This is a genomic window from Sporolactobacillus sp. KGMB 08714, from assembly GCF_036598985.1.
In the GTDB taxonomy this organism is placed as follows: domain Bacteria; phylum Bacillota; class Bacilli; order Bacillales; family Sporolactobacillaceae; genus Sporolactobacillus.
In genome coordinates this window covers 1-101,302 of sequence record NZ_JAUUBW010000007.1, presented here as the reverse complement: position 1 = coordinate 101,302, position 101,302 = coordinate 1, and the positions used below count along the sequence as shown (strand labels likewise).

Sequence of the window (101,302 nt, the reverse complement as noted above, 5' to 3'; positions counted from 1 at the left end):
ATCGCCGTGAATCGCTGATCAACATCATCAAACCGCTGATCGATCGCCGTGAATCGCTGATCAACATCATCAAACCGTTGACCGATCGCCGTGAATCGCTGATCAGCATCATCAAACCGCTTATCGATTGTGCTGAATTGCTGATCTACATTATCAAACCGCCTTTTGTTCTCATTCCTAAGTTCAGCGAATTCTTTTCCCAGCCCGTCCAGCTTTTCTGTGATTTTTATTAATAGTTCTTCGTTCATTTACCTCATCTCCTTATTTTAAATGATTGATCATTGCGATTTCCTTTTTCTTGTTTTAATCGAAAGGGATTCTTTGAATCGTATAACTCGTAAAGCATGATCCCAATTGTAGAAGAAGCCCTTCATAGTATGACTGATGAACCCAGTCGTTAATAGATAATCTGGAGCGGCGCCATTACTCAATTTGACAATTAAATCATGATTTTCTTTTATCTTCCAATCTCATAATCAGGAAAGCGCTGAAAATCTGTAATAGCGGATCAGAAAGCCGCTTCTTGTTGTCCCGGATTTCTTGACTCGTATCATTTTTTCAATAATGATCAAGGAATTGTTTCATTAGAAATGCTCCCATAAAAATCATCTCCTTAATTTTAACATTTTTACGTTGTCTGCTAAATTAAAAAAATACTATATATGTTTACACAGCGGAATAACGCTGAGGGAGTAGCAAGTGGAAGTTCTGAATCTTGAGAAAATCAGGCACTGAGTCAGATAAAGGAAAAAGTTGTCTCACGAAAAATCTGCTGAGTCGTTAATAATTTAAAAATGTTCATTTACGTACAGAAAGAAACTTATGTGGCATCGGCGAAAGAGTTACATGTGCCGGATCATTTCTGCGATGTTTCATCGGTCTGTTCTTTTATCAAAAGGTACTTTATAAATAGATCAAGAGGCACTACCAACGCAGAATATTTGAACGATTTGGCCATTTTTTAAGATGAAGGCTGCCCTTTCGTTTACTGTCGGAGCAAAGGTGAATGTGCTTTCAACAAAATAAGCAGAAAAATTATGGGACAAAAAAGAAGGGGGTTTCAATTGAAAGTTTTTCAATGAATCGCCGGACGGCATTTGCGCAGATACAGCTAAGAAGATCAGTGAACGAGCAAAAACGAATCGGCACTGGGTCCATGAACGCTTTATTCGCCGATGTAAAATATCTTTTCTCATCATTCAGTGAACAAATTATTCAAACCGGAATTTGATCATTCGACAGCTTATTCTTAATCTGTTCATTGATTATCTCATCTCATCCGCCTCTTGTCCATCAATATTTAATTTGGTTTTATTGCTTTTGGCAGGCCCACTTTCGGTTGATTTTCTCGGCTGCTTCATGAGTCCGGCTTTTATCTATCCGTATAGGTATATTTGATTTCTTTCAGCAAAGGCGGACAGAGAAATAAAAGACGCAGCCACGATCATTTATTTATTCACGTTTTCGAAATTCTGTGCGAAAGATTATATCGATGCGCAGTGAGCATTCGTACCAGCCATATGTTGTATGGCGAAGTGAGGACGTGGACATGATTTTACGATTCAAACAGGGGATTCTTTCACTTTTCAGTATTATTTTTGCCATTTGTTTTTCTATCATTCTGTTGATCAGCCTCTTATATCGGCTGTTAATTAAAAGTTACCAGCATATTTTCAGTATGTCGCTCTCACTAGTGCTTTTCTCGACGATTGTCCTTTTGTTTTTTGTAGCCGTCTACCGTATTTTTTCAAAATTAACTCGTTCCGGATTGAGAATCGTGACGATCTGTCTCAGCGCGGCGATCGGGTTAATGGAACTGGCGATGATTATCTTTTTTCATTCAATCCTTCCGCCGAACATTGACGGAGGCCATACATATGGAGAAGCCCTCTATCTGCTGGCGCACGGCCACGCATCGGGAGATGTTTATTTTAAAATCTATCCGAACAACATACCGATCACTGTGCTCAGGTACTGGCTTTATCGTCTGCTTTCGATCGTTCATATTTCCGACTATACGATTATTGATCAGACAGCCTGTGCTGTTGTATTAAATATCAGTATCTATTTTTCCTGGAAGCTTGTTCTGCGCCTGTTTGATGAGAAGATGGCTAATCTTTACCTGCTGATGGCAATGACCTGTTTCCCGCTTTTTCTTTATATCACTTACTTTTATACGGATACGATGGCACTGATGTTCCCCGCCGTGCTCCTCTATCTCTGGTATTTATATCATCGCTCCGGAAAGATCAGGTTCCTTGTTTTATTGGGATTGTTTCTCGGCATCGGTTATGAGATCCGGCCGAATGTTATTCTGTTTCTGCCCGCCCTCGTGATTTATATGCTGTTTGTCCTTAAACCGAAGAAAGTGTTGATCAATCTGATCGTGGTTGCCGTTATGATGGCCGGAGCATGTTATTCTGTCCAGGCTTATAATCGGCATCTCGGCTACATTCCGGACCCTTCTTTGGCCATGCCTTCAGCACACTGGATCATGATCGGATTATCCCGCTATGGAGAATATACGAGTGCGGATTTCAACCTGACGTTTCAGCAGCCGACACGGCAGGCCAAAATAAAGGCAGATCTAAATCAGATCAAAGCAAGAATGGCTCGGAAAAATGTATCGGGCCTCCTTTATCTCTGGGTAATGAAGACCGGCGGGACATGGGGGATGGGGGCGAAAGAATACGATTTCTATACCCGGATCTCTGCCCATCCGACGACGGCCTATCAATATCTTTTCGGCCATCAGAATCGGCTGATACTCTATATCATTCAAATTTTTTATGTGGTTACCATTTTCTTGCTGATCTTTTCAGTTATGAATTACCTGAGGACGAAGCGGATCCGCCTGAATCTCCTGATCCAGATCTGTCTGTTCGGGAACTTTCTCTTTTATACTTTTCTCTGGGAGGCGGAGCCGCGGTACAGTTTGCTCTTCACTCCGTTCATGCTCCTTGGCGCCGTCTTCGGTTTTGACGAATTGCTGTTCAGAATTCAAAAAATGGCGAATTCCCGGGCCGGAAAGATATCAAAAGGGAGATTGATCGAGCTGTCGCTTTCCGGGGTTCTGCTGGCGGGAGTCATCGTCTGCGCCTGGATCAATCTGCCGGGTTATACGCAAAATCGAACGGTGCAAAAGCAATACATTGTCGATCAGGAAGCAACGGCGGGGCTGCAGAGTGCTTTTGTCGACACACATCACACAATCCGTCAGACTTTTCGGGCAACCGGGCCGTTTACCCATGTGTCTATGAATATCCGCGACAGACAGGGGAAGGGTATCTACAATTTTTCCGTCACGGATCTGAGCAATCATCGGCGTTTATTTTCTGAGAATTTTACAAGTGCGCAGGCGAAACCGCAGCACAATTTAATCTTCTCGACAGTAAAGACGAAGCAATCAAAGACGGAGGATCAGATCACTGTCCGGCAAGTCAGCGGCACAGGCAAGGCCAGGCTTGATTTATCGTTGTATGGGAACGGTTATGACCGGGGAAGCATCTATTCCGGCGGCTATTTCATGGAAAACGGTTCAGTCATTAAGAATGCGGTACTGAAATTCCAGGTATACAGCATTCAGAAAAAACCTTATCTGAGTACCGAAAGCTATTACCTGTTATTTTTGCTGCCCGTTCTGATGCTGATTTTCTATGTTTATACGACGCCGAGAGACAAAAAAAGAAAGGTTAAAAGCATTTGTTCGTAAAAAATGGTGAATCCAGCTGACCAATTTTCAGGAGGAAAGTTCTTTAATCCGACATTTACGGTTATTCACCGAACGCCACAATTTTAAACAAGGCTGCGAAAGTTTAATGAAAGAAAAAAGGGGGGATCCTTTTTATGAAAAAAATCTTGGCCGTCCTGTGCGGCATCGTACTCTTGCTTTCTTTAGCAGCCTGCGGCAGCCAGTCCGTCCGGGAAGTCAAAAGCATTCCGGCCAATAAACTGACGGCGCAAGAAAAAACAGCGGTCGATTTTACAGAAGGCCTGTACAGCGGCAATAAATCCAAACAATACAAGGCGATTGATCAATTTGCAGCCCGAACATCAATAAAAGGATTAAAGGAAAAAATCTCCGTGGGCGGATTTCGGCAGCAATTCCATGCGGTCAGCGTCATTAAAGGAAAGAATATCAAAGGTCAAAAGGGCGACGAGTTTGTTGCTTTATTGGAGATGAAGGATCAAAACAATACGGTCAACAAGCGCATCGTTGTGATGGGCAGCAAAGTTCTGCATATCCTTTCGGGAAATACTCAGCCATATGCGAATGAGCTGGGAAGCTGACAGCGGCAAGAAAAGTCGGATCATCGCTCATTTTAAATGCATCATTCCGATTCTTTAGATAAAATCATCTCCTGTTCAGAAATGGACAGGAGATTTTAGATTGAAAAGATTGCTGATTCACTTCAGGAAGAAGACATGTCTAAAGAATATCGAAGAAACTGAAATGAAACATACTCTATGGAATATGTGAATACTGGTATGGCTAGTCATTCATGAGGCCGTTTGACTTCCCCCACAGAATGCCGGTACATCCCATGTTATCTCCCGTGCATCTGGGCGCCGAAGGAATGGAGCCATTATGGTTTAACTAAAAGCTGCATCTATCTTTAAGCGTGCTCCAACTCGTGATGCACATCGGAATAAATTGATTTTTCCCTCACGCATGGCTTGATCAATATTTGTAATAGAGTCGGTAATAGGGAAGACACTGGTCAAACCGGCTTTTTGAAATGCAGCTGACTCTCCTTGCTGCTGACCAACGAAAGCGATGCATTTTTTGTCTGCTTTTTTTGCCAATTGAGCGACTGCAATCGGTACCTTTCCGTGTAAACTTTGTTCGTCCAGCCGGCCTTCTCCGGTCACAACAAGATCGGTATCTTGAATAAGCTTATCCAGTTCACTTTCAATTGCTAAAACCGCAAATCCATTTTCCACTTGACCCCCAATCATACGAAGGGCAAATCCGATTCCTCCCGCAGCACCGTCTCCAGGGTACATTCCCGAATGAAGAGGATCCAAATGCTTTGAATAAATTAAAAGAAGCTGTTCCATCACGGCCGTATTGGCATCACTCAGCCCTTTTTGCGGACCGAACATATGGACAGCACCGGTTTTACCGGTCAGCGGATTGTCTACATCCGTTGCACTAATTAGAGTGATGTTTTTCGTAATTAAATGTGTCAGATCGATTTTAGAAACTCTGGATAAATTTCTTACGACTGGATCTAATTGATTTCCGTTTGGATCAAAGAATCGAGCATCCAGAGCACCGAGCAGACCCATTCCTCCGTCAATCGTGCCGCTTCCGCCGAGTCCGACAATTATTCTCTTTGCTCCCATACCAACTGCCTGGGCGATCAATTCACCGGTTCCATAGGAGGATGTTTCCAGGGGCGTTAGATCAGGTCTTTTTGAAATAAAACAAATCCCCGATGCTGCCGCCACCTCGATGATCGCTGTTTTTTCCTTGGCATACCATGCAAATTCAGCAGTAATCTCTATACCAAAAGGGTTGTGAACGCTTGCTTTAATCAATTCACCGCCGGGTTTGTTATGTAAAAAAGCCGCAACGGTTCCCTCCCCTCCGTCGGCAATGGCTATTTTTCGGGATTTAATACCATATTGAGAAAATGCTTTTTCAACCAGTTCGGCTGCTTCCATACTTGTAAACGATTCTTTGAATGAATCAATCGCAATTAAAGCCCTCATTAAAATTAACCTCCAAAAAAGAAGGCTAAAACGATTTAATGTTTTAGCCATTTAAATTATCTATGAGCGGTCACCTCAGCTTGACTGTAATGACCTGATTTGGCTTCACTTCAACCAATGGACCCGTTACTTGTTCGTTCAAATTTAAAAAGGTTAGCTTCTGGAAATCTGCAGAAAGTTTTTCTGCCCGGTTTGTTGGATTGAATAGCCGCAATAAAATTGAGTCATCCTTTTCAGATATTTTGATTGTTGAAATGACTAAACGGCCAATTCTCGGCAAGTTTAATGCTTCAACCCTTGAAGCCCGTACGGCCGGCGGATTCAAGTGCATGGCTTGAAATGGTATTTGATTATAAGCGATAACAGGTGTCAGATACCGTTTTGCATACTCAGCGACCTCGCAATCTTCAAAGGGTTCTGGATCCATCCTCAGAGCTAAATCTAATTTGAGATGACCTAATAGTTGGGAATCCGGAGTTGGCGCGTTGATGCCCGAGGGACGTCCCGGACGTCGAACTAGATCGGATTTACCGAGCACACCTACACTACGGAGCAAAGTTATGGCCATCGTACCGTGGTTTTCCCCAATCATTTCATACTCTCTCGTGCTGTTTGTGAAGACAGTGGTCGTTGTCCGAGTGTCACTCAGACTGACATAGGAGAGGAATGGATAAATTGCATCAGGACGTTCTGCCCATTTCTCTTTTTGCCAAACGTTCATTGCATCATCGACAACGGGTCGATGAATTTGGCCAAATTGATTATCTGCAATAGAAAATTCTGCTACAGTGTTTGTTGGAATTAAAAGTCTAGTCCGTTGATCTTTAACTTGATTATTCAGATTGACCTCGATAGATATCGTTCGATCATGCTTATGAATTTGCAAATGAAGCCTGACGTTGATATCTGCTGTTTTCGGGTTCATTCGAAGCCTCTCCGATAAATTTGCCGGCACACTTAGAGTATAGTAAATATCGACCTCGTAGGTAAATAGATGTTCCATAATGTGATATTTAGCATTTACACGATTTATGGAGTATATTGGCTTATCATCAGGTAATGGTGAAAAATCATATTCATCACCATCATCAGCCTGATTTTCTAAAACAAGAACCTTTCGGTATCGTTCTCCAGAATCCAAATCGAGTAAATCTATTGTTCCGTCATGATTGACATGTATTTTGTAATAATCTGTTTTAATCTCAGAGGTTAATTTCGTGTCAATTTCTACCTCGGCATCCGGAATGACTTCTAATGTTTCGCAGCCTATATCCGGTAAAGCTCTTTCAAACTGAATCGTATACCCGATAAAGGGTTCATAATTACCGTGTGCAACGATTTGGCGGTCAATGACTCCCGGATCAATAACGTTTTTTGCAATTAAATCATATGAAACAAATTCACCATTAGGTGCCTGTAGTTTAAAACCCGGAGCCTTTGTAATGACTGTAGTTGTTACCAAGCTGGGATCCGTCTTATGGCTCATATTAAAAAGTGTTAATTTATCATTATTGAGTGACACTGGAGTTGCTTCGGCCATTCTTCGTTTATAAAAATCAATCAGACGATCGACTCGTTCTTCAGTGTTACGAAAACGGGCTAGAATTTCACGATGAACTTTATCCGAACAGCAAGTACCGATACTATCGTGGGCATGATTTTTCATCAATTCTTTCCAAATTAATTCCATTAGGCCATGCTGATATGGGATACCCACTGACTTTGCTAAGGAGGCCAACGGTTCCAAAATATTTGTGATTTTATTCTCGATTCGTGTGTTTGCTGCTTTTAAATCCATCCGTGTGCTGTAAATACTGCGATGTATGCGTGCATATTTTCCATCTATCAGCTCACCTTGAATGGTTGCTAGTGATTTTTCTTGATCCAGCACTTCAAAAATTGCTTCATACGTACTTAAGAAAAAATTTCGATTCGGATAAATTTCATTTAGTTCATCTATAATTTCAAAGATATTTTGCTGGATCGGCATTTGATCATGGCCATTCGGAATTAATTCGTGATTCGTTGTCGCTCTCTTATCAAGGGTTAAGAATAACTTATCGATACGATCTTTAAGTTTTTCCTTTTCTGTCGGCAGAAACTTACCAACAGCATAACCTAGCGGAAATTGCTGGACGGTTACTTCCGAGCCCTCTGCAGACCGCCATTTGAATTCGGTTTTATCTGTGCCATGTCTTTCAGACATTCCCCGCCAGAAAATTGAATGTTTAATGCCAAATTGGTTCAAAATTTGCGGCGCCTGAGCACTTTGCCCGAAAGAATCTGGTACGTAACCAATCATCATCGGTTTTCCCAGCTTTTCACTATCCTTTATTCCGTACAATAAGTTGCGGGTCATTGATTCGGCGCCGACAACCATTTCATCGGTTTGCGTGTACCATGGACCTATTTTCAACCGTCCCTCACGGACCAATTGCTTAACCCGTTCATAGTTTTCAGCCTTCGCGTTGAAGTAATCCTCCAAAACAGCGGTTTGCCCATCAAGAACGTAAGTCGGGTAGTCAGGATGTTGTTCAAGCGTATCCATAATTTCATCCATGTTATTAACCAACAGTATTTGTGATTCTTCAGTTGAAAAGTACCATTCGCGATCCCAGTGCATGTGCGGGACAATGTGTATCTGCTTTTCTTTCATTATCATGTCTGTTTATTCCTCTTCTCATCGTTAAACAGATTCAAACAGTTCGTTTTGCAAGTTTATTTAATTTTTGTTTCCTTGTCACAATTAACAATAGAGTAGAAATGATGGCACCAATTAACGCTGCTCCTAACCAGATAATGGCATTCGTCAATCCACTTATTCCGCCTTTTAATAAGAACATCGAGAATATCCCGGCTCCGGGAACACTCAGTCCGACAGCAAAATAAGCGACTATTGCACCTGTAACGATTGAGCCGGCAATAAAGGATCCGATGACCCGAATGGGGTCTGCCATGGCAAATGGAATAGCCCCTTCAGTAATCCCAGCTAAGCCGAGAATCCACGTTTGATTGCCAATCTCACGTTCTTCTTTAGTAAATATATCTTTTTTCAAGTAGCAGGCTGCTGAAACTGAAAATGCCGATACCATCTTAACGGATGCAAAGATACAATACGGAGCGAAATTACCGTTTGCCATAGCACCGAGACTAAATGCATAGGCCGCTTTATTTACCGGCCCTCCCAAATCAAAAGAAACCATCACGCCTATAATTCCGCCCAATAACAAAGCGTTTGCACCGGCCAGTCCGTTCAGCCAATGAACGAGCCCGGTATTTAAAGCAGCAACCGGATTTCCGACAACGAACAGCATCAATACACCGACAATTAAGGAACCGATAACTGGATATATCCAAAAAGTTATGAAGCCGGAAAAAACTCCTTTACTTTTAATATGCTCTTTCATCCATTTCAACAAGTATCCTGCTATTAGGCCAGCCAGCATACCTCCTAAGAATCCGCTATTGATCATTAAAGCGGCCAGTCCGCCGGCAAACCCGGGGCCAAGGGCAGGCTTGTCAGCAATAGAATAGGCCATATACGCTGATAAAACGGGTACCATTAAGGTTCCAAGCATATTGCCGCCTAATGTCTTTAGTATGAATAACCAACTATGCTGGTCCGACAATACAGTCTGCAGTCCAAATGTTTGTGTAATCAATACCACAATTGCCGAGATCATACCGCCTGCAATAATAATAGGGATGATGTAAGAAATACCGGTCAGTACTGAATCTTTGAGTTCAGTCATAAATGATCTTTTTGTCGGTTTTTCTTCTTCGGTAATCTCAATATTGCGTTGAGCCGGATCGAAATGAGCCGCTTTTTCAAGTGCAAAATCCAGCACTTTATTAGCATTCTTAATGGGATCGGCCACAGGTACATCTACTTTTGGCAGTCCTTTGAATCGTTCGGTTTCTTTTAAAGCAACATCGTGCGCGTAGATTACTGCATAGGCCTTAGCTGCCTGTGATTTTGTAATTTTATCCTCAAGTCCTTTGGCGCCCTGTTTTTCGACATGAATGTCAATGCCGCGCTCAGCTGCTGCTTTAGCAAGGGCTTCCGCAGCCATGTATGTGTGTGCGATACCGGCAGCACAAGCAGTGATGGCTACAATCGACGGCTTATTTTTATCAATATTATTTTGTTGTTTTTTTTCTAACCGTTCGCCAAGCAAATGAAACATGTCATCGGCAGTTGCCACATTCATTAAAGATTTTCTATAGTTTTCATCAGCCATTCTGGCAGCTAATTCGGCTAATAACTCTAAATGTGTCGTACCTGCTTCTGCATTGGGAATGGCCAATAAAAATATTAATCTCACCTGATTATCCGGATTCAGACTCGCATAATCTGTAACGACATTCTTTGTCCTGACCACGGCAAAAGCTGCTTCAATGACGGTATCTGATTTTCCATGCGGAATAGCCAGCCCGTTTTCTAAACCTGTGACTGATTCCTCTTCACGATTATAGACTGCTTTGAGAAAATCTTTTTTGGATTTAATTTTTCCAGCCGAGTAAAGTTTATCAACTAAGAAATCGAATACCTCGGCCTTTGTGTTTAAATCGACATCCAAGTAAATTAGACCCGGTGATGTTGCTTTCGTTAGGTCCATTTCAATCCCCCCATTCATTTTCAACTAGACTATATCACCGGCAAAGAAAGCGAATTCATTTTTGGGCAAAAATAAACGACATATCACGCTGAATATGTCGTAGTGTGTAATTTTACACAATGGTATTAAAATAACGATAAAAAAGGGAATTGAGTATGATAAACAGAGGCATCTTATCTGTAAGATTGTATCCATGCCAATTCTTATGGGGGGAGTAACAATAAAGTGCAGTATCAGCCATTTTAGCTAAAGAATTCTTAGTTAAATGTGTAAGAGTTACCAGATAATGATTTTTTTGCTTCGCTTGTTTTCCTACTTTAAGAACCTGAGCAGTTTCACCTGACAGACTCACTAGAAATATGAGGATGTTTTCTTCATTATCTATTTCATAGATAATTTGGTTTTCATAGGTCACGAATGATGTTTTCTGGTTGATTGCATTAAACATATGTGCGAAGTTGCTGGCGACGTAAGCGGTTTCTCCGACAGCAAAAAAAATGATTTTATGTGCCCTGTGCAGTTGACTGACAATATCCAATTCACGTTGAGAATCAATTAGCAAAAACGTCCGCTGAAGCCACTCTTGCTGATGATTGCTTTTTGTACTCATATTGACAGATTGATCATCAATTCCATTTCTTAATTCAATTTTCAACTCGACATACCCACAGTAGCCTAATTTTTTACAAAACCGCATGATGGTATTGGGTACGGTATATATGTGACGAGCAAGTTCGCTGATCGACATCCCAGCCACATCCCGGACATGCTTTTTGATGTAATCGACAAGAGCGTCTTCTGTTTCATTTAATTTATACTGAGCGTTGATAACGCGTTGTTCAAAAGAATTTTTTTGCATCGGATTGCCTACCTGACACATTAGGATTACTTTCAATCTGTCACGAGTGTATAAATGAAGGTGTCTAGACCGACAGAACAGTTTTCGTTTCGTTTTGTGTTATATCCATTGGCATTGGTTAATAATAAAACGATGCTTTCGTTTTGAAATTGTGCTGCATTCCTGTTCATTATAAACCACTTATCATCGATATTTTTAAAAGCTATTCAATTATATAAAAATGTCTCTTTTTGCTTGTTATGATGGGAATGGTAAATCGATTTGCAGAGCATTAAAAGGATGCTTTCAGTCTCAATTTTAAACGCATCATAACAATGATAAAGCTGTCTATCCATTATTTTTGATCTGTCAGCTGGTTATAAGCGTACGGAAGGATCATGGGACGGCACATTGGAACGGTTCGAGCATGCGTCTCTCTGTTATAGGATAATGAACTTGACGAATTGATTCACTGCCATGCCGACCGACGGTGAATAACCAACATGATGACTCACTTCCTGCCGTTTCTGCCCGCTGATCGATCGATCAGCAGGCAGAACACCGCTAAGCATTTATTCATAGATAGGCGCCGCTTTTTCGTGAATAGAATTATGTTTTCTTATAATAGAGACGCATGATGATGAGCAGTTTTGCCCTAACCCTCTTTGTGACGCAGGTATACTAAGCCAGTACATATCCTCGTGATCAGGAACAAATTATATGAGTTCACCCTCTAAATGCCAAAATTCGACAATTTTATGAATACGTCGACTTTCTTCACATCTTCGATTTGAAAGCGTTTATAATCAAACTGAACGGTACAGTTTGACTATATGGGAGTGATCTCCAATGAGCGAACCTGCCAACGAACGTGCAAGGAAGAAAAAAGATCAGATTCTTCGCTCGGCAAAAGAATTATTTATTCAGCAGGGATTTGACGGAACGAGTATGGACGACATCTGCGAACATGCCGGTGTTTCGAAACAGACAATCTACAGTTATTATTCAGGTAAAGATAAATTGCTGTTCGGCGTCATTCGCCATCAACTTTTTCTATTATCGGACGACGGGTTTACCGTTGTCCTCGATCAGCTTGATTTTTCTACTCCCGATCGAATCGAGGCGTCGCTCAGCTATTTTGCCGGACAGTTGATCGATTACTTTATGAAGGCGGATTATTTGCAATTGGCACGAATCGTCGTCGCCGAGGTGGTCCGTTATCCGCAGCTGGCGCGTCTTTTCCGCGAGGCGGTCCCGCTTCGGGGCCTGAGCAATGTCGAACGAATGCTGGAAATGGCTAAGCAGTCGGATTATGTCGAGATCGACAATGTGGAGATTGCTGCCCGGGGTTTTGTCGGCATGTTGCTGACCTACATGTTTATCGACGGCGTCCTTGCCGGCGACGACCGGGCGGATAAGCCGACGCAGGAGCAAATTCATGAAATCGTTCGTTTTTATCTGCCGTCGATTCTGACGGGCAGCCGGGCGTAAAAGGAGGAGAGGGGAAATGAGACTTCACGTTGGCTTGGATATTGGCTCGACCACGGCAAAAATGGTAGCGATCGATGAAACGCATCGACTTGTATTCAAATCATACCGGCGTCATTTTTCCGAAATCAAAAAGGCGTCGATCCGTCTGCTGAGCGATTTGGCGGAAAAATTTCCCGGAGCCGAATTCAGGATCCACGCTAGTGGGTCATCTGGAATCGGTGTGGCGGAGCAGCTTGAGGTCCCCTTCGTGCAGGAAGTCGTCGCCTGTACGAAGGCGGTGCAGGCCAGTGATCCGACAGTCGATGTCGTGATCGAACTGGGCGGGGAAGATGCGAAAATCATCTATTTGAGCGGCGGCATGGAGCAGCGGATGAACGACGCCTGTGCGGGCGGGACGGGTGCGTTTATCGATCAGATTGCTTCGCTGCTTGAAACCGATGCTGCCGGACTCAATCGGCTTGCGGCCGGATCGGATCGGATCTACCCGATTGCGTCGCGTTGCGGAGTTTTTGCTAAAACGGATATTCAGTCGCTGATCAACGACGGGGTCAGTCGCGAGAATATTGCCGCTTCCGTCTTTCAGGCCGTTGTCAATCAGACGTTATCCGGCTTGGCCTGCGGCCGGCCGGTCCGCGGCAACGTGGCTTTTCTCGGCGGGCCGCTGACGTTTATGCCCGAGTTGCGCCGCCGGTTTATGGAGACGCTGCACCTGAGCGACGAGCAGGTGATGCGTACAGATAACGGCCAGTATTTTGTCGCGATCGGTGCGGCGATGGATAAGAGTGAAGGGAAAAAAGTCGATGTCGGCCGTTTAATCAGCCGCCTGCAGACCATGAGCGCGACGGGGAAAGAGCTGGCGTCGCATCGAATGGCGCCGCTGTTTGCCAGCGAGGCGGAACGGACGGCGTTTGAGCAGCGTCATGCCCGCGCCAAAGTCCGCCGCGGCGATCTGGGCAATTACAGCGGTCCCGCTTACCTTGGCGTCGATGCCGGATCGACAACGACTAAGATCGTGCTGACTGGAACGGACGACCAGATCCTGTATGATTTTTATCAGGGTAATAAAGGCAATCCGGTGGCCGCCGTACGCAAAGGCCTGCGCCGTCTTTACGACGTGCTGCCCGCGCAAGTCCACATCGCTTATTCGCTGGCCACCGGTTATGGCGAAAAATTGGTCCAGGCCGCTTTTCGGCTCGACGGCGGCGAAGTCGAGACAATTACCCATTATAAGGCAGCACGCCGCTTTCAGCCGAATGTCGATTTTATCATCGACATCGGCGGTCAGGATATGAAATGCATGAAGATTAAGAACGGTGCCATCGACCGAATTATGCTCAACGAAGCTTGCTCATCCGGCTGCGGCTCGTTTCTGGAAAATTTCTCCGGTACGCTCGGTTACTCGGTGAAGGATTTTTCGCAAATGGCGCTTTCCTCCCAGGGACCAGTCGAACTCGGATCGCGCTGCACGGTGTTTATGAATTCGAAAGTCCGCCAGGTGCAGAAAGAGGGGGCGGAAGTGGCCGACATTTCTGCCGGTCTCGCTTACTCGGTCATTGCCAATGCCTTGTTTAAGGTAATCAAGATGCGGCATGTCGATGAGATGGGCGATCACATTGTCGTGCAGGGAGGCACTTTTTTAAATGAAGCCGTGCTGCGGGCATTCGAGAAAATGACCGGTAAGGAGGTCGTGCGTCCTGATCTGGCCGGGTTGATGGGTGCTTACGGCTGTGCGTTATTGGCACGCGAGCGCAGTCGCTCGGATGGCCGCTCAACCGTACTGCCGCCGGAGAAACTGGCAGCATTGACGGTGAAAATTACTTACGGCCGCTGCAAGCAATGTGCCAATCGCTGCCGACTGACGATCAACCGTTTTCCCGACCGCCGCGTGTTCATCACCGGCAACCGCTGTGAGCGCGGTGCCGGTCTGCCGAAGAAAAAGCGGACCGAGGCCAATTTGGCAGAGGAGAAGCTGCACAAGCTGTTCGACCGGCCGAGCTTGAGCGAAGAGGACGCGGTACGCGGAACAATCGGCATTCCGCGGGCACTGAATATGTATGAAAATTATCCGTTCTGGCATCGCTTTTTTAGCGAACTGAAATTTCGCGTCGTCCTTTCCGAACGCTCCGGGCTGCTCAACTATCAAAAGGGAATGGAGACGATCCCGTCGGAGGCCGTCTGCTATCCGGCCAAACTGATGCACGGCCAGATCGTCAATCTGGTCGAAAAAGGCGTGCCGGCGATTTTTTATCCGGCGGTCGTTTTTGAACGGAGGGAAAATGATGAGCAGGACAATCATTACAATTGCCCGATCGTCTCGTCCTATCCGGAAGTGATTCGCGTCAATATGACGATTTTAAAAGAACGCCATGTTCGTTTCATTCAGCCGTTTCTCTCTATGGATCGACTTGATTCGGTTGCAGGAGAATTGCAGAAATGTTTTCCCGATATCCCGGCGGCCGAGCTGAATCAGGCGCTGGCAAAGGCGAAAGAAGAAGACGCGGCTTTTCACGCATGGATCCGCCGGCGCGGTCGCGAAGTCGTTGCCGGACTTGAGGCATCAGGGAAGACGGGAATTGTCCTTGCCGGGCATCCTTATCACCTTGATCCGTTTGTCAACCACGGCATTCCCGACGAAATCGCCCGGATGGACATGGCCGTATTGACCGAGGATTCCGTTGCTTCGCTGGCAAAGCATAAAATTTCACAGCCGGTCGTCAACCAGTGGACCTACCACAGCCGGCTGTACCGCGCCGCCGAAGCAGTCAAGGAGCATCCGAATCTCGAACTCGTACAGATGACGTCGTTCGGCTGCGGACTGGACGCGATCACGACCGATGCGGTGCAGGAAATCCTTGAACGCGGCCACAAGCTTTATACGTGGATCAAAATGGACGAAAATAACAATCTTGGCGCCGCACGCATCCGTCTGCGCTCAATGAAGGCAGCGATCCGCGAGCGGAAAAAATTACAACAGCCGGCCGGGGAGGAACCGCTTCCGCCGTCACCGCCGGTATTCACAAAAGCGGAGCGGAAAACCTATACGATTCTCTCGCCGCAGATGATCCCGACACACTTTATCCTGTTTGAGAAGGCGTTTCGCCGTCACGGTTATCGATTGAAAGTACTGGAGAAGCAGACGCGCGCCCAGATTGACGAAGGCCTGAAATATGTCAATAACGATGCCTGCTTCCCGGCGATCATCACCATCGGCCAGCTTGTCTCGGCACTTAAATCGCAGGACTGCGATCCCGAGCGGACGGCGGTGATCATGACGCAGACCGGCGGCGGCTGCCGGGCAACTAATTATCTGGCACTGCTGAAAAAAGCGCTGGTCAGTGCCGGCTTTGGACAAGTCCCGGTTCTGTCGCTGAACCACTCCGGCATGGAGCGGCAGCCCGGCTTCCGGATAACACTGCCGATCGTCAAAGAACTGGTCGTCTCGGCCTGCCTCGGCGATCTGCTGTTAAAATTGCGTTTCGCCGTCCGTCCCTACGAAGTCGAGCGGGGGCGGACAGACCGAACGTACCGCCTCTGGCTCAGGCACTGCGCAGACCTGCTTGATCACTTTAGTATGAAAAACTATCAATCTCTGATCGAGAAAATGATCGCCGACTTTGACCGGATCGTCGTGCGCCCGGCACATAAGCCGAAAGTCGGCATTGTCGGCGAAATCTACGTTAAATTCAGTCCGTTTGCCAATAACGGGCTGGTCGAGACGATTGAACGAGAAGGCGGCGAAGCGGTTATTCCTGATTTTGTAAACTTTTTCCTGTATGGCCTGTATAACCATCGCTTCCGTGAAGAACACCTCGGCAAAGGGAAGCTGCCTGTCCTGAGGGGAATGGTCGGCCTGCACTTTGTGGAACACTATCGCCGTCCGATCTGCCGCGCTCTGGAGTTGAACGGCCGTTTTGCAGCGCCGCAACCGATCGGGCGGATTGCCGAAACCGCGTCGTCGCTGCTGAGTATCGGCAATCAGATGGGCGAAGGCTGGCTGCTCCCCGGCGAGATGGCCGAATTGCTCAATGCCGACGTAAAAAATGTTATCTGTGTTCAGCCGTTTGCCTGCCTGCCGAATCACGTGCTCGGACGCGGCATGTTCCGCGCCCTGAAAAGAAATCATCCGGACGCCAACCTGATCTCAATCGATTACGATGCCGGGTCCAGCAAGGTCAACCAGGATAATCGAATTAAACTGCTGCTGAGTTTAGCGAAGGAAGGTGCCGAAGAGACTGTCTGAGAGGTTTTCTCAACCATTCTATCGTCTATATTAAAAAAGATGCTAAATTCAGCAAATATCTGATGAACCGCGAAGTCGCATCATCCGCGAAATCTTGCAAATTTTTGAGCAACGGCGCATTTCCGGCTGTACATCGGGAGAAACATTTCCAATTGATGCAGCAGCGATATTCCAATGATAGGTTCGGTAAGTAAGTGCTTGCCGGCCTTTTTATTTATGGAATTTGTTGCAGCTCAAGACTAATACCTCTGAGAAAAATCAGTTTAGGCAGGATGAGCCCGCCGTTAGAAGATGGCCGGATACTGCGCCTTTGCTCACTGATTCACAGCAGAAGCGCGGGTATTGACGCGATTTTTTCTCTCGACTGGATGTTGCGACAGTTTAAGTAATAAACAACATGATTTTTTTCAGGTTTGAAAAAGCTTATAAGTTTCATGCCCACTTTATTTTTCGTATATCATGCATTTGCATGAAAAAGTTCTTTTCCTCAATTGCAAACCGCTCATTTCTTCCCTCTGAATTCTCTGTCCACGGCGACGGTTCAGAATCATAATTTTCTTTAATCATTCGATGAATCAACCTAAAAGATGCGAAGAATTGCATAAAATTGTCGCTATTGACCAAAATGGTTTATAACGTTATAATGCTTATAAACCAATTCGGTTTATAAAAAGAAAGGAGGAATAGTGTGACATCATTGGAACATTTCCGCAAGATACCGCTTGAAAAACAAAATAGGATCATTAATGCGGCACTGTCCGTATTCGGCACGAACGGTTACAGAAAAACATCGGGGCAAGATATTGCCGACGCCGCCGGGATCTCGAAAGCGATGTTATTTTATTATTTCGGAACAAAGAAGGCGTTATATCTTTATTTACTCGATTTGTGCGGTAAAACACTCATGGACGGGGTTAATGACAAGTTTGATCCGCGAATCAACGATTTTTTCGAACGAATCAAACTGGCCGGCGATATTGAAATGGAAATACTGAAAAAGCGTCCGGCGATCATATCTTTTCTGGACAGTGCCACACATGAAAGCGAGGCTGCCGTCAAAGCGGATATACAGGCCCGCATGGCCTCTGAACAGGCTGCTGCTTTTCAAAGAAATATCGCCTTTAACGGGATCGATATGTCGAAATTTAAACAAGGTATCGACCCAAAACTGATTGTGAAGATGTTGCTGTGGATGTCCGAGGGGTATTTCAGCGATATGACTTCAAAAGAGCATCCGGATCTGGAAATGTTTTATCGGGATTATTTGAACTGTCTGGAACTGCTCAGAAAGGTCTGTTACAGAGAAGATAAGGGGGACAATGAATCATGAGTGTGATTGAGACGAAAGGATTGACGAAGTCGTACGGGAAATCACGAGGTATCGTCGATGTGAATCTGAGCGTGGAATCCGGAGAAGTGTTCGGCTTTATTGGCCCGAACGGTGCGGGAAAATCGACGACGATCCGGACACTGCTCGGACTGATTCGTCCGACGGGCGGGACGGCTACGATTTTCGGCAAAAGCTGCTGGCATCATCCGGAAGTTCGCCGTGACCTCGGTTATTTACCTTCGGAAGTTTTTTATTACGATAAAATGCGGGTTATCGATTTGCTGAACTATTCCGCCAGTTTTTATAAAAAAGATTGCACGGAGCGGATTCACGAATTGGCGGGGATCCTGGATCTGGATCTGAAAAGAAAGATCAACCGTCTCTCCTATGGCAACCGCAAAAAGGTCGGCATCGTCCAGGGACTGCTTCATGATCCGAAACTGGTTATTCTGGATGAACCGACGGGCGGACTGGACCCGCTGATTCAGCAAAATTTCTTCCAGTTAATCCGCCGGGAGAAGGAGAGGGGGGTCACGGTCTTCTTCTCGTCGCACATTCTCAGTGAAGTTCAGAAACTGTGCGACCGGGTTGCTTTTATTAAAGAAGGGCGGATTATCCGGATTGAGAAAATCAGCACCCTTCAGGAAAATAATTATAAGCGGATCAATCTCGCAGCCAAAAACGCCATCGATAAAGAGACATTCCGCATTGAGGGCATAAGTGCACTGATGGTTAAAAACAATCAGGCCAGTTTTATGTTCAAAGGGGACTTGAATCCGCTCATTCAGCAGATTGCCTCTCTGGATCTGCTCAACTTGTCGATCAACGAACCGGATCTTGAGGAAATCTTCCTGCATTACTACGAAAAGGGGCGATGAGCATTATGAACATCTATCTGCATGAGTTAAGGACGTTGCGAAAATCAACGGTGCTCTGGGCCGTATGCCTGTCTGCGATAGCTGGTCTCTTTTTCTTGCTCTACCCCGGGCTTGAGTCGGATGCGAAAGATTTTACGAAACTGCTTGCCAATTATCCGCCTCAGATTCGGGCGATGCTGGGCATTAACCTGAATTTTATTACATCGATACTCGGGTTTTATTCGTTTATTTTTACGTTCATTATTCTCGGTGCTGCCATCCAGGGGATGAACCTCGGCCTGGCGTCGCTTTCCAGAGAGATGCGAATGCGTACAGCCGACTTTCTGCTGGTCAAGCCGGTATCGCGCCGGACGATTGTTACGGCCAAGCTGCTGGCTCCGCTGACGTCGTTGGTCATCGCCGATGCCTTTTATTACGTCGTGGTGCTCATCTTTGCTGAGGCGGCGAGTACAGGGAGCTACGATGGAAAAACTTTTTTTCTGATCAATCTGACGATTTTATTCATACAACTGATTTTTTTTGCAATCGGAATGGCGATTTCAGCTTTCTACAGCAAAATGAAAACGATCCTGCCGCTGTCGCTTGGCATAGTCATCGGTCTTTACATGATCGGCGCGCTTGTAAAATCCGGCGGAAATAACGATGCGGTCCGTTATCTGCTGCCCTTCAATTATTTTCAGACTGCTTATATCATTGAGCACACCGCCTACGAGGGCCCCTATCTGATTGCGGCGGTAGTGATTGTTGCAGTGGCGATTGCCACCGGCTATATCGTCTATACACGAAAAGATATCGACGCGGCGGCCTGACGTCGGCTGAAAAGGAGAATTTCAATCATGAACATTTTTATCCGGGAGTTGAAAGCCAACCGGACGGCTCTGATTGTCTGGAGCGTCTGCATGATTATCGGCGTACTGAGCGGGATGAGCAAATATGAAACCTATTCGTCCGGGGGAGCGGCAGGCCAGGCATTGACCGAATTGCCGCGAAGCATGCGTGCCCTGCTAGGTATGGGCTCATTCAATGTATCCGTCATGAGCGGTTACTTCGCTTTCCTGTTTTCTTATATTGAAATTGCGTTAACGATTCATGCCGTCCTACTCGGCAGCGGCATCATCTCCAAGGAAGAACGCGACAAGACAACTGAATTCCTGATGGTCAAACCGATTTCGCGAGCCGGCGTCATCACGGCTAAAATGATGGCCGCATTGGTAAATTTGTTTCTGCTTAATCTGATAACTTTGATTTCGTCGCTGGTTTTTGTCTCAGCCTATAATAAAGACACCGATATTACCGGTGAAATTATTACCTTCTTCATTGCCTTGTTTCTTGTTCAGCTGATGTTCCTTTCCCTCGGCGCGCTGCTTGGCGCGTCGATTAAGGGAGGAGGAGCGTCCGGATCTTGGTCCGTCACAATTCTTCTGATCGGCTACTTAATTGCCAAAGTTACCGATATCAATGAAAAACTCGACGCGCTGAACGTGCTGTCGCCGTTTAAATATTTCGATTACGGCGATATCGTCCGCGGCGACGGACTCACCGTGTCGAGCGTGGCGTTCACCCTTGTGCTTGTCATACTGTTTTTCACAGGGACATACTTTTTTTATAACCGGCGCGATCTGAGCGTTTGATTTTGCATCAATGCCGCAGTCAGTCATGCAGCCGCTCAGGTATGGCAAAAAAATTTCTAACGGATTCAATATTATGATGACTGGGACAGACCACTGTGGGTGTTGCACTGCCAGCGTCAGACGAACCGCGAAGTGATAAAAGCCGCCCCGCTACCGACGATGTTTCATCAGAAAAGGGCGGCTTTTTAAGTTTCTGATTTGTCATTTTGATGACCAGGCCCCTAAAAACACTCAAGTCCGTCAAAGGATCAGAAATTCTATCGAAACTTGTAAAGAAAACGAGGGGTCAATTAGACCTGCCGTCTTTGAAAATGGAAAAGTTTTAAGAGAGGGTGAGGCGTATGATTACGCACGTGATCTGGGATCTGGGCGACACAATAAATACTTCTCCACATGAAGGCCTGGACAGAAAACCGCTGTATGAATATCCTGAAGTTCAGTTGCGATTGCATGTTAAAGAAACATTGTTCCGTCTGGAGCAAATGGGGTTAAAACAAGCGGTTTTAAGCAATACAGCATACAGCGACAGCGAGATGGCCGGAAAAATGCTGGAAAAGTTAGGTGTCGGTCACTACTTTACATTTGTTTATGCCACACAATCGGAACTGGAGGAAGGGAAGCCGCAAAAGCCGGATCCGGAAGTTTTTGATTTTATGATGCGCAAGCTGCAAATCCATCGGTCGGAAGCGGTCATGATCGGCAACTCCTGGGATAACGACATTCTGGGGGCGAATGAAAGCGGCATCCATGCGATCTGGCTGACTAATCAGGAAATTGCCGTCCGCCGGAACGTGACGAAAAAAGTGCAAACGCCTCCGTGGATCATTCCCGTTCACGATGTCGGGAATATTCCCGATGCCCTCGGACTGCTCATGCAGCTGCCATAAAATAAATCTTCATAAGATAACGGACTTTTTTAGACTGAATAGTTGTGACCGCCGGACAGGCACGGTTTTGGACGTTCAAAAATTTCGTTCGCCGTGCCGTTTCGCTTAGTAAGGATATACGAAAAACCCGGCCTGGGCCGGGTGCCATACATACTTAAAAATGTATCAAACTTACTTTTGAAGTGTGCCGGGACCTGTTCCGGAGCCTGTACCCGGCCCTGTACCCGGTGCTGTTCCCGGACCGGTAAATGGTCCCGTTCCGAGACCTGATTGATTAGCCATCGTCCTAACCTCCCTTTGCGGTTTACTATTAGCTATGTATTTATTTAGACAAGGGGAACGGCCGATTCATCAGAGAAAGTGTATTTCCCCGTATGATTCACCGTATCGCAAGCGGCTTATTATAAACAAAATGCCTGTCTCTCAGGCCTTTATTTCAATTGCTCATACAGTACTGTTCATTGTATTATGCAAAGTAAAAGAGCCGTTCAATTGATGATTTAAAATAATCAGTCCAAAAGTTGTTTCAGTGTTTATTAGGGCAAGGCCGCATCCTTTGGTGGGGATGCAGGAAAAAAAAGCTCTGAAATCATGTGGGATCTTCAGATTTCAGAGGATAAATGGCTTATGAAAACTGCTGTTTGTCATTAATTAAGGACTGTTTCTGTCGTGATCCTTGTTGCCGAATATGCGCGCCCCGAGATTATCTTAATACTCCTTTCAGGTCATGGATACACTCTTCGCGTAAAGCGTTCTTGTCAATTTTTCCGACCCCATTCAGCGGAAAACGGTCAATAAAAAAGATATGATCGGGAACCTTATACGAGGCAACTTTATTTTTTAAATAGTTTTTCAACGATTCTGCAGAGACGGCCATCTGATAATCCGATTTGATCTTAATGACGGCGCAGATCACTTCTCCGAGAACGGTATCGGGTAAACCAATGATACATACTTCTTCTACAGCTGGATGAGCATGATAAAGCATTTCGAGTTCCCACGGAAAGACGTTGTATCCGCCACGAATGATCATCTCTTTCCTGCGCCCTACAATGTACAGATAGCCCCGGTTATCCATTTTTGCCAGATCTCCTGTAAAAAACCAGCCGTTGCTGTCAAATGCCGGATGATCCGGCATCTGGAAATATCCCTTCATGACGCCCGCTCCCCGGCAGGCCAGCTCGCCGACACTGTTTGTGGGAACTTCAGTTCGCTGTTTGTTTATTATCTTAATCTGCGTTTCCCGAGTCACTCGTCCGACCGATCGGGATCGATGGTCATCATCATCGTTAAAATCGGTAAAAGTCACGCCTCCCGATGTCTCAGTTGCTCCGTAGGAGACAATTATATTGCAATGCATGTCAGAACGGATTTTTTTTACTACCTCGACAGGACATGGAGCACCGGCGATGAGACCGGTACGTAATTGATTGGGTTTTATTTTTTTAAAATCCGGATGGTTCATTTCCAGAATAAACATTGCCGGGACACCATAATGCACGGTCACCTGTTCCTTCTGAAGAAGACGGAGTGATTGATCCGCATGAAAACTTTCCGAGAAAACGATTTTTCCTCCGGAAAAAAGCGAAGTAAGGATTCCCGGAATTAACCCGAAGACATGGAAGACCGGTACAGGGACATAAAATACATCGTTGCGGGTGCAGTGCAGGTTGTTTTTAATATTTATTGCACTGAAAAGCAGATTATTATGGCTGAGCATCACTCCCTTAGGTTCTCCCGTCGTGCCGGAAGTGAATAAAATGACAGCCGTTTCTGTCCCGTCGGTGTTGATACAGGGACAGCCGCTTAATTTCGTCCCATTTTTCACAAGATCATCAAAAGAGAATAATTCTTTGTGTTCGGCCTGGCGAGAACGGACACAAATTATGTGATCCAGTCTATCCGCCTTTTGTTGCTTTTTAAAGTAGCGTATGTTTACATCGCTGCTTTTGCAAAAGACTGCTTGGATCGTTATCCGTGAAAAAATATCATCCCATTCTTTTTCTCGGCAGGCCGGATTGCAAGGAATAAGGATTGCACCTATCTTTGTCAGAGCCAGAAAAATAGAGATAAATTCTGATCCGTTCGGCAAAGCGGTGATAATTTTGTCGCCTTCCTGTATTCCTAACTGCAGAAGTCCGGAAGCGGCCGCTTCAATTTCCTGCAATAACTGTTTATAAGTCAGTCGGCGTCGACCGTCATATACCGCTTCTTTGTCCGGATCATGTGCCAATTGTTTACGAAGCTGATAAAAAACTGTGCGGCCCCTCTCAGGCTGGCTATCCTTCCCCACTTTTTAAACCTCCCTAGCAGTCGGGGTTAATAAGAGTATTAAGCGCTTTTAGCTGTTGAACTTCCGTTTTTAGATAATTTATTTCTGACGATTAGCAGGTAAACAATGGTTGCAGCAATGCCGATCAGGCTGCAAAACATGGCGATATAGAAAGCACCGGCAAAATTTCCATGATTTTGTGCAGCAATCGAAACGGCCAGCCGAGGTCCGAAGAATGCGGCGACGGCATAGCCGATAAATGTAATACCGTAATTGACACCGTAAAATTTCACTCCGAAGTTCTCAGTCACAATCGTTGGCATGATGCCCATCGTTCCGCCGAAGCAAAGGCCGATAAAGATGACTGCGATCAGCAGCAGAATCGGAGAAGCTGTATTTGCCAGCAGGAAAAGCATGATCCCAAGGACGGCAAAGATAGCGATCAGTGAATAATAACGACCGATTCTGTCGGAAACGGCTCCCCAGACAACCCGGCCCAGACAGTTGCTGAGTGAATAGAAGCTAACATAAAATGCAGCAACAGTCGCTGATAATGCGAACATCGACTCGCCGATTTGCGCCACGTTGGAAGCGATCATCAGGCCGGAAAGTGTACCGATAGCGAACATAATAAAGATTAGATAGAAACGAAAAGTGCCGAGCATTTTATACCAGGGAAGGCCCTCACTGTTTTCCGCATTTTTCTTAACAGCCGCAGGCGGTGTCCATCCCCTCGGGGTGTAGTCGACCGGGGCTGTTTTCATAAGTAAGCCGGCAAGGAGACAAATCACAATAAAAATAAAACCGACGATCCGAATGGCAACAAGGACGTTGAATTGCTGAATGAGAGCAGACAGCAGCGGTGCAAAAATGATTGCCGAACCACCATTGACAGCAGTTATAAGTCCCATAGCCAGCCCCCGTTTATCCGGGAACAGCCGTGTAATGTTTCCTAAACAGCCGGAGTAAGCAAACGGCGATGCGAGGCCGGAAATTACTCCGTAGGTCAAATAAAGCATCGGAAGATTGGTTGAAAAACCTGTCAGAAAATAGCCGGCGCCATAGCCGATACCGCCAATCAGGACACAGAGTTTGGCATGGTTTTTATCGACGATTTTTCCGGCGATAATCATTGAAATAGGTGCCACTGCCAAATTAATTGTAAAAGCGAGGACTACTTGTTCCGCGCTCCATCCATGTATGGCGGCAAGGGGACCCTCAAGTACACTGAAGGCATAAATTGAACCCGTACATACCATGACAAACATGGCAGCAATCATTATTTGCCAACGCGGAAAATCATGTGATTGAACTGTTTCAGTATCAGACATTAATTTCTCCCTCCTGTTTCATTGAAATGTGAGAGAGCGCTCTCTTTTTACATACCTATCATTGAACGCGGGGAAGGCTTTGTAAAATACATTAAATTTATAGCAGACTATAAATATTTTTTGGATTCCCGGGTATCCGGCGGAAGGACTTGAAGACTTTATAATGAGAGTGATAGGACGGATTGACGTTCGTATTTGTTTGATCTATTGATCGATATGAGCGGAGACATCCGGATCTGAATATCTGTTGAAAAACAGTCGATTTTTTGTGGCGATACTGTCGATACGTCTGCTGATATAATTTGATTAGCGTGGATGAAAATGACGGCTTAAGAAAGAAGGAAGGGGGGTACTAGGACGGGAGATTTTTTCATGGTTAGATTTTATAATTTCATATTTATCAGATAATGTAAGCGTATTCAAATTAAATGCTGATGGGCAAAATTGGAGATGAAGGCTATGGAATTTAAACAATTGAAATATTTTGTTCAGGTTGCTAAAGATTTGAATTACACGGTCGCTTCCAAGAAATTGTTTGTGACGCAGCCAACTCTGAGCTGGACAACAAAGAAACTGGAAGAAGAACTGGGATTTAAATTATTTTCATACGATGGTAAGAAATTAGCGCTGACAAAAGAAGGAGAGAAATTTCTGGGACAAGCGCAGCATTTATTAAAAGAATATTCGAAAACAATCGAATTTATACGCAGGAGTCAGGATAAGATTACCGGTCAGCTAAAAATCGGTATTCCCGATTTGTTTGCCGATTGTTTTTTTATAGACTCTCTGATGGGGTTCATCCACGATTACCCCGGAGTGAGGACAAACATCGTCTGCAATGGATCGCTGGCGATTCAGGAAGGTGTCCAATCCGGCAAAATCGATGTCGGCATTATTTCGCATCTGAATCCGCCGATCACATTGGAAGTTATCGAACTTCCCAATTATAGTTATCGGCCGGTCGTTATTGTCAGTAAAAATCATCGATTGGCTGGCAGAACCTCCGTATCGTTCAGGGAGCTGAAAAAAGAAAAATTCATATTGCTTTCGGAGGAATTCACGTTGGGGAAGCTGCCGGTTATTCAGTGTATAAAAAATGGATTTACTCCCGAAATTAAACTGCGCAGTTCGGAATGGAGCTTTATTTGCGATGCGGTGGCACATAGTGACTGTATCTCATTTCTGCCGGAGCCGTTGATTGAAAAATATATCAGTGGAGGGATCAACGTTATTGCCGTGGACGATGATCAAAGCGTGATTCCGATCAGCTTGATTACGAAGAGAAATGTGCACACATCGCTGGCACTGCAAAAGTTCGTGTCCTATTTTCTTAAAGCTAATATAAATTAGTTGCCTATAAGATTTTTCACTGATTATCTTGGAAAACGGCATCGTGGACACACGGCTTTCCGGCCATTTCTCCCCATTGATGAGATTTTTTTTTTCGCGTTTGTCCTTTCCTTCCCAATTTATTCTTTTCATTGTTCAGCCAGTCCCTGCATGATTCCAGTGAAAATTTTTATAATCGACTATTAATTCTTTGTATTTTACAATAAATTATCCTGCTCCTAAAGTAAAAGTGGAAGCCGATAAAGTGATAAAAAATTACGTAGAGGTGTTTGAGATGGAAAAACCCTTGAAGGGTCTGAAAGCTATTGAGCTTGGAACCTATGTGGCCGGGCCCGCCTGTGCGCGTCTGCTGGCAGATTGGGGATGCGATGTGATTAAAGTGGAGAGTCCGAAGGGCGACGCGCTGAGAAGAGTCGGTTTTAATACGAAGTGCCCCACCGATCCGGAGGAGAATCCATGTTTTGATTTATCCAATATGAACAAAAAGGGCATTGTTGTGAATTTAAAAACAGAAGACGGCCTGCGGATTATGGACAAACTGCTGGAACAGGCGGATATTTTTATTACGAATAATCAGACCAAAGCGCTCAGAAAAATGGAGCTCGACTATGACTCTGTGAAAAAAAAGTATCCGAAACTCATTTATGCCCAATCTGTCGGCTATGGTGAAAAAGGCCCGCTGAAAGATACGCCCGGATTTGATTTTACCTGTTATTATGCACGGGGCGGCCTGCTGGGTACGTTGGCTGAGAAGGATACGTCGCCGTTGAACCCGGTCCCCCAATTCGGTGATAATCAGGTGGCCGCGGATCTGGCTGCAGGCATCCTGGCTTCCCTGTACGAGCGAACAAAAACGGGAAAGGGCGATAAAGTAACGGTCAGTCTCTATCATCGCGCCATTTATGATTTCAATTTAACCGTCACTTCTTCTCAGTACGGGTTTAAGTATCCGATCAGCCGAAAAGATGCCGCCAATCCCTTCCTGAACAGCTATCCAACAAAAGATAACAGATGGATACAGCTGTGCTGTCCTGAATATGACTGGAAGTTTCCGACAGTTATGAAAGCGCTTGGACGCAGTGATCTGATTGATAATAAGGATTTGAATAATATCAAAGCCATCACCGGTCATACACATGTCATGATTCAGATCATCGAAGAAGAGATGAAGAAACGGAATGTCGATGAATGGGTAGAAATATTCAGAAAATATGATTTACCCTGCGATAAGGCTTATCTGTGGGAAGAAATTCTTGACGATCCGCAGGCGTTGGCCAACGGCTTTCTGCATGAGATGCATTACGAAAACGGGCATGTACGGAAATTGGTTGATACACCTGTCAGATTTTCTAATATGGATTCCCTCGAACACAGAAGAGGACCTAAATTTGGCGAAAATACGAAAGAAGTTCTGGAGGATCTGGGCTATTCCGCTGATGAAATCAATCGCTTTTCGGAAAATCATGTCATTAATATGGGGTCCTGATCATGTATACATTAGGAATCGATATCGGTTCAACAGCAACGAAGGGCGTCATTCTGGAAGACGGACGCTCGATTGTCAGGAAAGCATTGGCTCCGGTCGGAGCGGGAACGAGCGGGCCTTCCCGAGTGATGCAGGCGCTGTTCCAGGACGCTGAACCGCCGCTGACTGAAAACGATATCAGCGGTTCAGTTGTTACCGGATATGGTCGGATGACGTTTAAAAAGGCCGATCATCAGATTAGTGAATTGAGCTGTCATGCGAAGGGTGTCTTTTTTCTTTTACCGGCTGCAAGAACCATTATTGATATTGGCGGGCAGGATGCGAAAGTATTGAAATTAAGCTCTGAAGGAGATTTATTGAATTTTGTCATGAATGACAAATGTGCGGCGGGAACCGGACGCTTTCTTGATGTGATGGCAGGTGTCCTGGAAGTAAAGGTCGAGGATCTGGGCAAGCTCGCACATCAGTCGGAGCGGCCGTCGGTCATCAGTTCGACCTGTACAGTATTCGCCGAATCGGAAGTCATTTCCCGCCTGGCGCATGGCGAGAAAAAGACGGATGTCATTGCCGGCATCAGTCGTTCAATAGCCAGACGAATCTCAGGGCTGGTGTTCCGCGCCGGAGTCGAAGAGGATGTCATTATGACCGGAGGTGTTGCCTGCAACAGCGGCGTTGTCCGAATGATGGAAGATGTTCTGAAAGTCCCGATTATTCTGCCGGAAATTCCTCAGTTTACAGGCGCACTTGGCGCCGCATTATACGCCTATGAGCGCATCAAAAACAAAAATGAAGGATGTGTTAAAAGTGGCGATGGCAGAGAATAAGAGAGCAAAAGATTTGATTAATGAACTGATGGATCAGCATTATGAGCGAGCCAGAGAAGCAAAACGGAAGGGTGAAATGGTTGGTTGGGCCGCTTCTAATTTTCCTCAGGAAATACCTGAAACGCTGGGCCTGACTGTTGTCTATCCGGAGAATCACGCGGCCGCCGTATCCGCAAAGAAGGCTTCCCTTCCGCTGCTGGAATATGCAGAAGGCCGGGGCTATTCAAATGATCTTTGCGGCTATGCACAGATAAGCCTCGCCTACAAAGATGTGAAAGAGTGCAAAGCATTGGATATTCCGCAACCGGACTACGTTCTGTGCTGTAATAATATTTGTGCACAGATGGTGAAGTGGTATGAAAATCTGTCTAAGGAACTGGCTATTCCGTTAATCATGCTGGATGTTCCTTTTAATACGGAGTTTGAAGTAACGCAGGAGAGAATCGATTATATTAAAGAGCAGATCTGGCTTGTCTTTAAACAATTGGAGAAAGTGACGGGGAAAAAATATGATTCACAACGCTTCGAAGAAGTGATGAAAACGTCCGCTGCCTCCGGACGGGCATGGAAACGGGCGGAGAATGCAATGAATGCCCTGCCTTCCCCGCTTAATGGTTACGACTTCTTTAATTACATGGCTTTGATTCTCTGCAGCAAAGGAAAAAAAGAAACGCTGCATGCTTTCACGGTGCTGGCAGACGAGCTGGAAGAAAGAATCCGCCAGAACCAATCGACTTATAAAGGAAAAGAACAGTTTAGAATTCTGCTTGAAGGAATTGCTTGCTGGCCGCATATTGGCTTTACTTATAAGACTTTGCTGAAATATGGTATCAATGTTGTCGGATCCAATTATTTTACTGCTTTTGAAAAAGTCTACAGCAATATGGATGAAATGGCCGAGGCCTATGCGACGATGACGAATTGTCTCAACCTGGAGCGGGAAATTGCGATGCGTGAAGAGATTATCAAGACAGGCAGCGTTGACGGCATGCTTGTCCATTTAAATAAGAGCTGCAAAATGTGGAATGGATTTATGTATGAGATTGTTCGCAGGGTTCAAAAGGATACGGGCATACCGGCCGCCTTTTATGATGGCGATCAGGCAGATCCGCGAGCGTTCAGCGAAGCTCAGTATGAGACGCGTGTCCAGGGGCTGTATGAAGTCATGAAAGCGAGAAAAAACGGAAAGGAGGTCTCGATCAATGAATAATTATGATGCCGTATTATCAAGAATCAGGAGGGTCGCCAAGAATCCGGGTGCCCAGCTGAAAGAGTATATTAGTAAAGATAAAAAAGCGATCGGCTGCATGTATTATGCTCCGGAGGAACTGATTCACGCAGCGGGTATGATTCCTTTTGGCATATGGGGCGGGGAAACGGAAATATCGGCGGCAAAAAAATATTTTCCTTCATTCATCTGTTCCATCCTTCAGACAAGCCTGGAGTTGGGCATAAAGGGAGCGTTTGATGGTTTATCCGGAATTATTATTCCGGCAAATTGCGATCCGCTGCGGACGATGGGACAAAACTGGAAAGTGGCAGTTCCAGGGGTCGAGTTTATCCCTCTTGTCCATCCGGTCAATCGAAAAACGGAAGCAGGGAAAAAATATCTGCTGACGGAGTATCAGAGAATTAAGAAAACGCTGGAGCGGATATCGGGAAATCTTATTACGCCGGAAGCATTGCACAATAGCATTAAGGTGTACAACAATTATCGGCGGGCAATGAGAAAATTTGTTGAAGTGGCGATTGATTATCCGACTATTATTACACCTTCTGTCCGTCACACGGTCATCAAAGCAGCCGGTTTTGTAGAAAAAGCGGAATATACGACGTGGATAGAAGAATTGATTGATGATCTGAAAGAAAATGAAAGACAAAAATGGGACGGTGAAAAAATCGTCGTTTCGGGAATTATGCTGGATTCGTCCGATATTCTTCATATTCTTGAAGAGAATCACATTAATGTTGTGTCTGATGATTTATCTCAGGAAACCCGGCAATTCCGCAGCGACGTTCCGGAAGACGGAAAAACGCCGATGGAACGTCTCGTTAATTATTGGTCGGAGATGGAAGGCTGCCCGCTTCTTTACGATCCCGAAAAAAAACGGGGAGAGATGATCATTCAGGCTGTGAAGCATACACATGCCGACGGGGTGCTTTTCCTAATGATGAAATTCTGCGACCCGGAGGAATTTGACTACCCGATTATTAAAAAGCAATTGGAAAAAGCACATATTCCCCAGGTCTATATTGAATTTGAGCAGGGAAATGTAAATGCTGAACAAGCGAGAACGCGTATTCAGGCATTCAGTGAAATGGTTAATGCTTAATTGTATTTTATAATTTCCATTTATGGGAAAGCACAATCAATTTCATCAATCCATAAATGGGAATTTTTATTAAATTAAAAAATAACGAAAACTATTGTCTCAATCCTCATGTAATTAAAGAGAGGCGGAAATATGATGATTGACTTTGAATTAACGGAAGAACAAAAATCGTGGCAAAAAAAAGCACGGGAATTCGTTAATCAGTATATTGTCCCTAATGCTGATAAGTATGATCGGACGGGAGAATTTCCCCAGCCGATTGTTGAGAAAGCAAAGGAATACGGATTACTGGCTCTTGCTGCACCCAAAGATCTCGGCGGCCCAGGTCTTGACGCAATGTCGTCAGCGCTTGTCAATGAAGAGCTCGGCAAGGGATGTGTGGGTATGCAGACGACACTGGGGGGCAATGGACTTTCATCTTATCCGGTCCTTTTTGGCGGAAACAGAGAACAGATCAAACTTTATTTCAAACATATCCTGAACGGCGAACTGGCTGCTTTTGCTTTGACTGAACCGGGCGCCGGTTCTGATCCGGGAGCGATTCGGACTGTTGCTGTCCGCAAGGGCGATCATTATGTGATTAACGGAACAAAATGTTTCTGTACAAATGGAGGACATGCCGGTGTCTATACGGTATTTGCTTCGACTAATCTCTCGGAAAGAAACCGGGGACTCAGTGCGTTTATTGTCGAGGCCGATCAAAAAGGGATCACGGTCGGGAAAAAAGAAAATAAAATGGGCATTCGTGCTTCCAATACGGTTGAAGTGATTTTTAATGATGTTTCCGTTCCCGTCAATCGCCGCATCGGCGACGAGGGCCAGGGTTTTAAAATAGCGATGAAAACTTTGGACGTGGCCCGGCTGTCTGTCGGTGCGACTGCAGTTGGACTTTGCAAACGAATTTTGACGGAAACGATTCAGTTTGTTCAAAACGAAAAGAAAAATGGTAAACCATTGGCCGCTTCTCAATATATTCAATTCAAGCTGGCGGATATGGCTACGCGGGCCGAAGCAGCCGAGGGACTGATTGATAAGACGTGCTATCTGAAAGACAGCGGCCGGCCGTACAGTAAGGAATCGGCGATGTCCAAGACCTTTGCTACGGATTCGGCGATGCAGCTTGCCGAAACGGCTGTCGAAATATTCGGACCCTGCGGATACTTGCGCGAATCCAACATAGAGAAACTGATGCGCGACGCAAAAGTCATGCAAATTTATGAAGGCACGAATCAGATTCAACGGATTGTGATAGCCAATCATGTTTTAAAGGGCAGATAAGGAGGCATGACCTATGAATTTTAATTTATCGGAAGAACAATCATTGATTCAGGAAAGCGCACGTGAAATAGCGGAAAATTTATCGGACCTCTCAGCTGTTGATGCTTTAAAGAATCTGGCAGAGACAGATTTTCTTGGGTTGTTCTTTTCGGAAGATGCCGGCGGTGCCGGCGGCGATTTTCTGAGCTACATTGTTGCCCTGCAGGAAATAGCCAAAGTATCGGCTTCCGTTGCACTTGCTTATGCGGTGCACTGTACACAGGCGTGTTATGCAATTGCCGCGTTTGCCGGCAGTGATTTGAAAAAAAAGTATCTGCCGGCCCTTTTCAGCGGTGAAAAAACGGCTGCTTATGCCTTGGGCGAGGGATGGCGAGGCAAAGATCTTTTAAATATTGAGGCTCGTGCCGTCAAAGCAGACGACGAATATATCATTAACGGCGAGAAGACATTTGTGTATGGCGGTGCATCTGCCGACATTTACATTGTTTTTGCAAAAACCGATCGCGGGCTTTCCGCTTTTATCGTTAATCACGATACCGGGGGCGTTGCCGTCAGTGAAAACTATGAAAAGATGGGCATGGATCAGATCACACTGAACACGGTGACTTTTAAGAATGTCCATATTCCCGATGTAAATATAATTGGGAACGAAGAATCCGGAGATGAAATCAGGCAGTCCGTCTTTAATCTGCACAGCATCAGTCTTGCGTCGATTGCCTGCGGTATTCTCACGACTGCTATTGAAAAAACGGTCACTTATGGAAAAGAACGCGTGCAATTTAATCGGCCCATTCTTTCATTCGAAGCTATGTCTGAAAAGCTCGGCCACATGATGATTAAAGCAGAGGCTGCACGGCTGCTCACATTTAAGGCCGCTGCTCAGTGGGATGCAAATGACGAAGCATATGTACGGAGCGCCTATCATGCACGTGATTTTTCAATGCAAAGCGGTGAAGAGATCTGTACGGCTGCCATTCAAATGCATGGCGGTTACGGATACAGCAAAGATTTAGGCGTGGAAGCCTTATTACGGGATATTAAAGGACTGTCTGTTTTTGAAAATTTAACTAAACCTATGGTTTTAATGGCAGCATCGGCAGATATTTGAACGGATTTCCAATCATGTTGCAGCAATAAATGGACGTCCCAGATTCCGATTTGGCAATCGGAAAAGAAGGCGGTACCTGATGAAACGAATCGCAGTTTATCCGGGCAGTTTTGATCCTGTCACACTCGGACATTTGGACATCATTAAAAGAGGCAGTTGTGTATTCGACGAAATTATCGTTGCAGTTTTAAACAACTCCAGCCGACATCCGCTTTTTTCGGTAAGCGAGCGCAAAGCGATGCTTACTGCAGCAACCTGTCATTTGGATCATGTCAGGATTGACAGCTTTAACGGACCGTTTGTCGACTACATGATAGACAATGGGCTGTCGGTTATTCTGCGCGGACTGCGGGAAATTGCTGATTTTGAATACGAAATGAAGAGTGCATGGGTTAATAAGTATTTGGATCATCACATTGAAACATGTTTCATGATCTCTGTTAATCCCTCCGCCTCTCTAAGTTCGGGCGCAGTTAAAAAAATTGCTCAACATGGCGGCGATGCTTCAGGCCTTGTGCCGGAAGTGGCGGACCGTTTTCTCAAAAAAATTCTATGTACTGAAAAAGAAAAGATGCTGTTAAAGAAAGGCGGGGATTAAGGTATGCCAAAATTGCAATATGAAACGTTTTGGGCACAAGAAGCTACCTTAATGGATTTTCTGACGAGAGAAGAACAAGCATTAGTTGAGCAGACGATGAAGGTGCTTCACAGTCATCATAAAGAATATTTACTTCTTAAGCAGCTGCTCGGATTTCGCATCGACCAAATGACGGACGAGGGTGTGACTGTTTCTATTCCGATACATGAGGGCATTTCTAATGGCAGAAATATGGTACATGGTGGCGTAACTGCGGCGCTTGCCGATGCGGCTATGGGTGTTCTGGCAGCAAAGCTTGTCGGAGATGAGCAATCAGCAGTTACTTCCAATCTTTACATCAGCTATATCGCGGCAGGGCGCGGCAAACAGCTCACTGCACGCGTAAAAGCCGCTCACATCGGTAAAAAAAGCATGGTTTTTGATTGCTTCATTATCAATGATCTTGAAAAATTGATCGCCAAAGCGGAAGCAACCTATTTTATTGTCCCAAAAGGTTATTAATTGTTTGACAGGCTGATCCGCCGGCCTGTGTGGAGGAATAAATGAATGAACAGGAGATGCTTACTTTGAAGATTGCCGTTTGCTATAAATGGGTACTTGATGAAGCAGACATTGTTGTTGACCAGGAAAATAATGCCTTAGACGTTAAAAGGGCAAAGTACAAGATCAGTGAAATTGATCGAAATGCTCTGACGCTTGGCGTGGACTTAAAAACAAATGACGGAATTTTGTTGGGATTAACCGTCGGACCGAATGTTAAAAACTCAGTCAAAGACGTCCTCTCGCGCGGGGCCGATAAAGCTTTTTTTATTGAAAGCGATGAGCTGGAGAGTTCAGCGGCAGCCAAAGTGCTTGCAGCTGCAATAAAAAAGATAGGCGATATCGACTTGGTGATATGCGGAGAAGGATCAAGCGACCAATATTCCCAGCAGGTCGGCCCGAGAATTGCTGCATTGCTTGATTGGAATCTTGTAACCTATGCCAGTGATGTTAAAGCGGAAGGAAACAAGCTGACAGCTATACGTAAACTCGAAGATGAAGTTGAGACAATCGCTGTCAATGTACCGGCAGTTTTAACAGTCGTTTCGGAGATCAATCAGCCCAAGGTTCCCGGGATGAAGCAAATTCTGGCAGCCCGAAAGAAACCGTCTGAAACGGTGAAAATTGAGGAACTGAACATGGAAAAAAATGCGCTGAAAACGCCTGTTAAAGTAATGGATATTGGACCGGCGGTCATGGAACGCCGGCAGATTCAGCTAAACAAGGGCGATGTCTCAATCCCGCAGGCTGCGGAAAAACTGGTCGGCCTGTTAAGAAAGGATAAAGTCATTTAAGTAGCGCAGCGGCCATGAGCAGATTCGAAAGCAAAGGAGAAAGAAAAATGGGAGAAACATGGATCATATCCGATATAGCAGAAGCTGGATATTCATTGATAAGCAAAGCGGTTGAATTGGGCGAAGAAGTGGCGGCCTATCTAAATGCCGATGCAGAACAGGCATCCCGTGCCTTTCAATATGGTGCGAAGCGCACAGTTCGTTTAGCACTTCCGGAGAAAGTCCTATGGGAAAGTTATGCGTCTGAATTGGCGAAAGAGGCGCAAAAAGAAATGCCTGATCTTGTTTTGGTGACGGCAAGCAAGCGCGGGAAAACATTAGCGGCTTATCTGGGCGGGCTGCTCGATATACCGGTTATCACAGAGATAAAAAGCATTGAGAAAGAGGGAGAGACCTTTCATTTCACGCGCACGATTTACGGCGGACTGGCCGAAAAAAAAGTTGAGATGACGGGCAGCCCTGTCATTGTGACAGTTGCGCCGGGAAGTTTTGAAAAAAAAGAGGCGGAAACGGCTGCGAATCCGGCGGTTGCGACGCAGCTGAGCACACCGTCCACTCCTGGATTAACAGTTGTTGAAAGAGAGAAGAAGGAAAAGACGGCGGTTAATCTGAATGAGGCGAAAGTCGTTGTCGGTATCGGACGCGGATTTGGTAAAAAAGAAAATATGCAGTATGCGCGGGATTTAGCGCAGGCGCTTGATGGTGAAATTGCTTGTTCGCGGCCTATTACTGAAGATTATCACTGGTTGCCTGAAGAACAGTATGTCGGCATTTCCGGCCAGGTGATTAAGCCCGATGTTTATCTAGCTGCAGGTATTTCCGGCCAGGTACAGCATATTTACGGAGTCCGCGATGCGAAAATGATTGTTGCCATTAATAAAGATGAAAACGCGCCGATTTTCAATGTTTCCGATTACTATATTATCGGTGATTTATCAGAAGTCATACCTGAAATCGTTCGAGCATTGCAAAGCTAAAACGCGGATTCTAGATTCAACTTAAAGAGGTGTTAGTTAATTATGTCTGATGCATTCGACGTAATTATTGTCGGAGCCGGAATTGCCGGCAGCATAGCCGGCTACTTGCTCGCTAAAGAGGGACTGGATGTTCTGGTCATTGAACGGGGCAACTTTGCCGGCAGCAAGAACATGACAGGCGGCAGACTATATGGACACAGTCTTGAAAAAATCATTCCGGATTTTGCCGAGGAAGCACCTGTTGAGAGGAAGATAACGCAGGAAAAAATCAGCCTGATGACCGAGGATAGTGCCGTTACGATTGATTTTAACGCGGAGGTGCTCGGCCGGCACCCGCAGGCTTCCTACTCTGTCCTGCGCAGCACTTTTGATCAGTGGCTGGCTAAGAAGGCCGAGGATGCGGGAGCTCAGATCATTCCCGGTATCCGTGTAGACAATTTAATTGTCAAAGACGGTAAAGTCAGCGGAGTGATTGCCGGTGAAGATCAGATAGAATCAAAAATAGTGATCTTGGCAGATGGAGTCAACTCGCTTTTAGCACAGAAGATGGGTATGCGTGACGAATTAAAGCCTGATCAGGTCGCTGTCGGAGTTAAAGAGATTATTGAGCTTCCACAAAACGTAATCAATGAACGCTTTAATCTGAAAAATGCCCAGGAGGGGGCGGCCTGGCTTTTTGCCGGCATGCCGTCAGCGGGAAAGGTCGGCGGCGGTTTTCTCTATACCAATAAAGCAAGTCTGTCGCTCGGAGTCGTTTGTGCATTGTCCGGCCTTGACGATTCTCCGGTTCCGATACCGCAAATGCTGGAAAATTTTAAAGAACATCGCCTGATAGCCCCTTTAATCAAGGATGGGAAGGCGGTCGAATACTCAGCACATCTCGTTCCCGAAGGCGGTTTGAATATGATACCGAAATTGGTTGCTGCCGGTGTTCTAATTGTCGGCGATGCTGCCGGTTTTTGCATCAACATCGGCTACGCCGTGCGGGGCATGGATCTTGCGGTTGCTTCGGCAGAAGCGGCGGCCCAGGCAGTTTTGCAGGCGATGAAACAGCAGGACTATAGTGAATCGGCACTATCCGAATATGTACGCCTTTTGGAAAACAGTTTTGTAATGAAAGATTTAAAGCTTTACAGTAAGTTCCCGCATTTTATGGAGAATTCCAGAATATTTAATGATTATCCTCAGTTAGTATCAAATATTATGACCCGTATGTTTGTTGTAAACGGCACGGAAAATCTTGCGCTTCGGAAAAAGATCATGCAAGAGGTGAAGAAGGTTGGCATCATGCATGTGATTAAGGACGGTATCAAAGGAGCGTATGCTTTATGAGTGTCAATGTTGAACAGAAACTGGGATATGACAAGTTTAATGTCGATGAAGAGCATCTGCATATTATTGTAAAACCCGGGCAGGCAGATAAGAAAGAAATTCAGAAACTGATGAATGCCTGTCCGGCAGGATTGTATCATTTAAATGAAGACGGTACGATCCGCTTCGATTATGCGGGCTGCTTGGAATGCGGAACCTGCCGAGTACTGTGCGGCAAAACGGTTCTCAGTAACTGGCAATTTCCGGAAGGGACTTTCGGCGTTGAGTACCGTTACGGCTGATCGGCAGTCATGTGAGAAGGGAAGATTAGCAGAATGCCTTGGTCATTATCGGATGATTTACGTTAGTCATTTAAAAGTTTTACCGAAATATTCCTGCAGGGCATTCGTGCAGTTCAGCTTTTAAAAAATCTGCGAACGTTTCGCAGATTTTCTATACACTGTAATAATTTATAAGGACATAAATGTTCATAGCACCGCATCTGCAACTTATTCGGCAGGCTCTTGTCACCCTTGCGCAGCGGAGGCTTCGCCTGTACCCATTCCGGGGGAAACGACTCACACGGAGCGGTGTCTCAATGCCGATAACCATGGATAGCCTGTACAAAATTGCCGGTAATGAATTCGGGCCGCGTGAAACCCGGCTTTTATTCTCTTCCCTAATAGCTGTTTGTCCATTTGCAAAGCTTATATGAACCATTTTTTTGTTTGTCATTAAATCCTTCCCGCAGTGTGCATCAGCTTTTAGTCTTACTTTTGTATAATTCTTTATATCTTTTCAATATGAATCTGCCCGTGTCTTTCATCAATACCCAAAGCAGCGCAAGCCGGCGGTGCAGCCTTATATATAAAAGAAGAAGTAAAAGCAGTACAAGCAATATAAGTCCGGTGATAAAGAAAACAACCGCCGCCGGATTCTCTTTATACATAGCATTTGCAAAAAGAGAAACTGTTGCCGCGTACCTTTGCAGCATCAGATTTGGCGGAGATGGCAGTTGAACCATCGTCAGCGTATCTGTTGCTCCGGCTTTGGTGATCAAGTAATGGTAATAGCTGTTTTGTGTCATCAACTCCGCACCGGCGCCTCCGCTTATGATATAACGAACGCCGTTTTTGGTATAATCAAAATAACTGTGGATATGGGAAAGATAAACCGTGTCCACCTTGTATTCCGTCATAAGGTTTTCAAAGCGTACGGCTTCCTGCTTGGTCTGAAAGCCGTGGTCTATATTTTCATCCTCACTGTAAGCTTCCAACTTCTGCTCGACAAGGCCGCCTTCCTTTTCAACCTTATCTGTATAAGACTGTACTTCATTTGGCCTGACATTGCTTCTTGGATCGGTCGGAGGCACATGGGATATTACAAAAATCCGCTTGCCCTTCGCTTTTTGAAGATCCCGTTTGAGCCAAGCGTATTGTACGTCCGGTATTGCCTGTTTTTCGGCATATCCACGCGAGCTGTCAAGAAAGATGAAGTGATTGTCGCCAAAATCAAACGAGTAGTATTCCGGCCCATAAAGCTTTTTGTAGGTTTCACGTCCATCCCCGCGTATGTCGTGGTTGCCTAATGTGGTGCACAGAGTTGTGGAAATCCCGGATACCATTTGATTAAATATACGATACTGGTTGGGTTTCCCGCTGTAAACAAGGTCGCCGTTGTCAATCACAAATACGGGTTTCAACGCGTTTATCTGCTCAATAATCTTTCCAAAGGTTTCATAACCATCCCTGCTGTCGCCGAGAATGACATAGTTGTCATCTGCTGTATTGCTTGGCTGAACGGGATCAATCCGCTTGGTTTCTCCTGCGTTTAAATTCATTGAAAACTCCAATGTGTTGACCGTGATTCTGGCAGGTTTGAAACTTTTATCTATACTTGCTGAGTAAAAGCCTGGATTAACATTTTCAATAGAAATCAATACGTTTCGAACAGGTGCCTTTGTTGCTTTTACTGTAACGGAAGGGAGAGGTGACAGAGCCCTTATGACCAGTCGATTTCCATCCTTGCCTTTTTGTATCCCTTTTATAAAGCCGCCGGATACGGTTACATCGGCGGCGTTCCATTTATATGTGGATGAAGAATCGTCTGGGTTGTAGTTGAGCGGGACTGAGGTGAAGCCGGTGTTGATATTGTAAACGTGATAAGCATTATACAGAAAAAGGCCGACTCCTGCGGTAAGGCATAGAACCAGCGCCAGTATAATAATTTTAAGAGTCCTTTTAAGCTTCATCTTATCATCCCGGTATTTTTTTGCTCTGTAATGCTATTATTTCTGTTAAGTATGATTTTTATTATGATGGCCGAACCCACTCCAAGAATAGCGCCAAACAGAAACGGTGCGTCCGAGTTTATTTTATCCCATAGGAGTCCGGCTATGATTGACGACAGTAGCAGTCCGACACCTTGCACCATTCCGTAAATCCCCAGAACAGTTCCCTTTAATCCTGCCGGCGCGTTCTCGGCGATAAAAGCCCTTTCAGCACCACTGATAAACGCAGTGTACACGCCGTATGCGATGAATAGAATCAGAATGGCGGGTTTTGCCGACAAAAACGCAAAGCCAAGGTATACAAGGCCGTAGATCAGGTATCCTGGTACAAGGATCTTGCTCCTTCCGAATCTATCAGACAATTTACCCGACGGTATGGCAAAAATGGATGTGGCAACATTAAATAGAAGATACAGCAACATGACCTGTGACGCTGAAAAGCCTTGGTTCTGAGCCTTCAAAAGCAAAAATGTATTCGACGAATTTCCAAGGCAAAAAATAAATATTACGGCAAGATACATTTTCAGTTTCCCACCAAGTTTTAACCCTTTAAGCTTGAGCTTTTCAGGTGTTTTATCGCTGCCTTGGTCTTCCCTGACGAAAAATATGATCAAAATCCCGATGATCGCAGGAATGATAGAAAACAGGAACGCCTTGTGAAATCCAATACTGGTTGCGACGAAAATATAGGCAAACAGTGCTCCAAGGGAGGAACCGGCCATATCCAGCATCTTATGCAGACCGAATGACCCGCCAAGTTTTTTTTCATCGCTTGACTGTGCGACAAGAGCGTCGCGCGGTGCGGTACGTATCCCTTTTCCCGTTCGGTCGATTACTCTTGCCAATAAAACCAAGGGCCACGATGTTGCCAGAAGGAGAAATATTTTATACAGGACCGATGCCGAATAGCCGATAAAAGTAAGAGGCTTTTTATTGTGGCGCACATCCCCGATGTAGCCGCTGAATACTTTGAGAAGCGACGCGATGCTCTCAGCAATTCCTTCAATGAGTCCCACAATCGCGGGTGACGCCCCCAGCGCAGCGGTCAGAAAGAGCGGAACCAGAGGATAAACCATTTCGGTACTCATATCTACAAACAGGCTGACAAGTCCGAGCCATACAATATTGGAAATGATAACTTTCTTTTTCACTATTATCCACCCTATGACCTGTCGGTAAACTTGTATACCTTATCGCAGAATTTTTCAAGCGCTTCGGCACATTTTAATAGTGTTGTCTTCGATGTTTCTTTCAGAGGCGCTTCGAAGGTATCCCTTGCCACTATTTTCGCATACCACTGTTTTAATTTATTTAACTCTTCTTCATTCTCTTCGATTTCAGCAAATGTAAAATTCTTTCGACCTATTTCTTTGTTGATTTCTTTAAAAAAATCTTCACACTGCTCAAGAAGTTCCCCGTATTCCTCGTTTCTTGCCGAGTTGAATCGTTCGATAATATTTTTCTGCCCGTCTTCATCTACGGATGACTTCATGACGAACGCCTTGCCGTTATTTTGGAGAACCTCGCTTTTTATCTCGTTGAGCAAGCTGAAATTCTCATCCGTCAGGGGCAGTATCCACATCGACTGCTGAATATTGACTGCGCCTATTTTTTTCAGTTTGCGCCATAAGGAGACACGGGCTCTCGATGGTTCTCTCGGCAGTGTATAGTTGATAACAGCCCAATCGTTCTGATCCATAACACCACTCCGTATATGTAATACTGGTTACAAAAGTCAATATATCATAAAGTAATACTGGTTACAATGTCTATCACTCACTTTCGCAGCCTACAAATCGAGCCGAACGCTGAGCAGCACAAACCCAGCGTCTGTGATCTAGGGAGCTTAACTCAATAGGAAAAATGCTTCACTTTTTGGTATAGTGAATCTGTCATAATCCGCTAGCAAATAGAAAAGGTGTTCTCTATATGAGAGTGAATCACGACATAAAAGAATCAACTCCCTGAAGAAATAAAAGCCAAATTTGCTGAACTGCATATCTTGACATAGCTTCGTCAGGCAGGCATTGTTAAATTTTTTGGCTTTTCTTGCGGCGATCTTTTCCAACTCGTTTTTTGTCTGATCTTTATCCGGAAAGCTGGTTTTGCGTGCTGGAAAGTCACAAGGCCGTTGATCTGCCAGGTAAAGAAAAGATACGGCCCATCGTTTTTTAAATGGTTCGGAGTTTGCTTGGCATTGGTTTCTTCTGGTACTCAGTGTAAAGTCAGCCGCTTAATCGCTTAATGTGTGCCCATCGCCGATAATTTGTCTTTTTATCGCAATCAAAAGGTTGAGTACCGGTACATTGCTTGAATCATGTGCAAAAAAAAATCTGCGAACGTTTCGCAGATTTTCTATACACTGTAATAATTTATAAGGACATAAATGTTCATAGCACCGCATCTGCAACTTATTCGGCAGGCTCTTGTCACCCTTGCGCAGCGGAGGCTTCGCCTGCGCCAGCGGCTGGACGAAACTGCTCATACGGAGCGGTGTTTCAATGCCGATACTCATGGATAGCCTGTACAAAATTGCCGGTGATGAATTCGGGACGCGTGATCGCTGACCCAATAACGATTGAAAATGCTCCGCTTTTATAGGCATTCACTGCGTCACGGATATCCACAATATGCCCTTCGGCAATGATCGGCACGTTCAGCGTGTCATGCATATCGCGAATCAGTTGAAAATTGATCTTGTCTGCGCTTTTTGTATTTTCGGTATATCCGGAGAGAGTGGTTGAAACGATATCCGCGCCGCAGTTCTCTGCATACCGTCCGCTTTCCAGATTGTCGCAGTCCGCCATAACCGGCACATCCGGAAATTTTGTGTGAATGTTCAAGATAATTTCTTGCAGATCCTGATGATCGGGACGGGGCCTTTTTGTCCCGTCTAATGCGACGATATCGGCACCCGACTCTATAATGGCCTTTGCGCTCTCAAAGGTGGGTGTGATATAGACTTCATATCCTTGATGCCATTGTTTATAGATCCCGATTATCGGTAAATGGACGGCCTGCTTGATTGCCCTTATGTTCTGCGGCTCCGTTGCCCGAATGCCGACTGCTCCTCCCTGTTTCGCAGCTGCCGCAAAGGCAACCATTATATCGGTTCCATACATCGGCGACCCCTTTTGCGCCTGGCACGAAACAATCAGACCGCCTTTAATTGATTCTAATAGTTGATCCTTATCCATCATACGTTCCCTCCTAAACAGTGATTAATACCTGTCCTAATTTCACTCATTTTCCGCGCCGGGCCGATTGTGTAACAGGCAATCATTCATTAGCCGGATAACCGCTTTTGCTTCTGAACCGGGTCCATCGGCGGCCGGCTCGGGAAGAGTTGATCCATCAGATCCCGGATTACATTTTCCCATCCTCGTTCCCCTACTAGTAGACCTTTTGTAATAACATTATAAGGCTTTCAACTTAATTTCCATTCAACTGTATAACGGCAATGATACATACTGAGATCATCTCTTTTATACACATTATTTCCGGATTATTCTACTGGCCGATTGAATTAACTGATAGTGCCTCTGTGACCATCATATCAACAATTGTAAAACTCGGGGGAAAATTTAGTGATTAATTTTTCATTTTGCAATCATGCCGATATCGAATTTGGATTTTCGGGAATCCAGAGTTCTAAACAATATGAAATGCCAGAAATCCGCAAGATCCCCTTTTCGGATTATTAATATGAGTATCTCTTTAGCTCATTTTCCTGCTGTACCGTCAATTGATGATCGACTCTTTCTGAGACCGTCATCTCTCGAAAGAAGAAGAGCGTTTCCGCAATCAATAAACTTCCGCAACGGTCATTGGATGCCATGGTTGATAAAACGAAGGTAACGATCGAAAAACTCCTTGCGACGACCGATAAAACTGTGCCTAATAGACCGAAAAACTTCTGGCGACGACCGAAAAACTGCCTGTGCCGATCGAAACCGAGTCCGAGTTGACCGAAAAAGCGGCTGTGCCGACCGAACCCCTCGTCCCAGACCGATAAGCGGCTGCGGCCGACCGAAAAGGGATAGCTCACGACCGAAAAACTGCCTGTGCCGACCGAAACCGAGCCCAAGTTGACCGAAAAAGCGGCTGGGAAGACCGAACCCCTCGTCCCAGACCGATAAGCGGCCGCAGCCGACCGAAAAGGGATAGCTCACGACCGAAAAACTGCCTGTGCCGACCGAAACCGAGCCCAAGTTGACCGAAAAAGCGGCTGGGAAGACCGAAACCATCGTTCCAGACCGATAAGCGGCCGCAGCCGACCGAAAAGGGGTAGCTCACGACCGAAAAACTCCTAGCGACGACCGATAAACTGCGCCTAACGACCGAAAAACTCCTAGCGACGACCGAAAAACTCCTTGCAACGATCGATGACCCGGGCGGCCGATCAACTTATGTGTGAAAGAGAGAGGCGCAAAAAAAGCGCTGCTTCGTGAATAATGGAAGCAGCGTTTCTCATGATGCCATATTGCCTGTATAGTAAGTTGCTTATTTCGACGTTTCAAGGTAAACAACGTGTGTCTGCAGGTATTCTTCAAGTCCGTGTTTTCCGTCGGCTCCGCCGATACCGGATTTTTTCCACCCGGCGTGGAAGCCCTGCATGGCTTCGAAGTTTTCACGGTTAATATAGGTTTCGCCGAAATGGAGGCGGCGGACGGCGATGAAGGCGTTCTCCAGATCTTTTGTATAGATAGAAGAGGTCAGTCCGAAATCGGAGTCGTTTGCGAGTTCGATCGCTTCGTCAAGTGTTGAGAATTCGGCAACCGGAATGACCGGTCCGAATGTCTCTTCGCACATAATATCCATCTGATTGGTGACGTCGGTCAGGACGGTCGGTTCGAAGAAGTAGCCCCTGTCGAAGGCTCGTTTGCCGCCGGCAGCTAGCGTTGCGCCCTGTTTCACGGCACGGTCTACTTTATCGGTAACGCTTTCCAGAGCGTTCTTCTCAATCAGCGGTCCCATGTCCAGGTCGGCGTTCTCAGACGGATTGCCGTATTTGACCGCCTGCATGGCGGCGACGAGCTTTTCAGTAAAGACTTCCTTGATGTCGCTGTGGACATAAACACGTTCCGCGCAGTTGCACACCTGTCCGGTATTGATGACACGCGAAGCAACAATTGCTTTGACGGCGAGATCGAGGTCGGCGTCGTTCATCACGATGGCCGGCGCTTTTCCTCCCAGTTCCAGCGATACTTTTGTAACGTTCCTGGCTGCGGCCTCCATGATCTTCTGGCCGGCGGGGACGCTTCCGGTCAGGCTGACAATGCCGACCTTGCTGTTTTCTGCCAGTGCCCGGCCGACAACAGAGCCTCTGCCGGGAACCATATTGAATACGCCCTTCGGAAGGCCGGTCTCTTCAACAATCTGCGAAAAAACATAGGCATTCTCCGGTGTCTGCTGACTCGGTTTAATGACAATTGTATTGCCGGTGACCAGTGCCGGACCAGCCTTGCGCGCTATCAGAAAGAACGGGAAATTCCATGGGAGGATACCGGCTGCCACGCCGATCGGCTTTTTGAATAAAAAAATATTTTCGTTAGGCCGGTCGCTCTGGATAATTTCACCTTCATAGCGGCGCGCCCATTCCGCTGTATAGTCCAGATAGTCGGCGGTAAAAAGGACTTCTGTCTTTGCCAGGCCGCGCGTTTTTCCGCCTTCCCTGATCACGATATCGGTCAGCTCCGCCTCCCTTTTTCGAATACCGCCGGCGATCTTGTGCAGATAGTCGCCGCGTGCGACCGCCGGTGTCCTTTCCCATGATTTCTGCGCTTCATAAGCGGCGTCGACAGCCAGGTCTGCATCGGCGGCGCTGCTGTCGGGAATCCTTGAAATGACTTCTTCGGTTGAGGGATTGACAACATCGATCCATCTTTCAGCCTGAGATGCAACGAACGCTCCATTAATAAACGGCAGTATTTTTGTAACCATTTTTCTCCTCCTCAATATCCGGGATTTTTTCGACGGCGGTACAGTTGTTCCCGCTTGGATCAAACAATGGACAAAGAGAGATTTACATTTTGTAACGTAACATAATTTACAAATCAAAACAAACAAAACAACTTTAAAAATGAATTTTTATTGCATAATCATGAAATATATTGATTTTTTCTAAAAAACAGGGCAATATAATTGTTGAATGATAATTAATTAGGTTTCTTTATGTTGCATTCCCGGAAATCTCTGTTTACCATCAGATGATTTTATTGTTTTGTGAAAAAAATAACAAGGTGGAGGGATCAGTATGGCTGTCAGCCGAATCATTCTCAATGAGACGTCCTATTTTGGAAGCGGCGCTGTCACAAAAATCATTGATGAGGTGAAAAAGCGCGAGTTCAAAAAGGCTCTTGTCGTAACGGACAGAGATTTGATCAAATATAATGTTGCAACAAAAGTGACCGATCTGCTGGATAGAAACGGATTTGTCTACGACATTTTCGATCAGACGATTCCTAATCCAACACTGGAAGTTGTCCGCGACGGACTGGCTGCGTTTAAAAAAGGGGGAGCCGATTATATCCTGGCTATCGGCGGCGGATCATCGATTGATACGGCGAAAGCGATTGGGATTATTGCCGCCAATCCTGAGCATGAAGATATTGTCAGCCTTGAAGGCGAACCGGGGACGCGCCATCCGAGCGTGCCGATTTTCGCCGTGCCGACGACGTCCGGCACGGCCGCAGAAGTGACCATCAATTACGTTATCACCGACAAAGCGCATCACCGCAAATTTGTCTGCGTCGATCCCCATGATATTCCGGTGGCCGCTTTTGTCGACAGCGATCTGATGATGGGTATGCCGAAATCGTTATGTGCGGCAACGGGCATGGATGCGCTGACGCATGCGATCGAGGGTTATATTACGAAAGGCGCCTGGGAAATGACGGATATGATGCATCTGAAGGCGATCGAAATTGTCGGACGCTCACTAAGGGACTCTGTGGCAGGAGATTCCAAGGCGAGGGAAGCCATGGCCCTTGGGCAGTATATTGCCGGTATGGGCTTCTCAAACGTCGGATTGGGGCTCGTACACGGGATGGCCCACCCGCTCAGCGCCTGGTATAATGTTCCGCACGGCGTCGCCTGTGCTGCGCTGCTCCCGACGATCATGGACTATAACAAGGATTATACCGGAGAAAAGTATCGGTCGATTGCGGCGGCCATGGGTGTGGCAGGTGCCGGCGATATGCCGCTGGAAGAGGCACGGGATCAGGCGGTCGCTGTCGTCCGCCGGCTTGGCAAAGATGTCGGCATTCCGCAGAACATCCGGGAGCTCGGAGTTAAGGAAGAAGACATTCCGGCAATTGCCAAGGATGCACTCATGGACGTCTGCACAGGCGGCAATCCGAGAGATACGACCATAGAGGACATCATCAATCTGTACCGGTCGTTGACCGCCGTTCACGATTGACGGGCATACCGGATGTAAAAAAGATCAGGCGGGAGTTTCCCGGCCTGATCCTTTTTTATGTGGATCTCTCCGCGGCAAAGGGAGAGGGTTTATGTGGGCAGCTGCTGATTCTTTTTTTCTTCGCCGGGCAGGCAGCCGAATTCTGCTTTGAACACTTTGTAAAAGTAAGTTTTATTTGAAAAGCCGGATTCCTGGGCAACGTCGCTGATCGGCAGGTCGGTCGTGTTCAGGAGCAGACGCGCCTGATAGAGACGCCTCTTAACAACTAACTGTGTAAAGGGAACACCGGTCAGCTTTTTGATCAGGTTGCCGAGGTATGTCTTGTTATAACCGAGCCGTACCGCTGCTTTGGATAAATTAATGTCTTTATAATTTTCCTCGATCAGCTTCAGCACGGGGATCATTTTTTTGTTGCGGCTCAGCGATTCGGCCGCTTCGGAAGAATTTCTTTGCGATTGACCGTACTCGCGGGCAAGTGATGTGAACAGAATCGGCAAATATAATTCGGCCATCGTGTTTGAATAGGTATCATTTGAAAAATATTCGGCAATCATATTTTTTAGAACAGCCGGAATTTCTTCGGATTGACCGCCGCTGAAGACAATGTATCGATCCGTGCCGCCGCTGTCTGTTTCCAGACTCAGCAAATAGCGGATCAGCGGGCTGCGGTTTTCCTTCATTTGGTTCAGCCACTCAATGGTCATCGCACTTTTTTTGAACAGAATATTGATCAGCAGATCTTCTTCGCCCAGAGCCTTAATTTCATGGCTGATTCCGGGGCCGATCAGGATCAGCCCGCCCTGCCGCAGTGTGACCGGCCGCTCTCCGATGATCTGGCAGCATGAACCGGAGAGCATATAGTTGAGTTCCGTGAACTGATGCGAATGCAGCGGGTAATCGGCAAACCGGTTGTGTTTACTGATATAAATATTCTGTTTTCTAAAAAAGTAATTATTTAACAATTCCAGCCTGTTATTTTTGATCCGGGTGGATGAATCCGGGATATCCGGAACAAACGTACCGTTTTTCATCTGTTCGATTTCAATTTTAGTGAATTTGAACAATTTATCTGTGATTGCTTTTGAATGGTTATTATTCATGTTTTATTTCTCCCGTTTATGTTTATTTGATACTATTTACCTTTGATATTGTCATTGTACCACAACGGTGCTTATTGTTTAATAATAGACGTAAGCGCTTACTACTATGGGCATTTCAGGAGGCGGAATTGATGAGCGACTCAAGTGTCGTAGCGGAAAAGAAAAGCTGGAAGGCGACGGCCTCGGTATCGTTAACAAACTATCTGGATTCGGGGTCCATCGTTGCCGGCGCCAGCGGCCTGACTTTATGGGCGAAAGATCTGAATCTGAGCAGCCTTCAGGTCGGTTTGCTCGGCGCAATCAGTGCCAACGCTTTTGGATCGGCCGTCGGCGCGCTGATCGGCGGACGACTGGCGGATAAATACGGCCGCAAGTTGATTTACACATACAACATGTTGGTTTATATGCTTGGTGTGGTTATTATTATGTTTTCGATGAACTTTCCGATGCTGCTGGCCGGATTCTTTATTACCGGGGTTGCTGTCGGCATCGGCGTCCCGGCATCCTGGACGTATATTTCCGAAATCTCGGATGAAACCAACCGGGCAAAGCATATCGGCGTTTCACAGTTTGCCTGGTCGTGCGGCCCGGCGATTATCTTCATCCTCGGTATTATTTTCTCGCCGCTCGGCCTGCTCGGCAACCGAATTATCTTCGGCTCACTCTTTATTGTTGCCTTCATAGCCTGGCTGCTGCAGCGGCAGCTCAATGAATCGAAGATCTGGGAAGAAGAAAAGAAAAAGCAAGCTGCAGGCAATGCTGTTAAAAAGGCTCATCCTTATAAACGGCTTTTTGCGAACGCTGTCAGCTTTAAATCGCTGCTGTTCCTGGTCGGTGTCTATATGTTCTGGAATTTGGTTGCCGGTGCGATGGGCTTCTTCATGCCTTACGTCTATTCAACGGTCGGCGGGCTGTCCAATCTTCAGGCTAACCTGCTCCAGGCCGTTCTGTGGGTATTCACGGCCGCGGCAACCTACGCTCTGTTCGTTCCGCTTGGCGATAAAGTCAGCCAGCGCGCCCTGTTCTTTGCCGGTGCGGCGCTCGCTCTGATCTCCTGGGTGGTTCTGACTTATTTCCACATGAGCTGGCCGGCACTTTGGGTGTTTGTTGTTACATGGGGCGTGTCCGCAGGCATCGGTGCCCAGGCATTCTACGCTCTATGGGCGACGGAGCTCTTCCCGACGGATGTGCGCGGCGCTTCCCAAGGGATTATGTTCTTCCTTGTCCGCGGCAGCGCCGGTATCTGGTCGATAATTTTCCCGACCATTCTGACCTCGCTCGGATTTACGGTCGCCGGGACTTTTATGATCGTCCTGCTGCTGATTTCACTCCTGATCGGCGTCATCTGGACACCGAATACACGAGGCAAATCTTTGCAGCAAATTACGGAAGAACGCTACGGGAAAAATGGAGAAAGCTGAATCAATGGCCGGTCGGTTTTAGCCAATGCATGGATTCAGTTCAGAGGTGATCATTTTATGAATGATTATATTGCAATAGACATCGGCGCTTCCAGCGGACGGCTGATTCTGGGGCAGAAGAATGAGCAGAATAAGCTGGAATTGAAAGAAATTCATCGCTTTGTCAATGGATTTACAAAGGAAAACGGACATGATCGCTGGGCGATTGACCAGTTGATCCATGAGATATTTGTCGGCCTCGAAAAAGCGAAGAAACAAGGGGTCGTGAAGGCGAAAGTCGGGATTGACACGTGGGCCGTCGATTATGTTCTGGTCGGCATGGACGGACACAAGATCCAGAACCCGATCAGTTATCGGGATCAGCGAACCCGCCACGCCATTGAAGAACTGACGCTGGATCTGCCCAAAGAATATATTTATAAAAAAACCGGCATTCAGTTTCTCGAACTCAACACGCTGTATCAATTGTATAAAGAAAACAAGGAAGATCTGAAGAAAACGGACAGGATCCTGATGATTCCGGATTATATCGGTTACGTCCTGACCGGCAATGCCGTGGCAGAGGTGACCAATGCCTCGACCACACAGATGCTCAATCTGCGTGAGGGACTGTTCGACAAAGATTTGCTGGCTAAAGTCAATGTTTATCCGGAACAATTTCCGAAACTGGTTGAATCGGGAAGCATTCTCGGGCCGATTCGTCACAAATGGCATCTTCAATACGACCTTCCCGACTGTGAAGTGATCACGGTTGCCACGCATGATACGGCATCGGCCGTTGTCGGCACGCCGGGGCAGGGGGATGACTGGGCGTTTCTCAGTTCGGGCACCTGGTCGCTGCTTGGAAAAGAATTGAATGTTCCTGAAAACGGTCCGGAAGCGTTCAGGGAAAATTATACCAATGAATGGGGCGCTTACGGCACGTACCGCTTTCTGAAAAATATAATGGGGCTTTGGATCGTTCAGAGCATCCGCCGCGAACAGAACAACCAGTATTCGTTTGCCGAAATGGCAGCCCAGGCGGAACAGGTCGAGCCCTTCCAGCAGTTTATCAATATTAACGACGAGCGTTTCACCAACCCGGACAGTATGATCGAAGAAATTCGGGCCTATTGCCGGGAAACGGGTCAGAAGGTTCCGCAGACAACGGGTGAACTGGTTTCGGCTGCCTACGGCAATCTCGCACTGTTTTATGCAAACGAATTGGAAAAACTGGCTATAATTGTGCGGCATCCGATTCATGTGCTTCATATTGTCGGCGGCGGAAGCAATATCGATTTTCTCAATCGGATGACGAGCACACTGGCGGGGATGACGGTCAAAGCCGGCCCTTCAGAGGCGACGGCGATCGGCAATCTGCTTGTGCAGATGATCAGCTCCGGCGAAATCGGGGATCTTGCTGAAGCAAGAGAACTGGTCGCCCGTTCGTTTGCGATCAAGACTTATAAACCGCAGAAAGGCCGATACGTCAACGTATTGGAAAATTATAAAACGTTTATTCAGGGAAGGTGATGTTCATGACCAGAATCGGTCAGATCATGTATCTGTATAAGGAGTTCTATGACGAATACCAGAAACGCCATGCCAATCTGTGGCCGGAAATGAAAAAAGAACTGAAGGATCACGGTGCGACGAATTATTCGATTTTCCTGAACAAAGAAAACGGTGAGTTGTTTGCTTATCTTGAAGTACCCGATGCGGCCCGGTACAACGAAATTGCCGATACTGAGATCTGCAAAAAATGGTGGGCGTATATGAAACCGCTGATGAAAACAAATCCGGATAACAGTCCGGTGGCTCTGGATCTGGACGAAGTTTTTCACCTTGACTGATCATCTGAATGCAACAAAAAGAAGGGGAGTATCTTTATGAACGAGACAGTCACTCAGGCCTATAAACTGGCTAAGGAACGTTATACAGCAATCGGTGTTGATACAGAAAAAGCGATCGAAGCGTTGAAAAAAGTGAAATTGTCCCTTCACTGCTGGCAGGGCGACGACGTTCTCGGCTATCTGTTTCCGGATCAGACTCTGACCGGCGGCATTTCCGTCAGCGGCAATTATCCGGGCCGTGCACGTTCAGTCGACGAGCTGCAGAAAGATCTGAGCAAGGCGCTGGCCGTTATTCCGGGCAAGCATAAGGTTCAGCTGCACAGCATCTATGCCGACACGGATGAAAAGGTGGATCTGAATGAACTGGAACCGCGCCACTTCCAATCCTGGGTCGACTGGGCCAAGGAACAGGGCGTCGGGCTCGATATGAACGGCACCTTCTTCTCGCATCCGAAATCGGCGAGCGGCTTTACACTGGCGAGCGCCGATAAGGAGATCCGCGATTTCTGGATCGAAGTCGGCAAAAGCAGCCGCAAAATCGCCGGATACTTCGGCAAAGAATTAGGCCAGCAGTCGGTCAACAACTTCTGGATTCCGGACGGCTATAAGGACAATCCGATTGATAAGCTGTCGCCGCGTCTGCGCCTGATTGATTCGCTTGACGAAATCATGAAAGAGAAAATTCCGGAAGCCTACACGATCGAGGCGGTTGAAGGCAAGCTGTTCGGTACAGGTGTGGAGTCCTATACGGTCGGATCGCATGAATTTTATGAGGCCTATGCGCTGACACGCGGCAAACTGTGGACCATCGATGCCGGGCATTTCCATCCGACCGAAGACATCTCCGACAAATTTTCGGCCTTCCTGCCGTTCGGCAAAGGGCTGATGCTGCACGTTTCCCGTCCGGTACGCTGGGACAGCGACCATGTGGTCATTCTTGACGATGCGCTGATTCGGATTACCCGTTCCCTTGTCCGCGACAATGAACTGGATAAAACGAATATCGGACTGGACTTCTTTGATGCCACGATCAACCGCCTGGCTGCCTGGATCGTCGGAGCGCGCGACACACTGAAAGCCCTGCTGATGGCTTTCCTGTCGCCTATTGACGATCTGAAAAAAGCGGAACTGGAGGGCGATTATACCAAACGGCTGGCTCTGACTGAAGAACTGAAATCATATCCGTTCGGTGCCGTCTGGGATTATTACTGCCAAGAGAGCGATGTTCCTGTCGGCGCCGAATGGCTTGAGGAAATTCGCCGCTATGAAAAAGATGTTCTGATTAACAGATAACCGTACCGGGAGGAATGAAAGCAATGACCAAATTTATGGAATCACCCTATGTTAAAGAATTCGCTAAGATTACCTTCCGCCTCTACGAACACGGGTGGGACGAGCGCAACGGCGGCAATGTCAGCTACCGTCTGACGGGAGAAGAAGTAGCGCCGTACGAAGATACGAAAACCGCTCTGCGTCATATTCCGATTGATTTTGACGGAAAAGATCTGGCAGGTATGTACTTCCTTGTCACAGGCACCGGACGGTATTTAAAAAATATTATTGATTTCCCGGAACGGGACACCGGACTCGTCCGCATCGCCGAGGACGGAAAGAGTGTCGACCTGCTTTGGGGGCTGAATGACGGCGGACAACCGACAAGCGAATTCCCGACCCATCTGATGGGACACAAGGTGCGGCTGAAACACGATAAAAATCAACGTGTGATCATGCACTGTCATCCGACCCACCTGATCGCGATCACATTTACACAAAAGCTGGATGAACGTGCGATCTCAAGAATTCTGTGGAAGATGCAGTCGGAATCGCTGGTTGTTTTTCCGGAAGGCGTCGGGATCATTCCATGGATGGTGCCCGGAACGACGACGATCGGCGAAGCAACCGCCGCTAAGATGGAAAGCTTCCGCTCGGTCATCTGGCCGCAGCACGGTGTGTTTGCTTCGGGAAACTCGATCGATGAGGCGTTCGGATTGATTGAGACGCTTGAAAAGGCCGCTCAGATCTGGTCCGTCATTCAGCAGCAGGGCGGCGAAATCAAACAGGCCATTACCGATCAGGAGCTAAGCGATTTAGCCCGGGCGTTTCATGTCATTCCGCGTGAAGGTTATCTGGATGTCTGAGCGCTTTATAAATAATTAAGCCTGAAAAAGTGCAGCCTCGTTTCGCGATGAACGAGGCTGCACTTTTATTTTTTCAAAATTAATCTTTATTTTATATTGTTTTTGATTATTTATTGAGAAATATCCCTATTTATTATAAAATAAATGAATTAAACAAAGAAAAACAGAAAAGCAAAAGGCGGACACGAGTCGGCAAAAATAGTTAAGGAGGATTTTTATGCTTGCTTTTGAACGGCAGGAGGGAATTAAAAATGAACTCTTGAAAAAGAAAAAAGTGTTCGTTTCCGAACTCGCTGTGTCTTTTAGCGTCACAGAAGAGACGATTCGCCGTGATTTGGAAAAAATGGAACAGAAGGGCCTATGTACGCGTATCTACGGCGGTGCATTTCTGAATTCCCATACAAACGAAGAAATTCCATATAAAGAGCGCCACACGATAAACCAGAAGGAGAAGCAGTACATCGCGCAAAGAGTCTCCCATTTGATTAAAGACGGCGATTCCCTGGTTGTCGATTCATCCTCGACAGGACTGGCAGTCATTCATGAATTGTATAAGCAGAAAAAAAATCTGACTATCTTAACGAGTTCAATCGAAGCGCTTCGCCTTGGATCGACTCATGATCAGCAAATGATTTCGACGGGCGGCAGTCTGCGCCCCTTTTCCTTTTCACTGGTCGGCTCGGAAGCCATGGATACAGTTAAGAGGTACAACGTCGACGCGGCGATCCTCGGCTGCAAGGGAGTAGCGCTTGAAAGGGGAATTACGGAATCGAACAGTTTTGATGCGGACGTGAAAAAGGTCATGATCGCCCAGGCCAATAAAATTATCATTGTGGCCGATCATGACAAATTTGATCAGGTTGCTTTATTGAATCTGCTTTCGCTTGAGAAAGTCGATTATCTTGTCACGGATAGAAAGCCTTCCGATGAATGGCTTGATTTTACGCGAGAACACCAGATCGAGTTAATCTATTGACAGCTGCGAAAATCCTGATTCGGCTGTCAGATGATACTTTAGGCGTTCCGTCTGCTTTTTTGTCGGGAGGTTCCGCACAAGGGATACTGTCGTAATGACTACATAGTGAGCCGACGGGAATAGGCTGTTCGAACAGCCTATTCCCGTCGGCCTTTAAACGGCATAGTCGTTAAATACTGGCAGAACACTGATATCAATCGTGTACCGGAGCTGTCTGGAGATTTTTGAGAGATCTAACGACGGTCCGATTAAACAAATGAGTCAACGATGTTGCCGTTCATATCGAAAAATTGCGAATAAATATTATCGATCGCCCCTTTCTGCTTTAACTGCCGCGCCCGATAATACTCGGTTTCCAGAATATCATCACGTATCAATGAATATTCTATTTTACAAAAATCAATCATCATCATCGATTTTCCGCTGAACTTGTAAACTGCTTCATAGCAGATGGTATTGACGTGATCGTTGCTGCCCATTTTGTTGGACGGATCGCCAAGCGGCAGCACACATTATGTTTTTACGTTTCGTCGATACTTCAAGTGATTTTGCCGCTTCTGCAAGTATACTTCCCCATAAAACCAACAGTGTCATTGTCTTCAATAATCTGATCCAGGAGATGTGCCTTGCCAATCGCGGCAAACTTGACCTCCATGGGTTGTCCTCCCGGCCGACGAATATGGCAATCGTCTGCCTGAGTCTGTATTGATCCTGTTCCTTTAATATACCAATGCTTACTGACAATTTTCAGCACTTCTGTATAAATACATGGCAGGCAGAAAATTATGTTCCGGAACATGCTGGTTTAATGAAGTTTATCGCCTCCAAACCAGGCACGGATGGCTTAGGCAAAATCAGTACTGTGACTTTTTAAAAGATCCGGCTCTGTCATCCGGCAACTGTGCGAAATGAAAGATTGAAATCCTTAAAGTATACCTACTCTTTAGGATTACATATCTAGATGTCTATGATGATACTTTCCCAAATGTCTGTCCTAAATTTATGGACAAGTTGAGAAAAGGAAAATAATTTGATGAACCGTGATTAATTGAAACTTTCAGTGGGGAATGAACAAAAGTTACTGAAAAGGGTTTGAATAGGGTTCATGCGCTCAATTTGGTCAATATAAAGTGAACAAAGGTTCATCTGCGATAAAATTACGTGGTTAAAAAACATTAAAAAACTATTGAAAACGTTTGATTGATGCTCTACAATAAATGTGAAGTAACAAAGGTGATTATCAATTAACATATGTTAATTATCTGAAATTACTCAAATTGCATTTTTGGTAATTAGATTTGTGTCTTTGCCATCTAAATTATCAGAAAGTGCACAATACACAGGAGGTCTGACGGATGACTCTTTATAAGCAATTGCTGGAAAGGGAACGGGCAAGTGAACTAATTAAGGTGGGTGTTATCGGTGCCGGTCAAATGGGTTTTGGAATGATAGCACAAATCTCTCAAATTCCTGGGATGTCCGTGACCGGGATAAGTGATATTAACATTAAAAATGCCCAAACAGCAGCGGATTATTACAATGAACATGCAACAAACAAGGAAAACATTGTCGTTAGTGATGATTTAAGAAAAGTGATCGATTCCGATAATGTTGAAGTGGTCGTAGATGCTACGGGTGTGCCTGAGGTAGGGGCCAATATTGCTCTAGAGGCCTTGAAAAGCAAGAAACATCTTGTTTTGCTAAATGTCGAAGTTGACATAACGATAGGCTCATTAATGCACCGATTATTTGAAAATGCCGGCCTCGTGTACACGGGATCTGCAGGAGATGAACCTGCCGTAACATCGGATCTTTTTGAATTTGCAAAGTCAATGGGAATGGATGTATTAGTCGCCGGTAAAGGTAAAAACAATCCATTCTTGCCAACTGCTAATCCTGATACCTGCGCGGCGGAAGCGCGATCAAAACACATGAATTCTCATATGTTAGCAGCATTTCAGGATGGCACGAAAACGATGGCTGAAATGAATTTATTAAGCAATGCGACAGGATTAAAACCGGATATTGTTGGCATGCATGGTATTGAAGGCAATTTGGAGACAACATTGGAACAACTTGACTTAAAAGAAAATGGCGGTGTTTTAAACAAGTTTGGCGTTGTTGATTATGTTCGCGGCCTGGCACCCGGCTGTTTTGTGATTGTTAAAAGCGATCAGGCCCCTGTCGACGCTGAATTGAAATATTTAAAAGTTGGTAAAGGACCACATTATATCTTATATCGGCCGTTCCATTTAGCCAGTCTTGAAACGCCGAATACATGTGCCAAGGTGATTTTACAACATGATTATTCCATTCAGCCGATAGGTGCTCCTGTCTCTGATACAGTTGCGGTTGCCAAAAGAGAAATCACAGCTGGAGAAGAACTTGACGGAATCGGTGGATATTCTGTTCGAGGCGTCGTTGAGACACACGTCACTCAGCTTCAGGAGGGGCATATTCCAGTTGGATTGATTAGCGGTCACGTCGTTGCTAAAAAGAACATCAAATTAGGGACATTTCTGACTCTTGATGATATCGAATTAGACGCAGAAACTTCCGTTTATAAATTAAGGACCTTGCAGGATCGATTGTTTCCAGCTGAATAAAAATGGATGAAGACGTCACAATGATAGATATTATTTAGCAAGATGTGTCGTCAAACCTTTACGGACAAAAATTTATTTTTGCCATGTTGCAAAATTTATTTTGTGTTTTGCAACATTTTCTTTATTGATTTTGTATATATTCGTCAAATTGGAATAAGGAGAGTGCGCTTAAAAATATGAAATTAGCTATCGTGCTTTGTTCCCTGCTACTTGTACAATACTTGCTTACGCTCATACAGGTCCATTGTTATAAAAAAACAATGAATAAAATTGTAAGTGCTTACAGAAAAGAGGACGGCTATTTCTTATTCTCAGATATGTACAGAAAAAAACTTGGCTTTGGCGCGATTGTCATGTTGATTGTTAAAGATGATTATATTATCAAAGAATGTTATGTTTTGCACGGACTGTCTGTACTGCCGAAGTTCAAAAGAATTAAGACGTATACAGGTGTACATCTGGAGGAGCTATTAGATCGGATTAACGACGGGCCGGCACAAAAGAAGGCTTCACTTTTCACGACACTGACGCGAAAACGATCAGCAGTCAGGTTTGCCTTAAATAAGGCGGCAGAGAGAGCTCTATTAGCAATATCAAAATCAAACAAAACAGCTGATTCTGAGCTAGTTGAATTGAAAGGGGTCTAAGTTTATGAAATGGATTCAATGGTTAGGAGAACATTTTATTGGCTTATTTAATGCAGGTGGAAAAGAATTCATGAGTATGTTTACGGGAATTGTTCCGACTCTGATTGTATTGTTAACGTTTACCTATTCCATTATCAAATTTGTTGGTGAAGAAAGAATAAACAGAGCCATTCATTTTGCATCGAAATATTTAATTCTTCGATATACAATCATGCCCATTCTTTCACTGTTGATGTTGACCAATCCAATGGCCTACACATTTGGAAAATTTTTACCCGAAAGACAAAAACCAGCCTTTTACGATTCATTAGCATCTTTTATGCATCCGGTAACATCTTTTTTTCCTTACGCGAATGCAGGAGAATTGTTCGTCTACTTAGGAATTGCAAACGGTGTCACAAAGGCAGGATACTCAGTGTCTGACCTAGCTGTCCGCTATTTTTTAGTGGGTATCGTCGTTATATTTTTAAGAGGCTTTATTACTGAACAAATCACAAAATATTTGGCCAAAAGAATGGCGACGAATTAATCAACTTATAATACGAGGAGGTTTATACAATGAGTGATTATAAAGCTATTTTTATCGAAAAAGGTTCCGGCGGCTGGGGAAAGGGTTTACAAATAGAGCCCAAAGGAAAAAAAGTAAAAGTTGTTTCAATCACGGGCGGTGGCATTCATCCGGTTGCGGAGAAAATCGCGGAATTATCCGGTACAGAAGTGGTAGACGGCTTTAAAAATTCGGTACCTGAAAGTGAAATCATGTGTGTCATTATAGATTGCGGTGGTACTGCCAGAATAGGTGTTTATCCGATGAAACGCATACCGACAGTCGATGTATTACCCTCTTCACCATCGGGCCCTCTATCTAAATATATAACTGAAGATATATTTGTTTCAGGAGTTACGCCTAAGCAAATAAAATTAGCAGTTTCATCGACTGGTGCAGAAAGATCCGATGAAGAAAAAGGCTTAGATGAAAATAAAGTCGAAAGACCTTTTAAAATTAAGAATGAAAACAGAAATGAGAGCAAACAGCAGAAAAAAGACAGTTTCTTAATGAGATTCTCTAGGGGAATTGGCAAAATTATCGGCATTTTTTATCAAGCTGGGCGTGATTCTGTAGATATGTTGATAAAAAATATTATTCCCTTCATGGCTTTTGTTTGTATGTTAATTGGTATTATTAATTACACTGGCATAGGTACCCTCATTGCAAAAGTTCTGACGCCATTAGCGGGATCTTTTTGGGGATTGCTTGTGATTGTTTTTGTTTGTACGCTACCGATTCTTTCACCCGTTCTCGGTCCGGGAGCTGTCATTGCCCAGGTTATTGGCGTGCTTGTCGGCACTGAAATAGCAGCTGGCAATATCGCTGTGACATTTGCACTGCCGGCTCTTTTTGCAATTGATGGGCAGGTAGGCTGCGATTTTGTCCCTGTGGGTCTTTCATTGGGAGAAGCTGAGCCTGATACGATCAGATATGGCGTACCAGCTGTTTTATATAGCCGATTATTGACCGGCTTATTAGCTGTTGTCATTGCCTATTTTGCCAGCTTTGGCATGTATTGAATCTTGTAAGGCTGCATCAAAAGATACAAAATCAGGAGGCTAGATTTATGTATAAGAGCAGGGTAATGGAAATAGGGCATGATGCCCTTTCGTTTGATGAGGAAAATATTATTATTCTATTTGGTCCAAAGGCGCCCAAAGAATTAAAAGATGTTGCCATTATTCATCATGAATTGGAAAATTCGGATGAATATCCAATCAAAAAAGGCGGTAAGCTCGTGATTGATAATCAGGTCTATGAAATAACGGCGCTTGGTTCTGTAGCAAATAAAAATCTGCAAGAACTTGGTCACGTATCAGTGTATTTTACTGATTCAAATGAAGGGGTGTTACCTGGATCTATTTATGTAAAGCCCAACATTTTTCCGAAAATTAAGACTGATAGTCTGATTATGTTTGAATAGTACCTGCTGAGCAAGCCATAGAATGAAAGCATGTCTATTGATGAAGCTTTAATTGAGCAATTCTATAAATTAAAATGTTTGCTTTCTGATTTTTACGAAAGGAATTAAAAAAATATCATCATTGCGCTCTGTTCGTTCTTTCCCTGATAAAACGAGATTAGTAAGGACTCCGTCTCTTTTGATGGCCATGTGCATAAGCAGAGTACCTGTAGAATGAAAATGGTGGTTTGATGTTTGAGTGAAGAGGGTCAGGAGGTGCTCCATTTTTCCCATTCTCAATAAAAATCTTCAATAAAAAGAGGGACAAGCCCCGTGATTTCGGCTAAAATAAAGCTGGACGCCCTTTAAATTCGAAACAATTACCTAAATCCCGTGTTTTTAAAGTGAAAATCTGTTTTTTAGAAAAATTGTTCATTGAAAACATGAGCTGGCGGTGGAGAAGGCCTCTTGATAGGACTGTCAGGAGAAAGAAGGGCGAATGTGTCAGTAAATATGAACATGTATTCCCGTGTTTTTGTACCAGGATTCCTAAAAATTGATATAAAAGAATTTTTAATCTTATGGCGATGGGCATAATTATTAATGTCAGGACTATCAATCGTAAAAATTCTTTATTGACAGGGCTTTACTTTATCTTGGCATAAGGTCTCGAGAATACAGAGTTAAAGGGAAGAGCGCAATTTGTTATCTCCAAAATATGCAAAACTCTTAATAAAGGTCTCTCAAATGTATTATAAGGAAAATCTGACCCAAAAAGATATTGCTCAAAAAATCGGTGTCAGTCGGCCGATGGTATCGAGATATTTGACCAGGGCAGTTGAAGAAGGGCTTGTTGAAATTATAATACATGATGAGCTTGTTCACCCCTATAAAAATTTAGAAAGAGCAGTTGTTAATTTGTATAAAATACATGATGTAGTATGTGTATCCAATGTTAATAACGACTCCTCATTAAAGGCTTTCGGAGTGTCCGCGGCAAATTATATATTGAAGATTATTAAAGATGGGCAACGTATAGGGGTATCTTCAGGTACAACCTTGAATGCAGTGAGTCAGGCAATCTCTTCAAAAAAAAAGTTCCCTAATACAACCTTTATACCATTGGTTGGCGGGATGGGGAATGAGAAATTGGATTTTCATGCAAATCACATTGTCGTACAATTCGCAATATCGCTTGATTCGCAGTACATGTTGTTGCATGCTCCGGTCATGGTGGATTCAAAAGAAGCAAAAGCCATTTTTATGGCTCAGCATTCAATAAATAAAGTTATGGAAATGGCATATGATTGCGACGTAGCCATTGTCGGTATCGGCGGATCGCCTAAACATTCTACTATGGTCAAGTCCTATATGGGAGAAAACTATGAAAAATTAACCGACAATTCTGATGATGTGGGCGATATCTGTTATAACTTTATTGATTCTAGGGGACTTGCTTCAAAAAATCCTTGGAATGAACGAGTGATTTCACTAAGTGTGGAGGGTTTAAAAAGGATTCCATTGGTTATCGGCGTTGCTTTTGGTGAACAAAAGGTCGAGGCAATTAAGGCAATCCTTCACTCTCACTTAATTAATGTTCTAATTTCCGATGAAAAAACCTGCCGATTATTACTTTCAAAGACTTAATGATCGATAATCCATTATCTAAATACGCTGTACAAATAGAGGAGAGATCTGTATGCTGGATCAGTTGAAAGTCAGGATTTATGCAGATGGTGCGGTACTCAGCGATATGATGGCGGCCTATCGGACTGGTTTTGTTTCTGGATTTACAACCAATCCGAGCCTGATGAAAAAAGCCGGTGTAACCGATTACGTCGCCTTTGCTAAAAAAGTAGTTGAACGAATTCCAAATTTGCCGCTGTCTTTTGAAGTGTTTGCCGATGACTTTGAAACAATGGAAAAAGAGGCGGACAAAATCCACGCACTGGGGAAAAATGTATTTATTAAAATTCCGATAACAAATACAAAGGGCGAATCGACGATTCCCTTAATTCGGAGGCTTGAGAAGAAGGGCTATTCTCTGAATGTGACCGCCATTTTTACGACTAAACAGGTAGAGGAGACCGTGAAAGCACTCAGCCCGGCGTTTGAAAACATCGTTTCTGTTTTTGCCGGGCGGATTGCTGACAGTGGTATAGATCCGATTCCCTATATGAAGAAAGCGGTAGAGATCTGCCACGCGAAAAGGGGAGCGCAATTGCTGTGGGCTAGCACCCGCGAGGTATTCAACGTCTATGAAGCGGATTGGCTTGGTGTCGATATTATTACCTGCCCACCGGGAGTCATTGAAAAGTTAAAAAAGGTTGGCAAAACACTGGAGCAAGGCTCGCTGGATACTGTAATCGGTTTCAATCGTGATATTCAGAAGCTGGGCTTTTCAATTCTGACAGATGATGAGAAGGCCCAGTTCCATAAGAAATGATCGAATTTGAGACGAATGCGCAGAAATCGGTGCTTGAGTATCCAGAAAAGGAGCGGAAAGACATGACAACAAGAATCGAACAATTAGCGATCAATACCATTCGAACTCTGTCGATTGATGCCATTGAGAAGGCCAATTCCGGGCATCCCGGGTTGCCGATGGGAGCGGCGCCGATGGCCTATACACTGTGGGCGAAACAGATGGTGCATAATCCTGCCGACCCGCAGTGGTTCAATCGTGATCGTTTCGTCCTGTCTGCCGGGCACGGTTCGATGTTACTATACAGTTTACTGCATCTCTTTGGCTACGGGCTGACAATTGAGGATCTGAAACAATTCCGTCAGTGGAATAGCCGTACGCCGGGCCATCCGGAATATGGGCATACAGTAGGAGTCGAAGCAACGACCGGTCCGCTGGGTCAGGGGATAGCAATGGCGGTCGGCATGGCAATGGCAGAAGCCCACTTGGCAGCAATCTATAACCGGGATGGTTTTGAGATCGTACATCATCAAACCTATGCCCTTTGCGGCGATGGCGATTTAATGGAAGGGGTATCGTCTGAGGCGGCTTCTCTTGCTGGACGGCTGAAGCTGGGGCGGTTGATTGTTCTCTATGACTCGAATCAGGTTTCGCTGGACGGTCCCCTGAATCAGGCGTTCACGGAAAAGGTAGGCCAGCGTTTTGAGGCCTATGGTTGGCAGACGTTACAGGTGAAAGATGGCAATGATGTCAATGCAGTGCAGACAGCGTTGGATGAAGCTGTGCAGGAAACAGAACGTCCGACACTGATTGAAGTGCGGACGACTATTGGCTACGGTGCGCCGCATGTCGCCGGAACGAACAAAGTACATGGTAGTCCGCTGGGGGCCGAAGAGGCACGGGCGACGAAAGAAGCCTATGGCTGGCATCATGAGTCATTCTTTGTACCGGGGGAGGTACGAGCACATTTTCAGACACTAGCGGCTCGTGGGGAAGCTGCGGAAATCGAGTGGCAGGCGCTGGTCGATCATTATGGACAGGTCTATCCAAAACAGGCTGCCGAATTTCAAGCAGTGATTCACGGAGAATTACCGGCAGACTATGCGGAAGAGCTGCCGGCCTATGAAGCAGGCACGAAAAAGGCGACCCGTCAGACGAGTGGCGAAGTGATTAATGCGCTGGCACGAGTGGTGCCACAGCTTTTCGGAGGTGCAGCCGACCTAGCTTCATCGACAAAGACCATGATTATGGGCGATAATGATTTTCTGCCAGGTAGTTACGAGGGGCGTAATATCTGGTTCGGCGTGCGTGAGTTTGCAATGATGGCTGCTGTGAACGGCATGGCACTGCATGGCGGTATAATTCCTTTTGGGGCGACTTTTTTCACCTTTTCCGATTATGCAAAACCGGCGATTCGGCTAGCGGCGCTGATGAGCATTCCTTCGATCTTCATCTTTACTCACGATTCGATTGCGGTCGGCGAAGACGGACCGACGCATGAACCGATTGAACAACTGGCCGGGCTGCGGGCAATTCCGAATCTGAATGTGATTCGACCAGCCGACGGAAATGAGGTTCGTGAGGCATGGAAAATTGCGATGGAAAGCCGGAGTACGCCGACTCTGCTGGTGCTCACTCGTCAGGGAGTGGAGACAGTGGCTGGTGAAGTGGAAGACGCGGCAACCGGTGTTGCTAGAGGCGGCTATGTGGTTAGCGAGGCCGAAGGCGATTGGCCGGAAGGGCTGTTGCTGGCAACTGGTTCCGAAGTGGCTTTGGCCGTTCAGGCTCAGCAACTGCTGCAGGCTGAGCACCATCCGGTACGTGTCGTCAGTCTGCCTTCGTGGGAATTGTTTCGACGTCAATCGCAAAGCTATCGTGATCAGGTACTGCCACCAGCGGTTACTGCACGGGTCGGCATTGAAATGGGCGCTTCGCTTGGCTGGCATGAATTTGTCGGCAGCAGGGGGGCTCTGCTGGCGATCGATCACTTTGGAGTTTCTGCACCGGGCGAGTTTGTACTTAAGGAATACGGCTTTACTGCCGAGCATGTGGCGGCACTTATGAAACAAGTTCTTAGGAACAATCAGACCGTTTGAGTGACTGAGCGAAAGCAGCTTCATCTTTTTTAAGAGCCCAACAAAATGAAGGGCTCTTATTATTTTTAACGATGATTTCACGCCGCTGCCAGCTCTATTAATTTTTAAGTTTCTTTCGGGGTAGCCCTTTGAAACATTAATTTCCAAAAAAATGCAATGCTACTAACGAAATTGTCTTTTAAAAAATCATATTGAAATCAGCAATGTCGCTGTCAAGAAATTGTTCTTCATAACGCACAATAATAAAAATATCTTTTCAAGCTTTAGTAGATGGTTTCTATTAGAGCAATCAGATATTCGATTGCTTTATATATTTAATGGGATTGTCATGATCACCTAAATTTTTCTAATATGATAAAATGAGTTGGTGAAGAACCTTAATTGATTTATAATAAACTTAAATACGATATTAGGAGTTGAAACCTTTTAACGGTGTCTGTGATTCTGAAGAAAACAGTAGCTCAGAGCGAACGTTAATTGGAAGCCTATGCCTGAACAGAAGCCTTATGGAACGGTTATTCTCCGTGCCAAACAGATTTTGGATTTTTTAGAGCAGCAGAGTCGTCCCATGAATCTGCAGGAAATCTATACATCTTTGCAAACCAGCAAATCCACCGTTTTGAAAATATTAAATACGCTTTGTTTGGTCGGTTACGTCAAACGGGATGAAGGGACAAAAAGATACACGCTGGGGATCAAAATGATCAGCTACGGAGAAGCCGCCCGTAAATCATTCAGTATCGTCGAATTTGCCGAACCCTACCTTGTGGCTTTGAATGAGGAATTGGGGGAAACGATTCATTTAGGCGTATTTGATCACGATCAGATTGTTTATGTTAAAAAGATAAACAGCAAGGGAAAAATCATTTTGCGTTCTCAGGTCGGCCATTCCATTGATCTTTACTGCTCGGCAATGGGAAAAGCCTATCTTGCGGAACAGGATAAGCAAACGGTTCTAGATTATTTTCACCGTGTTAAGCTGATAAAAAGGTCGAGAAATACTATAACCGATCCGGATCGGCTGCTTGAGAATCTGGAAGAAATCAGACAATGCGGCTATGCGACGGATAACGAAGAAAATGAAGACGAGATTTACTGTATCGGTACGGTCATTAAACATCAGGGCAAGATAGAGGGCCTGATGAGTGTCAGTACGCCTGTCTTTCGAATCAACGAGGAAAAGAAAAAGAAGATTATCGCTTTATTAAAAAAAGCACGACTGGAAATTGAAAGCAAGATGAATGCGTAGAAATTTTGGCTGGTAACGGATCCGCCGTTTTCGGCTTTCGTGAACCATAAGAAATATCTGATCTCTAAAAGCAGCTTTCTGCCCGTTCGGGGGTAGAAAGCTGCTTTGTTTTCCCATTGAGAGGATTCCGATTTTAAACGAACATTCCGGTGAGAAATAAAATGAAAAGGTTTACGAAGTATAGTGCATGCACTATAATAAAGATGAAAATCTATTATATATAAATGCAATTTATTAAATAGAAACGGCAGGAGGTTTTCATAATGCAGAAGATCGCTGTTTTAACGGCACTGGAAAAGAACGGAATTGTTGCGGTTTTACGTGCCGAATCGGCTGAAAAAGCATTGAAAATTGCGGATGCGCTTGTTGCCGGGGGCGTCAAAAGTATTGAACTGACGTTCACAGTGCCGGGTGCCGTTCAGGCGATTGAAAATTTAGCGAAAGAATATGCGGACGACGGGGGAGTCGTGATCGGTGCCGGTACCGTCCTTGATGCTCATGCGGCGCATGATGCAATCACAGCCGGTGCAAAATTTGTTGTCGCTCCGACGTTTGATCGGGAAACGGCCGAACTTTGCAATTTATATCAGATCCCTTATATTCCGGGATGCATGACAGTCAATGAAATGAAAACGGCGATGAAAGCCGGATCGGACTTAGTTAAGTTTTTTCCAAGCGATGTGCTGGGTCCGGCCTTTATTAAGGATGTCAAGGCGCCTCTTCCGCAATTGGAGATCATGCCATCCGGCGGAGTCAATCTCGATAATCTGGCCGACTGGTATCAGGCGGGCTGTAAAGTCATTGGTGTCGGCGGAAGCCTGCTGAAACCGGCGAAAACGAATCAATTTGATAAAGTAACGAAAACGGCCAAGGCATTCGCGCAACGGTACAGACAGTTGAGTGGTCGGCATGCCTAAGATTCTGGCGCTTGGCGAAATCTTGCTCCGGCTTTCGACGGATGTCGGTGAGCTGTTAAACAGCAGCCGACAGCTGAATGCCAATTATGGGGGTTCGGAGGCCAATGTAGCCTCCATCCTGTCCAATTTCGGCCATTCGGTTGTTTTCGCCAGTAAATTGCCGGATTCCCCGCTGGGTATGGCCGCTTTAAGAGTTTTACACGCCAATCAGGTAGATACGTCGGCAGTATTGTTCGGCGGCGAACGGATCGGCATTTATTTCTTGGAGCAGGGAAATAGTCTGCGTTTTTCCAGGGTAATTTATGACCGCAAGGCTTCTTCTATCTGCGAGATGAACATGAGTGAGTGGGATCTGGACAAACTTTTTGCCGATGTCTCGCTGTTCCACATATCGGGAATCACTTTTGCCTTATCTGAAGCGTGGCATCTTAATGGGCAGAAATTAGTGCAGGCTGCCTATGAGCGTGGCATTCCGGTCAGTTTCGATATCAATTTCCGGCAGGCGATGTGGTCGCTGGAAACAGCCAGAAAGTCGATTTGCCCGATTTTGCCGATGATTACGTATTGCTGTGCCAATTATCTGGACGCGCATAATTTCTTTGGGATAGATTCGGCCCAGGCGCGTCCGGAACAGATGGAGGCTTGTTATCGCCGGATTGCCGATAAATATCCGAATATCCGGGCGCTTTATGCGACTAATCGTCATGTTTTCTCCACATCGAATAATGAATTGCAGGGAATTCTTTGGAAAGACGGTCATTTTGTCCAATCGAAAAATTATCGGCTGTTTCCGATAGTGGATCGGATCGGCGGCGGAGATGCTTTTGTAGCCGGGATTCTGCACGGAATATTGACAGAGAGGCCGGCGGAAGTTATTCTTCCGTTTGCGATGGCTGCTTCACTGCTTAAACATACGATCAGTGGGGACTGGATTTCGCTTTCCGCCCGGGATATCCAGACATGGCTGGATTCACCGAATAGTGAGGTGAAGCGATAAACGCTTTACACGTGAAAAAGTTCCTTCCTTATTAATAGTCTATTGCTGCATGACCAAGATTCCGGATAGAAGCTGACTATCCGGAGTTTTTATTTCAGAGAGTCAATACAGTCGATATGTGTTTAAACTGTTTTTGGCAAGTAGAAAATGCATGTTTCGGCAATTCAATTAATTTTATAATTCTCATTTGTTAAATATCATAAATGGCTTGACATGGAGCCTCTGCGGATACAGTTCTACTGCAAAAGCTGCAGGCACATTGGTTTTGCACGGCCTATCAGCCTACTGCATCCGCCTCTCCATGTAAAGCCGTGCATTGAACTTATTATAATCTGCTAATTGCCAAATGCTACATTCCTTAATTGCCATTAACATTTAAACGTATTGATCTTAATATGGAACTTTTCAATGTCCTCTCATAACGTCAGCGATGGCGATATGCTTCAGCTATCCATGTACACCCTATTTTTGAAATCATGTTATTTAGAAATAAAAAGCATCTTCCGACCATTATTGTTTTGCCGGAAGGTGCTTTTGTTCTATATGCATGCCAGAATCAGTCGGTATACGCCGTACAGTGGAGTAATTGTTCTGCGTTTTGTACTCTTTCCCGGGTCGGCGGTTCGATGCCTTCCAGCCGATAGCGGATGCCCATCTGATGATATTTTGCTACCCCCATGGTGTGATAGGGAAGAACTTCGACCCTCCGGACGTTGCCAAGTGTCCGGATGAAACGGTCCAGGCAGATGAGATCTTCATCAAAATCCGTTCGTCCGGGAACAAGGACGTGGCGGATCCAGACCGGTTTATTAATATCCGAGAGATAGCGGCACATGTCGAGAATGTTATCATTCGGGAAACCGGTCAGCTGGCGATGCTTCTCCGGATCGATCTCCTTGATGTCCACCAGCAAGAGATCGGTGACGGCCATCAACTGCCTGAATTTGCCGAAAAAAGGCTCTGTACGTGTGAAAGGCTGCCCCGCAGTATCCAGGCAGGTATGGATACCAAGGGCCTTAGCCTTTCTGAACAGATCAAGGGCAAAGTCCGTCTGAAGAAGCACTTCGCCGCCGCTGATCGTTATGCCGCCTTCCGTTCCCCAGAAATTCCTGTAGGGAAGAGCTTTCTCAAGCACCTCGTCAGCGCTCATCTTTGTGCCGACCTGTGTTTTCCATGTATCCGGATTATGGCAGTACTGGCAGCGCATGCGGCATCCCTGGACAAAAACGACAAAACGGATGCCCGGCCCGTCGACTGCGCCGAAGCTCTCTGTCGAATGAATATAGCCGTAAACTGTGCGTTTTTCTGTTTTGTTGTTTTGCATAGTTTGTATAGCCATCCTCTCGGATCTTCATCAAATCAATCAATCACAGCACGAGTCAGCCAGGGTCAAATTCTTTCATGGAATGTACGGGAAATGACATCATCCTGCTGTTCCTTGGTCAGATCGGCAAAATAGACACAATATCCTGAAACACGAATAGTCAGTGTCGGATATTTTTCCGGATGCTTCTGCGCGTCAATCAAGGTCTCACGTTTAAACACATTGATATTCAAATGATGGCCTTTATTTTCCATATAGCCGTCGATCATATGAACGAGTGTGTTTGTACGTGTTTCCGGTTCTGCACCAAGCGTTGCCGGTGTGACGGCAAAAGTATTGGAAATACCGTCAGTCGCGTACTGATAGGGCAGTTTGGCGACGGAAAGCAGTGAAGCAAGGGCACCGTTTGTCTCAGCACCATAATAGGGATTGGCACCGGGTGCAAAAGGCTGCCCCTGCTCGCGGCCGTTCGGAGTCGAGCCGGTATTCTTGCCGTAAACTACATTTGAGGTGATGGTCAGGACGGATGTCGAAAGCGTTGCGCCTCGATAGAGATGGTGCTTCGCCATCTTAGTATAAAGCTTTTTAACGAGCGATACGGCAATTTCGTCGGTCCGGTCATCATTATTTCCGTATTTCGGATAATCTTTTTCCGCTTTATAATCAATGGCGATCCCCTGTTCATCGCGGAACGCGCGGACCCGTCCGTATTTTATGGCCGAAATCGAATCTGCGGCAACGGACAATCCGGAAATGCCGGTCGCAAAGGTGCGGTTCAGTTTCGTATTCTTCAGAGCCATCTGGGCGGATTCATAATAGTATTTGTCATGCATGTAATGAATGACATTCAGCGAATTGACATAAACATCCGCCAGCCAATCGAGAATCGGATCCAGCTTTTTCTCAAATTCATCGAAGTCAATGTATTCGGATTGGATCGGTTCATAAGCCGGACCTACCTGCTGCTTCGTTATTTCATCAACCCCGCCGTTAATCGTGTAAAGCACTGCTTTGGCGAGATTGGCACGGGCACCGAAAAACTGCATGCCGTCAGCTACCGGCTGTGCGGAAACGCAGCAGGCGATTGCGTAGTAATCGGTTCCCCATTGTGTCCGCATCAGGTCGTCATTTTCATACTGAATCGTTGAGCTGTCGATCGAAACCCTGGCAGCATAGCGCTTGAAGTTCTCCGGAAGCTGTTTCGACCAGAGCAGTGTAATATTCGGTTCAGGTGCAGGCCCCATATTGGCCAGTGTATGGAGAAAACGGTATGATGTTTTGGTGGCCATGTGCCGTCCGTCCATAGCCATGCCGGCAAGAGACAGGGTGGCCCAAACCGGATTGCCGGAGTACAGCGAATTATATTCCGGTGTGCGGATAAAGGAAACCATCCTCAGTTTCATTGTAAACTGATCGATAAGTTCCTGAGCTCCCTGTTCGTTTAAAACGCCGTCCTTCAAGTCACGTTCAATATAAATATCCAGAAATGCGTCAATCCGTCCGATCGACATGGCGGCACCGTTCTGCTGCTTAATAGAGGCCAGATAGCCGAAATAGATCCACTGAATCGCTTCCTGTGCATTTCGCGCGGGCTTCGAGATATCGAATCCGTAGCTCTCGGCCAGTTCCTTCATTTGCTGCAGCGCACGGTACTGTTCGCAGATTTCTTCACGCAGCTGGATGACGTCGTTTGTCATTTCTCCGTCGCCGGTATTATTAAAATCTTTCTGTTTCTGTTTCAGCAGACGATCGATGCCGTACAGCGCGATCCGCGGAAAGTCGCCGATCAGCCGCCCGCGCCCATAGGCATCCGGAAGGCCGGTAATAATTTTATTGTGCCGGCACTTGCGCATCTGGGCGTCATACACATCAAATACTCCTTGATTGTGCGTCTTACGATAATCATTAAAAATGTGGTCGATTTCCGGATCAATGTCCAGCCCATAGGATTCCAGCGCTTCTTTGGCCATGCGAATCCCTCCGAAGGGCATCAGAGCTTTCTTCAGCGGTTTGTCTGTCTGCAGGCCGACAATTTTCTCCAGCTCCTTATCAAGATAACCCGGTTTGTGAGACGTGATAGTAGAAACCACTTTCGTATCCGCTTCGAGCAAACCGCCGGCCTCGCGCTCCTTAAGTTTCAGTGCGAGAAGTTTGTTATTCAGCGTTGTTGTCGCATCGGTCGGACGGGTTAAAAAGGATTCATCTCCGTCATAAGCCTTATAGTTATTGAAGATAAAATCACGAACGTCGATTTCTTTTTGCCAGCTCTTGCCCTGAAAGCCTTTCCAAAACGGAACAGCCACATCTGACTCGGTTATTGCCATTTTCATCCCTCCCGGATAAAATTTCTTTTACAGAACCATTATATCTTATTTGGAAATATAATGCCATGGATTTTTTCAAAATGATCCACATTAGACGGTGTTTCTCAAACCGAAAATCTGCTCACGATTTTTCAAGTGCTGCGTCGTTGCACGGCTGGCAGGCAGACGACGGAAAAAGTACCTCCTTTCGCTTAAACTTGTCTCAAGATGCATGGGAATTCCCCCCGAACTCGGAGAAAATTGTTCTAGGCATTCCAGAGATGCCTCATTTTTTGATTCATCCCCGGATGAGTACAAAAAAACTATGAGTATCTCTTTAGCTCATTTTCCGGCTGTGCCGTTAAATGATGATCGACTTTTCCTGAGACCGTCAATCTCTCGAGAGACGGAAAACGCGTCCGCAATCAATAAACTTCCATAACGATTTGATAGATCAAGTGCCACGAAATCGGGAGTAACGATCGATAAACCTTCTATCATGGTTTATCCAACAACCAGGGACGAGCCTGCCGTCTAATTATTCGGGCTGTTTACTGCTGATATTTGGCGTTTTTCCGGTGATTTTGGCCACGATTCACAGGAATACGCTGCAGGCAGGAGGAAAAGATCCGGGTGTTTCTGCCATGTAACGCTTGTCCGCGCATGATATCCATTTTTTTCAGAGGAATAAATTGCCATTCGCATGAACATCGACAATGTTTTCACACCACGGCCCGCTGGATACATGAGTTGAGGGGATGCCCAGTAAAAAAATTATAAAAGATTCACATGCCGGAAGTCATTCTTTTTATGAAAATAATGTGAAAAGGTATTGAAAATATCTGTAAGCGTTTTTATAATATAAATGTATTGATAAATAATAAATTTAATTTCTAAATAAGAAATTAAAAGGGGGCGCCCAGGATGAAAAAATTGATGAAAACTTAGACAGAACATTTTTCTTTAGTAGTGTCATGCTTGCTCTTTTAACAAGTGCGAGAAAAAAGAACAGAGTGGATCCATGAATCAAGAAGAATCTTCTGTTTTCGATGGATTACTGAAGCAGGTTGAACAAGGAATAAAATTGAAGAAGAAGACATGCGTCAAGTGGTTCAACGAATAAACAAAGGAGAGCTTGCGATTGGAAAATAAAGTGATTCAGTTGAATCCGCGGGATAATGTCGTTGTTGCTCTGCAGGATATTGCCGCAAGGGAAAAGATTACTGTAGGCGATGAGGAAATTGTTGTTCTTGAAGCGGTAAAACGCGGACATAAAATAGCGATTAATGATATTGCAGAAAATAACGGCATCATTAAGTACGGAGCTCCCATCGGCCATGCAACACAAGCGATTCAAAAAGGAAATTGGGTCCACACACATAATGTGGCGACCAATTTGTCCGGGAAAATTGATTATACGTATCGGCCGGAGCTTCATACCCGGATCTATCCGAAAGACGCACGGACATTCAAGGGATATGTCCGTCAAGACGGAAAAGTAGGAATACGAAACGATTTATATCTGATTCCTACCGTAGGCTGCATCAATATGATCAGTGATCTAATCGTTGAGCGGTTCAAGCAAAATCACCCGGGCAACGGCGCTTTTGATGAAATCATTTCATTGAAGCATCCTTACGGATGTTCTCAGCTGGGCGGGGATTTACAGAATACACAGAAAATCCTGATCGACGCTGCGAAACATCCGAATGCAGGAGGTGTTCTCATTTTCGGACTCGGTTGTGAAAATAATCAGCTGGAAGCGATGAAGAAGCAGATGGGCGCTTATGATGAGTCGCGTATCCGCTTCATGATTTGCCAGCAGGTGGATGATGAAGTGGAGACAGGCGTTCGTCTGCTTGAAGAACTTAATGAGTATGCCTCAAACGATCGGCGGACGGATCTGCCGCTCTCTGAATTAAAAATCGGTTTGAAATGCGGCGGCTCCGATGGCTTTTCCGGCATTACAGGCAATCCCTTGCTCGGCAGATTATCAGATTTTGTTGTTTCACAGGGCGGGTCGACTGTTCTTACGGAAGTTCCGGAAATGTTCGGTGCAGAGACAGTTCTTATGGGCCGTGCCGTCAATGAAGAGGTTTTTCACAAAATTGTCAACCTGATCAATCATTTCAAAGATTATTTTGCTTCGTACAACCAGCCTATTTATGAAAATCCGTCGCCAGGCAATAAGGCGGGCGGCATTACGACGCTGGAGGACAAGTCACTCGGCTGTACACAAAAATCAGGCACTTCCGCTGTGGCCGATGTTCTGGAATACGGGGATAAAATTAGAAAAAAGGGTTTGTCATTGCTGCAGGCGCCGGGCAATGATCAAGTTTCGACTTCGGCACTGGCTTCGGCGGATTGCCAGATGATTTTATTTACAACCGGACGCGGAACACCTTTTTCCACATATGTTCCAACTCTGAAAATTTCGACCAACACGCAGCTTTATGAGAAAAAGAGAACATGGATCGATTTTAACGCTGGTCAGCTGCTCGACAGGAATATAGATGAAGTCACAAATCAGTTCATTCAGCTGATCATCGATACGGCGAGCGGAAAAATAACGAAGAGTGAATTACGCCATATCCATGAACTGGCCATTTTTAAAAATGGAGTCACCGAGTAATTAAAAAAGAGGTGTAATTTTATATGCTTAAAGAAAGTGATCTTCATAGAAGAACAAATGTTAGATGGAAAATAGGCGTTTTAATGTGGTTAGCGATTGCAATTAATTATTTAGACAGAGCCAATTTATCAGCGTCTTCGGCAGACATAATGAAAGATCTTCATATTAATAATGCTGAAATGGGTATCGTCATGTCTGCGTTTTTTTGGTCGTATATGATATTTCAAATCCCTTCAGGATGGTTTGCAGATAAAGTCGGACACAGAATAAGCATGGCTTTGGCAGTTGGTTGGTGGTCCCTGGCCACTGCTATAACGGGATTGGCACGTGGTTTAACTTCTTTACTTGGATTACGTGTTTTACTTGGAATAGGTGAAGCTGGAGCTATGCCCTCAAACAGTGGAATAGCCACTAGATGGTTTCCTGATCACGAAAGAGGAAAAATTTCGGCTTTCTATGATACAGGTTCAAAAGTGGGTACGGCAGTTGCGATGCCGCTGATTGTATGGATTGTCAGTAACTGGGGTTGGCAATTTTCATTTGTAATATCTGGGGTGATCGGGCTTTTCTGGGTGGCTATCTGGATTTGGTATTATAACGATCCGGAAAAACAAAGATATGTTAATAAGGAAGAATTATCCTATATCAGAAATGGCCAGAAGAAAAAAGAAGGCATAACCCAAGATCAGCCGATGAAATGGTATGAATTATTCAAATATAGAAACGTATGGGCTATGTGCTTTGGCTTCTTTACCTTGAACTATGCCATCTTCTTTTTCATTACTTGGTTCCCAAATTATCTTGAGGAAGCCAGAGGAATGGCTGCAATGAGTATGGGATTTACTGCGATGATTCCTCCATTGGTCGGTATTGTCGGAGAACTGATTGGCGGATGGGTAACTGATTATTTATATTTTAAAAAACATTGTTCTTTGACTTTTTCTCGTAAATTTAATCTTGTCATTGGGATGCTGTTAGCAACCTCAATCCTTTTCGCTGGTTTAACAGAATCTACAGTTATGAGTATTGCTCTCTTATCACTTTCATATGCGGGTCTTGCATTTGCTGCCGCTGCACTATGGTGCCTGCCTGGTGATGTCGCTCCAAAGAACATGACATCTACCTTAGGAGGAGTTCAAAACTGTGCTTCGAATATTGGTGGCATTGTAGGGCCAATCATAACTGGATTTATAGTCACTGCGACGGGATCATTTGTACCTGCCCTGGTTGTTTCGGGCATAGCTACTTTCTTAGGTGCGCTGACCTATTTATTCTGGCTTGGAAAAGTTGAACCAATAAAAGTTAAAGGGGAAAATGAGTGAGAAAAGATAGGGCATAGAGGGGTGTAGATTAAATAAATCTTGGGCTTTAGACTGTAATGAAAAATTTTAATTGATAAACAGCCTAAAACTAATGAAAGGAAAATATACTTATGCAAATGACTTTTAGATGGTATGGTAAAAAAGACGATAAAATTAAATTATCTGAAATCCGGCAAATCCCCGGCGTTCGGGGAATCGTGGGCGCTTTATTCGATATTCCGGTCGGTGAGGTATGGCCGAAAGAACGGATTGCCGCTCTAAAAAAGGAAGTCGAAGACGCTGGTTTAACCCTTGAAGTGATCGAAAGTGTAAACATTCACGATGATATTAAAATCGGTCTGCCATCCCGGGATAAATATATTGAAAACTATAAAGAAACAATACGTAATCTAGCAGCCTATGGCATTAAAGTGATTTGTTATAATTTTATGCCGATCTTCGACTGGGTTCGAACGGACTTAGCTTATGTACTCCCTGACGGATCGACCGATATGGCTTTTGATCATAAAAAAGTCGAAGGCAGTCCGGAGGACATTATTCGTTCTGTCGAAGATAATTCCAATGGTTTTATCCTTCCCGGCTGGGAACCTGAAAGGCTGGCACAGGTTAAACAGTTGTTTGAAGCTTATAAAGATGTCGATGAAGAGAAACTGGCAGAAAATCTGGAATATTTTCTGAAGGCTATTATTCCCACCTGTGAGGAAGTGGGAATCAAAATGGCGATCCATCCCGACGATCCGCCGCGTCCTCTCTTTGGCCTGCCACGAATCTTTAAAAACCGTGACGATATGCTGAGAATTATGAACATGGTAGACAGTCCGTATAATGGTTTTACATTATGCACTGGAAGTTTAGGTGAAAATCCAAATAACGATGTTCCTGCCCTTATTCGCGAGTTTGGGGAAAAGAATCGCATTCCGTTTGCTCATGTTCGTAATATAAAACACACAGGGAATGGAGATTTCCATGAGTCGGCTCATTTATCTTCGGAAGGGTCGCTGGATATATATGAAATTATGAAAGCCTTTCATGAAACGGGATTCGACGGTTATATGCGTTCCGATCATGGTCGGATGATCTGGGGGGAAACCGGGCGTCCTGGATATGGATTATATGATCGCGCACTCGGACTCACTTATTTGAATGGAATGTGGGAGGTTCTGGATAAAAGTTCCAGAAAATAACAGATAAATCGAGATCAATACCTGATCTCTCCTTTGATTTTAAAAGTGCTACACGGTTTAGACCGGCTGTAGCACTTTTAAAATTTCTGCAAGAGTTAATAATTACAGGATTGCCTATACTAGGCGGTGCATATTCGTCTGGAAACGAGCTGCTCAGATAATGTCGATCTATCTTCCGAATGGAATTGTGAACTTCTGGTGCAGTTGTCAAGAAGTAATTGAAGAAAGTTTATCCTTCCACGCGGTGTCAGGAGAGAACGTGCTGAATTCTTTTGACAATGTTTAGCTTACAAAAGCGGGGGTCTAAACCCACCGTCTTTAGACGGTATCCGCTTTTAGCCTTATGTTTTCGTGTTCATACTTTTGACAGAGGTGAAAAGTATGGACGGCTATCAGAAAAGCGGTCATGCGGTCTACGATATCAAGTATCACGTGATCTGGGTGACGAAATATTGATATCAGGTGCTGCGAGGGCAGATTGCTATTCGGTTGCGTGAACTGATCCGACAGGGATGTGAAGCCCGTGGAGTAACGATTCTTCAGGGGAGCGTTGGAAAGGAGCCTATCCATCTGCTGATTTCCTGTCCACCGAGCCTTGCCCTGAGTAAAATCATGCAGTATCTGAAAGGACGCTCATTCAGACTGCTGCAGGTTGAGTTTTTCGAGCTGAAGAAACGATACTGGGGCCAATACTTATGGTCCAGAGGATACTTTTGTGCAACCGTCGGCAATGTCACGGAAGAAATCATTCGAAGTTATATTGCAAACCAGTCCAATAAGATCAAGGACGACATTTTCAAGGTTGACGACTGAGTTCAGTCAGCATTCAGTGTGCTATGGGCGCAAGGCCTTTCTATAAATGACAGAGATTATATTTCTACATAAAAATATTAAGAAGCGACAGCAAAAATCACGTATTCAGTTAAAGAGCGTTTTAAAAAGCTGGTTCAAAAAATTGATTTTTTCCGAGAACAGGATCAGGATGTTTTTGTAGTATCTACATCTAATGATTGATGGGCAGCAGGTGCTCGTTAATAAATTTCCCGACTATTTTATAAATGTCGATCAAAGGCTGATCAAAAATTCTAAAGAAACAAACGACTGAACGGAACCATTGCATCAACTGCTCTATTTTCTTATATAGAGCTTATCAGATTTTTACCTCCTTGGTTCATTTCTCCCATTTTTGGTTTCTAATTAGTAGTTGAAAGAAAATGACGACAGTCTCAGGCGGTTGTGATCGTTAATTAAACGATTAATCTAAAATTATGTAAAAATTTGGGGATGATCTAAATTGGGAACCTTTAGTTTATCCATCAACATTATTGTTCCGCTATGTCTTTTTTGTTGCATTGGCTACTTTACTCGGCAGCGACATCTGATCTCTGAAGAAGGCTACAGTCAATTAAATAAGCTTGTTTTTCGGATTTTACTGCCCAGTGGATTATTATATAGTACTTTTCATTCTAATTTTCGGCAGGGTTTTCCTATAAAATATGGATTGTTCGGAGCACTCGGCGTGCTGGCAGTTTTTTTGATAACATTTATTGTTATTGCTTGCACGCATTATCCGAATGAAAAAAAGGGGGTCATTATTCAGGGGATTTCCCGGAGTAATTTTGTACTTCTCGGTTTTCCGATTATTCAGTCCGTATATGGACCGCATATCGGTGCGACGGCGATCTTAATATCATTCGTTGTTCCGTTATTTAATCTATTGAGTGTTATTGCTTTGGAATTCTATTCAGGCGAAAAAGTAGATTATTTACATATGATTTGGAATATTTGCAGGAATCCGCTTATCCTAGGCAGTCTGGCTGGAATGGTCTTAAATCTTGTAAACTTTCCAATGCCTTATATTTTTGATAAGACATTGTCTCTTTTAAATGATGCAACGACACCGCTTGCACTTATAGCTTTAGGTGGAACGTTTCAATTTAAGGCTGTTAAAATCAATCTTATGACACTGATTTCAGTTAACTTCTGCAGGCTTGTGCTTATTCCATTCGTTTTTGTCGGATTGGCTATTATCATGGGTTTCCGCTATATTGAGCTGATGTCCCTTTTTATTGCGTTTGGTTCACCGACAGCTGTTTCTTCGGACAGCATGGCTCAGGAAATGAACGGGGATGTTGAACTTGCCGGGCAAATTGTGTTCTCGACTACGTTTTTATCGGTATTCAGCCTTTTTATTTGGATTTCATTGATGAAGGCCTATCATCTTATATAAAATCCATACGCTGAATCTTCATTTGCCGAAGGACTCGGCTATTTCGTTAGCAAGGTTCGTACAATGACAAGTGAGTTAGCAGGACACGGGATCTTTCTGAAAGCTGCCCTCTTATTGTTCCGTTTTCCAAATAGAAGCATTTCGGACGCTATAAGTTTAATTTTTTACTTGACAACTACTTACGGTAGCCTATAATTTTAATTGTTGGTTATATATAATAAACATAGTTTCTCAATAATAGACTATGCGGAAAGCAATCACTCTATAAAAAAATTTCTGAATATGTAAACGCTTTATGAATCGGGAGGCATGAAAATGAGTGAATTAATTACTGCAGGTGAACCGATGGTGCTTTTTATCGCAGATGAGCAGGGAGCGTTAAGCGAAGTCAGGCATTATACGCGGCATATGGCCGGAGCAGATGTGAATGTATCTGTCGGTGTAGCGCGATTGGGACATTCTGTGACCTTTTTGACCCAGGTAGGCAAGGATCCGTTTGGAAAGATTATTATTGATTTTCTGAAGCAGGAAAGTATTGATACGGCTCATGTGCTGACGACTTCCGAATGGCCGTCCGGTTTTATGCTTAAGGGTTTGTCCGACAATGGCCGCCCGGAAACCGCTTATTTCCGCAAGAGCAGTGCGACCTCGAAACTGACGAAAGACAGCGTGGCGGCGATTGATTTTTCGGGGGCCAGGATCCTTCACTTAGGCGGTATTCTGGCAGGATTAAGCGAGAGCGCTTATCAGACAACATTGGCACTTATTGAAAAAGCACGGGAAAACGGTCTGACGATTACTTTTGATCCGAATCTGCGCCCGGTGATCTGGAAGTCGGAAGAAGAGATGATCCGGCGTACGAATGAAATCGCCTGCCTGTGCGATGTCGTGGCTCCGAACGTTAAAGAAGGCCAAATTCTGACTGGGGAAAAAGAGAAGGAACGTATGGCCGATTATTATCTGGAAAAAGGGGTCAAACAAGTTATCATTAACCTGGTCGACATAGGTTCCTATACGAAGAAGAAGCTGCCGGACGGCCGTTATTCGGAGACCCTTGTCCCTAATTTCCAGACGAGCAAGGTCGTCGACCGAGTCGGGGCGGGAGATGGATTTGTTGCGGGGGCGGTTTCGGCGATGCTTGAAAATTTAAGCGATCGGGAAGTGCTGCTGCGCGGCAATGCGATCGGTGCTATTCAAATGCAGAATCTCGGGGATAATGAGGGGCTGCCTGACCGCGGTCGGCTGGATCGTTTTATGCACCAGACACAACTGGCCGCGATCTGACGCAGACTGAGAACGAATAACGGTACGCTTTAAGTTTGCGGATCCGGCAACATTCAGTCAGGATCGAAACAGACGGATCCTGAAAATGTAACGATTGAAGCGGTACTTGCGGAATCCGTCGATTTATTTAAGAAACGCTGCACATGCGAAAAATTCATAAGGAAAGCTGTCCAAAGTCATCTTGAAGACTGCGGCAGCTTTTTTTGTTCCGTAAATTTCTGGTCGATCGCCATTACTTTATTCTTGACAGCCCGTTTCACTTATGAAAACATGAGCCGCTCTATTTCCGGCCGGCGTATCATCTTTACAGGGAGAGGACATGATAAGCGCATGTGAATACCCACGGAGGGCGTTTTTCCGAGTGTTCGGATATCCCGGATCACGGCGGGGGAAATCAAGGCGGTGCATGATTCTAATGATAAGCAAACACAGATATGTCAGGTTCAGCTTCAGGTGCTCCGGTCAGGTGTCAAAACGGCGTCATCTCCCGGATGCTTTCCTATTGCCGATGACGATAGAAAAGTTAGGAAAAACCCGGACCAGTCAGGTCTCCGGCTGCGGACAGGACGGCATTTGCCTGTTGCACCGGAGGGGGGTGATGATCGTCACAGCGTCTGGTGAAAACGCTTTTATATATTGTGATGAAGTGTCGGAAAGCATTCTTTATAATTTAACGTGTAAGGGAGGTGAGATTGATGGAGCTTGAGAAAAAAGAACTGATCGAATCGATTCTCGTCCAGAACGAACCGAGCTTATATGAGATCGAAAAGAATATGTCGCTGAGCACGGAGCAAATTCTGAAAATCATTCATTCAATTAACGATCAGCTCGTTTCCGGTTCGATTGACGTCGCAGACGGACAACTGAAGATCTCAGCTAAATGCAGAGACGAACTGTACGCTTTGCTGATCGGCACGGATGATTTTGCCGCCCGTGACGATGTCGGCTTTCGGAAATGTTTGATTGAGCTGGAATTAATGACCCATGACGCGCATCACACGCTGCAGACGCTCTCCGATAAATTTTACGTCAGCAGGAACACGATGTATACGGATATGAAACAGATTAAGGAAGATTTAAAAGTGCAGCAGCTGGAGATCAGTTTTTCCCGAAAAACGGGCTATCAGATCACCGGCTCCGAATATCTGCTGCGCAATGATCTGGTTCAGATAACACGCCATCTGCTGAAATCTTTTTACGGCCGATCCTGCCTGAGCATTTTCGGCTTTGTGAATGAAGACGAACATGCAAAGCTGAAAGAACGATTGACGCTCATCGAAGAAAAGACTCAGATCCGGCTGACGGATGAACAGAGAGAAGAGCTTCCTTTTATTCTGGCAGTATTAATGAACCGTATCCGTTCTTATCCGGCTCCGTGGACTTTCAAGATTGAGAAATACGATATTCGTAATACGGTGGAGTTTCCGATTATCAAACATTGCCTGAACGACTTCTCTTTCTTAAAGGATGTGGATATTCTCTATCTTTCGCTTCACATTCTGTCTTCCAACCGGATTGAATCGGCTTTCGATTTTTTGAATAGTGAGGAGATCCTCTCGGCGGTTGATCAATTTGTCGAGATGCTGAAAAACAGGCTCGCCGTTCAATTTGTCAAAGAAACGGAATTTAAGGAAAAACTGCTGCTGCACGTGCAGCCGGCTATATTCAGAAATTTGTTCGGTTTTCGGATTAACAATCCGCTGACCGTCCGATTTATGAACGAGCACAAAGAGATTTACCTCTGTGTCGCCGATGCAGTCGAGCCCTTTGAACGGATTGTCGGGCATCCTCTGTCGAATGAAGAAATTGTTTATTTGGCTATGCTCGTCCTCGGCTGGCTCTACCAATCGAAAGAGAATCGGACTTTTTATTTTAAAGCGGCGGTGCTCTGCCCGAACGGGACATCGGTATCCAAACTTTTATTGGAGAATCTGAGGGGCATGTTTCCGCAAATTGAATTTATCGGAGCCTTTTCATTTCGCCAATTTGAACAAATGAACGTGGCCCTTGATTTTATTTTTACAACCAAACCGATCAGGAGCCAGGCCAGGACGATTGTCGTGCCGCCCTTTCTCGAACCGGAAAGCAGGAAGCGGCTCCGGGCATCCGTCTCCAGGATGATGAAAAGCGATGCCTCCATTCAGGCGAAGAGTGCCTTGAGCGCCATCAAAGGTCTGCTGCCGGAGGATAAACTTTATACGGCGGAAACGTTGCTGAAAGTTTATTTTGAAGGGAATAAAGAGTTTTCGCCTTTTCTGGCTTCCCGGTCGGAGGAAGCGGATTTCAGCGAAAAAAATATTCTGTTCATCAATGATCCGGTACCGTGGACGGACTGCCTCGATATTGTTTTTGCGCCGATACTCGGCAGGAAGACGGCAGACCGGGACTATCTCCGGCGCTGCAAGGCAGTTTTCTATAAGAATTACCGGCAGATGCTCATCGGTCCGAATATCTATCTTCCGCATACGGCGCCGACCGGCGAATCGCTCCGTCCGGATATCGAGCTTGCGTTTTTCAGACGGCCGGTCGCCGATCCGGATGGAAATTCAGTTCAGATCATGGTAGGGCTGGTTCCGTCGAAAACCAACAGACATGTTCCGCTTTTATTGATGCTGAATGATGTATTCATCGATCGGCAGGCGCGTGAACAGCTGATTCATTCGAAAGATGCGTCTGAAGCAATCGGTATCCTCAAGGGAGGTGAGGCCGTGGGATATTAACGTTTTGGGAGCGGAAGAGGCCGCTCCCCCCATTTCGTATAATGAGGCCGTTTCTTCTTTAAATAGAAATTGAAAATAATCATACGAGGAGCGTTAAATCATGTTAGATTATCTGAAAAAAGAAGTTTGTGAACTGTCAAAAAGGGCGCAGCGCAACGGACTTTGCAAACATAAATCCGGTAATTTCAGTGCGCGTGATCCCGAAAGCGGCTTATTTGTTTTTACACCGACCGGCGTCGACAGAGAACTGCTGACCCCGCGGGATATGGTGGTCGTCGATAAAAATGTCCATGTCATTGAAAACCTGTCCGGATTGAGACCGACAAGCGAATTGCTTATGCATCTGAAAGCTTACGAAGCACGTCCGGATATAAAGGCCGTTGCCCATACACACTCGATGTATGCCACTTCTTTTGCCGTTCTCGGTAAAACGATTCCGGCCATTGTCTATGAATTACAGGCGCTCGGGGCTAAACGCGGCTATGTACCGGTTGCTCCGTACGGCCGACCGGGGACCTACGAACTGGCTGATCATGTCGCCGATACACTCAAAGATTCGGATGTGGCGCTGATGGAGAAACACGGAACGATCGGTGTCGGCAGCGATATATACGATGCTTTTCTGAAGGTTTCTTATTTGGAGGAACTGGCGCAGATGTATTATAACGTACTGACTGTGAACGGCGGTAAAGAACCGGAAGCGCTGCCTCCGTCGGAAATCGTGCAATGGGCATATCCGAAAGAGGTTATTTTTTCATAAGTATCTGGAGGCGATTCCGATGACGGAAGATAATTTGACGTTCGATTTATTTTTCAAAAAGGATCTGGTTTTTCTTGACGCGGAATGGGCGGATGCAGCGGATTTTTTTAAAAAGATCGCCGGGTTCCTTGAACGCGGAGGGTATGTTAAGCAAACTTTTTATAAAGCGATCACGGAGCGCGAACGAAACTATCCGACCGGACTGCAGACAGCGTCGGTCGGCGCGGCGATTCCTCATGCCGATCCCGTCCATATCCAAAAACCTTTTATTGCGGTCATCCGTCCGAAGCAGCCGATTGCGTTCGCGCCGATGGGCGGACGTCCTGATGATCAGAAAATCCAGGCGGAGATTATCTTTCTGCTCGGTGTGATGCGCAACGGTCTTCAGGTCAAAGTACTGCAGAAGTTAATGGGCATGCTATCCAATGAATCGGTCATTGATGAGCTGCTTCATACGTCGAGCGATGAGCAGGTTCTTCAAATCATTAAAAAATCATTTGCGGCGGAACAGGCCGTATAAAACATGAAGGAGTGCAGAGATCATGGCAAAAGTTATTGTGGCTTGCGGTTCGGGAGTTGCGACTTCACAGACGGTGGCATCCAAAATCAACAGAATGCTGAAGGAGCAGAACATTCATTCAACGGTTGAAGCGGTGGACATTAAATCGCTGGATAATTTTATCAAAGGCGCGGATGTATATGTGTCGATCGTCCGGACGAATAAAAAATTCACCATTCCTGTGATTAACGGCGTTGCTTTTCTAACGGGGATGGGCCAGGACAAAGAATTTGAAAAACTGGTTGATGCAATCAAGAAGGCGGATGCAAAGAAAGTGAAGTAAACATAAATTCAAGGAAAAACGGAGGGGAAAATCATGCAAGTGCTTAGGGAAGTTGTCAATTATATCCTTAATCTGGGTGCCCCGGTGTTTGTGCCGATTATCATGTTGATCGTCGGCCTGGTCGCAAGAATGAAATTCAAAGATGCGTTCTCGGCAGCATTAACGCTGGGCATTGCTTTTACCGGTATGACCCTGGTCATTAATTTCATGACCGGTTCGATCAGTCCGGCCGCGCAGGCGCTTTCGCAACGGACCGGAATCACTCTGACCGCGGTGGACGGCGGATGGCCGGGCATGGCGGCGATATCATGGGCCTGGCCGTATGCCTTCCTGATGTTCCCGCTGCAGATCGGTATCAATATCGTGATGCTGATTTTTAACTGGACGAAGACATTGAACGTGGATATGTGGAACGTCTGGTCGAAAATATTCACTGCCGTGATGGTTTCCTATATCTCCGGAAGTTATGTTATGGGTTTTCTGGCGGCGGCTCTTCAGGTCGTTCTGGAACTCAAGGTCGGGGATATCTGGGGGCCGCGCGTCGAGAAACTGACGGGGATTCCCGGCGTGACGGTGCCTCATCATATTACGTTGTTGGCGAACATTCTCCATCCTGTAGAAATTCTGCTGAATAAAACGCCTGGCCTCAACAAAAAAGTGGATTCGGATTTTCTGAAAGAGAAGATCGGTATTTTCGGTGAAAACGAAGTCATGGGTGCCATCATCGGCCTGCTTCTCGGTTTCGCTGCCGGCTACAGCATCTCGGGTTCCCTGACGCTGGCTGTCCAGGCGGCCTCGGCACTTGTTCTGTTCCCGATGATCTCAAAATTATTCTCCCAGGCTCTATCGCCGATTTCTGAGGGAGTATCCGAATACATGCGCAATAAGTTTTCCGATAAGGAAGTGCTCATTGGGCTCGACTGGCCGATTCTTGCCGGCCGCAGCGAACTGTGGGTCGCCGTCATTATCACGATACCGATCCTGCTGATCTGTGCGATTGTGCTTCCGGGCAATGCGGTTCTGCCTTTTGCCGGCATTATTAATCTGTCGTTCGTTGTTGCGGCGCTGCTCCTGACCAATGCCAACATTATCCATATGTTGATTATGGGACTGATTACTTCACCGCTGTTTCTTTATGCGGCAACGTTCTTTGCACCGTATATTACGCGGCTCGGAAAAGCAGTCGGAACGGTTAAGATCCCACACGGCATGATGCTGAGCTGGAGCACCTTTGAATCACCTGATTTCCGCTTTCTGGCAGCTTTTGCAGCTAAATTTAACATTTGGGCTATTCTCGGCCTTGTCGCCTGGATGGTTCTGTTCTATTGGCTGTATAAAGACATCGACCGGCAAAACAAACAAGAAGTTGCCGCTGACGGCGAAAGCGAAGCGGATGTTTCATGATTAAGAAAACATTTTGGTATCTCATGCTGGGCCTGTCCTTTGCCCTCTTTGTCCTGACACTGGTTCAAAGCAATGTCTTTCTGCTGATCGCCAGTCTCGCCCTGGCTTTTCTCGTCCGCGTCAAGGGAAACAAAGTGCTGTTCGGTGCCTATGACCGGATCAGAAAAGAAAAGATTGAACGGCTCAAAAAAATGCGTACCAAAAGTGAATCTTAAGCCGCCGTGCCTGCTTCGCATGCAGCAGGCACGGCAGTCGCTTCAGATCCCGGATAAATCGAATAACCCAGGCCCTGACCGGGCGTGGGTTATTCGATGCTTGCGCTTCAATAATGATCCTGCTGCCGGGCAATGAAAGCAGCATTTGCTATCTTGCGGATTTGTTCTCAGAGCGACGCAGCATTTTTCCAGATGAGCACGCCGTTCTGCCCGCCGAAGCCGAATGAGTTGCTCAGAGCAAACCCGATCTTTCTATGATGCCGGCTGAGATCCGGAACAATATCCGCGGGTGCGGAAGCATCTTTTTGCCGGCAGTTGATGGTCGGAGGCAGCGTTTCCGTCTCCAGTGCTTTGATACAGGCGATGCTTTCAACGGCTGCCGCTGCACCCAGCAAATGTCCGACGGCTCCCTTGATTGAACTGACAGGGATCCGGTTTAAACTATTTCCGAAGACTTCATGCAGTGCGATGCTTTCTGCGGCATCGCCTGCCTGAGTAGCGGTCGCGTGCGCATTCACGTAGTCGATTTGCAATGGATCGATGTCCGCCTGATGCAGGGCGCGTGTCATCGCCAGCGCGGCACTGAACCCGGTCGGATCGGGGGCGGTTTCATGGTACGCGTCGTTGGTTGCTCCGTAACCGGAAAATTCCGCATAAATCTTCGCTCCGCGACGGACGGCATGATCGTAGGTCTCAAGAATCAGAATACCCGCCCCCTCACCCATGACCATTCCGGCCCGGCCGGCGTCAAACGGCCGCGACCAGGCGCCGGGATCATCCTCCGGTCCGGAAACGGCAAGTGCACCGGCCGATCGAAGCCCTGCCAGTATCACCGGGCTGAACAGGCATTCTGTACCGCCGGCAATGACCATATCCGCTTCACCGAGGCGAAGCCAATAACTGGCCTCGCCGATTGCATTCGCGGATGAGGCACAGGCGGTAGAATAGGTAATAACGGGCCCGTGAATGCCCCACTGCCTGGCAATCGTTGCTGCGGCGGCATTCGGAATCGATTTCGGAACAAGCCGCGGTCCTGCATGAGCCGCGCCGCCGGCCAGCCTTTTCATACCTTCGTCAAGTGTCTGCACACCGCCGAAAGCGCATCCCATAGCAATGCCGACACGATTTCCGTCATAGTCGCCGTTTAATTCCTCACGGCTTTTCCATCCCGCATCACTGAGAGCTTCCGCTGTCGCGGCCAGCGCCATTTGGCTGAAACGGTCGGTCTTTCTGATCAGCTTCCGCTCCATAAAATCCTCGGCCGAGAATGTCGCCGCTTCTGCGGTGACCGGGGCCCATTTCCTGAGCTGCTCATCGGAAGTCATCCGGACGGCGGTTTTACCCGCAATCAAATTTTCCCAGAAGGATGTAATTCCCTGCCCAAATGGGGTGATCGCACCCATTCCCGTCACGACAATTCGTGTTTTTTTCTGCACAAGTGACCCCCCCATTAAAAGGCAAAATTGTTAACATTTATTCATTTGCCTTCAAAATAATTGAAGATTATCAGTATATTTGAAACAATATAGAAGAAACAGAGGAAATAAATTTCAAGATTATGGTATCACATTTTTAAGTTTTCTGCTGTGCGGGAATCTCGTTTTTCGGGAATTCTGTTTTTGGAGGGAAACGAAAAATCGGATGAAACGGAAGGAGGTGAGATCTTGCGTTTTGCAGGAAAGGTCGCCTGCGTCACAGGGAGTTCCCGCGGCATTGGGCACAGGCTTGCCGTCCGTTTTGCCGAGGAAGGAGCCGATGTCGTCGTCAATTACGTGCGGAACGGCGAAGCAGCCAGAAAAACGGCTGCTGAAATAGAGGCCGCCGGACGACGGGCGCTAGTTGTCCGGGCAAATATGGCTGACGAGACGAAAATCAAGGAAATGTTTAATCAAATCAAAACCGTTTTCGGAAGAGTCGATATTTTTATCCACGGCGCCGCGTCCGGGAGAAACCGATCGACGATGGAGCTGGACACTAAGGGCTGGGATTGGACACTGTCCGTCAATACCCGTGCCTTTCTTATTGCGGTGCAGCAGGCGGTGCGGCTCATGCCGGAAGAGGGGGGATCCGTGATTGCGCTCTCTTCGTTCGGAGCGGATTATGTTTTTCCTTATTACGCATCGGTGGGCGCAAGCAAAGCTGCCCTTGAATCGCTGGTGCGTTATTTTGCCGTTGAACTGGCAGAACGAAAAATCAATGTCAATGCCATCGCCGCAGGAGCGGTTTACACGGATGCTTTGAAGCATTTTCCGGAAATGGAACAGACGATCAAACATTTGAAAGCAAAGATGCCGTCCGGCCGAATGGTTAATGCGGATGATGTTGCCAATCTGGCACTTTTTCTCTGCTCGAAAGAGGCTGAGATGATCCGCGGACAAACCATCCGGGTTGACGGCGGGGTCACTCTTCCGCTTGTCTGAAAGCGGTGCTGTCTTCGAGCCATTCGCTTTACAGACGACCGGAAGAAAACATACGGCAGGGAGATGCACTTGAAGATGGAAAAGCTGACGGAACAGGAAATTGAAAACAGGGTCAAAAAAGTCGTTGCCGCGCAATTGCAGGTGGATCAGGACAAAATTAAGAAAAACAGTCTGTTTGTCGATGATCTCGGTGCCGATTCCCTCGATCTGACGGAGCTGGCGATTGCGTTTGAAGATGAGTTTAATCTGGAGATACCTGAAGCGGATTTTGATGAAATAGCGACTGTATCGGGCGTCGTTGCCTATCTTTATAAGAAGTTGGAAGAGAAAGGGGACCGTTAATGTTTAATTTCCGCGGCAAGGTTTTATCGGAACAAAGGATCAATGAGTATCTGGACAAGGGAATATGGGAAAACGAGTCATTCGTTGATGTACTGAAAGCCGATGTTGAAAAAAATCCGGATCTCATTCATAAAGATGAACGGCAAAGCCTGAGCTACAAAGAATTATGGGAAAAGGTCGAAGCACTGGCAGCGGAATTCTACCGGATGGGCATCAGAAAGGGCGATCGCATTGCCATGCAGCTGCCTAATACGCTGGATTATGTGCTGGCCATTTTTGGAGCCTCCCGGATCGGCGCCGTCAGCGTACTTCTTCAGGTTGATCTCGGAGAAAATGCGATCATCAAGAGCCTGAAACAATCACAGTCGAAATTGTGGATCACCGTCGACAGTTATCGTGGACACCATTTGTGGCAAAGAGCCTTGGAAATTAAAAAAGAGGTTCCCAGTCTGGTCAGCGTAATTGTTCAGGGTGATGTTGCCGGCGTTCCGGACAGCGTTCCACATTTCGAGGCGTTAAAAAACAGCGGCAGAAAGCTTTCAGAAGACGTTTTACAGGAGAATGCACCGGGACCTGCGGATGGGTTTGTTATGGTTTTTACTTCGGGAACGACGGGATCGCCCAAGGGCGTTGTGCAGCTGCACGGCAATTATTTGTGGGCCGCGCGGGCCTATGCAAAGAATTTTGGCTACATGCCGGGGGACTGTGTGCTTGATGTTGCACCGATTGCCCATCAGACCGGCATGCTTGCCGGCATTATGATGACGATCGCGACGGGCGGCCGGATCGTGCTGCTTGACCGTTTTTCAGCCAAACGCGTCCTCGATTGGACGGAGCAGGAAAAGGCGGCGTTTATCATCGGTGCGCCGCCTCATGTAACACACATGGCGAACTATTCCGGTCTGGAAGAGGCCGATACCTCGAGTGTTAAAGTTTTCATTTATGCGGGTGCATCCGTACCGAGCGCTATACTGCGGCGCCTTCAGGAAACAAGCGGCATTCAGGTCGGCTGCCTGTTCGGCTGGACGGAAGGTTTTGTCGCTACGCTGACCCGGCCGGACGATCCGATTGAAGCGGTCAGCAAAACGGTTGGATTTGTTGTGCCCGGCGAAGAAGTAAAACTGGTGGATGAAGAGGGAAAGGTTGTTGAAAGAGGCGAAGCGGGAGAGATGTGGTCCCGCGGTCCGAACTTCTGTGCCGGTTATTTTGAGCTTCCCGAATTCGCTGCGAAACAGTGGGACCGGGAAGGATGGTTTCATTCCGGCGATCTCCTTCGCCAGGATGAAAACGGCCGTTATACTTTTCTCGGCCGCTCAGACGATATCATCAATCGCGGGGGCACTAAGATTGACCCGAAGAGCGTAGAGGACGTTCTCGGCGGCTTTCCCGGAGTAGGGGCAGTCAACGTCGTCGGTGCCCCGCACCCGACTCTTGGCGCGCAGACTGTTGCCTGCGTTGTCCTGCAGGAAGGGCGGCAGGCATTCCGATTGGACGAACTGAGAGATTATCTGGGCGTGCATGGATTAGCGAAATTTCAGTTTCCCGATCGTCTGGAATTTTTTGACGAACTGCCGCGAACCGAATCCGGCAAACCGAAAAAGAATGTACTGAGAGAATGGGTGCTTGAAAGAATCAAAGCCGATCATCTGTCGGCAAGCGAGAGAAAGTGAGATGTCGGTTCGATGAGTCTATTTGAGAACAGCTGGTTTAGAGCGGCCGAATTTCATAGTTCTTACAGCGAAGAGTCAATCAATCGGGCCAAAGCCGTTTATGAACGGGTTCTGACATTCTGCCGGGAGGAAGCGCCGGAATGGGGGGCACGGATCGAACGGGAAGAAAGAATTCCCGATGAGTTTTGGAAGCGGATGGTTGCCCTCGGTTTCCATAAATTGACCATTCCCCGATGGGCAGGAGGAGAAGGCCTGCCGCTGGTGCTGTATCTTCCGTGCCTTGAAGAGATCGCCCATTGTCATGGAGCGATTCGCATGGCTTTCCATGCTTACAACAGCATTTGGAGAACGCTTAACAGAGCATCTTCCAGACAGCAGCAATACTGGCTGCCGAAACTTGTAAATGAAGGAAAATCGGCGGCTTTTGCTTTAACGGAACCCGATTACGGGACAGGCATCGATCTGCACACGATCGCCGGCGAAGAAGACGGACACTATGTTCTGAACGGCCGCAAACATCTGATCACATTTGCTGAAGAAGCCGCGTTTATTACAGTGATTGCTAAAATGGAAGGGGCGGCAGGCCGCAGCAGCCTGACTGCCTTCCTTGTCGCCAAGGATCATCCCGGAGTGATTTTCGAAGATATGGGATCGATGATGGGAGATATCGGCTGCACGCATGCCGTCGTCACTTTCGATCACTGCGAGGTGGGAGAGGAGGACATTATCGGCGGCATCGGCGGCGGATTTGACGTTGCGCTCCGGGCGTTTCTCGATCAGAGCCGGGTCGGCATTGCTACGTCAATGGTCGGGCTTTCTCAGCAGGCTCTGGATGCGGCGCTCGATTTTGTTCAGACAAGAAAGACATTCGGCAAAGCGCTTGTCAGCCGCCAGGCTGTGCAGATGAAACTGGCTGAGATGCAGATCGCGATTCAGAGTACCCGGATGCTGTGCGTGGATGCTGCGGAAAAATATGATTTAGGGGAAGATATATCGTCTGAAGCGGCCGTGGCAAAGGCGCAGGCGATTCAGACATCGCGTCTTGTAACGGACGGTGCCCTGAAACTGTTCGGCGGCATCGGTTACAGCAAGGCCAGTCCGGTAGAACGGCTTTACCGTGATGCCCGGTCGCTTTGGTTTGAAGAAGGGACAGACGATATGCAGAAAATGACCGTTGCTGAGGCACTGATCACGCATGCCCGCCGCCGGAGGCGGGAAAAGCGTCAGATGTAGGCGGTGCCGGGAGAGTCGGCGAAAGTGCTGAGAGACTCCGTTCACGTGCGGCAGCGCCTGCACAAAAATGATATCGGCGGATTTCACGAATAGAAATGCCCCCACAGTTGTCAAAATAACAACGTGCGGGCATTTTTTTTTTGCGGAATAATGCCCAGTGCCGGTCTGAGTCGAAGTGGATCTATCATAGGGAAACTTTGAAAAAAATTGAACAGGAGACAATAAATGAAGCGGAAAACTTTAGGAAAGATATCGGTCGTTCAAATTTCTCTGCTGTTAATCACAGGCATCGGCCTCAAGAACCACGTGATGATCATCCCGGCGCTTATTCAATCTGCAGGAAGAGACGGGTGGCTGTCGATCATCTTAGCTTTTATTCTTATTTCACTGTGGGGCTTTTTACTTATTTATATTTATAACGGCACAGGCAGGGGTCATTTATTCAGCTGGCTGGATCGGCATATCGGGACCTGGCCGACGACATTATTGAAAGTAATGATTAGTTTATATCTCGTCTTTCTTGCTTTTACCACTTCCAAAGAAATGACGGCGTGGACGAAAGTTGCCTATCTCGTTAATACGCCGTCTGTTTTTCTTATTATATTGTTTACAATTCTTTGTGCTCTTATGGCATCGACAAGCTTGCAATCCTTAGCAATTACCAACGTCTTTTTATTGACAATCATTGTCATTCTGGGATGGTTTGTCGGCATTTCAAATATGCACTTCAAAGACTTCTCGCTCCTCCGTCCTGTTTTAGAGCAGGGTATGGGTCCTGTTTTTTCCGGCACGATCTATACATTATCGGGGGCCATCGAATTAATGATGGTTCTGTTTCTCAGTCATAAAGTTCACGGGTCGATAAATTATAAGGCCCTGGCAATCAATGCTTTCTTACTCTCTTTCCTGACCGCCGGACCGTTTATCGGGGCGATCACTGAATTCGGTCCCGTGGAGGCATCGAAGCAGACCTTTCCCGCTTACGAAGAGTGGAGTATTTTAACGCTGGGCCGATTCATAGAGCATGTTGATTTTTTTTCAATTTATCAATGGCTGAGCGGGGCCTTTATACGCGTTTCCTTGCTTCTGTATATTTCTGCGGAAGTGTATCAAATTAAAAAGAAGAGAACGCAATTACTTTTATTATCGCTTTACGGCTTTCTGATTATCGTATGCGTTCTCTGGCCGGTCAGTGATATGACCTTTTATACTTTGTCCGAAAAAATTTTTATGCCGCTGACTTTGTGGTTTTTTCTGGCCCTATCAATCATTTTTGGGCTTATTGTTTGGATTGTAAACGGTATCGAGGGAGGAAGCGGCAATGCGCAGAAAAAAAGCGAACCGGAAACCGGGAGGAGTTAAAAAGCTTCAGACGATCACAGGTCGCGGGATCGGCAGTGAAGGCGGAAAAGAGACCGTTAAAACACCGATCAGTGAAAACGAATTGCAAAAAGTGTTTGCCGGATGTTCCGATATCCATTTTCAACAGATGCGGTTCGGCGATCATCAGGCAATTATTGTCAACTGCGAAGGCATGGTTGATAAAGAAATGCTCAACCAATCGATGTTTCCGAAAATGGAGAACTTCTTCCAGAGTAATCAGAACGCGGTAATGACGAAGGACAGAATCCTGCAGTCCCTGCATTTGCCGGATCTGGCCGAAGTGACCGATGAAAAGCAGATGACGGACGATGTTTTTTCCGGAAAGGTATTGTTCTATCTAAAAAACGGTTCGTATATTTTTTCAGCGGACATTTCCAAACGGCCGCAAAGAACTCCGGAAGAAACGAGAACGGAAGTCAGCATAAAAGGCCCGCGGGACAACTTTATTGAGGACTTATCGATAAATATTGCGTTAATCCGCAAGCGGCTGAAAACGACTTCGCTAAAAGTCGAGAACTATCAGATCGGACGGCGTTCACGGACCCCAGTCGGCCTTCTTTTTATTAAAGACATTGCCAACAAACATATTCTTGATGAATTAAGAAAATGTATCAAAGCAATCGACGTAGATGCTGTCTATGGCGGGAATCAGTTTATGGAATTGATCGAAAAAGTTCCGTTTCTCATTCCGAAGCACTCTTATTCTGGACGTCCTGATTTTGTTGTTGAAAGCTTATTGAGCGGCCGATGCGCTATTTTAATCGACGGAGTCGCTTATGCAAATATCGTGCCGACCAATCTGTTCTTCCTGCTGAAATCGTCGGGCGACAGCGAATTTTCGTCTTTTTACAGTTCCTTTGAGCGGGCGCTGAGAATATTCGGCGTGTTTTTTGCGGCTTATCTGCCTGGCTTCTGGGTTGCCATCACAACTTTTCATCAAAACCAGCTGCCGCTTACGCTGCTGGCCCCGGTTGTTGAATCGCGCCAGGGATTGCCGCTGCCGACGGGTCTTGAAGCAATCGTGGTGATCATCCTGTTCGAATTGTTAAAAGAATCCGGGATGCGCATGCCGCAGTCGATCGGTTTCACGGTCAGTGTCGTCGGAGGCCTGATTATTGGCCAAGCGGTTATTGATGCGCGGCTGACCAGCCCGGCCATGATGGTTGTTATTGCCGTGTCGACCATTTCCACGTTCACATTTACGAATCAGGGAATTATAGGAGCGATTAGTCTGCTTCGGATCGCAACGATTGTGCTTGCTTCTTTTTTGGGATTGTTCGGGTTTATATTATCATTTTTCTTTATCATCGTTTATGTTTCAAATTTACGGATATTCGGCCTCCCTTATATGGAAATGCTGGCCAATCTTGATTTTTTCAACATAGTGAAAGCTATGTTCAGATTGCCGGCACGATACAATAAAAAGAGGCCGGTCATGTTGTTTTCCCGGGATAATACGCCAAAAGGAAAAAATTAACATGAGAAAACACGCCGGCATTTTTGCCATCCTGCTAACGATATCGGGGCTGTGCGGCTGCGGCGGGGATTCCAATGAGCCGGAGAGAATGGTTTATGCACATGGGATCGGCTTTGATTATCAAGGCGGGCAATACGTGGTGTACGTGCAGTTTATCGATTTCTCATCCATGGTCGGAACGTCCGGCGGGGGGCTGGGAGGCGGTTCGAGCAGCAGCTCCTCATCTATAGTGAAGGCTTCGGGGAGAACGATCAATCAAGCGGTAAGCAATCTGTATCTTCTTATGGATCGTCATGTTTATTGGGGCCACCTCTCTTTTGTCCTTTTGTCGGAAAGAGTGATCCATCATCGGGGGCTTAAGGAAAGCATTGATTTAATCAACAGAAATTACAGCATACGTTATAATATTTTGTATTATGTCGCTGCGGGCAGTGATCTGGAAAAGTATCTGACTTCCGTTCCGATTAATAAAATTCCTATATCAATGAGCAAGTTAAGCGATCCGGACAACAATTATTTGCAGAATTCCTATGTCAGGCCCAAGTCCCTGCGTGAATTGATTCTGAGCCTCGATGAACCCAATCATCAGACGGAACTGCCGCTTATTTCCCTTAAGGAAAGAAGCGGATTGCATAAAGGCCAGACGGATACCGATTACTTGGGCGTCGTCATCCTATCCGAAAATGATATACAGGGGAAATTAATTTACACTGATGTATACGGGCTTAGATGGCTTTACAGCGGCGGCGTGGGACGTGTGCGCGTCATTCTGAAGGATCAGGAGCGGTATCTGGCTTCCGTAGATGTTACCGGCACGAAGTCCAGAATTGTGCCGGCTATGGACCGCACCGGCAAGGTCCGCTTTACGATTGACATTAACGTAACGGCACACGTCATGACAATTATTAAACCGACACACGAAAGAACATTGGAAAGACTCCTCGAAACACAAGTAAGGAGAGAAATAGAAAGAACGTATCGTGTATCCGTCAACCAGCATATAGATGCTTTTCATTTTTCCGAAGCGCTTTACAGAAGCAAATATTCCGCAAAATGGCATCGGCTTCAACATAACGGGAAAATAGATCTTGACAAACTGACTTTAAAAAAGGTAGAGGTCCATGCTTACATAAAAGATTCAGGGAAAAATAATATGATGCCGACTTTAGATTGATGTTTCAGGACTCCGCTGTTCAGCATTTTCTCTGGAATGGCTGTTTGATCATGAATGACGGATTTGAGTTTCAAGACTTCACTGTTCAGCATTTCTCCGGAACGGCCATGAATGCCGATCCGGGTTTCAGGACTCCGCTGTTCAGCATTTCTCCGGAACGGCTGTTCGATCATGAGTGACGGATTTGAGTTTCAAGACTTCACTGTTCAGCATTTCTCCGGAGTGGCCGTTCGATCATGAATGCCGATCCGGGTTTCAGAACTCCGCTGTTCAGCATTTCTCCGGAACGGCTGTTCGATCATGAGTGACGGATCCAGGTTTCAGGACTCCGCTGTTCAGCATTTTCTCTGGAATGGCTGTTTGATCATGAATGACGGATTTGAGTTTCAAGACTTCACTGTTCAGCATTTCTCCGGAACGGCCGTTCGATCATGAATGCCGATCCGGGTTTCAGGACTCCGCTGTTCAGCATTTCTCCGGAACGGCTGTTCGACCATGAGTGACGGATCCAGGTTTCAGAACTTCGCCGTTCAGCATTTCTCCGATGGCTGCCGATTCCCACGGCAGCAACCATGGTGCCGGAATGAACCCCCCGGCGGATAATTATAACAAGGTGGTTAAAAGTCAGTAAGGGATCTCCAGCTTAACACTTCTACCTCATTGGTATAATTATACAAGTCACTAATAGGCCGAAAATACCTTAACATCAGGATTTCTCATGGCCTCGGTATAGAAAACGCGGGAATGCAGGGCCCGGTACGGAGCGGGAAGGCAAAAAGCCGGGTACACGACGATCCGTGCACAAAATATCGAGGCTCCCCCGCAGACGCAGCGGATGCAGACAAAAAAATAAGCGCCGTAGCGTTGAAAGGTTTGCGTTGATTTAAAAAAACATCCGGCGCTTTAAAGCTGATCGGACCGGGAGATGGGCTTTTAAAGCCAATAAGCAGATGAACGTGCTTCGAACATGCGGCTAAAACGGGCGGGCCGGTTACATGAAAAACAGCGCTCAGCTCACCGCCGCCTTTTTGAAACGTGTTTTGATCCGAGAACCTCGTCTGCTGCTCAGCGGCTCAGATTGCTTAATGAAGAAGGAAGCTGAGCACTGGCGGATTCATCCGGGGAAATTCTCCGGCTCTCGCAGCCAGCAGTCGGAGAATTAAAAAATGGTGAATTCAGCCGCTCCGATTGATAAGTTTCGGCTGTAAGCCCTCCGCAGGGAAAAAACCGGCAGCGATGCGGGGGAGCGCCGGCATTGAGAAAACAAAACAGGGATTGGCGAAGCACAGCTGAACGCTTTCAGCGATCCGGACCGGTGCAGCAGAAAGGCATGAACTTGTTCAGACCAGCGATCCGAATCGGACAGAATCGTTTTTCGACTGTCCGTCGATTTTTCCGACAATCTGCGCAAACGCAGCGGCTGTGCGCTGCCAGTTTGTCCGCTTCAATTGCTTTTTAGCGAACGCGGTCATTTTTTCCAATTCCTTCGGCCGTTTCAGATAAAAATGGAAGCGGCGCGAAAAGTCATGAAAATCCATGCTTGTCAGCAGAGCCGAACCCTTTTCAAAAAAGTAGGGGAGCGTGCCGTCTGCAAATTCCATCACCGGCAATCCGGTGTGCATCATTTCAAACGGAACGAGTGAAATATTGCTCATCGAGGCCACTATGCCGAAATCGCATTTTGCATAGAGTTTAAAAAGCTCCGACTTGTTCAGTTTGCCGAGATTGGTTCCGTTGGCAAAAAAGGTGCCGAGCGGCGATCCGTAATAATAAACATGAAGTGTGATTCCCTCGTTCTGCAGCTGTTCCTCCAGCCGTTTCATCAGCAGTTGCGTGATGATCGGTGCCCGCCTGGCCGTCGGCCGATTGTAAACGGCAATGGACAGCTCCTTTTTCTGCGGGTATTTCCTGAAATCACGCGGAACTTCCGGATAGTCCGCCGGTTCAAAAGCAAAAGGAATGCTGTCAACCGGGCTCAGCGGCGAACAGTTTTTTTCAATCATTGCTTTATTCCACGGACCGAGGCTGACCATATGCAGGTTCAAATCATACGTTTTTTTGGCCAGCAGATATTGATCCCCGTAATCATAAAAATAAGGCTCATAATCCTGAACGAAGTACATTTTGTACCCGTGCAGATTTTTGATCACATAAGCGGATTCCCAGAAAGTAGCGATCCACACATCTGATTGATAGCTTTCAAGCGCCGACGCCGGAAGAATCTTTCCCAGATAGCCGGGAAGATTCAATTCGGCGTTCCGTTCCATTTCCTCCACGGACTGCGGTTTATAGCTGAGGTAGGCGACCTGATAGCCTTTTTGGCTCAGATAGGTACCCAGCTTTAAGACAGAAGTTCTGCCGCCGCTGTACGGAAGCATGCCTCCGAGGACGAAGGTGAGCGTGCGCACCCGATCGGGCAGGCTTTGCTCAACCGGATCGAAATCGATGGAATGATAAAAATCAAGATAATCGCGGACTTCACCTTTTCCCTCATCTTTAAAATGATATCCTTCTTGCAAAATAACACCAGCTCCTGTCCATTCTCCCCGGAGCCGGGGAATCTGCAAATGTGCGCCGAACCAGAGCGACGCCGCTGTTCCGAGAGTAGGAAAGCCCCGACCGGCCGTTTCCGAATCCGTTCGCGCAGAAAATGCCACGGAATATCGGAAGCAGCCACCCTTTTTCTGATGAAGTTAAAAAAAAACAGAAAAACGAGATTCCACCTGTTTAGAATTATTATAGGGAATAACTGAGCGTAACAAATAGTGCTCATGGAATTCGGAGTGACTGCAAAAAAACGCGGGGAGAATAATTATTAAAAAATCATTAAATTTATTATAACATATTTTAAATTGTTTGACAATTTAACGGCATGTTACGTATAAAATGATCGTTAATAAAGGGGAAATCTCAAACCGAACAAACGTCTGAATAAGGGTTCGACAATCAGAATATTATTCCGGGAAAACAGCCAGTTTTGAACCACTGCTGTTTTCCATGGCTAAAAAACATGGACATGCGCATCAGTCGCAAATAGGGGGCCGTCCTGTAAAATCGTCATCCTATCCAGATAATGAAAATTATAGTTTTTCAGCTCACAGATATCGGCAATCTGATCAGAATGATTGCTGAAGCAATACATCTGACAAAAAACAGGGATCAAAAAAATTGCAGAAGGCAGAACACGCACAGAACAGTGGGAAACAAACCGGATTTAAGAAATTCCGAACCAGAATAGGGGAGGAGAAAACAAAAGAAGAGAAATTTTCATTGCTAGTCCAAACCCACACGGATTGAGCCTGACTTGCGCCGAAATTTTGAGCTCGCACCGAATCTGAGCAGTCGCACCGAATCGATCAGAAGTCGCACCGAATGGGGGGAAAGTCGCACCGAATCAGGCGGAAGTCGCACCGAACAGGAGCGGTCGCACCAAACCAGGCAGAAGTCGCACCGAATCGATCGAAAGTCGCACCAAATCAGACAGCAGTCGCACCGAATCGATCAGAACTCGCACCGAATGGGGGGAAAGTCGCACCGAACCAGACAGAGGTCGCACCAAATGGGGGGAAAGTCGCACCGAACCAAGCGGAAGTCGCACCAAAAATGGTCAAGTCCTTTTTGTGTGTAAATTATCTCAGCTGGATGAGTCTTATCATGAACGGATACTGGCTACCTTGGCGGTTGCTGCGTGCCGTCACTTTTTTTCTTCAAGTCCCAGTAAAAGCCCATATTCAGGTAGCGGCGCTCTTTTGGCTAGGTTTCATTTCGCTCCATGAGCAGGAGTCAGCGTCTTGGGAATTACGCCAAAATCGTGCTGAACGGGGAATCGTCAATGGATACTGGGCAAAATTTTATGCTTGTGACTAATAAAGCAGATTTTCTTAAAAATTATTTCGAATACCTTTATTAGTGTAAAAATCAATGCTAAATAACATTTTAACAACAAATGTCTCCGAAATTCGTGCTTTTTTGAGATATTTCAATATTCTCTTTGGAACTGCAAGAACAGGATTTTTAAAATGATTGTTGAATTTTATTTTATTAAAGTAAATTGTACTTGAAAAGGAGTGATTTGTTTGATTGTGAAGCCGCTTTTTGCGCCGTGGCGTTTGCTTGCAGAACAGTCCCTGCTGTGGCATTTGCCCCGCGACATTCCGGGAGTAGCCGCGATCGAGAAGGATCTGGCTCGGCTTGAGGCAGGATGGCACGGCGAACAGGAACTGGATTTTTATCTGCGCAGTTTTCCCGATGAAAGAGTACGAATCTTCTATGATTTACGCTTATCCATTGAAGAACAAAAATTCCAAATCGATACATTATTACTGACCCCGAATTTTCTAGCAATATTGGAAGCAAAAAACTATTCGGGAACGTTAAGCTTTTTGCCTGACGGTCAGCTGGTTCGCATAATTTCCGGACGGCGTGAAGGTTTTCCCAATCCGCTGACTCAGCTCAGCCGCCAAAAATATTTACTGAAAAAATGGCTTGTCAATCATCAAATTTCTGTGCCTGCGATTGAATCACAGGTTGTCATCGCTAATCCCGCCGCAATTATCGATAATCTCTCCGGCATGCCTTCCGTTAATGATTTTGTCACTCATGCTGAACAAATTCCCGCGCGAATTCAATGTTGGTTTAAAAAATACCCAGACAAAATAAATGAAGCGGCACTTAATGTTTTGGAAAAGCAACTGCTTGCTGAACAAATCGAGGACGTCCCTGATGTTTTAGAAAAGTTTAAAATCAAGACGGCCAATTTACAACGCGGCGTTTGCTGTGATCACTGTCGGAATTATTCAATGCAGCGTATCTATGGGCAATGGGCCTGCCCATTCTGTGGGATCCGTAGTCAAACCGCACATGAACCGATGTTACTCGACTATTTTCTGCTATTCGGCCGGAACATGACAAATAGACAATGCCGTGAATTACTCATGGTCGAAAATCGTTACCTGATTCCACGCCTTATGAAAAAAATGAACATTCCAATAGCCGGAAGTGGAGCCGGTGCAGGACTTTACTATAAAAGACCTGCACATGAAATATACGAAGCCTATTATTGTCAAAGAAGAAAAAATAACATAACAACAAAATCCAGATAATAATTCAGTTAGTCAAAAGTCAGTCAAAAATTTAGAAGTTCGCTGCATCAACTCGCACCAAATCAGGCCGAGGTCGCACCCAAAAATCGAGGCCGCACCGAATCGATCGGAACTCGCACCAAATCGGGAGAAAGTCGCACCGAACCAGGCCGAGGTCGCACCCAAAAATCGAGGCCGCACCGAATCGATCGGCACTCGTACCGAATGGGAGGAAAGTCGCACCAAATCAGGCCGAGGTCGCACCCAAAAATCGAGGCCGCACCGAACCGGGAGAAAGTCGCACCGAATCAGGCCAAAGTCGCAGGCCGAAGTCGCACCCAAAAATCGAGGCCGCACCGAATCGATCGGAACTCGCACCGAACCGGGAGAAAGTCGCAC

At 46.0% G+C, this 101,302-nt stretch carries 79 protein-coding genes and 3 pseudogenes; 63 read left to right on the top strand and 19 right to left on the bottom strand.

The window, feature by feature from the left end; genetic code table 11:
* Positions 1-248 (bottom strand): annotated as a pseudogene (locus tag Q6A92_RS04365) (hypothetical protein); the annotation flags it as partial.
* A 1,301-nt stretch (positions 249-1,549) separates the two neighbouring features.
* On the opposite strand from Q6A92_RS04365, the gene Q6A92_RS04360 reads away from it, so the two are divergent.
* Both Q6A92_RS04360 and Q6A92_RS04355 read left to right on the top strand, forming a co-directional pair.
* On the top strand, positions 1,550-3,712 hold the full coding sequence (locus tag Q6A92_RS04360; protein ID WP_332237173.1) for a glycosyltransferase family 39 protein: 2,163 nt from the start codon (positions 1,550-1,552) through the stop codon (positions 3,710-3,712).
* A gap of 134 nt (positions 3,713-3,846) precedes the next feature.
* Positions 3,847-4,290 (top strand): hypothetical protein, encoded by a 444-nt coding sequence (locus Q6A92_RS04355; RefSeq protein WP_274398174.1) that lies wholly within the window; start codon positions 3,847-3,849, stop codon positions 4,288-4,290.
* A 303-nt stretch (positions 4,291-4,593) separates the two neighbouring features.
* Here Q6A92_RS04355 and Q6A92_RS04350 read toward each other — a convergent pair whose 3' ends face one another.
* From Q6A92_RS04350 to Q6A92_RS04335, 4 genes are all read right to left on the bottom strand, one after another.
* Positions 4,594-5,718 (bottom strand): glycerate kinase, encoded by a 1,125-nt coding sequence (locus Q6A92_RS04350; protein ID WP_274398173.1) that lies wholly within the window; start codon positions 5,716-5,718, stop codon positions 4,594-4,596.
* Between the two features lie 70 nt (positions 5,719-5,788).
* A complete protein-coding gene (locus tag Q6A92_RS04345) occupies positions 5,789-8,380 on the bottom strand; it encodes a glycoside hydrolase family 38 C-terminal domain-containing protein (RefSeq protein ID WP_332237172.1) in 2,592 nt (863 codons plus the stop codon).
* A gap of 34 nt (positions 8,381-8,414) precedes the next feature.
* Entirely contained in the window at positions 8,415-10,337 is a 1,923-nt protein-coding gene (gene mngA, locus Q6A92_RS04340; RefSeq protein ID WP_332237171.1) for a PTS 2-O-a-mannosyl-D-glycerate transporter subunit IIABC, read from the bottom strand.
* 112 nt (positions 10,338-10,449) lie between these two features.
* Entirely contained in the window at positions 10,450-11,196 is a 747-nt protein-coding gene (locus Q6A92_RS04335) for a MurR/RpiR family transcriptional regulator (RefSeq protein WP_274398170.1), read from the bottom strand.
* Positions 11,197-12,024: 828 nt separating this feature from the next.
* Between Q6A92_RS04335 and Q6A92_RS04330 the strand changes: the two genes are divergently transcribed.
* The 7 genes from Q6A92_RS04330 (at position 12,025) to Q6A92_RS04300 (ending at position 21,632) form a co-directional block, all read left to right on the top strand.
* Positions 12,025-12,666 (top strand): TetR/AcrR family transcriptional regulator, encoded by a 642-nt coding sequence (locus Q6A92_RS04330; RefSeq protein WP_274398169.1) that lies wholly within the window; start codon positions 12,025-12,027, stop codon positions 12,664-12,666.
* A 16-nt stretch (positions 12,667-12,682) separates the two neighbouring features.
* Positions 12,683-16,906 carry an acyl-CoA dehydratase activase-related protein gene (locus tag Q6A92_RS04325; RefSeq protein ID WP_332237170.1) on the top strand — a complete coding sequence of 1,408 codons (4,224 nt, stop codon included), beginning with the start codon at positions 12,683-12,685 and terminating at the stop codon, positions 16,904-16,906.
* 688 nt (positions 16,907-17,594) lie between these two features.
* A complete protein-coding gene (locus Q6A92_RS04320) occupies positions 17,595-18,236 on the top strand; it encodes a TetR/AcrR family transcriptional regulator (protein ID WP_332237169.1) in 642 nt (213 codons plus the stop codon).
* A complete protein-coding gene (locus tag Q6A92_RS04315) occupies positions 18,233-19,114 on the top strand; it encodes an ABC transporter ATP-binding protein (RefSeq protein ID WP_332237168.1) in 882 nt (293 codons plus the stop codon). The genes Q6A92_RS04320 and Q6A92_RS04315 overlap by 4 nt, the downstream gene beginning before the upstream one ends.
* A gap of 5 nt (positions 19,115-19,119) precedes the next feature.
* Complete coding sequence (locus tag Q6A92_RS04310; protein ID WP_332237167.1) at positions 19,120-19,923, top strand: ABC transporter permease subunit; 804 nt, start codon at positions 19,120-19,122, stop codon at positions 19,921-19,923.
* A 27-nt stretch (positions 19,924-19,950) separates the two neighbouring features.
* On the top strand, positions 19,951-20,745 hold the full coding sequence (locus tag Q6A92_RS04305; RefSeq protein WP_332237166.1) for an ABC transporter permease subunit: 795 nt from the start codon (positions 19,951-19,953) through the stop codon (positions 20,743-20,745).
* 341 nt (positions 20,746-21,086) lie between these two features.
* Positions 21,087-21,632, top strand: coding sequence for an HAD family hydrolase (locus tag Q6A92_RS04300; RefSeq protein WP_332237165.1), 546 nt, complete (start codon positions 21,087-21,089; stop codon positions 21,630-21,632).
* 703 nt (positions 21,633-22,335) lie between these two features.
* Here Q6A92_RS04300 and Q6A92_RS04295 read toward each other — a convergent pair.
* Positions 22,336-23,925 carry a class I adenylate-forming enzyme family protein gene (locus tag Q6A92_RS04295; RefSeq protein WP_332237164.1) on the bottom strand — a complete coding sequence of 530 codons (1,590 nt, stop codon included), beginning with the start codon at positions 23,923-23,925 and terminating at the stop codon, positions 22,336-22,338.
* Positions 23,926-23,963: 38 nt separating this feature from the next.
* Entirely contained in the window at positions 23,964-25,235 is a 1,272-nt protein-coding gene (locus tag Q6A92_RS04290; protein WP_332237163.1) for an L-lactate MFS transporter, read from the bottom strand.
* A 459-nt stretch (positions 25,236-25,694) separates the two neighbouring features.
* Here Q6A92_RS04290 and Q6A92_RS04285 point away from each other — a divergent pair, with 459 nt between their 5' ends.
* The 13 genes from Q6A92_RS04285 to Q6A92_RS04225 all read left to right on the top strand — a co-directional run bounded on the left by Q6A92_RS04285 (position 25,695) and on the right by Q6A92_RS04225 (position 38,136).
* Positions 25,695-26,585 (top strand): LysR family transcriptional regulator, encoded by an 891-nt coding sequence (locus tag Q6A92_RS04285; protein WP_332237162.1) that lies wholly within the window; start codon positions 25,695-25,697, stop codon positions 26,583-26,585.
* Positions 26,586-26,859: 274 nt separating this feature from the next.
* Positions 26,860-28,071 carry a CaiB/BaiF CoA transferase family protein gene (locus tag Q6A92_RS04280; RefSeq protein ID WP_332237161.1) on the top strand — a complete coding sequence of 404 codons (1,212 nt, stop codon included), beginning with the start codon at positions 26,860-26,862 and terminating at the stop codon, positions 28,069-28,071.
* 2 nt (positions 28,072-28,073) lie between these two features.
* Positions 28,074-28,895 carry an acyl-CoA dehydratase activase gene (locus tag Q6A92_RS04275; protein ID WP_332237160.1) on the top strand — a complete coding sequence of 274 codons (822 nt, stop codon included), beginning with the start codon at positions 28,074-28,076 and terminating at the stop codon, positions 28,893-28,895.
* Entirely contained in the window at positions 28,882-30,105 is a 1,224-nt protein-coding gene (locus Q6A92_RS04270) for a 2-hydroxyacyl-CoA dehydratase subunit D (protein WP_332237176.1), read from the top strand. Before Q6A92_RS04275 ends, Q6A92_RS04270 begins: the two co-directional genes overlap by 14 nt.
* On the top strand, positions 30,098-31,228 hold the full coding sequence (locus Q6A92_RS04265) for a 2-hydroxyacyl-CoA dehydratase subunit D (RefSeq protein WP_332237159.1): 1,131 nt from the start codon (positions 30,098-30,100) through the stop codon (positions 31,226-31,228). The genes Q6A92_RS04270 and Q6A92_RS04265 overlap by 8 nt, the downstream gene beginning before the upstream one ends.
* A gap of 132 nt (positions 31,229-31,360) precedes the next feature.
* The gene (locus tag Q6A92_RS04260; RefSeq protein ID WP_332237158.1) at positions 31,361-32,506 is read left to right on the top strand and encodes an acyl-CoA dehydrogenase family protein; all 1,146 of its coding nucleotides are present in this window, start codon (positions 31,361-31,363) and stop codon (positions 32,504-32,506) included.
* 13 nt (positions 32,507-32,519) lie between these two features.
* Entirely contained in the window at positions 32,520-33,614 is a 1,095-nt protein-coding gene (locus Q6A92_RS04255) for an acyl-CoA dehydrogenase family protein (RefSeq protein ID WP_332237157.1), read from the top strand.
* A gap of 79 nt (positions 33,615-33,693) precedes the next feature.
* Positions 33,694-34,212 (top strand): pantetheine-phosphate adenylyltransferase, encoded by a 519-nt coding sequence (coaD, locus tag Q6A92_RS04250; RefSeq protein WP_332237156.1) that lies wholly within the window; start codon positions 33,694-33,696, stop codon positions 34,210-34,212.
* 3 nt (positions 34,213-34,215) lie between these two features.
* Complete coding sequence (locus Q6A92_RS04245; RefSeq protein ID WP_332237155.1) at positions 34,216-34,713, top strand: PaaI family thioesterase; 498 nt, start codon at positions 34,216-34,218, stop codon at positions 34,711-34,713.
* Positions 34,714-34,754: 41 nt separating this feature from the next.
* A complete protein-coding gene (locus tag Q6A92_RS04240; RefSeq protein ID WP_332237154.1) occupies positions 34,755-35,546 on the top strand; it encodes an electron transfer flavoprotein subunit beta/FixA family protein in 792 nt (263 codons plus the stop codon).
* A 47-nt stretch (positions 35,547-35,593) separates the two neighbouring features.
* Positions 35,594-36,523, top strand: coding sequence for an electron transfer flavoprotein subunit alpha/FixB family protein (locus tag Q6A92_RS04235; protein WP_332237153.1), 930 nt, complete (start codon positions 35,594-35,596; stop codon positions 36,521-36,523).
* A 42-nt stretch (positions 36,524-36,565) separates the two neighbouring features.
* Positions 36,566-37,855, top strand: a complete 1,290-nt coding sequence (locus Q6A92_RS04230; RefSeq protein ID WP_332237152.1) for an FAD-dependent oxidoreductase — start codon at positions 36,566-36,568, stop codon at positions 37,853-37,855.
* Positions 37,852-38,136, top strand: coding sequence for a ferredoxin family protein (locus tag Q6A92_RS04225; RefSeq protein ID WP_332237151.1), 285 nt, complete (start codon positions 37,852-37,854; stop codon positions 38,134-38,136). The genes Q6A92_RS04230 and Q6A92_RS04225 overlap by 4 nt, the downstream gene beginning before the upstream one ends.
* A gap of 455 nt (positions 38,137-38,591) precedes the next feature.
* On the opposite strand, the gene Q6A92_RS04220 is transcribed toward Q6A92_RS04225, so the two are convergent.
* Genes Q6A92_RS04220 through Q6A92_RS04210 form a run of 3 tightly spaced genes read right to left on the bottom strand, consistent with a single transcriptional unit; the run spans position 38,592 to position 41,823 of the window.
* Positions 38,592-40,085 (bottom strand): metallophosphoesterase family protein, encoded by a 1,494-nt coding sequence (locus Q6A92_RS04220; protein ID WP_332237150.1) that lies wholly within the window; start codon positions 40,083-40,085, stop codon positions 38,592-38,594.
* The gene (locus Q6A92_RS04215) at positions 40,082-41,275 is read right to left on the bottom strand and encodes an MFS transporter (RefSeq protein ID WP_332237149.1); all 1,194 of its coding nucleotides are present in this window, start codon (positions 41,273-41,275) and stop codon (positions 40,082-40,084) included. The genes Q6A92_RS04220 and Q6A92_RS04215 overlap by 4 nt, the downstream gene beginning before the upstream one ends.
* Positions 41,276-41,286: 11 nt before the next feature.
* Entirely contained in the window at positions 41,287-41,823 is a 537-nt protein-coding gene (locus Q6A92_RS04210; protein WP_332237148.1) for a Chromate resistance protein ChrB, read from the bottom strand.
* 273 nt (positions 41,824-42,096) lie between these two features.
* On the opposite strand from Q6A92_RS04210, the pseudogene Q6A92_RS20210 reads away from it, so the two are divergent.
* Positions 42,097-42,346: pseudogene (locus tag Q6A92_RS20210) on the top strand (IS4 family transposase); the annotation flags it as partial.
* Between the two features lie 276 nt (positions 42,347-42,622).
* Here the strand turns inward: Q6A92_RS20210 and Q6A92_RS04205 are convergent.
* The 3 genes from Q6A92_RS04205 to aldA form a co-directional block, all read right to left on the bottom strand.
* The gene (locus Q6A92_RS04205) at positions 42,623-43,321 is read right to left on the bottom strand and encodes an N-acetylmannosamine-6-phosphate 2-epimerase (RefSeq protein WP_332237147.1); all 699 of its coding nucleotides are present in this window, start codon (positions 43,319-43,321) and stop codon (positions 42,623-42,625) included.
* Positions 43,322-43,824: 503 nt separating this feature from the next.
* Positions 43,825-44,172: a hypothetical protein gene (locus Q6A92_RS04200; protein WP_332237146.1), complete on the bottom strand. Its 348-nt coding sequence runs from the start codon at positions 44,170-44,172 to the stop codon at positions 43,825-43,827.
* Between the two features lie 455 nt (positions 44,173-44,627).
* Complete coding sequence (gene aldA, locus Q6A92_RS04195) at positions 44,628-46,067, bottom strand: aldehyde dehydrogenase (protein ID WP_332237145.1); 1,440 nt, start codon at positions 46,065-46,067, stop codon at positions 44,628-44,630.
* Positions 46,068-46,380: 313 nt separating this feature from the next.
* On the opposite strand from aldA, the gene fucO reads away from it, so the two are divergent.
* On the top strand, positions 46,381-47,547 hold the full coding sequence (gene fucO, locus Q6A92_RS04190; RefSeq protein ID WP_332237144.1) for a lactaldehyde reductase: 1,167 nt from the start codon (positions 46,381-46,383) through the stop codon (positions 47,545-47,547).
* 89 nt (positions 47,548-47,636) lie between these two features.
* Here fucO and Q6A92_RS04185 read toward each other — a convergent pair whose 3' ends face one another.
* Complete coding sequence (locus Q6A92_RS04185) at positions 47,637-48,647, bottom strand: AraC family transcriptional regulator (protein WP_332237143.1); 1,011 nt, start codon at positions 48,645-48,647, stop codon at positions 47,637-47,639.
* A gap of 131 nt (positions 48,648-48,778) precedes the next feature.
* On the opposite strand from Q6A92_RS04185, the gene Q6A92_RS04180 reads away from it, so the two are divergent.
* The 6 genes from Q6A92_RS04180 (at position 48,779) to Q6A92_RS04155 (ending at position 55,014) form a co-directional block, all read left to right on the top strand.
* Entirely contained in the window at positions 48,779-50,068 is a 1,290-nt protein-coding gene (locus Q6A92_RS04180; RefSeq protein WP_332237142.1) for an MFS transporter, read from the top strand.
* A gap of 57 nt (positions 50,069-50,125) precedes the next feature.
* A complete protein-coding gene (gene rhaB / locus Q6A92_RS04175) occupies positions 50,126-51,580 on the top strand; it encodes a rhamnulokinase (RefSeq protein ID WP_332237141.1) in 1,455 nt (484 codons plus the stop codon).
* Positions 51,581-51,585: 5 nt separating this feature from the next.
* Positions 51,586-51,900, top strand: a complete 315-nt coding sequence (rhaM, locus tag Q6A92_RS04170) for an L-rhamnose mutarotase (RefSeq protein ID WP_274398154.1) — start codon at positions 51,586-51,588, stop codon at positions 51,898-51,900.
* Between the two features lie 36 nt (positions 51,901-51,936).
* Entirely contained in the window at positions 51,937-53,193 is a 1,257-nt protein-coding gene (locus Q6A92_RS04165) for an L-rhamnose isomerase (protein ID WP_332237140.1), read from the top strand.
* A gap of 23 nt (positions 53,194-53,216) precedes the next feature.
* Positions 53,217-54,038 carry a rhamnulose-1-phosphate aldolase gene (gene rhaD, locus Q6A92_RS04160; RefSeq protein ID WP_274398152.1) on the top strand — a complete coding sequence of 274 codons (822 nt, stop codon included), beginning with the start codon at positions 53,217-53,219 and terminating at the stop codon, positions 54,036-54,038.
* Between the two features lie 217 nt (positions 54,039-54,255).
* Positions 54,256-55,014, top strand: a complete 759-nt coding sequence (locus Q6A92_RS04155; RefSeq protein ID WP_274398151.1) for a DeoR/GlpR family DNA-binding transcription regulator — start codon at positions 54,256-54,258, stop codon at positions 55,012-55,014.
* 248 nt (positions 55,015-55,262) lie between these two features.
* Here Q6A92_RS04155 and Q6A92_RS04150 read toward each other — a convergent pair whose 3' ends face one another.
* Positions 55,263-55,493, bottom strand: coding sequence for a hypothetical protein (locus tag Q6A92_RS04150; RefSeq protein ID WP_332237139.1), 231 nt, complete (start codon positions 55,491-55,493; stop codon positions 55,263-55,265).
* 35 nt (positions 55,494-55,528) lie between these two features.
* Between Q6A92_RS04150 and Q6A92_RS04145 the strand changes: the two genes are divergently transcribed.
* The 12 genes from Q6A92_RS04145 to Q6A92_RS04090 all read left to right on the top strand — a co-directional run bounded on the left by Q6A92_RS04145 (position 55,529) and on the right by Q6A92_RS04090 (position 67,903).
* Positions 55,529-55,723: a hypothetical protein gene (locus tag Q6A92_RS04145; RefSeq protein ID WP_332237138.1), complete on the top strand. Its 195-nt coding sequence runs from the start codon at positions 55,529-55,531 to the stop codon at positions 55,721-55,723.
* Between the two features lie 646 nt (positions 55,724-56,369).
* Positions 56,370-57,620, top strand: coding sequence for an NAD(P)H-dependent oxidoreductase (locus tag Q6A92_RS04140; protein ID WP_332237137.1), 1,251 nt, complete (start codon positions 56,370-56,372; stop codon positions 57,618-57,620).
* A 176-nt stretch (positions 57,621-57,796) separates the two neighbouring features.
* Positions 57,797-58,267 carry a transcriptional regulator GutM gene (locus Q6A92_RS04135; protein ID WP_332237136.1) on the top strand — a complete coding sequence of 157 codons (471 nt, stop codon included), beginning with the start codon at positions 57,797-57,799 and terminating at the stop codon, positions 58,265-58,267.
* 4 nt (positions 58,268-58,271) lie between these two features.
* Entirely contained in the window at positions 58,272-58,796 is a 525-nt protein-coding gene (gene srlA / locus Q6A92_RS04130) for a PTS glucitol/sorbitol transporter subunit IIC (protein WP_332237135.1), read from the top strand.
* A gap of 29 nt (positions 58,797-58,825) precedes the next feature.
* Positions 58,826-59,836, top strand: a complete 1,011-nt coding sequence (gene srlE / locus Q6A92_RS04125) for a PTS glucitol/sorbitol transporter subunit IIB (protein WP_332237134.1) — start codon at positions 58,826-58,828, stop codon at positions 59,834-59,836.
* A 47-nt stretch (positions 59,837-59,883) separates the two neighbouring features.
* Complete coding sequence (locus Q6A92_RS04120; protein WP_332237133.1) at positions 59,884-60,240, top strand: PTS glucitol/sorbitol transporter subunit IIA; 357 nt, start codon at positions 59,884-59,886, stop codon at positions 60,238-60,240.
* A gap of 726 nt (positions 60,241-60,966) precedes the next feature.
* A complete protein-coding gene (locus Q6A92_RS04115; protein ID WP_332237132.1) occupies positions 60,967-61,866 on the top strand; it encodes a sugar-binding transcriptional regulator in 900 nt (299 codons plus the stop codon).
* Positions 61,867-61,921: 55 nt separating this feature from the next.
* Positions 61,922-62,665, top strand: a complete 744-nt coding sequence (locus Q6A92_RS04110) for a transaldolase (protein WP_332237175.1) — start codon at positions 61,922-61,924, stop codon at positions 62,663-62,665.
* 62 nt (positions 62,666-62,727) lie between these two features.
* The gene (tkt, locus tag Q6A92_RS04105) at positions 62,728-64,740 is read left to right on the top strand and encodes a transketolase (protein ID WP_332237131.1); all 2,013 of its coding nucleotides are present in this window, start codon (positions 62,728-62,730) and stop codon (positions 64,738-64,740) included.
* 487 nt (positions 64,741-65,227) lie between these two features.
* The gene (locus Q6A92_RS04100; RefSeq protein ID WP_332237130.1) at positions 65,228-65,989 is read left to right on the top strand and encodes an IclR family transcriptional regulator; all 762 of its coding nucleotides are present in this window, start codon (positions 65,228-65,230) and stop codon (positions 65,987-65,989) included.
* A gap of 263 nt (positions 65,990-66,252) precedes the next feature.
* Positions 66,253-66,906: a bifunctional 4-hydroxy-2-oxoglutarate aldolase/2-dehydro-3-deoxy-phosphogluconate aldolase gene (locus Q6A92_RS04095; RefSeq protein WP_332237129.1), complete on the top strand. Its 654-nt coding sequence runs from the start codon at positions 66,253-66,255 to the stop codon at positions 66,904-66,906.
* Complete coding sequence (locus tag Q6A92_RS04090) at positions 66,899-67,903, top strand: sugar kinase (protein WP_274398148.1); 1,005 nt, start codon at positions 66,899-66,901, stop codon at positions 67,901-67,903. Before Q6A92_RS04095 ends, Q6A92_RS04090 begins: the two co-directional genes overlap by 8 nt.
* Positions 67,904-68,459: 556 nt before the next feature.
* Here Q6A92_RS04090 and pflA read toward each other — a convergent pair.
* The gene (pflA, locus tag Q6A92_RS04085; protein ID WP_332237128.1) at positions 68,460-69,242 is read right to left on the bottom strand and encodes a pyruvate formate-lyase-activating protein; all 783 of its coding nucleotides are present in this window, start codon (positions 69,240-69,242) and stop codon (positions 68,460-68,462) included.
* 50 nt (positions 69,243-69,292) lie between these two features.
* Positions 69,293-71,557 carry a formate C-acetyltransferase gene (pflB, locus tag Q6A92_RS04080; protein WP_443029682.1) on the bottom strand — a complete coding sequence of 755 codons (2,265 nt, stop codon included), beginning with the start codon at positions 71,555-71,557 and terminating at the stop codon, positions 69,293-69,295.
* Positions 71,558-72,671: 1,114 nt separating this feature from the next.
* Between pflB and Q6A92_RS04075 the strand changes: the two genes are divergently transcribed.
* From Q6A92_RS04075 to Q6A92_RS04020, 12 genes and pseudogenes are all read left to right on the top strand, one after another.
* Positions 72,672-74,162, top strand: coding sequence for a UxaA family hydrolase (locus tag Q6A92_RS04075; RefSeq protein ID WP_274398145.1), 1,491 nt, complete (start codon positions 72,672-72,674; stop codon positions 74,160-74,162).
* Between the two features lie 23 nt (positions 74,163-74,185).
* Entirely contained in the window at positions 74,186-75,484 is a 1,299-nt protein-coding gene (locus Q6A92_RS04070; RefSeq protein ID WP_274398144.1) for an MFS transporter, read from the top strand.
* 110 nt (positions 75,485-75,594) lie between these two features.
* Entirely contained in the window at positions 75,595-76,668 is a 1,074-nt protein-coding gene (gene uxuA, locus Q6A92_RS04065) for a mannonate dehydratase (protein ID WP_274398143.1), read from the top strand.
* 381 nt (positions 76,669-77,049) lie between these two features.
* Positions 77,050-77,481: pseudogene (gene tnpA, locus Q6A92_RS04060) on the top strand (IS200/IS605 family transposase).
* 481 nt (positions 77,482-77,962) lie between these two features.
* Positions 77,963-78,898, top strand: coding sequence for an AEC family transporter (locus Q6A92_RS04055; RefSeq protein ID WP_274398142.1), 936 nt, complete (start codon positions 77,963-77,965; stop codon positions 78,896-78,898).
* Between the two features lie 315 nt (positions 78,899-79,213).
* Positions 79,214-80,182, top strand: coding sequence for a sugar kinase (locus tag Q6A92_RS04050; RefSeq protein ID WP_332237127.1), 969 nt, complete (start codon positions 79,214-79,216; stop codon positions 80,180-80,182).
* Between the two features lie 695 nt (positions 80,183-80,877).
* Positions 80,878-82,902, top strand: coding sequence for a BglG family transcription antiterminator (locus tag Q6A92_RS04045; RefSeq protein ID WP_332237126.1), 2,025 nt, complete (start codon positions 80,878-80,880; stop codon positions 82,900-82,902).
* A gap of 100 nt (positions 82,903-83,002) precedes the next feature.
* Complete coding sequence (locus tag Q6A92_RS04040) at positions 83,003-83,662, top strand: class II aldolase/adducin family protein (RefSeq protein WP_274398139.1); 660 nt, start codon at positions 83,003-83,005, stop codon at positions 83,660-83,662.
* A gap of 19 nt (positions 83,663-83,681) precedes the next feature.
* Positions 83,682-84,182 carry a PTS sugar transporter subunit IIA gene (locus Q6A92_RS04035; protein WP_274398138.1) on the top strand — a complete coding sequence of 167 codons (501 nt, stop codon included), beginning with the start codon at positions 83,682-83,684 and terminating at the stop codon, positions 84,180-84,182.
* A gap of 22 nt (positions 84,183-84,204) precedes the next feature.
* Positions 84,205-84,504: a PTS sugar transporter subunit IIB gene (locus tag Q6A92_RS04030; RefSeq protein WP_274398137.1), complete on the top strand. Its 300-nt coding sequence runs from the start codon at positions 84,205-84,207 to the stop codon at positions 84,502-84,504.
* A 33-nt stretch (positions 84,505-84,537) separates the two neighbouring features.
* Positions 84,538-85,908, top strand: a complete 1,371-nt coding sequence (locus Q6A92_RS04025; RefSeq protein WP_332237125.1) for a PTS galactitol transporter subunit IIC — start codon at positions 84,538-84,540, stop codon at positions 85,906-85,908.
* Positions 85,905-86,123: a hypothetical protein gene (locus tag Q6A92_RS04020; protein WP_332237124.1), complete on the top strand. Its 219-nt coding sequence runs from the start codon at positions 85,905-85,907 to the stop codon at positions 86,121-86,123. The genes Q6A92_RS04025 and Q6A92_RS04020 overlap by 4 nt, the downstream gene beginning before the upstream one ends.
* A gap of 167 nt (positions 86,124-86,290) precedes the next feature.
* Here the strand turns inward: Q6A92_RS04020 and Q6A92_RS04015 are convergent, their stop codons facing one another.
* A complete protein-coding gene (locus tag Q6A92_RS04015; RefSeq protein WP_332237123.1) occupies positions 86,291-87,559 on the bottom strand; it encodes a beta-ketoacyl-[acyl-carrier-protein] synthase family protein in 1,269 nt (422 codons plus the stop codon).
* Positions 87,560-87,787: 228 nt separating this feature from the next.
* Here Q6A92_RS04015 and fabL point away from each other — a divergent pair, with 228 nt between their 5' ends.
* The 8 genes from fabL (at position 87,788) to Q6A92_RS03975 (ending at position 96,985) form a co-directional block, all read left to right on the top strand.
* A complete protein-coding gene (gene fabL, locus Q6A92_RS04010; protein ID WP_274398133.1) occupies positions 87,788-88,543 on the top strand; it encodes an enoyl-[acyl-carrier-protein] reductase FabL in 756 nt (251 codons plus the stop codon).
* A gap of 75 nt (positions 88,544-88,618) precedes the next feature.
* Positions 88,619-88,885, top strand: coding sequence for an acyl carrier protein (gene acpP / locus Q6A92_RS04005; protein WP_274398132.1), 267 nt, complete (start codon positions 88,619-88,621; stop codon positions 88,883-88,885).
* Entirely contained in the window at positions 88,885-90,555 is a 1,671-nt protein-coding gene (locus Q6A92_RS04000) for a class I adenylate-forming enzyme family protein (RefSeq protein ID WP_332237122.1), read from the top strand. Before acpP ends, Q6A92_RS04000 begins: the two co-directional genes overlap by 1 nt.
* Before the next feature lie 12 nt (positions 90,556-90,567).
* Positions 90,568-91,788 carry an acyl-CoA dehydrogenase family protein gene (locus Q6A92_RS03995; protein ID WP_332237121.1) on the top strand — a complete coding sequence of 407 codons (1,221 nt, stop codon included), beginning with the start codon at positions 90,568-90,570 and terminating at the stop codon, positions 91,786-91,788.
* A 225-nt stretch (positions 91,789-92,013) separates the two neighbouring features.
* Positions 92,014-93,150 (top strand): GerAB/ArcD/ProY family transporter, encoded by a 1,137-nt coding sequence (locus tag Q6A92_RS03990; RefSeq protein WP_274398129.1) that lies wholly within the window; start codon positions 92,014-92,016, stop codon positions 93,148-93,150.
* Positions 93,110-94,648, top strand: a complete 1,539-nt coding sequence (locus Q6A92_RS03985) for a spore germination protein (protein WP_332237120.1) — start codon at positions 93,110-93,112, stop codon at positions 94,646-94,648. The genes Q6A92_RS03990 and Q6A92_RS03985 overlap by 41 nt, the downstream gene beginning before the upstream one ends.
* A gap of 1 nt (position 94,649) precedes the next feature.
* Positions 94,650-95,822, top strand: a complete 1,173-nt coding sequence (locus Q6A92_RS03980; RefSeq protein ID WP_332237119.1) for a Ger(x)C family spore germination protein — start codon at positions 94,650-94,652, stop codon at positions 95,820-95,822.
* Positions 95,823-96,817: 995 nt separating this feature from the next.
* Positions 96,818-96,985, top strand: coding sequence for a hypothetical protein (locus Q6A92_RS03975; RefSeq protein WP_274398126.1), 168 nt, complete (start codon positions 96,818-96,820; stop codon positions 96,983-96,985).
* A gap of 177 nt (positions 96,986-97,162) precedes the next feature.
* On the opposite strand, the gene Q6A92_RS03970 is transcribed toward Q6A92_RS03975, so the two are convergent.
* Complete coding sequence (locus tag Q6A92_RS03970; RefSeq protein WP_332237118.1) at positions 97,163-98,341, bottom strand: rhamnosyltransferase WsaF family glycosyltransferase; 1,179 nt, start codon at positions 98,339-98,341, stop codon at positions 97,163-97,165.
* Positions 98,342-99,904: 1,563 nt separating this feature from the next.
* Here Q6A92_RS03970 and Q6A92_RS03965 point away from each other — a divergent pair.
* Positions 99,905-100,924, top strand: coding sequence for a nuclease-related domain-containing protein (locus tag Q6A92_RS03965; protein WP_332237174.1), 1,020 nt, complete (start codon positions 99,905-99,907; stop codon positions 100,922-100,924).
* The last annotated feature ends 378 nt before the right edge of the window (positions 100,925-101,302 follow it).

Coding starts and splice junctions, on each gene's coding strand:
- Q6A92_RS04360 (WP_332237173.1), top strand. CDS start 1,550: ATGATTTTACGATTCAAACAGGGGATTCTTTCACTTTTCAGTATTATT.
- Q6A92_RS04355 (WP_274398174.1), top strand. CDS start 3,847: ATGAAAAAAATCTTGGCCGTCCTGTGCGGCATCGTACTCTTGCTTTCT.
- Q6A92_RS04350 (WP_274398173.1), bottom strand. CDS start 5,718: ATGAGGGCTTTAATTGCGATTGATTCATTCAAAGAATCGTTTACAAGT.
- Q6A92_RS04345 (WP_332237172.1), bottom strand. CDS start 8,380: ATGATAATGAAAGAAAAGCAGATACACATTGTCCCGCACATGCACTGG.
- mngA (WP_332237171.1), bottom strand. CDS start 10,337: ATGGACCTAACGAAAGCAACATCACCGGGTCTAATTTACTTGGATGTC.
- Q6A92_RS04335 (WP_274398170.1), bottom strand. CDS start 11,196: ATGCAAAAAAATTCTTTTGAACAACGCGTTATCAACGCTCAGTATAAA.
- Q6A92_RS04330 (WP_274398169.1), top strand. CDS start 12,025: ATGAGCGAACCTGCCAACGAACGTGCAAGGAAGAAAAAAGATCAGATT.
- Q6A92_RS04325 (WP_332237170.1), top strand. CDS start 12,683: ATGAGACTTCACGTTGGCTTGGATATTGGCTCGACCACGGCAAAAATG.
- Q6A92_RS04315 (WP_332237168.1), top strand. CDS start 18,233: ATGAGTGTGATTGAGACGAAAGGATTGACGAAGTCGTACGGGAAATCA.
- Q6A92_RS04310 (WP_332237167.1), top strand. CDS start 19,120: ATGAACATCTATCTGCATGAGTTAAGGACGTTGCGAAAATCAACGGTG.
- Q6A92_RS04305 (WP_332237166.1), top strand. CDS start 19,951: ATGAACATTTTTATCCGGGAGTTGAAAGCCAACCGGACGGCTCTGATT.
- Q6A92_RS04300 (WP_332237165.1), top strand. CDS start 21,087: ATGATTACGCACGTGATCTGGGATCTGGGCGACACAATAAATACTTCT.
- Q6A92_RS04290 (WP_332237163.1), bottom strand. CDS start 25,235: ATGTCTGATACTGAAACAGTTCAATCACATGATTTTCCGCGTTGGCAA.
- Q6A92_RS04285 (WP_332237162.1), top strand. CDS start 25,695: ATGGAATTTAAACAATTGAAATATTTTGTTCAGGTTGCTAAAGATTTG.
- Q6A92_RS04280 (WP_332237161.1), top strand. CDS start 26,860: ATGGAAAAACCCTTGAAGGGTCTGAAAGCTATTGAGCTTGGAACCTAT.
- Q6A92_RS04275 (WP_332237160.1), top strand. CDS start 28,074: ATGTATACATTAGGAATCGATATCGGTTCAACAGCAACGAAGGGCGTC.
- Q6A92_RS04270 (WP_332237176.1), top strand. CDS start 28,882: ATGGCAGAGAATAAGAGAGCAAAAGATTTGATTAATGAACTGATGGAT.
- Q6A92_RS04265 (WP_332237159.1), top strand. CDS start 30,098: ATGAATAATTATGATGCCGTATTATCAAGAATCAGGAGGGTCGCCAAG.
- Q6A92_RS04260 (WP_332237158.1), top strand. CDS start 31,361: ATGATGATTGACTTTGAATTAACGGAAGAACAAAAATCGTGGCAAAAA.
- Q6A92_RS04255 (WP_332237157.1), top strand. CDS start 32,520: ATGAATTTTAATTTATCGGAAGAACAATCATTGATTCAGGAAAGCGCA.
- coaD (WP_332237156.1), top strand. CDS start 33,694: ATGAAACGAATCGCAGTTTATCCGGGCAGTTTTGATCCTGTCACACTC.
- Q6A92_RS04245 (WP_332237155.1), top strand. CDS start 34,216: ATGCCAAAATTGCAATATGAAACGTTTTGGGCACAAGAAGCTACCTTA.
- Q6A92_RS04240 (WP_332237154.1), top strand. CDS start 34,755: ATGAATGAACAGGAGATGCTTACTTTGAAGATTGCCGTTTGCTATAAA.
- Q6A92_RS04235 (WP_332237153.1), top strand. CDS start 35,594: ATGGGAGAAACATGGATCATATCCGATATAGCAGAAGCTGGATATTCA.
- Q6A92_RS04230 (WP_332237152.1), top strand. CDS start 36,566: ATGTCTGATGCATTCGACGTAATTATTGTCGGAGCCGGAATTGCCGGC.
- Q6A92_RS04225 (WP_332237151.1), top strand. CDS start 37,852: ATGAGTGTCAATGTTGAACAGAAACTGGGATATGACAAGTTTAATGTC.
- Q6A92_RS04220 (WP_332237150.1), bottom strand. CDS start 40,085: ATGAAGCTTAAAAGGACTCTTAAAATTATTATACTGGCGCTGGTTCTA.
- Q6A92_RS04210 (WP_332237148.1), bottom strand. CDS start 41,823: ATGGATCAGAACGATTGGGCTGTTATCAACTATACACTGCCGAGAGAA.
- Q6A92_RS04205 (WP_332237147.1), bottom strand. CDS start 43,321: ATGGATAAGGATCAACTATTAGAATCAATTAAAGGCGGTCTGATTGTT.
- aldA (WP_332237145.1), bottom strand. CDS start 46,067: ATGGTTACAAAAATACTGCCGTTTATTAATGGAGCGTTCGTTGCATCT.
- fucO (WP_332237144.1), top strand. CDS start 46,381: ATGGCTGTCAGCCGAATCATTCTCAATGAGACGTCCTATTTTGGAAGC.
- Q6A92_RS04185 (WP_332237143.1), bottom strand. CDS start 48,647: ATGAATAATAACCATTCAAAAGCAATCACAGATAAATTGTTCAAATTC.
- Q6A92_RS04180 (WP_332237142.1), top strand. CDS start 48,779: ATGAGCGACTCAAGTGTCGTAGCGGAAAAGAAAAGCTGGAAGGCGACG.
- rhaB (WP_332237141.1), top strand. CDS start 50,126: ATGAATGATTATATTGCAATAGACATCGGCGCTTCCAGCGGACGGCTG.
- rhaM (WP_274398154.1), top strand. CDS start 51,586: ATGACCAGAATCGGTCAGATCATGTATCTGTATAAGGAGTTCTATGAC.
- Q6A92_RS04165 (WP_332237140.1), top strand. CDS start 51,937: ATGAACGAGACAGTCACTCAGGCCTATAAACTGGCTAAGGAACGTTAT.
- rhaD (WP_274398152.1), top strand. CDS start 53,217: ATGACCAAATTTATGGAATCACCCTATGTTAAAGAATTCGCTAAGATT.
- Q6A92_RS04155 (WP_274398151.1), top strand. CDS start 54,256: ATGCTTGCTTTTGAACGGCAGGAGGGAATTAAAAATGAACTCTTGAAA.
- Q6A92_RS04150 (WP_332237139.1), bottom strand. CDS start 55,493: ATGGGCAGCAACGATCACGTCAATACCATCTGCTATGAAGCAGTTTAC.
- Q6A92_RS04145 (WP_332237138.1), top strand. CDS start 55,529: ATGTTTTTACGTTTCGTCGATACTTCAAGTGATTTTGCCGCTTCTGCA.
- Q6A92_RS04140 (WP_332237137.1), top strand. CDS start 56,370: ATGACTCTTTATAAGCAATTGCTGGAAAGGGAACGGGCAAGTGAACTA.
- Q6A92_RS04135 (WP_332237136.1), top strand. CDS start 57,797: ATGAAATTAGCTATCGTGCTTTGTTCCCTGCTACTTGTACAATACTTG.
- srlA (WP_332237135.1), top strand. CDS start 58,272: ATGAAATGGATTCAATGGTTAGGAGAACATTTTATTGGCTTATTTAAT.
- srlE (WP_332237134.1), top strand. CDS start 58,826: ATGAGTGATTATAAAGCTATTTTTATCGAAAAAGGTTCCGGCGGCTGG.
- Q6A92_RS04120 (WP_332237133.1), top strand. CDS start 59,884: ATGTATAAGAGCAGGGTAATGGAAATAGGGCATGATGCCCTTTCGTTT.
- Q6A92_RS04115 (WP_332237132.1), top strand. CDS start 60,967: ATGTATTATAAGGAAAATCTGACCCAAAAAGATATTGCTCAAAAAATC.
- tkt (WP_332237131.1), top strand. CDS start 62,728: ATGACAACAAGAATCGAACAATTAGCGATCAATACCATTCGAACTCTG.
- Q6A92_RS04100 (WP_332237130.1), top strand. CDS start 65,228: ATGCCTGAACAGAAGCCTTATGGAACGGTTATTCTCCGTGCCAAACAG.
- Q6A92_RS04095 (WP_332237129.1), top strand. CDS start 66,253: ATGCAGAAGATCGCTGTTTTAACGGCACTGGAAAAGAACGGAATTGTT.
- Q6A92_RS04090 (WP_274398148.1), top strand. CDS start 66,899: ATGCCTAAGATTCTGGCGCTTGGCGAAATCTTGCTCCGGCTTTCGACG.
- pflA (WP_332237128.1), bottom strand. CDS start 69,242: ATGGCTATACAAACTATGCAAAACAACAAAACAGAAAAACGCACAGTT.
- pflB (WP_443029682.1), bottom strand. CDS start 71,557: ATGAAAATGGCAATAACCGAGTCAGATGTGGCTGTTCCGTTTTGGAAA.
- Q6A92_RS04070 (WP_274398144.1), top strand. CDS start 74,186: ATGCTTAAAGAAAGTGATCTTCATAGAAGAACAAATGTTAGATGGAAA.
- uxuA (WP_274398143.1), top strand. CDS start 75,595: ATGCAAATGACTTTTAGATGGTATGGTAAAAAAGACGATAAAATTAAA.
- Q6A92_RS04050 (WP_332237127.1), top strand. CDS start 79,214: ATGAGTGAATTAATTACTGCAGGTGAACCGATGGTGCTTTTTATCGCA.
- Q6A92_RS04045 (WP_332237126.1), top strand. CDS start 80,878: ATGGAGCTTGAGAAAAAAGAACTGATCGAATCGATTCTCGTCCAGAAC.
- Q6A92_RS04040 (WP_274398139.1), top strand. CDS start 83,003: ATGTTAGATTATCTGAAAAAAGAAGTTTGTGAACTGTCAAAAAGGGCG.
- Q6A92_RS04035 (WP_274398138.1), top strand. CDS start 83,682: ATGACGGAAGATAATTTGACGTTCGATTTATTTTTCAAAAAGGATCTG.
- Q6A92_RS04030 (WP_274398137.1), top strand. CDS start 84,205: ATGGCAAAAGTTATTGTGGCTTGCGGTTCGGGAGTTGCGACTTCACAG.
- Q6A92_RS04025 (WP_332237125.1), top strand. CDS start 84,538: ATGCAAGTGCTTAGGGAAGTTGTCAATTATATCCTTAATCTGGGTGCC.
- Q6A92_RS04020 (WP_332237124.1), top strand. CDS start 85,905: ATGATTAAGAAAACATTTTGGTATCTCATGCTGGGCCTGTCCTTTGCC.
- acpP (WP_274398132.1), top strand. CDS start 88,619: ATGGAAAAGCTGACGGAACAGGAAATTGAAAACAGGGTCAAAAAAGTC.
- Q6A92_RS04000 (WP_332237122.1), top strand. CDS start 88,885: ATGTTTAATTTCCGCGGCAAGGTTTTATCGGAACAAAGGATCAATGAG.
- Q6A92_RS03995 (WP_332237121.1), top strand. CDS start 90,568: ATGAGTCTATTTGAGAACAGCTGGTTTAGAGCGGCCGAATTTCATAGT.
- Q6A92_RS03990 (WP_274398129.1), top strand. CDS start 92,014: ATGAAGCGGAAAACTTTAGGAAAGATATCGGTCGTTCAAATTTCTCTG.
- Q6A92_RS03985 (WP_332237120.1), top strand. CDS start 93,110: ATGCGCAGAAAAAAAGCGAACCGGAAACCGGGAGGAGTTAAAAAGCTT.
- Q6A92_RS03980 (WP_332237119.1), top strand. CDS start 94,650: ATGAGAAAACACGCCGGCATTTTTGCCATCCTGCTAACGATATCGGGG.
- Q6A92_RS03975 (WP_274398126.1), top strand. CDS start 96,818: ATGAAAAACAGCGCTCAGCTCACCGCCGCCTTTTTGAAACGTGTTTTG.